Annotated in this window: 97 protein-coding genes and 3 tRNA genes (2 of these 100 cut by a window edge); 42 read left to right on the top strand and 58 right to left on the bottom strand. The window is 35.6% G+C overall.

Annotated features, from left to right (window positions below; all coding sequences use genetic code 11):
* From DDD_RS05555 to DDD_RS05570, 4 genes are all read right to left on the bottom strand, one after another.
* On the bottom strand, positions 1 to 3,197 hold the 5' portion of the coding sequence (locus tag DDD_RS05555) for a T9SS type A sorting domain-containing protein (RefSeq protein ID WP_015361802.1). 1,063 nt of this gene lie to the left of the window's left edge; the window shows 3,197 of its 4,260 coding nt (coding positions 1-3,197); it begins with the start codon at positions 3,195 to 3,197; its stop codon lies off the left edge, out of view.
* A gap of 129 nt (positions 3,198 to 3,326) precedes the next feature.
* The gene (locus tag DDD_RS05560) at positions 3,327 to 4,892 is read right to left on the bottom strand and encodes a helix-turn-helix transcriptional regulator (RefSeq protein WP_146250767.1); all 1,566 of its coding nucleotides are present in this window, start codon (positions 4,890 to 4,892) and stop codon (positions 3,327 to 3,329) included.
* A gap of 153 nt (positions 4,893 to 5,045) precedes the next feature.
* A complete protein-coding gene (locus tag DDD_RS05565) occupies positions 5,046 to 6,386 on the bottom strand; it encodes an ABC1 kinase family protein (protein ID WP_015361804.1) in 1,341 nt (446 codons plus the stop codon).
* Between the two features lie 97 nt (positions 6,387 to 6,483).
* Positions 6,484 to 7,179 (bottom strand): TetR family transcriptional regulator C-terminal domain-containing protein, encoded by a 696-nt coding sequence (locus DDD_RS05570; protein ID WP_015361805.1) that lies wholly within the window; start codon positions 7,177 to 7,179, stop codon positions 6,484 to 6,486.
* 283 nt (positions 7,180 to 7,462) lie between these two features.
* Between DDD_RS05570 and DDD_RS05575 the strand changes: the two genes are divergently transcribed.
* Positions 7,463 to 8,413: a hypothetical protein gene (locus tag DDD_RS05575; protein ID WP_146250769.1), complete on the top strand. Its 951-nt coding sequence runs from the start codon at positions 7,463 to 7,465 to the stop codon at positions 8,411 to 8,413.
* A gap of 42 nt (positions 8,414 to 8,455) precedes the next feature.
* On the opposite strand, the gene DDD_RS05580 is transcribed toward DDD_RS05575, so the two are convergent.
* Positions 8,456 to 9,229: a methyltransferase domain-containing protein gene (locus DDD_RS05580; RefSeq protein WP_015361807.1), complete on the bottom strand. Its 774-nt coding sequence runs from the start codon at positions 9,227 to 9,229 to the stop codon at positions 8,456 to 8,458.
* Positions 9,219 to 11,825: a glycosyltransferase family 117 protein gene (locus tag DDD_RS05585; RefSeq protein WP_015361808.1), complete on the bottom strand. Its 2,607-nt coding sequence runs from the start codon at positions 11,823 to 11,825 to the stop codon at positions 9,219 to 9,221. Before DDD_RS05585 ends, DDD_RS05580 begins: the two co-directional genes overlap by 11 nt.
* A gap of 312 nt (positions 11,826 to 12,137) precedes the next feature.
* Here DDD_RS05585 and DDD_RS05590 point away from each other — a divergent pair, with 312 nt between their 5' ends.
* The 4 genes from DDD_RS05590 (at position 12,138) to DDD_RS05605 (ending at position 19,490) form a co-directional block, all read left to right on the top strand.
* Positions 12,138 to 14,474, top strand: coding sequence for a hemagglutinin family protein (locus tag DDD_RS05590; RefSeq protein WP_015361809.1), 2,337 nt, complete (start codon positions 12,138 to 12,140; stop codon positions 14,472 to 14,474).
* A 165-nt stretch (positions 14,475 to 14,639) separates the two neighbouring features.
* Positions 14,640 to 16,892 (top strand): hemagglutinin family protein, encoded by a 2,253-nt coding sequence (locus DDD_RS05595; RefSeq protein WP_015361810.1) that lies wholly within the window; start codon positions 14,640 to 14,642, stop codon positions 16,890 to 16,892.
* Between the two features lie 10 nt (positions 16,893 to 16,902).
* Positions 16,903 to 19,014, top strand: a complete 2,112-nt coding sequence (locus DDD_RS05600) for a T9SS type A sorting domain-containing protein (RefSeq protein WP_015361811.1) — start codon at positions 16,903 to 16,905, stop codon at positions 19,012 to 19,014.
* 128 nt (positions 19,015 to 19,142) lie between these two features.
* Positions 19,143 to 19,490: a hypothetical protein gene (locus DDD_RS05605; RefSeq protein ID WP_015361812.1), complete on the top strand. Its 348-nt coding sequence runs from the start codon at positions 19,143 to 19,145 to the stop codon at positions 19,488 to 19,490.
* A 57-nt stretch (positions 19,491 to 19,547) separates the two neighbouring features.
* Here DDD_RS05605 and DDD_RS05610 read toward each other — a convergent pair whose 3' ends face one another.
* A complete protein-coding gene (locus DDD_RS05610; RefSeq protein ID WP_041566965.1) occupies positions 19,548 to 19,904 on the bottom strand; it encodes a toxin-antitoxin system YwqK family antitoxin in 357 nt (118 codons plus the stop codon).
* Between the two features lie 234 nt (positions 19,905 to 20,138).
* Between DDD_RS05610 and aspS the strand changes: the two genes are divergently transcribed.
* From aspS to DDD_RS05635, 5 genes are all read left to right on the top strand, one after another.
* Positions 20,139 to 21,887 carry an aspartate--tRNA ligase gene (gene aspS / locus DDD_RS05615; RefSeq protein WP_015361814.1) on the top strand — a complete coding sequence of 583 codons (1,749 nt, stop codon included), beginning with the start codon at positions 20,139 to 20,141 and terminating at the stop codon, positions 21,885 to 21,887.
* Positions 21,888 to 21,940: 53 nt separating this feature from the next.
* Positions 21,941 to 22,327, top strand: coding sequence for a hypothetical protein (locus DDD_RS05620; RefSeq protein WP_015361815.1), 387 nt, complete (start codon positions 21,941 to 21,943; stop codon positions 22,325 to 22,327).
* Position 22,328: 1 nt separating this feature from the next.
* Positions 22,329 to 23,303, top strand: a complete 975-nt coding sequence (hemB, locus tag DDD_RS05625) for a porphobilinogen synthase (protein ID WP_015361816.1) — start codon at positions 22,329 to 22,331, stop codon at positions 23,301 to 23,303.
* Positions 23,304 to 23,378: 75 nt separating this feature from the next.
* Positions 23,379 to 23,792 carry a hypothetical protein gene (locus DDD_RS05630; RefSeq protein WP_015361817.1) on the top strand — a complete coding sequence of 138 codons (414 nt, stop codon included), beginning with the start codon at positions 23,379 to 23,381 and terminating at the stop codon, positions 23,790 to 23,792.
* Between the two features lie 194 nt (positions 23,793 to 23,986).
* Positions 23,987 to 24,460, top strand: a complete 474-nt coding sequence (locus DDD_RS05635; protein WP_015361818.1) for a regulatory protein RecX — start codon at positions 23,987 to 23,989, stop codon at positions 24,458 to 24,460.
* Here the strand turns inward: DDD_RS05635 and DDD_RS05640 are convergent.
* The 3 genes from DDD_RS05640 to DDD_RS05650 all read right to left on the bottom strand — a co-directional run bounded on the left by DDD_RS05640 (position 24,450) and on the right by DDD_RS05650 (position 27,663).
* Positions 24,450 to 25,322, bottom strand: coding sequence for a cupin-like domain-containing protein (locus DDD_RS05640; RefSeq protein WP_015361819.1), 873 nt, complete (start codon positions 25,320 to 25,322; stop codon positions 24,450 to 24,452). The two genes, DDD_RS05635 and DDD_RS05640, sit on opposite strands and share 11 nt — an antisense overlap.
* Positions 25,323 to 25,371: 49 nt before the next feature.
* Positions 25,372 to 26,460: a biotin synthase BioB gene (gene bioB / locus DDD_RS05645; protein ID WP_015361820.1), complete on the bottom strand. Its 1,089-nt coding sequence runs from the start codon at positions 26,458 to 26,460 to the stop codon at positions 25,372 to 25,374.
* 81 nt (positions 26,461 to 26,541) lie between these two features.
* A complete protein-coding gene (locus tag DDD_RS05650) occupies positions 26,542 to 27,663 on the bottom strand; it encodes a beta-ketoacyl synthase N-terminal-like domain-containing protein (protein WP_015361821.1) in 1,122 nt (373 codons plus the stop codon).
* A gap of 232 nt (positions 27,664 to 27,895) precedes the next feature.
* Here DDD_RS05650 and DDD_RS05655 point away from each other — a divergent pair, with 232 nt between their 5' ends.
* A complete protein-coding gene (locus DDD_RS05655) occupies positions 27,896 to 29,599 on the top strand; it encodes a T9SS type A sorting domain-containing protein (protein ID WP_015361822.1) in 1,704 nt (567 codons plus the stop codon).
* A 73-nt stretch (positions 29,600 to 29,672) separates the two neighbouring features.
* Here the strand turns inward: DDD_RS05655 and bioA are convergent, their stop codons facing one another.
* The 6 genes from bioA to DDD_RS05685 all read right to left on the bottom strand — a co-directional run bounded on the left by bioA (position 29,673) and on the right by DDD_RS05685 (position 34,421).
* The gene (gene bioA, locus DDD_RS05660; protein WP_015361823.1) at positions 29,673 to 30,950 is read right to left on the bottom strand and encodes an adenosylmethionine--8-amino-7-oxononanoate transaminase; all 1,278 of its coding nucleotides are present in this window, start codon (positions 30,948 to 30,950) and stop codon (positions 29,673 to 29,675) included.
* Positions 30,947 to 31,564, bottom strand: coding sequence for a dethiobiotin synthase (bioD, locus tag DDD_RS05665; protein WP_015361824.1), 618 nt, complete (start codon positions 31,562 to 31,564; stop codon positions 30,947 to 30,949). Before bioD ends, bioA begins: the two co-directional genes overlap by 4 nt.
* Complete coding sequence (locus DDD_RS05670; protein ID WP_015361825.1) at positions 31,557 to 31,970, bottom strand: putative signal transducing protein; 414 nt, start codon at positions 31,968 to 31,970, stop codon at positions 31,557 to 31,559. The genes bioD and DDD_RS05670 overlap by 8 nt, the downstream gene beginning before the upstream one ends.
* The gene (locus DDD_RS05675; RefSeq protein ID WP_015361826.1) at positions 31,967 to 33,088 is read right to left on the bottom strand and encodes an aminotransferase class I/II-fold pyridoxal phosphate-dependent enzyme; all 1,122 of its coding nucleotides are present in this window, start codon (positions 33,086 to 33,088) and stop codon (positions 31,967 to 31,969) included. The genes DDD_RS05670 and DDD_RS05675 overlap by 4 nt, the downstream gene beginning before the upstream one ends.
* A gap of 206 nt (positions 33,089 to 33,294) precedes the next feature.
* Positions 33,295 to 33,906 (bottom strand): MarC family protein, encoded by a 612-nt coding sequence (locus DDD_RS05680; RefSeq protein WP_015361827.1) that lies wholly within the window; start codon positions 33,904 to 33,906, stop codon positions 33,295 to 33,297.
* 2 nt (positions 33,907 to 33,908) lie between these two features.
* Positions 33,909 to 34,421: a DUF3124 domain-containing protein gene (locus DDD_RS05685; protein WP_015361828.1), complete on the bottom strand. Its 513-nt coding sequence runs from the start codon at positions 34,419 to 34,421 to the stop codon at positions 33,909 to 33,911.
* A gap of 169 nt (positions 34,422 to 34,590) precedes the next feature.
* Between DDD_RS05685 and DDD_RS05690 the strand changes: the two genes are divergently transcribed.
* The 4 genes from DDD_RS05690 (at position 34,591) to DDD_RS17240 (ending at position 36,509) form a co-directional block, all read left to right on the top strand.
* Complete coding sequence (locus DDD_RS05690; protein ID WP_015361829.1) at positions 34,591 to 35,130, top strand: hypothetical protein; 540 nt, start codon at positions 34,591 to 34,593, stop codon at positions 35,128 to 35,130.
* 2 nt (positions 35,131 to 35,132) lie between these two features.
* Positions 35,133 to 35,633 carry a DUF2975 domain-containing protein gene (locus tag DDD_RS05695; protein WP_015361830.1) on the top strand — a complete coding sequence of 167 codons (501 nt, stop codon included), beginning with the start codon at positions 35,133 to 35,135 and terminating at the stop codon, positions 35,631 to 35,633.
* Positions 35,634 to 35,636: 3 nt separating this feature from the next.
* Positions 35,637 to 35,846, top strand: a complete 210-nt coding sequence (locus tag DDD_RS05700) for a helix-turn-helix domain-containing protein (RefSeq protein WP_015361831.1) — start codon at positions 35,637 to 35,639, stop codon at positions 35,844 to 35,846.
* A 237-nt stretch (positions 35,847 to 36,083) separates the two neighbouring features.
* Entirely contained in the window at positions 36,084 to 36,509 is a 426-nt protein-coding gene (locus DDD_RS17240; protein WP_052329255.1) for an ankyrin repeat domain-containing protein, read from the top strand.
* A 267-nt stretch (positions 36,510 to 36,776) separates the two neighbouring features.
* Here the strand turns inward: DDD_RS17240 and DDD_RS05710 are convergent, their stop codons facing one another.
* The 5 genes from DDD_RS05710 to DDD_RS05730 all read right to left on the bottom strand — a co-directional run bounded on the left by DDD_RS05710 (position 36,777) and on the right by DDD_RS05730 (position 43,227).
* A complete protein-coding gene (locus tag DDD_RS05710) occupies positions 36,777 to 37,052 on the bottom strand; it encodes a F0F1 ATP synthase subunit epsilon (RefSeq protein WP_015361834.1) in 276 nt (91 codons plus the stop codon).
* 74 nt (positions 37,053 to 37,126) lie between these two features.
* Complete coding sequence (gene atpD / locus DDD_RS05715; protein ID WP_015361835.1) at positions 37,127 to 38,638, bottom strand: F0F1 ATP synthase subunit beta; 1,512 nt, start codon at positions 38,636 to 38,638, stop codon at positions 37,127 to 37,129.
* Positions 38,639 to 38,886: 248 nt separating this feature from the next.
* Positions 38,887 to 40,734, bottom strand: a complete 1,848-nt coding sequence (glmS, locus tag DDD_RS05720; RefSeq protein ID WP_015361836.1) for a glutamine--fructose-6-phosphate transaminase (isomerizing) — start codon at positions 40,732 to 40,734, stop codon at positions 38,887 to 38,889.
* Between the two features lie 12 nt (positions 40,735 to 40,746).
* On the bottom strand, positions 40,747 to 42,396 hold the full coding sequence (locus DDD_RS05725) for a DUF4270 domain-containing protein (protein WP_041566966.1): 1,650 nt from the start codon (positions 42,394 to 42,396) through the stop codon (positions 40,747 to 40,749).
* Between the two features lie 3 nt (positions 42,397 to 42,399).
* Positions 42,400 to 43,227 (bottom strand): glycogen/starch synthase, encoded by an 828-nt coding sequence (locus DDD_RS05730; protein WP_041566967.1) that lies wholly within the window; start codon positions 43,225 to 43,227, stop codon positions 42,400 to 42,402.
* Positions 43,228 to 43,336: 109 nt separating this feature from the next.
* Between DDD_RS05730 and panC the strand changes: the two genes are divergently transcribed.
* The 6 genes from panC to DDD_RS05760 all read left to right on the top strand — a co-directional run bounded on the left by panC (position 43,337) and on the right by DDD_RS05760 (position 48,894).
* The gene (panC, locus tag DDD_RS05735) at positions 43,337 to 44,191 is read left to right on the top strand and encodes a pantoate--beta-alanine ligase (RefSeq protein ID WP_015361839.1); all 855 of its coding nucleotides are present in this window, start codon (positions 43,337 to 43,339) and stop codon (positions 44,189 to 44,191) included.
* Between the two features lie 55 nt (positions 44,192 to 44,246).
* Positions 44,247 to 44,597 carry an aspartate 1-decarboxylase gene (gene panD, locus DDD_RS05740; protein ID WP_015361840.1) on the top strand — a complete coding sequence of 117 codons (351 nt, stop codon included), beginning with the start codon at positions 44,247 to 44,249 and terminating at the stop codon, positions 44,595 to 44,597.
* Positions 44,598 to 44,600: 3 nt separating this feature from the next.
* Entirely contained in the window at positions 44,601 to 45,584 is a 984-nt protein-coding gene (locus DDD_RS05745) for a lysylphosphatidylglycerol synthase transmembrane domain-containing protein (RefSeq protein WP_041566968.1), read from the top strand.
* 30 nt (positions 45,585 to 45,614) lie between these two features.
* On the top strand, positions 45,615 to 46,790 hold the full coding sequence (locus DDD_RS05750; protein WP_015361842.1) for an alpha/beta hydrolase: 1,176 nt from the start codon (positions 45,615 to 45,617) through the stop codon (positions 46,788 to 46,790).
* A 1-nt stretch (position 46,791) separates the two neighbouring features.
* Positions 46,792 to 48,162: a DNA repair protein RadA gene (gene radA / locus DDD_RS05755; RefSeq protein ID WP_015361843.1), complete on the top strand. Its 1,371-nt coding sequence runs from the start codon at positions 46,792 to 46,794 to the stop codon at positions 48,160 to 48,162.
* Positions 48,163 to 48,351: 189 nt separating this feature from the next.
* Positions 48,352 to 48,894 (top strand): TlpA family protein disulfide reductase, encoded by a 543-nt coding sequence (locus DDD_RS05760; RefSeq protein ID WP_015361844.1) that lies wholly within the window; start codon positions 48,352 to 48,354, stop codon positions 48,892 to 48,894.
* Between the two features lie 73 nt (positions 48,895 to 48,967).
* On the opposite strand, the gene DDD_RS05765 is transcribed toward DDD_RS05760, so the two are convergent.
* The 9 genes from DDD_RS05765 to pdxA all read right to left on the bottom strand — a co-directional run bounded on the left by DDD_RS05765 (position 48,968) and on the right by pdxA (position 59,692).
* Entirely contained in the window at positions 48,968 to 49,747 is a 780-nt protein-coding gene (locus DDD_RS05765) for a hypothetical protein (RefSeq protein ID WP_041566969.1), read from the bottom strand.
* Entirely contained in the window at positions 49,737 to 50,879 is a 1,143-nt protein-coding gene (locus DDD_RS05770; protein WP_041566970.1) for a hypothetical protein, read from the bottom strand. The genes DDD_RS05765 and DDD_RS05770 overlap by 11 nt, the downstream gene beginning before the upstream one ends.
* Positions 50,880 to 51,155: 276 nt before the next feature.
* The gene (locus DDD_RS05775) at positions 51,156 to 54,494 is read right to left on the bottom strand and encodes a hypothetical protein (RefSeq protein WP_322785952.1); all 3,339 of its coding nucleotides are present in this window, start codon (positions 54,492 to 54,494) and stop codon (positions 51,156 to 51,158) included.
* Positions 54,495 to 54,697: 203 nt separating this feature from the next.
* On the bottom strand, positions 54,698 to 56,047 hold the full coding sequence (gene accC / locus DDD_RS05780; protein ID WP_015361848.1) for an acetyl-CoA carboxylase biotin carboxylase subunit: 1,350 nt from the start codon (positions 56,045 to 56,047) through the stop codon (positions 54,698 to 54,700).
* 135 nt (positions 56,048 to 56,182) lie between these two features.
* Complete coding sequence (accB, locus tag DDD_RS05785; RefSeq protein WP_015361850.1) at positions 56,183 to 56,671, bottom strand: acetyl-CoA carboxylase biotin carboxyl carrier protein; 489 nt, start codon at positions 56,669 to 56,671, stop codon at positions 56,183 to 56,185.
* Between the two features lie 22 nt (positions 56,672 to 56,693).
* Positions 56,694 to 57,689, bottom strand: a complete 996-nt coding sequence (locus DDD_RS05790) for a beta-ketoacyl-ACP synthase III (protein WP_015361851.1) — start codon at positions 57,687 to 57,689, stop codon at positions 56,694 to 56,696.
* A gap of 151 nt (positions 57,690 to 57,840) precedes the next feature.
* Positions 57,841 to 58,038: a 50S ribosomal protein L32 gene (gene rpmF / locus DDD_RS05795; protein WP_015361852.1), complete on the bottom strand. Its 198-nt coding sequence runs from the start codon at positions 58,036 to 58,038 to the stop codon at positions 57,841 to 57,843.
* Between the two features lie 2 nt (positions 58,039 to 58,040).
* Positions 58,041 to 58,580, bottom strand: a complete 540-nt coding sequence (locus tag DDD_RS05800; RefSeq protein ID WP_041566972.1) for a YceD family protein — start codon at positions 58,578 to 58,580, stop codon at positions 58,041 to 58,043.
* Between the two features lie 62 nt (positions 58,581 to 58,642).
* Positions 58,643 to 59,692 (bottom strand): 4-hydroxythreonine-4-phosphate dehydrogenase PdxA, encoded by a 1,050-nt coding sequence (gene pdxA, locus DDD_RS05805; protein ID WP_015361854.1) that lies wholly within the window; start codon positions 59,690 to 59,692, stop codon positions 58,643 to 58,645.
* A gap of 59 nt (positions 59,693 to 59,751) precedes the next feature.
* Between pdxA and DDD_RS05810 the strand changes: the two genes are divergently transcribed.
* On the top strand, positions 59,752 to 60,336 hold the full coding sequence (locus tag DDD_RS05810; RefSeq protein ID WP_015361855.1) for a riboflavin synthase: 585 nt from the start codon (positions 59,752 to 59,754) through the stop codon (positions 60,334 to 60,336).
* Here DDD_RS05810 and DDD_RS17835 read toward each other — a convergent pair.
* From DDD_RS17835 to DDD_RS05820, 3 genes are all read right to left on the bottom strand, one after another.
* Positions 60,333 to 60,530: a hypothetical protein gene (locus DDD_RS17835; RefSeq protein WP_111474641.1), complete on the bottom strand. Its 198-nt coding sequence runs from the start codon at positions 60,528 to 60,530 to the stop codon at positions 60,333 to 60,335. The genes DDD_RS05810 and DDD_RS17835 overlap by 4 nt on opposite strands.
* 305 nt (positions 60,531 to 60,835) lie before the next feature.
* Entirely contained in the window at positions 60,836 to 62,461 is a 1,626-nt protein-coding gene (locus DDD_RS05815) for a S8 family serine peptidase (RefSeq protein WP_041566973.1), read from the bottom strand.
* A gap of 18 nt (positions 62,462 to 62,479) precedes the next feature.
* Positions 62,480 to 63,334, bottom strand: coding sequence for an MBL fold metallo-hydrolase (locus DDD_RS05820; protein WP_015361859.1), 855 nt, complete (start codon positions 63,332 to 63,334; stop codon positions 62,480 to 62,482).
* 328 nt (positions 63,335 to 63,662) lie between these two features.
* Here DDD_RS05820 and DDD_RS05825 point away from each other — a divergent pair, with 328 nt between their 5' ends.
* A complete protein-coding gene (locus DDD_RS05825; RefSeq protein WP_015361860.1) occupies positions 63,663 to 65,519 on the top strand; it encodes a cation:proton antiporter in 1,857 nt (618 codons plus the stop codon).
* A 170-nt stretch (positions 65,520 to 65,689) separates the two neighbouring features.
* Here DDD_RS05825 and DDD_RS05830 read toward each other — a convergent pair.
* Positions 65,690 to 65,763, bottom strand: a tRNA-Ala gene (locus tag DDD_RS05830).
* Between the two features lie 65 nt (positions 65,764 to 65,828).
* Between DDD_RS05830 and DDD_RS05835 the strand changes: the two genes are divergently transcribed.
* The 3 genes from DDD_RS05835 (at position 65,829) to DDD_RS05840 (ending at position 67,852) form a co-directional block, all read left to right on the top strand.
* Positions 65,829 to 67,172: an MATE family efflux transporter gene (locus DDD_RS05835; RefSeq protein WP_015361862.1), complete on the top strand. Its 1,344-nt coding sequence runs from the start codon at positions 65,829 to 65,831 to the stop codon at positions 67,170 to 67,172.
* A 99-nt stretch (positions 67,173 to 67,271) separates the two neighbouring features.
* On the top strand, positions 67,272 to 67,406 hold the full coding sequence (locus DDD_RS18325; RefSeq protein ID WP_015361863.1) for a hypothetical protein: 135 nt from the start codon (positions 67,272 to 67,274) through the stop codon (positions 67,404 to 67,406).
* A complete protein-coding gene (locus DDD_RS05840; protein WP_015361864.1) occupies positions 67,403 to 67,852 on the top strand; it encodes a 6-pyruvoyl trahydropterin synthase family protein in 450 nt (149 codons plus the stop codon). Before DDD_RS18325 ends, DDD_RS05840 begins: the two co-directional genes overlap by 4 nt.
* A gap of 218 nt (positions 67,853 to 68,070) precedes the next feature.
* Here the strand turns inward: DDD_RS05840 and DDD_RS05845 are convergent, their stop codons facing one another.
* The 7 genes from DDD_RS05845 to DDD_RS05875 form a co-directional block, all read right to left on the bottom strand.
* Entirely contained in the window at positions 68,071 to 69,504 is a 1,434-nt protein-coding gene (locus tag DDD_RS05845; protein WP_015361865.1) for a TlpA family protein disulfide reductase, read from the bottom strand.
* A 185-nt stretch (positions 69,505 to 69,689) separates the two neighbouring features.
* The gene (locus tag DDD_RS05850; protein WP_041566974.1) at positions 69,690 to 70,067 is read right to left on the bottom strand and encodes a carboxypeptidase-like regulatory domain-containing protein; all 378 of its coding nucleotides are present in this window, start codon (positions 70,065 to 70,067) and stop codon (positions 69,690 to 69,692) included.
* Positions 70,068 to 70,284: 217 nt separating this feature from the next.
* Positions 70,285 to 72,192: a CocE/NonD family hydrolase gene (locus DDD_RS05855; RefSeq protein WP_015361867.1), complete on the bottom strand. Its 1,908-nt coding sequence runs from the start codon at positions 72,190 to 72,192 to the stop codon at positions 70,285 to 70,287.
* An 88-nt stretch (positions 72,193 to 72,280) separates the two neighbouring features.
* Positions 72,281 to 74,332 (bottom strand): M13 family metallopeptidase, encoded by a 2,052-nt coding sequence (locus tag DDD_RS05860; protein ID WP_015361868.1) that lies wholly within the window; start codon positions 74,330 to 74,332, stop codon positions 72,281 to 72,283.
* 160 nt (positions 74,333 to 74,492) lie between these two features.
* Positions 74,493 to 77,849, bottom strand: a complete 3,357-nt coding sequence (locus DDD_RS05865) for a T9SS type A sorting domain-containing protein (protein ID WP_015361869.1) — start codon at positions 77,847 to 77,849, stop codon at positions 74,493 to 74,495.
* Between the two features lie 146 nt (positions 77,850 to 77,995).
* The gene (locus DDD_RS05870; protein ID WP_015361870.1) at positions 77,996 to 80,905 is read right to left on the bottom strand and encodes an alpha/beta hydrolase family protein; all 2,910 of its coding nucleotides are present in this window, start codon (positions 80,903 to 80,905) and stop codon (positions 77,996 to 77,998) included.
* Between the two features lie 37 nt (positions 80,906 to 80,942).
* A complete protein-coding gene (locus DDD_RS05875; protein WP_041566975.1) occupies positions 80,943 to 81,434 on the bottom strand; it encodes a nuclear transport factor 2 family protein in 492 nt (163 codons plus the stop codon).
* A 34-nt stretch (positions 81,435 to 81,468) separates the two neighbouring features.
* Here DDD_RS05875 and DDD_RS05880 point away from each other — a divergent pair, with 34 nt between their 5' ends.
* The 8 genes from DDD_RS05880 to DDD_RS05915 all read left to right on the top strand — a co-directional run bounded on the left by DDD_RS05880 (position 81,469) and on the right by DDD_RS05915 (position 90,029).
* Positions 81,469 to 82,032 carry a DNA-3-methyladenine glycosylase I gene (locus DDD_RS05880; RefSeq protein ID WP_015361872.1) on the top strand — a complete coding sequence of 188 codons (564 nt, stop codon included), beginning with the start codon at positions 81,469 to 81,471 and terminating at the stop codon, positions 82,030 to 82,032.
* Positions 82,022 to 82,606: a leucyl/phenylalanyl-tRNA--protein transferase gene (locus tag DDD_RS05885; protein WP_015361873.1), complete on the top strand. Its 585-nt coding sequence runs from the start codon at positions 82,022 to 82,024 to the stop codon at positions 82,604 to 82,606. The genes DDD_RS05880 and DDD_RS05885 overlap by 11 nt, the downstream gene beginning before the upstream one ends.
* Complete coding sequence (locus DDD_RS05890; RefSeq protein WP_015361874.1) at positions 82,587 to 83,249, top strand: DUF2490 domain-containing protein; 663 nt, start codon at positions 82,587 to 82,589, stop codon at positions 83,247 to 83,249. The genes DDD_RS05885 and DDD_RS05890 overlap by 20 nt, the downstream gene beginning before the upstream one ends.
* A 174-nt stretch (positions 83,250 to 83,423) precedes the next feature.
* Positions 83,424 to 84,800 carry a PSP1 domain-containing protein gene (locus DDD_RS05895; RefSeq protein ID WP_015361875.1) on the top strand — a complete coding sequence of 459 codons (1,377 nt, stop codon included), beginning with the start codon at positions 83,424 to 83,426 and terminating at the stop codon, positions 84,798 to 84,800.
* Positions 84,800 to 85,294 (top strand): gliding motility lipoprotein GldH, encoded by a 495-nt coding sequence (locus DDD_RS05900; protein WP_111474642.1) that lies wholly within the window; start codon positions 84,800 to 84,802, stop codon positions 85,292 to 85,294. Before DDD_RS05895 ends, DDD_RS05900 begins: the two co-directional genes overlap by 1 nt.
* Entirely contained in the window at positions 85,281 to 87,644 is a 2,364-nt protein-coding gene (locus DDD_RS05905) for a transglycosylase domain-containing protein (protein WP_015361877.1), read from the top strand. The genes DDD_RS05900 and DDD_RS05905 overlap by 14 nt, the downstream gene beginning before the upstream one ends.
* Positions 87,644 to 88,354 (top strand): 3'-5' exonuclease, encoded by a 711-nt coding sequence (locus DDD_RS05910; protein ID WP_015361878.1) that lies wholly within the window; start codon positions 87,644 to 87,646, stop codon positions 88,352 to 88,354. The genes DDD_RS05905 and DDD_RS05910 overlap by 1 nt, the downstream gene beginning before the upstream one ends.
* Positions 88,332 to 90,029, top strand: coding sequence for an ABC transporter ATP-binding protein (locus tag DDD_RS05915; protein WP_015361879.1), 1,698 nt, complete (start codon positions 88,332 to 88,334; stop codon positions 90,027 to 90,029). The genes DDD_RS05910 and DDD_RS05915 overlap by 23 nt, the downstream gene beginning before the upstream one ends.
* A gap of 239 nt (positions 90,030 to 90,268) precedes the next feature.
* Here the strand turns inward: DDD_RS05915 and DDD_RS05920 are convergent.
* From DDD_RS05920 to DDD_RS05945, 6 genes are all read right to left on the bottom strand, one after another.
* A tRNA-Leu gene (locus tag DDD_RS05920) sits at positions 90,269 to 90,357 on the bottom strand.
* A gap of 59 nt (positions 90,358 to 90,416) precedes the next feature.
* Positions 90,417 to 90,488, bottom strand: a tRNA-Gly gene (locus DDD_RS05925).
* 85 nt (positions 90,489 to 90,573) lie between these two features.
* The gene (mutS, locus tag DDD_RS05930; RefSeq protein ID WP_015361880.1) at positions 90,574 to 93,189 is read right to left on the bottom strand and encodes a DNA mismatch repair protein MutS; all 2,616 of its coding nucleotides are present in this window, start codon (positions 93,187 to 93,189) and stop codon (positions 90,574 to 90,576) included.
* Between the two features lie 82 nt (positions 93,190 to 93,271).
* Positions 93,272 to 94,060 (bottom strand): FEKKY domain-containing protein, encoded by a 789-nt coding sequence (locus DDD_RS05935; RefSeq protein ID WP_015361881.1) that lies wholly within the window; start codon positions 94,058 to 94,060, stop codon positions 93,272 to 93,274.
* Positions 94,061 to 94,142: 82 nt separating this feature from the next.
* The gene (locus DDD_RS05940; RefSeq protein ID WP_015361882.1) at positions 94,143 to 95,318 is read right to left on the bottom strand and encodes a vWA domain-containing protein; all 1,176 of its coding nucleotides are present in this window, start codon (positions 95,316 to 95,318) and stop codon (positions 94,143 to 94,145) included.
* A gap of 127 nt (positions 95,319 to 95,445) precedes the next feature.
* Positions 95,446 to 96,477 carry an SIMPL domain-containing protein gene (locus DDD_RS05945; RefSeq protein WP_041566976.1) on the bottom strand — a complete coding sequence of 344 codons (1,032 nt, stop codon included), beginning with the start codon at positions 96,475 to 96,477 and terminating at the stop codon, positions 95,446 to 95,448.
* Positions 96,478 to 96,676: 199 nt separating this feature from the next.
* Between DDD_RS05945 and DDD_RS17245 the strand changes: the two genes are divergently transcribed.
* Positions 96,677 to 99,037, top strand: coding sequence for a histidine kinase (locus DDD_RS17245; protein WP_015361884.1), 2,361 nt, complete (start codon positions 96,677 to 96,679; stop codon positions 99,035 to 99,037).
* A gap of 32 nt (positions 99,038 to 99,069) precedes the next feature.
* Positions 99,070 to 99,804 (top strand): LytR/AlgR family response regulator transcription factor, encoded by a 735-nt coding sequence (locus DDD_RS05955; protein ID WP_015361885.1) that lies wholly within the window; start codon positions 99,070 to 99,072, stop codon positions 99,802 to 99,804.
* A gap of 55 nt (positions 99,805 to 99,859) precedes the next feature.
* Here the strand turns inward: DDD_RS05955 and murI are convergent, their stop codons facing one another.
* The 9 genes from murI to purN all read right to left on the bottom strand — a co-directional run bounded on the left by murI (position 99,860) and on the right by purN (position 108,361).
* A complete protein-coding gene (gene murI / locus DDD_RS05960; RefSeq protein WP_041567350.1) occupies positions 99,860 to 100,645 on the bottom strand; it encodes a glutamate racemase in 786 nt (261 codons plus the stop codon).
* A 290-nt stretch (positions 100,646 to 100,935) separates the two neighbouring features.
* Entirely contained in the window at positions 100,936 to 103,056 is a 2,121-nt protein-coding gene (gene feoB / locus DDD_RS05965) for a ferrous iron transport protein B (RefSeq protein ID WP_015361888.1), read from the bottom strand.
* Positions 103,049 to 103,279 (bottom strand): FeoA family protein, encoded by a 231-nt coding sequence (locus DDD_RS05970; RefSeq protein ID WP_015361889.1) that lies wholly within the window; start codon positions 103,277 to 103,279, stop codon positions 103,049 to 103,051. The genes feoB and DDD_RS05970 overlap by 8 nt, the downstream gene beginning before the upstream one ends.
* Positions 103,280 to 103,321: 42 nt before the next feature.
* The gene (locus DDD_RS05975; RefSeq protein ID WP_015361890.1) at positions 103,322 to 103,717 is read right to left on the bottom strand and encodes a hypothetical protein; all 396 of its coding nucleotides are present in this window, start codon (positions 103,715 to 103,717) and stop codon (positions 103,322 to 103,324) included.
* Positions 103,718 to 103,792: 75 nt separating this feature from the next.
* Positions 103,793 to 104,431, bottom strand: a complete 639-nt coding sequence (locus DDD_RS05980) for a DUF5025 domain-containing protein (RefSeq protein WP_015361891.1) — start codon at positions 104,429 to 104,431, stop codon at positions 103,793 to 103,795.
* Positions 104,432 to 104,563: 132 nt separating this feature from the next.
* Complete coding sequence (locus tag DDD_RS05985) at positions 104,564 to 106,438, bottom strand: hypothetical protein (protein ID WP_015361892.1); 1,875 nt, start codon at positions 106,436 to 106,438, stop codon at positions 104,564 to 104,566.
* A gap of 174 nt (positions 106,439 to 106,612) precedes the next feature.
* A complete protein-coding gene (locus tag DDD_RS05990) occupies positions 106,613 to 107,251 on the bottom strand; it encodes a hypothetical protein (RefSeq protein WP_015361893.1) in 639 nt (212 codons plus the stop codon).
* A gap of 64 nt (positions 107,252 to 107,315) precedes the next feature.
* On the bottom strand, positions 107,316 to 107,798 hold the full coding sequence (rnhA, locus tag DDD_RS05995; RefSeq protein WP_015361894.1) for a ribonuclease HI: 483 nt from the start codon (positions 107,796 to 107,798) through the stop codon (positions 107,316 to 107,318).
* Positions 107,798 to 108,361, bottom strand: coding sequence for a phosphoribosylglycinamide formyltransferase (gene purN, locus DDD_RS06000; protein WP_015361895.1), 564 nt, complete (start codon positions 108,359 to 108,361; stop codon positions 107,798 to 107,800). Before purN ends, rnhA begins: the two co-directional genes overlap by 1 nt.
* A 316-nt stretch (positions 108,362 to 108,677) precedes the next feature.
* Between purN and DDD_RS06005 the strand changes: the two genes are divergently transcribed.
* The 5 genes from DDD_RS06005 (at position 108,678) to pyk (ending at position 113,104) form a co-directional block, all read left to right on the top strand.
* A complete protein-coding gene (locus tag DDD_RS06005; protein ID WP_015361896.1) occupies positions 108,678 to 108,914 on the top strand; it encodes an acyl carrier protein in 237 nt (78 codons plus the stop codon).
* 87 nt (positions 108,915 to 109,001) lie between these two features.
* Positions 109,002 to 110,249: a beta-ketoacyl-ACP synthase II gene (gene fabF / locus DDD_RS06010; RefSeq protein ID WP_015361897.1), complete on the top strand. Its 1,248-nt coding sequence runs from the start codon at positions 109,002 to 109,004 to the stop codon at positions 110,247 to 110,249.
* Positions 110,250 to 110,267: 18 nt separating this feature from the next.
* A complete protein-coding gene (gene rnc, locus DDD_RS06015; RefSeq protein ID WP_041566978.1) occupies positions 110,268 to 111,002 on the top strand; it encodes a ribonuclease III in 735 nt (244 codons plus the stop codon).
* A 183-nt stretch (positions 111,003 to 111,185) separates the two neighbouring features.
* A complete protein-coding gene (locus tag DDD_RS06020) occupies positions 111,186 to 111,674 on the top strand; it encodes an IPExxxVDY family protein (protein WP_015361899.1) in 489 nt (162 codons plus the stop codon).
* The gene (gene pyk / locus DDD_RS06025) at positions 111,674 to 113,104 is read left to right on the top strand and encodes a pyruvate kinase (RefSeq protein WP_015361900.1); all 1,431 of its coding nucleotides are present in this window, start codon (positions 111,674 to 111,676) and stop codon (positions 113,102 to 113,104) included. Before DDD_RS06020 ends, pyk begins: the two co-directional genes overlap by 1 nt.
* 63 nt (positions 113,105 to 113,167) lie before the next feature.
* Here pyk and DDD_RS17250 read toward each other — a convergent pair whose 3' ends face one another.
* Both DDD_RS17250 and dinB read right to left on the bottom strand, forming a co-directional pair.
* Entirely contained in the window at positions 113,168 to 113,596 is a 429-nt protein-coding gene (locus DDD_RS17250) for a PAS domain-containing protein (protein ID WP_158441677.1), read from the bottom strand.
* A 131-nt stretch (positions 113,597 to 113,727) separates the two neighbouring features.
* Positions 113,728 to 114,816 carry a DNA polymerase IV gene (dinB, locus tag DDD_RS06035; protein ID WP_041566979.1) on the bottom strand — a complete coding sequence of 363 codons (1,089 nt, stop codon included), beginning with the start codon at positions 114,814 to 114,816 and terminating at the stop codon, positions 113,728 to 113,730.
* Between the two features lie 56 nt (positions 114,817 to 114,872).
* Here dinB and DDD_RS06040 point away from each other — a divergent pair, with 56 nt between their 5' ends.
* On the top strand, positions 114,873 to 115,343 hold the 5' portion of the coding sequence (locus DDD_RS06040) for an NAD-dependent epimerase/dehydratase family protein (RefSeq protein ID WP_015361903.1). It continues 204 nt past the right edge of the window; the window shows 471 of its 675 coding nt (coding positions 1-471); the start codon lies at positions 114,873 to 114,875; its stop codon lies off the right edge, out of view.

Below are 115,343 nucleotides of genomic sequence, written 5' to 3' on the forward strand. Positions count from 1 at the left end.
AAAGTACCTGTTGCTCTTAATGTAGTTGCAGTATGAGTAGCGTTATTGATTGATAGGTCCGTAGTTCTATCTCCGCGCACAAACAAACGATAGTAGTCTCCTGTATTTAATACTTGAGTATGTGTGTTATTTATGCTTGTCCATGATTGATTTGCTGCATCCCAAGTAAACATGCTGTTATTACCAGAAAGAGTTTCATCAAGACCAGTAGTAGTATTTACAGTTCCAACAGTTCCTGATATTTGAACGCCAAATCCTGTAGCATTACTTCCAGATTCTTGCCAGCTATCAAATACCGTAGGTCCAGAAACTGTAGACCCTATAAACCTATACGCTCTGTTACCAGCAGGAATATAACGTTGAACATTAACATTTCCAGTAATAGATCCAGGATCTACTTGATCAACTCGTGCTGTTCCTAAAGCATTTGATGCTAATGTTATATTACCGTTTGCGTTTAGAGAACCTCCAGAGATAACGTCTAGTTGTTTAGAAACAATTTGTGTCCCATTAACTATAGCAACGCCACTTGCTCCTACGGTTAGATTAGTCATAGATCCAGTTCCTGTTACAACAGCTGTGGCGCTGTTTAAAATAACTTGACTTGATCCAGAAATTGCGCCGTTATTAACTACATTTCCAGTAACCATAATATTACCATTATCTGCTTCAATAGAAGCGCCAGACTCAATCGTTAAATTTGCTACGCTTATACCACTTGATAATGACGCCATACTACCAGATTGTACGATCATATTATCTGAAGATGTAATTGCTCCTTCTGGTGTATTGTTCCACACAGAGCCATTCCAAACGTATGTTACGTTATCACTTAAAATAGTTTGCCAACTACCTCTTCCATAAGTCGCAGCTCTAAGGATTCCAGTTGTAGGTGTAGGATAATAAATTTCTAAATCAGTCACTGCACATTTTGGTAAATCCGTTAAATACGGCACGGCTGAAGTCATTAAATTATCAACTGCATAAACTCCTATATCAGCCCCTATATATACTTCGTCATTAACACTATTTTTTCGATAGACGATTGTATTCATAGGAATATTAGGCAATCCATTGGAAACATTTACCCAAGTAGTACCACCATCTGTCGTTTTATACACTTTTTCTCCTGCAGCATATCCTGAAAATACCACCCAGACTTTTGATGCATCGGTATTTGAAACCGCCAAGTTTTTTAATTTAGCAGATGCGACTGGTAATCCACTTGTTATATTCGACCATGTTGATCCAGAATTTGTTGATTTTGAAATAACATTATCTTTAATAACATAAATGGTACTTGTATTGCTTGGAGCTATTTCAAATCTTAAAATGTTTTTATCTATTGGTGTTGGTGCTGTTGTTCCAGTTTTTGAAGCTGTTGGATTTGCAGTAAACCAATCGTTTGAAACATATAAATCCTTTCCGCTTCCAATATAAATCTTGTCTATATCTACAGGATCTTGTTTAATAGGTGTAAACCAATCTCCACTAGGTAAAGCAGGCGTAAAGGTTAAATTACTAGTGGTTGTTCCACCATCAGTGGATATAAAGAAAGATCCATTTACTGTAGATGATATTAAAACATTATCATTAGAGCGATCAACAAAACCATCTTCACCATCACCACCGCTTAACACAGACCAAGACCCTGAATTATATTTTAATGAACCGATATCTTGCAATCCAGCAAAGAAAAAGTTCGGACTTAATGAAGACAAAGCGATATTTGTTTGTTGACTAACTGCAATGTTATTCGTCATATCAGTCCAAGTTACACCATCATCAGTCGTTTTTGATACGCCACCATCACAAGTCGTAAAAAAGGTAGTATTACTGCCTGGCATATATGCGATATATTGAATGTCAGCATGAATATAAGGCTCTGGTTCTGAATTTTGTCCAGGATATGCTGGATTTGCTCCTAACCAATAGGTAATACGTGTCCAATTTACTCCTCCATCTGTAGATTGCCATTGATTAATACCACCAATGGTTACTTTGTCTTCATTTACTGGAGAAACTGCGATTGCAAGATCATGAAATGCTTGTCCACCTACTGAAGCAGCAGTTGGGTTAGCACTTGAATGTAAGATGTTTGGTGTTGAAGCTGTGGATTGTTTTACGAAAGTATCTCCACTATCAGTAGAGCGATAAAAGCCTTCAAATCCTTGATCACTACTTTTACCTATAATAGCATACACATAACTATTATCCGCAGCTGTTACCGCCATTTCAATTCGCTCAACATCAGCAGCATTAGGTAAGTCTACTGAAGTATTAGCTACCCAATTAATACCACCATCGGTAGACTTATAAATTTGACTACCTGCAGCATAAGCAATTGTAGAACTTCCTGGCTTGTATTTTACATCAGATAAAGGGTCAAATATAGTTTGCGTTTCAAAGCTATCCCAACCATCTATTGTTCTAAAAATACCTCCATCGGTAGAGATCATCATAACTAAAGGGTTGTTAGGGTCCATAACTATTTTAGATATTCTGTAATTATCAGATACCGTCCATACTAATCCTGTCGTGTTCCAATTAGCTCCGCCATCTGTAGATTTCAGAACACCAATACTTCGTCTATCGCTTTCTCTATCGCCAGTTGCTAAATACATTAAATTAGGATTAGTAGGATGAATTACTAAACCTGAGCAACCTATAATTGACAAGTAATCTGTATTTGTTGTCCAAGATGTACCGCCATTAGTTGATTTCCATAAACCGCCGTCAGGAGCACCTACGTACATTGTTGTTGATGGACTAATGGGATCAAAGGTTATAAAATTTATTCGTCCAGAACCAGCATCATAACCTGAAGCTACAGAACCTTGATTTAAAGTTGTCCAGCTAGATGTAGCCGCAATAGTTTTCATCTGGTTATTGGCATTATTAGCAAACTCGCTATTGTAACGTTGTTGCCATGCAATAAAATTAGGATAGGTGTTAGAAGGTAAAGACAAATCTCCAGAAGGGTACACTTTATCTTCTATTTGATTCTCCCAACGTTTAAATATTTTATAGCCTTGACCTTTTTCTGGAGTCTTGTTTGACCAATAATTATTAAATTCAGTTTGAAGCTCATAAAAGGATTTTTCGCTAGCTGCCATCTTCGACCAGCTTTTATCGTTTTGAGAGAACATCAACATGGAGAGTAACAATGCTAATGCAGTTATATACTTATGTTTCATAGCTTTATTTTAAAAAAATTGAGGCTACAAATGTAAATAAGTATTAAGAAAGCATTAACAAAAAGACTACGCAAGTACTACTCATAAATAAATTTACTCTTACTTAGAAATTATTTATAATGTTGATTTTCAAGAAAATGATTCTTTTAAATAATCACTTAACTTCATATTCTTCTGTTTTAGATTAAGTTTTGAACTGATTCTATACCTTTTACTTTCCACAGCTCTGACAGAAGAATTTGTAAATGAACTGATTTCTTTATTGGTAAAATCCATAAACAAATAGTAGCATATAATTTTTTCTGATGAATTTAGTTTTGGATGTTTTGTGGAAAGTTGATTGAAAAAGTCTACGTTAAGATCATTTATTAAATTTAAATGATCTTCTCCACTCGAAAATAGCGTTGAAGAGTTTAATTGAATCTTTTTGTACAACTCTTTGACTCTGTTTTGTTGCTCCTTTAATTCAGAAATAGCTGCAATATTTTTTATTTCTATTTTTATTTCTGAAAGATAACCTTCGATCCCTTTTACCTTTGCTTTTAATTTCTCGTGATTATCTTTTAAATAGGCAAATTCATCTTTGTTTTTTTTGAAGTTTCGAATTATTTGTTTAGTTTTTTTATTCTTAATTAGATAAAAACCTAAACCTATAAGTAAAACTGCAGAAAGCGATATGGCCCATGTTTTAGTTAATTCTTTTTTTCTTTTTTCAACATTTAGTTCATTTTCAGATTGCAGTAACACATCTCCGATAAGTAAACTAGCATCCATTGTTTTTCTCAACACATTATCTTCTAAGAAGCGCAAAGAATCTATGTAATTGTTTTTGGATTGGTAATTCTTTTCGTAATCAAAATAGTCTGCGTAAAGATTAAAATAGTTTCTTTTATCTTCATCAGTCATAGCGTCTTTAACCCTTTTTGATTTATTAAGATAAAAAAGGGTGGAGTCCATCGCTTTATCATTGAAATGAAATTCCGCAAAGTCTCCATAAAGAGTCGCTAAATGTGAATTATACAATGCAGGTGTTATACTAGTATCAGCCTTCAAGTTTTTAAGGTTGTTGAAATAAACGTGAGCTTCTGTAAGATTGTCTAATTCAAGATAATTAGATGTTATTAAAAACAAGCCGTACAATTGATAATAACCATCGTCTTTGAAACTTTTATAATGTTCTAAATTATCGAGTAATATGTTATTACTATTGATAAAGTTTCCCTTGTTCAATTCATCTAAAGCTTCCATTTGAGTAACTTCCGCTAGTCCTTGTCTATTATCAGCCAAAGTATAATAGTCATGAGCTTTATCTAAAAAGTGATATGCACTAGAATCTTTTTTTCTAATGTAGGCGCTGTAAAATAATTCTAAAGAAGCCCAACCAGCTAGGTCGTAATTATTCTCTAGCTCAGCATATTTTAATGTCAAAATACTATTTTGATATTGTTTAGCGTCTTCCTCATTTTTTGAATTGATCAATACTTTTAACTCATAATAACAAGCTATATGTCCTTTTATGCTTTCACTTAAAGGTTTAGGGATAGAATCTAAATATTGTTGAGCAATGAAGTGATTAGAATCAATTGTATTACTCGCTGAGTCTAAAAACTTTTCACCATGAGAAGTCTGCGCATTAATAGTAATAACACCCACTAAGTTTAAAAAAAATAATACAATGACTTGATATAGTTTCACTAATTGCAAGGTATACTTGAAAGACGTTAAAAATATAAAACGGATAGTTATAAGCCTAATTTATCACCATACAAGATTATAAAAGTCTTATTTAGTAATGTCAATAACCTTAAAGCAAATTACTACTAGAATTTTAAAACAATACCAATAAACTTACAACGCACTGTGATTCTTAAAACCTTTCTCTTCAAGATATTTCACGTATTCATGTGTATTTACTGTAGCTTTTAAATCATGTAAAAGATTGTACAGCCCAAAAAACGTCCGGTTAATATACAAAAAGTGTTTACTACCACGATTACCATTCATTTTGCGCAATTCTTTGTCGTTGCTGTATTTTTCACTAAGTGAAGAAATTTCATCCCAAAAACCTGGGTCTGAAAAGTCAAATGTCTTCTCTTGAAAAGGCTTTGTGAATAAACTTAGCATTTCATGAAACAACGCGCTGAAATAGGTAATTTCTTTTTCGCTATCGTCATCTCTAAGAATTTCTAATAAGAATAATTTCTCTTTGAAAGTTGCTGGATCATTAATATTTTCTGGAATCGCAAGCTCAAAATACGGCTGGTAAAATTCGTCAACAATTTCTTTTATACAACCAAAGTCAATGGCTATTAATTCATGATCTTTTGAAATCAAGAAATTTCCAGGGTGAGGATCTGCATGAACGGCTTTAAGACCGTGCATTTGAAACATGTAGAAGTCCCAAAGTGTTTGTCCTAATTTATTTCCAGTTTCTGCAGAGAAATCTGTTTTTGCAAACTCGCTTAGATGCTGCCCAGTCATCCAGTCCATGGTAATAATACGCTTGCTGGATAGCTCTGGATAGTATTTAGGGAATTTAAGGTTAGGGATATGTGAACAAGCTTCTGTAATTTCTACACTTTGTTTTACCTCAAGCGTATAATCTGTTTCTTCAGTTAATTTATCTTCAACTTCAGAAAAATATCTTTTGGAATCATCACCTTTAAGATTGAACATTTTAATGGCTATAGGTTTTACCATCGCAAGATCGCTACCTATTGATTCTGCCACACCAGGATATTGAATTTTTACAGCTAGTTCCTTTCCATCTTTAGTGGCTCTGTGCACTTGACCTATGCTCGCCGCATTTACTGAGTCTTTCGAGAATGTATCATAGATTTCTTCTGGAAAAGCTCCTTGATATTTTTTGAATGTCTTCCTTACTAGTGGTGCTGAAAGTGGCGGCACACTAAATTGCGCCAAGCTAAATTTCTCTACATAAGCGCCAGGCAACAAGCTCTTATCCATAGAAAGCATTTGCGCTACTTTAAGTGCGCTACCTTTTAAACTCTTTAGTCCATCATAAATATCAGTCGCATTATCTTCATCGAGTGAAGAGCGGTCCATTGACGGATTTACTGCCTTTTTAGAATAATATTTTAGATAATTCGCACCTATTTTAGCTCCAGTTTTCACTAGTTCTGTGGTGCGTCCTATTTTACTGGTAGGTATTTTGTCTAGTGTTTTCATAGCTTGATAGTAATCTCGCTTTTGCGAAAGCGGAAATACAATAACTCTATTATTTCAGCCTATTTTAGTTTAAATTTAAACTTAGATTTAAGTTTAATTACGCCATACGTTCTTTCCACAAGAACTTTCCAAAATCAAATACAGCGTCCAAAGGAGTATTATCAAATACATCAAAGATGGTATTCACCGATTTCTCAATAGCCATATCGGTTTTTTCAAATCCTGCACTGTCATCTTCCATCCAGAATTTTATTAAGAACAACATTTGTACCCAAGCGCCTTCGCTATAAATCGTTTCAGAACGTTCTAGCAAAATATTAGACTTGTCTTCATTGCGTTGCATGATTAAATCTTTAGCAAAATTCTTTACGTGTTTACGCAAGCCTTTTAATTGCTCCATTTTAGACATCATGTGCTGATTTTCTTTCAATGTGTAGAGCACATAACTTCTATTAAGCGTCAATAATTCAAAAAATGTATAGAAGAAGGTGAGCATTTTCTCACGGTTTGAGAAATGAGCATAATCCTCGTTTTTATGAGCGACATCCATTGTCATCGTGAAAAATGTGTTCCAAATATCTTTGCGCAAACCATCAAAACTACCGAAGAACTGGTAAAACTCTTGCTCTGACATGTTATTGTCTTTGGCAAATTTGTAAACAGATTTAGGAGTCTTCTCGTGTTCAAGAACATAATCCATATAAGCCGTAAGGATATCGTGCTTTGTAATTTCTTTCTTAGCTGTTTCCTTTTTAGTTGTCTTTTTTGCTGGTGTTTTTTTAGTCGTTGCCATAACCTTAATAATTTAATGTAAAGATACGATCTGTTTAACTTATTGCGACATATGTTTAAACAAAAGTATGTTAAGGTTTAGTCGTTATTTTTAAGGGAAACTTAATAGTGACATCATCAATTCTATACTATTTATTTAAGCAATTGGACACTCAAACCAATAAAATTATGCTGGTGATAGAATTAAGGATGTTTTATATTTGTTAGCACAACTTAATCACCAGCTCCTGATGTTCTTCACATCTATTCTTAATAAAGCACACTTTACTGATCAACTTAATATTATGCTGGTTGTAGTAGCTGCTATACTGGCTTACCTTTTTCCATTAGAGCTTTTTATTTTATCCTATACTTTACTAGGTCCATTACATTACGTAACTGAAATTAATTGGCTTCATGAAAAAAGTTACTTTTTTACTAAGAAAAAGACCATCTGGTTAACAATAGGTGTGACTGCATCTCTAATACTATTTGTTCCTAAATTATTTCTTTATTATGAGAATAGTGATACCACTTTAAGCGCTATCATGATTTTTATCAATGAATGGTCCAACAGTGTTATTTTTATAACGCTTATGCTAGCAGTAGCCTATCAATTTGTTTCTTCAAGGATCTCTTGGGCAATCATTGTTATTTTTAGTATAATAGGAGCTATTTACTTAAAAAATGTAGAGCATTACAAATTACTAGTAGGTGTATTTGTACCTACTATCATCCACGTCTATTTATTTACAATGATTTTCATGTTGTACGGAGCTAAAAAATCAAAAAGTATTTACGGTTATATTTCTGTAGCTCTAGTCATATTAATTCCTGCAATAATTATAAACTTAGAATTAACTCGAGGCGCTTACCTTTTTAGCGATACATGGAAGGAATTGTATCTAGAAAATGATTTTCATGTTTTGCCGGTAATTCTCTCTAAATTTTTGGGTATGACCGATGGAACAGAGTTCTATTTTTATGAATCGATCTGGCTCAAATTCATGATGTTTATTTCATTTATTTATTGCTACCATTATCTCAACTGGTTTTCTAAAACGACCGTAATTAAATGGCATAATTTGCTCAATAAGAAAAAGATAATTGCGATTGCGGTAATGTGGATTACGGTAATCTTGCTCTACTGGTTTGATTTTGGCCTAGGGTTATTAGTCTCCTTATTCCTAGGTTTTATACACGTTATCCTAGAGTTTCCTTTAAATATGTTCAGTCTCAAAAAGCTTTTCTACTAGACATATCAATAGATTATTTCAAAATCAAGCAGAGTTATGGTTTTATTTTTTAGCGATTACAAAAAAATCTAGCAGACCAGCGCTGGACTGTATATGATCTATTTTATAATCCTCGGTTTTTGAAACATACTTTTCCTTTTTTGAAATACGTATACGATTGTATCTATTTGCCCACTCGTAACCAAAATGCTGTATAAATTTAGGAAGCTTTAAATATTGTTTTATTAGAAAGGTATTTTTAATCTTATTACTCATCTTTAAGCTTCGTAAATGATAATTATAAGATGCCTCATTAGCAAAAACACCTTTGAATTGTATGTTTTTAAAAACGCCTTTAAACAGAGACTGAAGATCGTCTTGATTGTACTCTCTATAATGCCATGGATTAACACCTGAAGACTCCTCTTTGTTAGGAGTCGTTAGAAATAATGCTCCATTATCATTCAGCAAATCAAACAGGTGCTTAATAAGCTCAAAATCTCGTTCAATATGTTCCAAAAACTGAAAACATAAAATTGTATCGTACTTTACTGAAGTGCTTAGTTTTTGATCTGGTAAGAAAGCTTTCACCTGCTTTATCGCATCAAAATTATTTAGGGATTTATTTTTGTTAAAAAGATGTAAGTTTTTATCTACAACGGTGAGACTACTTGTTTGATCTATATAAAATTTTATTCCATCTCCAGAGCCAACTCCGATTTCAAGCGTGCTACCTAAGTGATAATCTTGTAACGCTACATAAGCTGCAAGACACCTATTAAGTATGGGTTGATCAGTTTTATGTTGACTAGACGCTACTTCTGTACTAAATATCATTTAAAATGGAGTTTTTCCACTCGAGATAATCTGTATTAACTTTTTGAATTTTACTTAGATTATTTTGAATATAAGTTGGGTTAATCTTGTTGTAATTTACTAACATTTGATCAAGTAAATTCACTTTTGATTCTGCCGCTTCAAGGGTGAGTTGTCTATTCATCGGGCTTTTTTTTTCGATCATCCATTCTACTAGCATAATATTTTGTTCAATACTATTTTCCATTAATTCAAAAGCACTCTTGTTTTCTTTTAATTCATATAATCTTGCTGCGATATTAAATGCATTACCATCTTTAGGCAAGTCAAACTTATCATAAAAAAGATCTACATTTTTAGAGAGTTGATTAGCTAAATCAATTTGTTCATTTTTAATTAATTGGTTAGTTAAGTAATTTGCTTTTTTAATATAGAAATCAAGCAAAATGTTCATTTCTTGAGAATTCATACCATGGACATCAGAGGCTTTGAAGGAAAGTAAATTCAGAGCTCTATCTTTTAAATCAACTTTATTATCATCAACTAATAAGTATGGTGATGACATTCCTTGCTCTACAAATATCTTATTATCAATTGCCCAATTGGACTGAAGAAAAAGTTTTTGCTTATCGTTTAGTAAGGAAAGAATAGCAGTTCTTAATAATTCTGAATCTTCATCTACCATGGGCACCACCTCTTTGATGATATTTGTTTCAATTGCCTTTGAAAAAGCAGGGTCTCTTAACGATAAACTATTTAAACTCACTTTTGAAATAATATAATTATAGAGTTGGTTCCTGTAACTATCTAAATGCAAAAGCTCTATATTGATCCATACAACGGATCTATCACTATCTGCAAGCTGATACCAGTAGGGAAAGGTTAAGTTATCTCCATTTGCTAGAACAACACTATTTTCAGGAATACTATCTAAAATCCAGGTAGAAAATGCTTCATTAAAATCTTCGTTACTTTTATTCTGAACTTTAAAATTTTGTAAAACAAAAAGTAAAGTTAGCACTACAGTACTTATGAGAAATACCTTTTTAATTTTGGGAAAAAAATTGCAAAAGCATAAAACTCCTAGCATCGCATAAAATCCACAAATTATGAAGGAAAAAAAACTGATATAATCTCTTTCCCTTACTCTCAAACTACCTGGAGCTGGATTCAAATAAAGTATGATGGCTAATCCAGTTAAGAGAAAGGTAACTCCTAATATAATACCTAAATCCACATTTTTGAAAGAATAAATAATTCCCAAAAAAATGAATAGTAATGGAATACCTAAATAATCTACACTACCTATCTTATAATAACCCTTTAATGGGTTTGAATTGTATAAATAAGAACTTACAGAGTGATTGATATGCGTTCCAGAGTTTTTATGAATATTAGACCTTCCCAAAAAGTTGGTCCCTAGATATCTTAAATACAAGGAGTAAACTTGATAACTCCATGTAAAATGGTGTCCATCATGGCTATTTCTTATGGAGGCGTCATCCCACTTAGGGTATTGAGTTACATCATAATATTTAGTACTATGCATACGTGGAAACCAAATTTCATTACCATTTGTTTTCTCCTTTCCAGTAGCGATGTCTATCTTTTCATTATACTTTTTTCCCAATAAAAAGGGTGTTTTTTGTAAACCAAATTGATTTGCATTTATATGATTTACTAGCGACTCTGTATCAGATATATGATAACCACCTACTTCTGGTGGGCTATTGAGAAATGGCACATACCATAGATAAGAAAACAATGATGCGATAAGAATAGTTGTGGCAATAGCCTTTTTATAATACCATAACACTGCAACTATTAAAATTAATAATATTCCAAGTAGAGGAAACGATAAGTTTTGAGAAATCGCAACATAGTCTTGCAAAAATAAAGCAATGACAACTGCAAATTTTAAAAACAAAGAATGCAAGAAAAGTGTTATTGCTAATAATAAAACGCTCATTAATAAAGACACAAATCTGTTGCTCAGTAAAGCATGGTACTTAGCTTTTCTTATTATAACATAGAAAACTGGAAGCAATATCAATAAATTCAATTTGTGAACTCCTAAACTGAGGAATATTAAAATGCTGACCGATTTAATAAAAAAAGCAGTTGAAATTCTATCAGAATAAAATTGAATAATCATGTAGAGTAGGAGACTGAAAAACATACCGCTCATACTATAAACCTCTACTTCATAAGATAATTCCCAAACTGTCAAATTCAAACCACCAATGCCTACTGCAATAAAACCGTATAACCATGTCTCTTTTAGCACCGCCTTTTTCATGTATGACTCGTGAAGTAACAACGCTGTTTTAAACAAATAAACACTCATTACACACGAGCATAAAATAGAGAGCAAGACAGCTGATTGGTATGGGGTTACAAAGAAAAACACACCTTGAAATATGTTCAAAATTATTATATAAAATGGAGCTCCTGGCGCATGAGTTAATTGAAAATTAGCTCCTGCAAATGCAAACTCCGGACTGTCCCATATTCCCATACTCCACCTTGCAGAAGAAAGTAAAATAATAGCAACTATAGAAAACACCCATAAAGATTTATTCTCTACAAATCTCTTCAGCAAATGTTGATTCATCATTTAATGTTTTTTTAGTTGCATTATCAAAAATAACTATAATGACTCTAGTGCATAATACACATCAATAAATTTCTCAAAGTTTTGATTCTATTACAATCCGACATGATTTTTATTTGAGGTAATTGTTAGCATTCATTTTTTGAAGATTTTTTTCCTCGCTTTCGGGAAAGCGAGATCAACACAAACATCTATTAATCAGTTAAAAGCAATAAAAATTGACGGAAAACACTCATAATTAATTGGCTTACAGTATTTTAATAATTGTAGTCTTTGAAAGATTTGTTTATATTTGATTTTAAATAACCAATCATCATGAGACAAATTACCTTTTTAACCGTCTTTTTTTTACTTCTTTTTACAAGTATAACCTCTTTATCTGCACAAACACTTAACGAATCTTCTGGTACTGGAGCACATATAAATATTACTAGTGGGGATTATAATACAGCCTTTGGAGATAGTGCTGGCTTCTCTTTAACGTCTGGTTCTCAAACAACTTTTTTGGGATATCAAGCTGGTCGGTCAAACACCACAAGTGAATTTATTGCTATAGGTTATCAGGCAGGATATAGCAACACCACAGGTTTTGACAACTTATTTATAGGCTGGCAAGCTGGTTTTTCTAATCTTACAGGAGGTGATAACATCTTTATAGGGTCTGAATCTGGAGAGTTCAACACAACTGGTTATGATAATACTTTCGTAGGTGAAGAGTCTGGATCCCGAAATACCACTGGATATGAAAACGTATTTATAGGTGAGGACGCAGGTTTTTCTAATACCACTGGTTATAGAAATGTTTTTGTAGGTAATGAGGCAGGATTCGACTCAGATACAGGTTTTAGAAACACAGGTGTAGGTGACGAGGCTCTAAGCGATGTAGACAATGGTCAAAGAAACTCAGCTTTTGGTGAGTCTGCTGGGATTGATATAGGTGATGGAAATTTTAATACCATGTTAGGCTCTAGTGCCGGTGTAGCAACAGAATGGGCTGATGCGAATACTTTTGTAGGAGCTTCAGCTGGATGGGATAATAATAGAACTAATTCCACTTCTAATGCTAATAAGAATACTTATGTAGGAGCTGGTACAGGTAGCAGCAATCGTGAAGGAGAAGAGAATGTAGGTATGGGAGCCTTTGCCAGTTTCGGCAGCTCAGGATATTCTGGATTTGAGGCCTTGAATAGCCTATTTGCAGAGGATAATGATTTAATTACTGGAAATAGAACAAATACCAGTCGTACTACATTTATAGGAGCAAATGCAGACGCCGGCAATAATGATGTTACTCTGGTAGGTTACAGTACTCGAGTAGATGGACAGTATGGTGTTGCAATGGGTACAAATACAGATGTTTTAAGTACAGGCTCTATAGGATTAGGATATAATACAACTATCGCTTCTGGTTCTAACAACTCTGTAGGAATCGGTCGTGAGGTAGATATAGACAATCAAGAAACTGTGGCGATAGGTTCTAATACTGTTGCTCAAGCAAATGGTGGTATTGCCATAGGACATCAGGCAACGGTAGATATCACAGGAAATCCGACAGTTTTTACTGGAAATAATATGGCGATAGGGTATGAAGCCTCTGCAACTAATCATAATAGTATCGCCATTGGAGCAACATCTAGTGCTAGCGGTGAGAACGCCATGGCTATAGGGCAAGCGGCTACTGCTCCTAATGATAATACTTTAGTTTTAGGAGGAGCAACTAATCCAGTCTCTGTAGGTATAGGAACAGACACACCTAGCGCATTTGCATCAATGGAACTATCTGGAAATAATAAAGGACTTTTAGTAAACAGATTAACAGATACTGAGATCACCGCATTAGAATCAAATCTAACAGCTGCACAAAAAGGTCTTGTATTATATGACTCAAATAATGATGTGTTCCAAGTTTGGGATGGTACACAATGGCTGTCTGCTATAAATACAGATGATCAAGAGCTTTCTTTAAATGGAAGTAATCTAGGCATCACTAATAGCAGTAATACGGTAGATCTTTCTACCATTAATACAGATAATCAAGCTTTAAGTCTTAATAATAACATGCTGAGTATTACTAATGATAGTAATCCGGTAGATCTATCACCACTTACTGCTGACTTAGAAACGAGAGTCGCGGCTCTTGAAAATGCAACAGGATCAGCTTCTTCAGGAGATATGACGCCGCTATTATTCAATTACCAGTCTGTTATTAGAGATACAGACGGTAACCCTATTAAAAATGATGCAGTAGATGTACGCATTGCTGTGAGAGAAGATGGAGTTACTGGAACGGTTGTGTACAATGAAGAGCATAGTTTGACCAGTTCAGAATATGGAGTTTTGAGTCTTCAAGTAGGTGGAGGAACTTTGTTAAATGGTGATTTTTCTACTATCAATTGGGGAGAACATGAGTATTACCTAGAAATCTCTCTTGACACTGCTCAAACAGGAACTTTTACTACTTTGAGTACGACACAATTATTAAGTGTCCCTTATGCATTACACGCTAGAAGTGCAGATTTCATTACAGGAACTACCGGATCTACTGGATCGAGAGCTGCAAAATCTAGCGCTGATCTAAAAATAGAAAGCCTAGAAAATAAATTAAAAATGCTTGAAGCTAAAATGCAGAAAATTCTAGAAATTAAAAACTAAACTGCTTTGATGGTAAGTTTGATTGGCAATATTGCAACGTCCCTCATCTTAATCAAAGAACTTACCTCTAATCAAATTTTAATAGCACTACCTTGGTGATAAACCTTTAAGTAAAAATCTATTCTATAAACTTTATTTGAAAACACCTTTTAACTATTTTGAATTATGAAACAAATTACGCTTTCCAACCTATTATTAACCTTCAGCTTATTAAGCTTTTCATTTATAAGCGCTCAGACTTTAAATGAATCTACTGGTACTGGATCTCTTGTAAATATTACAACAGGAGATTTTAATACGGCATATGGAGACAGTACTGGCTCTTTTGCTACATCAACCAGTAGACTAGTCCTTATAGGCTACCAAGCAGGACGTTCTATAACTACAACAGGTTCATCTGGCAATATTGCTATAGGTTATCAAGCCGGTTATAGTATGACTACCGGATTTGACAATGTTATCATTGGTGAAGAGGCAGGAAGATCTTTAACTAGAGGAGGAGATAACGTTTTCATAGGTACTGAATCTGGAGAGTTTAATACAACAGGTTATGATAATACCTTCGTAGGTGAAGAGTCTGGCACTAACAACACCACTGGATATGAAAATGTGTTTATAGGAGAAGATGCAGGTCAAGGTAATACTACAGGTTATAAAAATGTTTTTGTAGGCAATGAAGCAGGATGGTCATCAGATACAGGTTATAGAAATACAGGTGTAGGTGAAGAGGCCTTAGGCGATGTTGATGAAGGGAGCTATAACAGTGCCTTTGGCGAGTCTGCCGGAGTTGATATAGGTGAAGGTACTTTTAACACCATGTTAGGTGCTGGGTCTGGTGCTGCTACTGAGCATGCTGACTATAACACATTTGTTGGAGCCGCCGCTGGATGGGACAATAATAGAACTAATTCTACATCTAATGCAAATAGAAATACCTATGTAGGTGCAGCAGCAGGTTCTAGCAATCGAGAAGGTGAGGATAATGTAGGTATGGGAGCTTTTGCGAGTTTTGGTAGCTCAGGAATTTCTTTCTCTAATTCTGACATATTTGATTCAGGGAGTATAAGAACTGGCTCGCGTACTGTTACAAATCGCACTACATTTATAGGCGCAAATGCAGATGCTGGTAACAACGATGTTACTTTAATAGGTTACAGCACTAGAGTAGATGGCCAATATGGTATAGCGGTAGGTACAAATACAGATGTTTTGAGTACAGGTTCCATAGGTTTAGGGTATAATACGACTATAGCTTCTGGTTCTAACAACTCTGTAGGAATAGGTCGTGAGGTAGACATAGATAATCAGGAGGCTATTGCCGTAGGTTCTAATGCTGTTGCTCAAGCAAATGGTGGTATTGCAATAGGACATCAAGCTACGGTAGATGGCACAGGAAACACTACAGTTTTTACAGGAAACAATATGGCGATAGGATACGAAGCCTCAGCAACTAATAATAATAGTATAGCCATTGGAGCAATGACAACTGCCAGCGGTGAGAATGCAATGGCCATAGGTCAAGGAGCAACAGCTCCTAATGATAATACAATGGTTTTAGGTGGAGTCACAAATCCATTCTCTGTAGGAATCGGGACAGATACTCCAGACACACTGGCATCACTTGACTTAGGAGATACTAATAAAGGAATTCTTTTCAACAGATTGACTGATGCACAAATAACTACTTTGGAGACTTCTTTAACAACTGCACATAAAGGTCTTGCTCTTTATGATACGACTAATAATGTTTTTCAAGTATGGGAAGGTACCGCATGGCAGTCTGCAGCAAATACAGATAATCAAGAACTTGCATTAAATGGAAGCAATCTAGGCATCACAAACAGTATGAATACAGTAGACCTATCTCCTTTAACTGCAGATTTAGAAACAAGAGTCGCGGCCCTAGAAAATGCTACAGGATCGGCTTCTTCTGGAGATATGACGCCTCTATTATTTAACTATCAGTCGGTAATTAGAGATACTGATGGTAACCCTATAAAAAATGACGCGGTAGATGTGCGCATAGCGGTACGAGAAGATGGTGTAGCTGGAACTGTTGTGTATAATGAAGAGCATAGTTTAACGAGTTCAGAATATGGAGTTTTAAGTCTTCAAGTAGGTGGAGGAACACTTATTTCTGGAGATATGGCAACCATTACGTGGGGAGAACATGAGTATTATCTAGAAGTTTCTATTGATACTGCTCAAACAGGAACCTTCACGACACTAAGTACGACACAACTATTAAGTGTTCCTTATGCATTACATGCTAGAAGTGCAGACTTTATAACAGGATCTACAGGAACTACTGGCTCGAGAGCTGCAAAGTCTAGCCAAAACACAGAAATACAAGAACTTAAAAATCAAGTAAAGCAACTTCAAGCTCAGATGCAATTACTGATTGATAAGAAAAAATAAAAACAGAATTATGAGAAATCTAATTTTAATTTGTTGTCTCGCTTTCGCGAAAGCGGGATTTTCACAAACAACTTTATCACATCAAGTCATTGGTTCTTTAGGGAATACAGAGACAGTAGGAAATATTGTTATAGAACAAAGCTTAGGAGACTTAGTCATAGTTTCAAGTAATACTGGTGATGATATCGCTTCTGGTTTTCAACAAGGAAGAAAGTACATCGATTATATATATGAATCAAGCAACTGGAGACCTTATGCACCAGAATCTAACGCTACTTTTATAGATAATTTCTTTATTAAAAGTGATGGTGCAGTTTTAGGCAGTGCCATAGATATAAAAGACGTAACAATAGAAGGCGCATATACCATAGATTTAGGAAGCTTTGACCTATCCTTTAAAGGAGATTTATCAAGCCAAAATAGCTTGGTAACAAATGGTAATCTTGCTTTTGTAGGAGATAATGGAGAATCAAATCGATTATATACTACTGGAATAAATGTAGAAAATTTTGTGAAAGACGGTAGTGATTCTTTCACTTTAGATGAGGCAATGACCCTTACAAATCTTTTTACACTTAAGGATGGAGTTCTGGATACTGCAAATGGAAATTTAATTTTTTTAAGCACCTCTACAAATACAGCAGAAATTTCACCAAATGAAGGCGGCTCAATGCTTGGAGAGTCAGTTATACAAAGATATATCCCTGCTAAAAGAGCTTATAGATTTCTTGCAAGTAGTGTAAATACTAGCGGTAGTATTTTTGAAAATTGGCAAGAAAACGGTTCTAATAACAGTGGATTAGGGACTCACATTTCTGGTTCTATGAGCGGTGCAGATGGTTTTGACGCTACGCAATCTGGAAACTCAAGTATGTTCACCTATGATAATTTAAATCAAGGCTGGAATGCTGTTGCCAATACTGATGTTCGAGGACTCGACATAGGCGAAGCCTATAGAATCATGATAAGAGGTGACCGTACTGTAGATTTAACAAATAATGCTACCACTCCTACTCCAACTGTACTAAGAGCACAAGGCGCTATGAATACAGGAACTTATCAAGATGATCAACTTTCACTGACAGCTGGAGGATTCAATTTTATAGCAAATCCTTTTCAAGCGACGGTTAATATAAACACAGTTCTACAAGGGTCTATTAACATCAATCTTAATAGATACTATGTATGGGATCCTACAATTAATATGAGAGGAGCTTATGTTACCGTTTTGCTACCTACAGGAGGCAATATCGCTGGATCTGCTGCAAATGAGTATTTACAACCGTCTCAATCGGCTTTTGTAACAACACTTAATAATACAACAGTTGCCACTCCTACAGAGATTATTTACAATCAAGATGATATTGTAAATGGAAATCAAACTACTGTTTTCTCTATCCCAACAAATGATTTTGAAATTATAGGTAGATTGAATAAAGTTGTGCCAGGACAACCATTGCAGTTTCTAGATGCATGGGGAATATTTATGGGAAGCCAGTATACTAATGCTGTAGATCCTATGGACGCTCCTTCTTTAGGAAATCCAGATGAGACCATAAGCATTGTTAATGGCCCAGATTATTTAAATATTGAGTTTAGAAATGTCCCTAATAATTTGGATATCATTCCTCTAAATCACACTAACTATAGACATTCATCTTATAATTATCAGTTTGAAATAGATGCAATTCCAGCTGGTACAAATGTTTATCTTCAGGATAATCATTTAAATACAAGTAGTCAATTAAATGAAGGTTTAAACGATTATCAATTTACAGTAGATTCTAGTGTAGTAGGATCTATTCAAGAAGATCGCTTTCACCTATTCTTTACAAATACCACCTTAAGTGAAGATCCTGTTGAGGTACTTGCTGGTTTTGAACTATATCCTAATCCAGTGAAAGATATTATTCATATAAGATGGAATAACAACGGCTCTCAAGAAGAAGAATTATCCTATAGATTGATTAACACGCTGGGACAAATAATTAGAACAGGAACACTTGACTTCACAGGCAACGCAGCTAATATTCAAGATTTAGGAAATCTAGCTAGTGGAAGTTATTTTGTAGAATTGAGTCTTAATGATGCAACAAAGACAGTTCAAATCATCAAAGAATAAGTTGATAGTTACATTGCGTAAATTAAAAATCCCTTTCTAAAATTTTTGGGAAGGGATTTTTAATTCTGAACAGTAACTTATGCAGCTATGATTGTGACTGAATGCCCAAACATTATTACAAAAATATTTTGATAGCAATCGGTGAATATACGTGGAGTCAGAATCGGTTTATAGGCGCAGCTGATACTGTAATCATGACTGTATATTCAGACGATCCTTCATTTACTCTAGAAGGTATTTATACTATAACAGATAATCAAATAGTTGCTGGGCAAGTAGAAATGTATTTTGCAATTAACTATGATATTGAAAATGACACATTAGATCAAGAAGAAGAAATTGAATCAGGAACATTAAGCATAACTAAAAACTCAAATGGAACTTATGTTTTTAATATTGATAACGGTATTGTAGATATAGTCGGTAATGATTTTACCCTAGATTATCAAGGTACGTTAACCTTATTAACACCATAAAAAAATCCCTTTCTAAAAGATTAGAAAGGGATTTTCAAGATTAACGTGAATCGTGAACTACGGTCTGTTTGTTGCCACTGGCTCTTTACTCACCCAAGTGTTAACTGCTACAATAGCATTTTCACGATAATCTACCTCAGTAAGTTGGTCGTTATTCCAGAAAAACCATTTACCTGCTTTTCTATTGTTTTTATACTCTGCCTTAGCAGTTTTTTGACCTTCAGCACTATAGCTGATCCACTCACCGTGTCTCTCGTTGTTTAAAAATGTTCCTACTTGGGCAACAGCTCCATTTTCATGATAATAAGTCGCTTTTACTAAGCCATCTTCCATCTTTTCAAAAGTAGGTTTTACCTCTTGTGCCATTCCTATGACACCTAACATCATCACTGTAATAATTAATAATTTCTTCATCATCGTATTCTTTAATATTACTCAAAGTTAACTTTAAAATTACTTTTACACAACACTTAGGTAACATTAATTTTACATTAAAATTATATTTATTTGTTTTTCAGTGATTTATAAAATTTATTTTTATGCTCGATTAACTAATTTTTACTCGTTTAAACATAAATCTTTGCCTTTTACTTATGTGTTTATCAATGAAATCGGTTTATTTTTGCAAGCTTATTAGAAGGATTCATTATGTATAGATCACACGATTGTGGTAGCCTGCGTGCTAGCGATATAAATAAAGAAGTAACACTTGCCGGCTGGGTGCAAAAAAGCCGCGATAAAGGATTTATCGTTTGGGTAGATTTAAGAGACCGATATGGAATCACTCAATTGCTTTTTGATGAAGAACGCACAGACAAAGCGCTTATTGAAAAGGCACAAAATCTAGGTCGTGAGTTTGTTATCCAGATAAAAGGAACTGTCATCGAGCGTGAGTCTAAGAACAATAATATTCCTACTGGAGAAATAGAGATTTTAGTGAAAGACCTTGAAATCTTAAGCGAGTCTAAAACGCCTCCTTTCACTATAGAAGATAATACTGATGGTGGAGAAGAGCTGCGCATGAAATACCGTTACCTAGACATACGCCGTAATCCAGTGCGTGAGAACTTGATCTTCCGTTCTAAAGTAGCAATGGAAGTGCGCAATTTTCTAGCTGGAAAAGACTTTGTCGAGGTAGAAACACCTGTTTTAATTAAGTCCACACCAGAAGGTGCTCGTGATTTTGTTGTACCATCTCGCATGAATGAAGGGCAGTTTTATGCTTTGCCACAATCGCCACAAACTTTTAAGCAATTGCTTATGGTAGGTGGAATGGACAAGTATTTCCAAATTGTAAAATGCTTTAGAGATGAAGACCTGCGTGCAGATCGCCAGCCAGAGTTCACACAAATAGACTGCGAGATGTCATTTGTAGAGCAGGAAGATGTTCTTAATATTTTTGAAGAAATGACGCGTCACTTATTAAAAAAGGTGAAAAACGTGGACATAGCAGATTTTCCTCGCATGACCTATCAAGAAGCGATGGAAAAGTATGGAAATGATAAACCAGACATTCGTTTTGGGATGGAGTTTGCTGATATTTCCGCTTTCGCGAAAGCGGGAGAATTCAAGATCTTCAACGAGGCAGAACTGGTAGTAGCACTTGCGATTCCAGGCGGCGAGAGCATGACGCGTAAAGAAATTGATAAATTAATTGATTGGGTAAGACGTCCACAAGTAGGTGCTACCGGAATGGTCTATGCAAAATGCAACCTAGACGGAACCTATAAATCAAGCGTTGATAAATTCTATTCACAAGAAGATCTTGCTAAATGGGCAGAAGCTACTGGAGCAGAGCCTGGTGATTTAATTTGTGTCATGTCAGGTCCAGCAGATAAAACTAGAGCACAATTAAGTGCGTTGCGTATGGAAATGGCAGAGCGTCTAGGATTGCGCAATCCTAATGAGTTTGCTCCTCTATGGGTAGTAGATTTTCCTTTACTAGAATGGGATGAAGATACAGAGCGTTACCACGCGATGCACCATCCGTTTACTTCTCCAAAGCCAGAAGATATTGAGAAACTAAAAACAGATCCAGGCAATGTAAGAGCCAATGCTTACGATCTTGTGATGAATGGTAATGAAATAGGCGGTGGATCTGTTCGTATTTTTGATAAGGAGCTACAAGCTTTAATGTTTGATCATTTAGGTTTTACTCCAGAAGAGGCAAGAGCACAATTCGGTTTCTTGATGGACGCTTTTGAATATGGCGCGCCACCACATGCAGGACTTGCTTTTGGTTTTGATAGATTAGTTTCTATCTTAGGAGGTCAGGAAACAATACGTGACTTTATCGCTTTCCCTAAAAATAATAGTGGTCGTGATGTTATGATCGATGCTCCTAGCGCCATTGACAACGAGCAATTGAAAGAATTGAACTTAAAAGTGACGGTTTAACCTATAGAAAAGGTAAAAGTCAGTTTTAGTCTTCTTTTTAAAAATATTATTCAATGAAAAAATTAGTTGCAATTCTATTTTTAGTTTTACTGGTTGCTTGCCAGCAGCAGGTAGATCCTACTTTAGAAAATGCCAACTCCATTTTTGACAGTAAAGATTTTACGATTGAAATTGTTTTAAATGAAGAAGAGACAGAATCCATGAGTTTTATAGATGATATTATCGTTTATAAAGCTGATGGTAATACTACGAGAAAAACCATCTCGTTTGACCAGGCGCTATTGATTAATGATTTTATCCAGAATCAATTTACGCAACACGATCAATCAAACTCAGAAGTTCCATCCATAGCTATTTATAATACTGCTAAGAAGGTAACTTTTAAAATCCCCAACTATAAGCCAGAATATCTAGAGCTTATTAAAAAACTAAAATTGTAATATGTTTCCATTTAAAAGAAATAGAAGATTGAGAACTAGTGCATCTATTAGATCACTTGTACAACAAACCTTAATTTCACCTAGTGATTTTATCGTGCCTCTATTTGTAGTAGAAGGAAAAGGTGTAAAAGAAGAAATAGCTTCTATGCCCGATTATTACCGTTACAGCCTAGATCTTTTAAAGAAAGAAGTTCAGTTGCTTTGGGATATGGGATTAAAAAGTGTCTTACTTTTTGTCAAAGTACCAGATGAATTAAAAGACAATAAAGGAACAGAAGCATTGAATAATGACGGATTAATGCAACGTGCCATTAAAACCGTGAAAGAAGTAGCACCAGAAATGTACGTAATGACTGATGTTGCTCTAGATCCTTATTCTAGTTATGGCCATGATGGAATAGTCGAAAATCAAAAGATCCTTAACGATCCTACTTGCGAGGTTCTAGCTCAAATGAGTATTTCTCACGCACAAGCCGGAGCCGATATGGTTGCGCCTAGCGATATGATGGATGGTCGTATTCTTTATATAAGAGAAGCCTTAGAAGAAGAAGGATTTACAGATAAAGGAATCATGAGTTACTCGGCAAAATATGCTAGTGCTTTTTACGGACCATTTAGAGATGCGCTGGACAGCGCTCCAGGTTTTGGAGATAAGAAAACCTATCAAATGGACCCTGCAAACCGCAGTGAAGCTATTAAAGAGACCTTAATGGACATCGATGAAGGAGCTGATATTGTTATGGTAAAACCAGGACTATGCTATCTAGATATCGTAAGAGATATTAAAAATGAAGTAGATGTTCCTGTAAGTGTGTACCAAGTAAGCGGAGAATACGCCATGCTCAAAGCCGCAGCCGAAAAAGGCTGGTTGAACCACGATGCAGTAATGATGGAACAAGTAACTGCCATCAAAAGAGCTGGAGCCGATTTAATTGCTAGTTATTTTGCTAAGGATGTGGTGAAGTTGATTTCTTAAGATAGTAGTTATTGATTCATCGATTGCCAGAATGCTCTTTTGATTACTACCTTTATAAAATACAAAATATTTAAAATGATAAATAATCATAATTACTTTCTTCTAACTATACTTTTAGTTTTATCCATAGTATCATGTTCCAATGATAACAATGACTCAGAAAATGTTGTAGAATTAATACCTGTTGAAAGTGAAGTCGTTTTTTTTCAATATACTTCAGATACTGGAAACAATACTTCAAGACTGCAGTATGAGATTGAATTCACAAATTTAAACTCTATACCAGTAAATGGATTTTATAAAATCACTACAAATGTTGATGGTTCGGTTTCGACTTCTTTTTCATCTACCCAAGCGCAATGCAATCAGATCGGAGCAAATTCAACTTGTACTTATAGCCTTGACGGAGAAGAGTCTCATAATACTGGCATCCCTAATTCCATCACAATTACTGATGTCAGCTATGAAATAGTTGAATCAGATAATTAATTATAAACGGATAGTATTTGTTTACTGACATTTAGGAAATACCGTCTTATCAGCTGTCAGCTATAATATTTAGTTTTAAGACATGGTTTCTAGTCTGTGAAATTGAAAAAATTTTTTCGTAAAAATTGAGAACGTATTTGACATAATTTAAAACTTAAAAGGCATAGAAGTTCTAAAACGACTATGATAACATTATGCAACAAGAGTCATTTACCGTAGAAGAAGCTACACGTGCTATAGAGCGTTATTGTGCCTATCAAGAAAGATGTCACAAAGACGTGGTAGATAAGCTTAAAAGTATGGGAATGATTGAGCTGGCGATAGATGAGATCATACCTCATTTAATTCATCACAAATTCTTAAATGAAACGCGCTATGCAGAGTCATTTGCGAGAGGTAAATTTCGTATTAAGAAATGGGGTAAGAATCGTATCATACGAGAACTTAAAATGAAAGGACTCAATGATCGCACTATTAAAATAGGTCTTAAAGAGATTTCAGAAAGTGATTATATCTTAGCTTTTGATACGCTTTCGCGAAAGCGGTTACAACAACTTACTACAGAAACTGATAAATATAAAAAGAGAAAAAAACTCGCCGACTACCTACTATATCGTGGTTGGGAAAGCCATATGGTCTACGCCAAAACAGTAGAGCTTATTCCTTAATATTTAATTTTTTGTGGGTCTTAATAATAGCCTGATCATTTTTATAATCGATCCAGTCTTGACCTTTACGTTTGCGCATGAAATTATCAAAATGGCGCATGAAAAATAAATTGTAAAGTGCTTTACCCAAATTTTGAATTTTGCGAGGATAAGACCTTAAACTGATGGAAAAACCAGGTGTTAAGTAGTGCATATAATGCCAGTAACCTTCTGGCATATACAACATCTCTCCATGATTAAGTTCACAAACGTAGCCTTGCGCTTGTTTTAAAGCTGGCCACTTTTTTAAATCGGGATCAGAAAAATCAATATCTTCTCTAGCAATTAAAGAATGTGGTACTCGATATAAATATTGTGATTGATCTGGAGGGAAAATGATACACCTCTTCTTACCACTGAAATGAAAGTGTAAAATATTAGTAAAGTCAATATCATAATGCATAAAAACCTTAGAATCAGTTCCACCAAAGAACATCATAGGCAATCCTTTAATTAGGCGCATACCTAATTTGGGAAATTTAAAATCAGATTGAAGCACTGGAACTTCTTTCATGATATTATAAAGGAATATTCTGAAGTTAGTAGGCTTTTCTTGGAGAAGATCTACGTAATCTGACATCGTCATTTGTGCGTGAGCCTCGTTAAATCCTTCATCATGCTTCACAGGTCGATCATCATAAAGCGGTACTGTTTTCTCACCAGCAACTTTCTTGATATAATCTAAATTCCATTTCTCAAATGCAGGCCAGTCCTCAGTTAGTTTTTCAATAACAACAGGTCGTTGTGGTTTGAGATAATTTTTCACAAAATTATCTTTACTTATAGAAGTTACACGTGGTATTTGTTTAAGATTTAATGGCATAAAAGATGTACAAACCTAAAAAAACAACGTAAAATGTATCTCTGTTTAACTAGGCTTTAACGGCTTTGGCTGCCTGTTTTGCCTGCTCGTTACGGTCAATTTTGTGATCTGGACGTGTCCATTTAGGTTTTTCACCTAGTGCTTTATATTCCGAGTATTGAGCTTCAACAGTTTCTGGTTGAGCTTTTTTTACAAATGGTTTCATGGGTTCTAAGCCTAATAATTCAAACATTTTCATGTCTTCATTCACATCTGGATTAGGAGTAGTTAACAGCTTATCACCAGCAAATATAGAATTAGCGCCAGCAAAGAAACACATCGCTTGCCCTTCTCTAGTCATATCTGTTCTACCAGCACTTAATCTCACTTGAGTTTGAGGCATTACAATACGCGTAGTAGCTACCATACGTACCATTTCCCATATAGATACTGGTTGTTGTTCTTCAAGAGGAGTTCCTTCTACAGCAACAAGGGCATTGATAGGAGTACTTTCTGGCTGCGGACTTAAACTAGCCAACGCAACAAGCATTCCCGCACGATCTTCTACATTTTCTCCCATTCCTATAATACCACCACTACAAACGGTCACATTAGTCTTACGTACGTTATCAATAGTGTCTAAACGATCTTGGTAACCACGAGTTGATATTACTTCTTTATAATATTCTTCAGAACTGTCTAAATTGTGGTTGTAAGCATATAATCCAGCTTCAGCAAGGCGTTGTGCTTGATTTTCGGTAATCATACCTAATGTACAACATACTTCCATGTCAAGTTTATTAATGGTACGTACCATTTCAAGAACTTGATCAAATTCAGGTCCATCCTTCACGTTTCTCCAGGCTGCTCCCATACATACACGAGAACTACCGCTAGATTTTGCTCGTAAAGCCTGTGCTTTAACTTGTTGAACAGACATCAAATCATTTCCTTCAATATCGGTATGGTAACGTGCTGCTTGTGGACAGTAACCACAATCTTCTGGACAACCACCAGTTTTGATAGAAAGAAGTGTAGAAACTTGAACTTGATTAGGGTTGTGAAATTCTCTATGAACCGTAGCCGCGTCATATAACAAATTCATAATCGGGCGGTTATAAACCTCTAAAACTTCTTCTTTGGTCCAGTTGTGTCTCATAATAATGTTCTGCAATTAAAAAGTAAATGTAGGGATTCTTGAACTATAATAATAGAGAGTAAAGTATAAAAATCTAGTGCCTTACTTCTCAATAAGTAAGCTTACCGCATTACCACCAAAACCAGTGGCGTTTATCAAAACACGCTTAGGAACACGTTGATCCTTGCGAGGGTTTAAAAAAACCTCTTCTAAAAAAGGAACTTTGAAAATGGTCTGTGTTTGTAGCATTTCAATAGCCATCGCCAGATTTAACGCACTACTTGCACCTAGCGTATGTCCTACTTGCCATTTGTTGTTGCATAAATGAGGATGCTTTTCTCCAAAAACTTCTTGAATCGCTCGATACTCTGCAAGATCACCTTTTATTGTTCCTGGAGCATGTGTAATTACCACATCTATTTCTTCTTTTTTATAATTTTTTATCGCTTTTCTCATAGCCTCTTGTAGGCTCAATCCTGCCTCCGTAACAGATGTCGCACTATTTAACTGCTCTATGGCGCTACCATATCCTACTATTTTGGCAAGGCTATTTTCAGCAATATTTGAAAGTGAAAATAATGCAGCAGCCTCTCCTAAAACCATTGAATTTTGGGACTTTTTGAGATCTAAAGCTCTACAAGGATACTGATCATCTTCCTTTGAATATATTCTCAAAGCTTGCATTTGCGCAATGGTAAACTCAGTAAGTGGTGCTTCACTTCCACCAGCAATAAAACTTTGGGCCATACCACTTTGTAACCAGGCAATAGCATTGAGAATGGAATGAGAAGCTGTCGCACAAGTAATACTGTGAGAAAAAGCTGTTCCTTGCAAACTCAAATCTTGCGCTACCCAGCTAGAAATATTCCCTAAAGTTGTTAATGGAGAAGAAGTTGTTGGAGCTGTTCCGCTTTCGCGAAAGCGGTCATAATTTTTCTCCCATAGAGAAGTCGCTCCACGACTAGAACCTATATTTACCGCAGTTTGCTGAGGTACATTTTTCAAAGAACGAGAACATAAAAGTGCCAATTGTACGCTCCTATCTAAATGCTTAAAGTTTTTATTCTCTGAAAGAAGTGCATTTAACAACGATTCTTTTTGAGTAGATATAGGACTGACCCAAGAATCGTTTGATCTTTCAAAAAAAGTACGGTCATCGCCTTTTGAAAAGGAGTCGATCGCAGCAACTACAGCTAAATCGTTTATGTAAATAGGGTTTTCCAAAAAAGATTTTTAAGAATGCAAAAATGCAAAGAACAAGCAAGGAAACCTATCATAAAATGGAAATAATAACCATTTACAAACGTTCTGAATTACTTGTCCAGTTTTGGTAAAACTTAGCTAAAATGAACATTTGTTACCTAAAAATAAATAAATGATTTCTTTTTTGAATTATAAAGTAAATTGTTGTTATTTAGATACTTGATTCAACAATAACCTTCTTAAAAACATTATTATGAAACAAATTACTCTTGTGAGCAGAATGATACTTCTCCTCACTATTTTGCTTGCTGGAAATGAAATTTTAGCTCAAAGTCAATTTAACACTGTTATTTCGGGAGGTAGCACCTCAACTTTTGGGAGAGCACCACAAGGGGAACGAGCAATTACAAGAACGGTATTTATAGTCACGGATGCTGAAATTGCCGCAGGTGGAATTTCTTCTGGAGAAATGATAAGTGGATTAGGTTTTACCTATGAAACTGCTCAGGATATAACTACAACTGGAAATATTCAGGTTTACCTTCAAAACACTATGGATACTAGCAACACAAAACCAACCGATTGGAATGGTATTATTACTGGAATGACCCTTGTAAGTGATGCATCCACTACAGTTCCTAATGTGACTGGAGATTATAATCTAGAGTTTTCTAATGGTACAAGCTTTACCTATACTGGTGGTAGTCTATACGTTGCGTTTGATTATCAAAACCTAAATAACCCTACAGCAAATACACCTAACGTTGCCTTTTGTGACAATCAGCCTGTAGGCGGTGCTCCAGGACTTCTAGGAGCACGCTCTGATGTAGGAAGCACCACACCACCTACTACTTTATCACCTTCTAATTTTAGACCACAATTTAGACTAGGAGTTCCAGTAGCATGTGCAAGGCCTACAAGTTTGGGATTTACTAACCAGACAGCCACAAGCGCAGATTTGACCTGGACACCTAACGGAGGTACTGGAATTGAATTAGAATGGGGACCGCAGGGATTTGATCAACGTACTGCTGGAACATTAGTAAGTGGAGCAAACGTTGTTTCTCCTTATACACTTAACGGTTTAACACCTAATACTGTTTATGACTATTATGTTAGAACTGTTTGTGCTGGATCTAACAGCAACTGGAACGGGCCATTTACATTCACTTCGTTATTCTTACCTAGCAATTTACCTTACAATACAGGTTTTGAAAATGATGAATTCTCTTACTATGGTTGGACATTTGAAAGAGATCCCTCAGGAACTATCGGTAACTTTTGGCAGTCAGTGAATTTTGGAGTTGGAGATCCTAATGTTCAAGAAGGAGCTTATTCTGCTCGAGTAGGTGCAGGTGTTACTACTGCACAAGCAAATGACTGGATCATATCGAGAGGTATCAATATAGCAGCTAATGAAACGGTTGATATATCATTTTTTACAGCAGCTTTACAGACAGGCACAACCACGCCTGCTCAGTATATTTTAACAGTGGGAACGTCTCAAAACGTTGCTGCGCAAACAACGGTAATTGCAAATTCCGCTGGATTCAGTAATACTGCATTCCAAATTAACAATCATAGTTTTACTGCCACTAATGCGGGCGTATACTATTTCGGTCTTCAAAATGCTATTCCGACTAATGCAGCAGGAAGTGTCTTCTGGGCAGTAGATAATTTTACTGTGGTCTCTACAACAGCTTCTGTAGAAGACATCGATGCAAATGCTTTCAAATTATATCCTAATCCAGCCAGTGACAATATATTAGTAAGTAGTGCTGAATTCAACATTACAGAAGTAGCTGTTATGGACATGAATGGTAGAGAAGTCATGAAAAATTCTTTTCAAGATACCCATCAAGCTTCTTTAGAAATTTCTAGCCTCAGTTCTGGAATGTACCTATTGAGAATTACAGCTGATCAAGGAACGGTGATTAAAAAGCTCACTAAAAAGTAATTAGTTGCTTACTTATTAAAAAATAAATCCTGTGGAATACATTTTCACAGGATTTTTTTAATTCAAAAAATGTTTAATTGAAGTTTGATAAAAAATCAAGGATTGTTTTATAAACTTGATTCATCTCTTCTTTTGTACTGGTAAATGGAGGTACGATATAAACTGTTTTACCTAATGGTCTTAAAAATAGCCCTCGTTGCCAGAACCACTGAAAAATCTCATTGCGTTTGTTACCATAGCGTTCCACTTCTATAGCAAGATCTATAGCTAGAATAACTCCTATTGTTCGCACATCAGCTACTTTATGATGGTTCTCAATTTGATTTGCAAAGTTTTTATTCCTATTAGATATTTCTTGAATGCGTTGTTGGATATCTAAAGAAGTTAATAAATCGATCGCAGCGCTTGCAACTGCACAACCTAGAGGATTTCCTGAATAGGTATGACCGTGAAAGAGCCCTTTAGCAAGCTTATCATCATAAAAAGCATCAAATATTTTTTGTGTACATGAGGTTATTGCCATAGGCATAATACCGCCAGTTAGTGCTTTGGAAAGACAAATAATATCTGGCTTTGCCCCTATTTGATCGCTTGCAAAATTAGTTCCTGTTTTACCGAATCCGGTCATCACCTCGTCTGCAATAGCAATAACACCAAGCTGCTGGAATTTATTAATTACCTCACAAAGAGACTCAGCGTTATTGAGTTGCATAGCTGCAGCTCCTTGCACTAACGGCTCGTAAATAAAACTAGAAACATCATATTCCTTTACGATAGATGCAACATGATCGAGAACTTGTTCTAGATTTTCCTCAGTAGGTGCAGGAATACGGATCACATCAATAAAAAAATCTTCAAAAGGGCCGTTATATACAGACAAGCTACTAGCGCTCATTGCGCCGAAAGTATCTCCGTGAAAGCCGTTATCAAGTGCTACAACAACATTGCGCTTCTCATCACGATTGAAATGATATTGAAAAGCCATTTTAAGAGCAATCTCGACACTGGTTGATCCATTCTCAGAAAAGAATAACTTCTGCTGGTTCTCTGGTAAAATATCGATCAATTTCTCGCTTAACATAGCAGCTGGTTCATGTGTCATTCCTGCAAAAACCACGTGATGTAATTGATCTACCTGATTTTTAAGAGCTGTAGTGAGTTTAGGATTTGTATGACCGTAGCTACAAGTGTACCAGCTAGAAATACCATCAAAATATTTATTACCGTCAAAATCATATAAATAGTTTCCTGAGGCATGAGAAATTGCAAGTGGCTCAGTAGCAGTTTTATGCTGGGTTAATGGGTGCCAAACATAATCTTTATCGTTCTTGAGAATCTTTTCTTTACTCATAAAGACTTTAGTGCATTTTCAAATTGTAAAGCATACTTGTTTATAACCGTAGCATCTATAAACTCTTCGCGATTGAGATGTCCTAAAGTAGGAAGTCCTGTCATTTGCTCAATCACCTCTATCGTTCCATCCAGATCAACATGGTTATAAATAATCCCTACGCAATTAAGACCTTTAGCTTTTAGCAACTCTGCACTTAATAATGTATGATTGATACTTCCTAAATAACCGGCACTTACTAAAATGACTTGATCATCAGGAGTAATTAAATCCACTATAGTTTGGTTATTATTAATAGGTACTAGCAATCCTCCAGCGCCTTCTATAACGAGTTGGTTTGAAGTTTGAGGTCGTATGATCTTTTCAAGCTCTATAGTAACACCATCTATTTCAGCAGCCTTGTGTGGACTCATAGGTGTTTTTAATCGGTAAACTTCGGGATGAGTTACAGTTTTTGCATTATCAATTAAATTAGAAATAGTGGCTTTATCTGTTTCGTCCAGACCACTTTGAATGGGTTTCCAGTAATCTGCTTGAAGTGCTTGTGCAACAATTGCAGCAACTACAGTTTTCCCAACGTCGGTACCTATACCAGTTATAAAAATATCACTCATCTACGTCAAATTTTGTATTGCAGTTCTTACATTGATAGTTTTTAGAACCTGAAAAAGGAACTATACTTAAAACAACCGCCTTTAATTTTTCTGCAAAAGTACGAGCTGTTTCAATATCCCGTAACTCTCTCGCATTTCTTTTATGACAATTAGGACATTGAACATATTCTACACGGTATTTTACAAGGTCGGGATTTGATGTTTCTAGTATTCCCATGGCTTTTATAAAATCCTCCTTATAAACTTGCATTTTAACGCCACCTATGGCATTTGTAGCAAAAGGATCTGTCGCAACAGTAAATTCATCTTTTAAAAAAACGTGCACCTGCTCGCTTTCAAGTTTTCCTTTTACCACAACAGCTTCGGCTGGATAGGAAAAAACAGCAATCGTTCTAAATTTACTCATAGTTTTTTTAAGGTTCTTGCGAGCAATTCTAACATAAGTTCAATTTCCTTTTCAGTGTTAAAACTATGTATACAAATACGCAAGCGTTCTTCTCCTTGTTGCACAGTAGGAGATAATATAGCACGAACATCATAGCCTTTTTCTTGAAGTATGGATGCTACTTTTTTTACTTTTCCATTACTAGAAATAGTACAGATTTGTATAGCTGTCTCGCTTTCGCGAAAGCGTAATCTCAAACCATTTTGCAACACTAATTTATTAAAAATTGCAATGTTATTGCGCAACTGATTGACGGCTTGATCACTCTGTATCAATGTGTGGTAAGCGTTTGAAATACAATGTAGTGCATGCTGAGGAAGCGCTGTGGTATAAATAAAACTGCGCGCAAAATTAATGAGGTACTCTTTTAAATCTGCGCTACCTAAAACTGCCGCTCCGTGTGCGCCCATTGCTTTTCCAAAAGTAACTACTCGAGCAAAAATATCGTTCTCTAAATGCAGTTTTTGAGCGAGTCCAACGCCGTTATTTCCTATCACACCTATGGCATGAGCCTCGTCTAGAATCAAGTGAACGTTATGGTATTTCTTTGTAAGTCGTACTAAACTTTGAAGATCTGGCATGTCTCCATCCATAGAAAAAACAGACTCGGTTATGACGTATACCTCGCGCTGGTCTGCATCACTAAATTTGGAAAGTAATATTTCTAAATGCGCTAAATCATTATGGCGAAATTTGAGCGACTTTGCCTTAGAAAGCTGAATACCATCCCTGATACTGGCGTGAACCAGTTGGTCAAAAAGAATCAAATCTGCACGGTCGGTGAGCGCGGGAATCAGGCCTATATTTGCGTCATATCCAGAATTAAACAGTAACGCAGCTGGTACTTTATGAAATTGAGCAATTTGTGCTTCTACCTGATCATGTAAATCACTATGACCAGAAATAAGACGGCTTCCTGTCGCTCCATTAGAATCTACATCTTTTGATAAAGGCAATTTTGAAAAACCTAGGTAATCGTTAGACGAGAAGTCTACTTTATCTTTATTTACAAACAGTTTACGTAAACTTCCTGAAAAGTGACGCATACCTATAAGAGCCTGTAATTTATCTGGAAGCATGGTACAAAAATAAGGTTTAAAAGATTCTTGTCCAGATGAAATGGTAAACTGTTAAAGTTAATATTAAGTTTAATCCAGAATTAAAATTACCATTGTAATTATCTAAATATCAATAACAGTCCTAACAAATCTATTAACAATCGCAACGTTCTAGAAATGTATTTGAAATTGAGAGTCTCACATTTTGCTATTTAATTGACAATCGCTCAAATATTCTGAAAGTAGTTACTGATTCCACTCAGGATACTTTGAACTGCATAAGAGGCAAGAATTAACCCCATAATCTTACTGATAACGGTGATACCATAACTACCTATCCATCTTTGCAAATGGTTTGCTGCTAATAAGATACCACAAGTAAGGCCTATCACCAGCAGCACGATAGCAGTTGTAATCGTTTGCTGTTCTATAGAATAAATATGATTATCTGTTAATAAAACTACCGCCATTATTGCTCCAGGCGATGCAATCGATGGAATAGCGATAGGAAATATGGTAACATGCTTGTAATCTGTAATCCTGTTTTTCTCTAGCTCTGGTTTCCCATCTCCAAAGATCATGGTTAGAGCAAAAAGAAATAAAATAACACCGCCAGAAATTTGAAATGCATCTAAGGAAACTGACATTCCTTCTAGAATAAGCTGTCCTATAACAATAAAAAACAGCAAGATCATAAAAGCAATTACCGAGGCTCGTACTGCGATTTTCTTTTTGTGTGCTAGATCAAATTCTTTAGTAGCTTCCAGATATACGGGAATAGACCCTATAGGATCAATAACTGCAAAAACAAAGAATATAGTAGTTAGAATTTCAACCATAATTAATCTATTCTCTCTGCTTTAGTTGTGAACGAGATACCTTGTTGCCCCATAGTTGATGTCATGATCCCTTCAAATAAAGGCTCTGGACAATTGAGAGGCGTTTTCCATTCTATAATAAAATTAGATCCTGTTCCACCAGAAATATCTAGCTCTTCAATTATTATTTCGGTGGTTTCTAAAGGCGCGAGATAGATAGTTTGATTAAAGTAATTTCTCAACGATGTACCTTCCGTATCAAAATACTCTGCTCTTAAAAGATAAATTGTGTCTGTTTCACTTTTGTTTCTCATGCTAACGGTAGTGGTCAAATTGCTTTTAACATGTTCTGTCCGGTTGTAAATTTGAGAATAAACTGATAAATAAGATTTACCATACTCTAGGGAATCTAGAGCTGATATATCAATAGCTCTCTTAGACCAGTTTTCAGGATTTATAGAACTTAATTCTTTCTGTTCTTCACAACTAGATAATATGATCATTACTAGTATGAATAAAAAACTCCATTTCTTCATTGTTTCCCATTATATTAATGTGAAAATAAAGATACTCAAACGAATTGCATTAGCATATTATAAATCGATCTATAAAATTTTTATTTCATAAATAAATCTTTTGCAATATATAAAATTATCGAAAAACAATAATTTTATATATATTTGTTATCGTTAAACAATAATTTTTATGAAAATAAGCTGGCTTAGTACACTTAGAGCGATTATGACTCTAGTTTATTTTTTTGCATGGTTATCGGCTATTGGTGCGCCCATTTCAATAATCTTATTTAGTTCTGGCGTGGAATCTGCTTTTGAAAGTTTAGGCATTAAAATTTATAATGTTCATTGGACATTTTATGGGGTTCTAGCTCTATCTATAATCGGTTATTGGTTATTTCTGGCTATGATTCATCATTTGAGAAAAGCTTCTTACCGAATCACTCCTTATAGATTTATGGACACACGAATTGAAAGACATTTTTATTATGCTGGTCTTTTTTGTGTGGTAGGCTCACTAGTTACGAAGGTTCCTGCTGTTATCTACAAGTATACTACTATGGCGATTGTAAAATCAAATAAGATCTTGCTCAACGATGTTTCTATAGACTTCGGTTTCTCATTTGATTCTTTTATGGTAATCCTTGCGTTTGGAATCTTCTTAATCATCATCTCAAAAATTATCAAACAGTCGATTTTAATCCAAGAAGAAAATGACTTAACCATTTAAGTATGAAAAATAAAAGATACTTTGATCCTCTTACAATAAGTTTTACTTTACTTATTATAATCGGTTCTACTATTACGATTTTATCTAGAGTTTCTAAACAAATACTTATTAGATATGACTTGATTAACACACAAAACACAACTACTAACTATTCACTGTTAGACTTATTTATTGGTAAAACAAATCCAACTACTCCTATAATTGAAATCGCTCCTAAAGCTATTTTCAATATCCTAATAATATATTCTGTCATTTGCTTTTATAGGTTTATGGTTAAATCAAATAAAGGATTGCTGTTTTCTAATTATTCGTTTCGATTATGGAATCAAATCAAAATAATTTACATTTTGATGAGTATTTCTGCCGTAATTCTTAGTCTTATAGGTTTGGAATTCCTTCCTTATGTTATTATATATGGTTTTGTAGGTGCGATCGCTCATTCGTTTAGCAAAATTTTCAAAGAATCGAGTATTATAAAGTCTGAAAATGATCTAACTATATAGCTCATGCCTATCTACATCAATCTAGACAATATGCTCGAGCAAAAAGGTATGAGAAGCAATGAGCTTGCTGAAATTATAGGAATCACCACTGCAAATCTATCTATTCTTAAAACAGGAAAAGCAAAAGCAGTGCGCTTCTCCACTCTTGAAGCCATTTGTGAAGCTTTGGAATGTCAACCTGGAGATATACTAGAGTATCGAAGAGAAAACTGAACCATTATCATAAAGGTGGGAACTTATTTCGCTTTCGCGAAAGCGGAAACTTCATACATTTTAAACAGGTAAAACATCCAGACTTCAGTAATTAGAAAAAAGCATTTTAGACAAAAAGTCTAACTGGGTTCTAAAACGATTACGATAGTTGTATGAAGAGCAATAAAAATCCATCAACTAAATTCCAAAAGGTTTTAAACGATAGTGTTATATTAGCAATTCTTAAAACCTAAAATGATGAAAAAAGTTCTTTTAATTCTCGCTTTAATTGTTGCTGGAACGGCGACTGCTCAAGACCTAACTAGAGAGATGACTATCGCACTGAAAAATGATAGCCCTAGAGACCTTGAAGTTTTAATTAATGATGCTAACAAAAACGAATGTTTTCAAGCTGGAACAAGAAAATCAACCCTTTTACAATTGGCCGTTCAAATGAATAGCGGTGATGTTATCGCGTATTTGGTTGATCGAGCAAAAGTTGATGTTGACCAAGCGTGCAACGACAACACACCACTCATGTGGGCTGCAAAAATGGGCAGAGCAAATACAATTGAATTATTGCTTGAGGCTGGTGCAGATAAATCAACTAAAGTTGATGGTAAAACTGCTTTAGATCTAGCTATTGCAAATGGTAATCAAAGATCTATCGAATTATTAAAATAAAATGACAAGTGGCTAATTAACAGTCATTGTCATAAATTACATACATAGCCTGCAAATTCATTTTTGCAGGCTTTTTATATGTAGATTTTATAGGAAATTGATCTTTACTAAAAGAGTATACCTTTGTCAAGTTTGATTTGTTTCATTATCATGTGAAAGGATACTGACATCAGTTAGCTTGATTGTAGCTATCAATAAATAAACGTATAAAAAAAGTCTCCATCATAAGATGAAGACTTTTTGTAGTATTGGTTTGTAATTAAAAGCCTAGTCTGCTAAAACGATCGCTTTATTATCTTTCATTTCTAAAACTCCTCCAGTAATAGCAAAATTTGTCGTTCCATCTTCTTTCTTAAATAAAGACACGACAGACTCATCTAACTCTACATTACCAAATATTTTAACTGACCCAGTAGTAAGAAGAGATACCACAGGTGCGTGATTATCTAGCATTTGAAACTGACCGTTAATACCAGGAACAGAAACTGATTCTACTTGACCACTAAAAAGTGTCATCTCTGGAGTTACTATTTCTAAAATCATTTTTTATCTAGTTTTCAGTTGCAGTTTTCAGTCTCAGTAAAACTGATTACTGACACTGCACCTGTTTACTTATTTTAAGCTTCAGAAAGCATTTTTTCTCCTGCTTCGATAGCTTCTTCAATAGTTCCTTTAAGGTTAAAAGCACTTTCTGGAAGGTGATCTAATTCTCCATCCATAATCATGTTAAATCCTTTGATAGTATCTTTAATGTCTACTAACACACCTTTAAGACCAGTAAACTGCTCTGCTACGTGGAACGGTTGAGATAAGAAACGTTGTACACGACGTGCACGACCTACAGCCATTTTATCTTCTTCAGATAATTCTTCCATACCTAAGATGGCAATGATATCTTGAAGTTCTTTATAACGCTGTAGTAACTCTTTTACTCTTTGAGCACAAGCATAATGATCGTTTCCTAGAATATCTGCTGTAAGAATACGAGAAGTTGAATCTAGTGGATCTACGGCTGGATAAATACCTAGCTCGGCAATTTTTCGAGAAAGTACTGTTGTTGCATCAAGGTGAGCAAACGTAGTTGCTGGTGCTGGATCGGTAAGGTCATCTGCAGGTACGTAAACCGCTTGTACAGATGTAATAGATCCTTTTTTAGTAGATGTAATTCTTTCCTGCATTGCACCCATTTCTGTTGCAAGTGTAGGCTGATAACCTACTGCAGATGGCATACGACCTAAAAGTGCCGACACCTCAGAACCTGCTTGTGTAAAACGGAAGATGTTATCTACGAAGAAAAGTACATCTTTTCCTTGTCCATCTCCTGCTCCATCACGGAAGTATTCTGCAATTGTAAGACCAGAAAGTGCTACACGAGCACGAGCTCCTGGCGGCTCATTCATTTGTCCAAACACGAATGTCGCTTTGGAATCTCTCATTCCTGCTTTATCTACTTTTTGAAGATCCCAACCGCCTTCTTCCATAGAATGCATGAAGTCGTCTCCATATTTTATAATTCCTGATTCTAACATCTCACGCAACAAGTCATTTCCTTCACGTGTACGCTCACCAACTCCTGCAAATACAGAAAGTCCACCGTGACCTTTCGCGATGTTATTAATCAATTCTTGAATCAATACTGTTTTTCCTACTCCGGCACCACCGAATAAACCAATTTTACCACCTTTTGCATAAGGCTCGATAAGGTCAATTACTTTGATACCTGTAAAAAGTACTTCGGTAGAAGTAGAAAGGTCTTCAAATGCTGGTGCATCTCTGTGAATAGAAAGACCATCTTTACCAGTTTTAGGAAGATCACCTAACCCATCAATCGCATCACCGATTACATTGAATAGACGTCCGTAAACATCCTCACCGATAGGCATTTTAATAGGATTACCAGTTGCTTGAACTGAAGTACCACGACTAAGACCGTCTGTGGAGTCCATCGAGATTGTTCTTACTGTACGCTCACCGATGTGAGACTGCACTTCAAGTACCAGTATAGAACCGTCTTCTCTTGCGATTTCTAGTGAATCATAAATTTTAGGAAGTGCACTATCTGCACTATCAAATGTTACGTCTACCACCGGACCGATGATTTGTGAAACGCTACCTGTATTCTGAGACATTGATATAATGTTTTAAAACTTAAAAAGATACAACTTTTAACGGCTGTTTTTCGTCGTGCAAAGATACTGCTTTCCTCTTTATAAAAACATGGAGTTTTTTATTTTTTTTAATTCTTAAATGCGATCCCTTTCAAATCAATTGTAACGAGAGGTATGTAGGTTATTGTTCTCGCTTTCGCGAAAGCGTAAATCAAAAAAGTCACTTCGTTAAGAAATGACTTTTAATTATCTAATTATATGAATAGGTATTACTCGACAGTAACACTTTTTGCCAAATTACGTGGCTGATCTACATTTTTACCTAACTTGACCGCTATATGGTAAGACAACAACTGCAATGGTATTGTAGTCAGAAGTGGAGTCATAAACTCGATAGTTTCTGGAACTTCAATCACATGATCTGCAAGGTTTCTTACATCCACATCTCCTTCAGTAACTATTCCAATAATCTTCCCACTACGTGACTTGATCTCTTGAATATTACTTACCACCTTTTCATAATGTCCCTTTTTTGTAGCAATAACCACTACAGGCATTTGCTCATCAATAAGCGCAATAGGACCGTGTTTCATCTCTGCAGCAGGATATCCTTCTGCATGGATATAGCTGATTTCTTTTAATTTTAAAGCACCTTCTAAGGCTACAGGGAAGTTAAAGCCACGTCCTAAATAAAGACAGTTTTTTGCGTCTTTATAGATTTCTGCCACTTTCTCAATATGTTCATTTGAGGTTAAAGCCTCTGCAACTTTCTCTGGTATAGTCTCTAACTCGTTCAGATAGGTATGAAAGTCACTTGTTGAGATCTTACCTTTCTTCTTAGCAAGCTGTAAAGCTATTAATGTAAGCACTGTAATTTGTGTCGTGAAAGCCTTAGTAGACGCTACACCTATTTCAGGTCCTGCGTGAGTATATGCTCCTGCATGAGTCTCTCTAGAAATAGAGCTTCCCACTACGTTGCATACACCAAAAACAAAAGCGCCACTTTCCTTAGCCAACTTAATAGCTGCCATCGTATCTGCTGTTTCACCACTTTGTGAAATTGCTATCAGTACATCTTCTTTATCAATTACAGGATTGCGGTATCTGAATTCAGAAGCATATTCTACCTCAACTGGTATTCTTGCCAGCTCTTCAAAAACATACTCGGCTACAAGACCTGCATGCCACGAAGTACCACAAGCTACGATAATAATGCGTTTTGCATTTAAAAATTTATCAATATGGTCGTCTATTCCAGCCATTTTAATAAGACCTTGATCTACAAGCATACGACCTCTAAATGTATCACGTATGGCATCCGGCTGCTCATAAATCTCCTTAAGCATGAAATGATCGTAACCACCCTTTTCAATTTGCTCTAGATTCATTTGTAACTCTTGTACATACGGATCTACTAAGGAATCGTCATGAATTTTTCTCACCTTCATTTCTTTGTGAGTACGTACCACTGCCATCTCTCCATCTTCTAGATAAATTGCATTTTTAGTAAATTCTAAAAAAGGACTTGCGTCGCTGGCAATGAAAAATTCATCTTCACCTACACCTATTGCTAGTGGAGACCCTAGTCTAGCCACTACAATTTCATTGGGCTTTCTACGATCAAAAACAGCAATTGCATAGGCACCTATTGTTTGATTTAATGCAATTTGAACTGCTTTACCTAATTTTACACCTTCCTTTCTTTGTACATCTTCGATCAAGTTTACGAGAACCTCGGTATCTGTATCTGATTGAAAGGAATAACCTCTATTTTTAAGTTCTTGCTTTAATGGCTCATAATTTTCTATGATACCATTATGTATAATTACGAGATCACCACTATTAGAAAAATGAGGATGTGAGTTCACATCATTAGGTACTCCATGAGTTGCCCACCTAGTGTGACCTATTGCAATAGTTCCTTCAGTTGAAATATCAGCTTCAATTTTGGATTCTAAGTCTGCAACTTTTCCTTTGGTTTTACTAAATCTAAGCTCCTTTCCATCATAAATGGCGATACCTGCACTATCATAACCTCGATATTCCAGTCTTTTTAGACCGTTTAAAACAATAGGGTATGCTTTACGATGCCCTATGTAACCTACGATTCCACACATATTGTATAATTGTTAATTGGTTGTTTCTGAATAAAAGACTTTTAATTTAGGCCTTTTGCTTAATATAGGGGATAAATTTCCATGAATTACAGTCCCTTCATGCGAGATGGCAGCGCTTAAAGGTATGATATTAGGCTCAATAGTGCTACCACCTTGATTTAACACTTCATTGTTACCAATCAACGAAACATTTTGGCTTACCGCGATTCCTAAACGATTATTCTGGATGTTTCCGGCTAAAATATCATTCAAGTGCTGCGTTAATCTGATACGGTATTTTATGTCAACACTACCATCATCATTGGTAATTCGTTCTAATCTACCTAAATGAGATAGGTTTGCAAGTAAGGGATCAGTTAATGCGTTAGTAATTACATAGTCAGATAACAAAGTGTTAGTATCATAATCGTAAATAATGATTCTTTCTGGTTCATTCTCACCTTGATCATCTACAGGAAGATTAACGTAAAAATCGATATACGCTTCATTTATTATCCATTGATTTTGTATTACATTGGTCAGTATCGGAGATTCACCATCTACATCATTTGTCGCTTGTCCAAAAAGCTCTACAACAGCAACTGAACCAGCACCTCCTTTTAGAAAAGTATTTTCTGCACCATTTAAAGGGTCATTTGAGGCGGCTATATTTGCCAAAGCTTCAGGTGTAAACTCGTTATTAATAAAACCAACTCTAGCCCCATTGAAATTAAATCTTATATCTGATTGAGGGTTTGCAATAAAATCGTCTGTTTGACCATCTTCATCAAAATCGTTTACATCAATAGAATCAGATTGAATAGTGACGATAATACTTGCCTCATTTAAGTTTAAATGAACAAGGTTACCAGCACCAGTCACTCCATTTACTTTAAAGTAAACTCCTCTAAAATAATCTCGGAATATATTATTATTCGCTAATTCAGATCTTATATCAGTAATTTCACCAGTAGCAGGATCTGTAACAAAAAATATCTCTTTCCATCTTTCAGTTTCTACGTCGCTAAAAGATCTTCTATATCTAGGTGATAAACGTTCGATAGTATCCGTAACAGACATACCATTTACAATATTATCCTCGGTAACAACTTCTTCTAAAGGACTGGGAAGGAAGTCATTGTCACTATACAATAACTCACCCAAGTTATTTTCTATTTCGTTATCAAAATTAGAATAATAAACAGCTGTTTCAGAAATGTTATCAGGATCAAAACTGTTTAGGAAATAATTGCTCCTGTAAAGTTCTATTTGAATAGATTGATTTCCATAGAGAGAATCAAGTTCATAAATAGTTTGATCAGTAGAAGATTGAGAAATAACAGTAGAAAAATAAGGTATATCTATCTTTATATCTACCAGCTCTACATTAAAACCTATATCAGGATTTTGAAACCCTAAGTTTAACTCAGAAACAAAACTATACGTAGAGTTACCATAAACTGGATCTTCATAAAACCCAAAGGGCATTGATGGAAAATTATTAGTTTGTACCGGATTAACCGGAGCGCTATAAGTCTTTACATCAAACTCAGCCTCTTTAATTATATTCTCAGGATCTTCTCCTAGAAAATTACTTCCTAGAGGAGTCAATTCATTTTCACAGGACACCACTCCTAAAATAACTGCAATTATAATCGCAGCATTACATAACATTTTTTTCATTTTTTAAGCTTCTTCTTTTTCGTTCAATACTTGATCAAGATAAAACTCTTCATATGCATCAGCAAACTCTTCTGGAGCGTAATACTTAAGAATAGGCTTATCTTCCTGCCCATCTATGTACGCATCAATTTCTGAATCCAGCTCCTCACTTCCTTTAATGATTGCGTCACTATATTTAATAGCACTCTTCATTAAGTTCACATAAGTAGGGTCTTCAAATTCAGCCAAAGCTTCTTCATCTAAAGCATCATATTGGAGTTTCTCCATCATGTCTTCATCTAACGATCCTTCAAAAGATTGATTGTAAATAGAAGTAACTATTTTACTTTCTTCAAATAATGGATCATTACCGTAATAATTTTTTAGGTAGAGCGGCAATAAACTTGCTAACCAGCCATGCACGTGAATGATGTCGGGAGCCCAATTTAATTTTTTCACTGTTTCGATAACTCCTTTGGCAAAAAAGATAGCACGTTCATCATTATCAGGAAATAGGTTTCCGTCTTCATCAGTTAAGGTTGCTTTTCTTTTAAAGTAATCTTCATTATCAATAAAGTAAACCTGCATACGCTCTTTAGGGATCGAAGCAACCTTTATTATTAATGGCATATCAAGGTCATTAATAATTAAATTCATTCCGCTAAGACGTATTACCTCGTGCAGCTGGTGTCTTCTTTCATTGATGTTACCAAATCTAGGCATGAAAATACGAATCTGTCCACCGCGATCATTCACCATCTTAGGAGAAAAATAAGACATAGAAGACGCCTCTGTCTCAGGTAAATATGGTATAACTTCAGATGATACGTATAAAACTCTTTTTTCCTTCATAAATAAATATATTGTAGCCTAACTTTAAGCAAGTTGCAAAAATAAGCATTTTCTTGCAATTTGCTTCGTAAACCTTATGTTTGTAGATCGTCTGATGTTAAATACTGTTATGATCATAACCTCCCATAATAAACTAAAAAACTATCTAGAAACCGATCTTAAAAATAGTATTAGCCTAGGTTTTGTGCCTACTATGGGAGCATTACACGATGGACACATCACTTTAATGCAAGAAGCTATTTCTCAATGTGACTTTTTGGTAGTTTCCATTTTTGTTAACCCTACTCAATTTGATAACAAAAGTGATTTACAAAAATATCCTCGCAATATTACTCAAGATGTAGAATTTATTAAACAGCACATCGACCCAAAAAAACTAGTCGTTTATGCTCCAGAAACGGACGACGTTTATGGAAACAATCCGATTGCAAAAAAATACGGTTATGATGGCCTAGAGCAAGTTATGGAAGGTGCAAATCGTTTAGGTCATTTTGATGGTGTGGGAACTATTCTAGAGTTTCTATTTACCATTATCAAACCAGATAAAGCTTTTTTTGGAGAGAAAGATTTCCAGCAATTACAAATTGTAAAGAAGCTAGTAGAAAAATTAAAACTTGATATTGAAATAGTAGGCTGTCCTATAAAACGTGAGGCTCATGGTCTTGCTATGAGTTCTAGAAACGAGCGATTAACAACTGATGGAAGAAATAAAGCAGCTCTCATTTATGAAACCTTACAAAAAGCAGCTGTATACTTTAAAGATCATAGTATTTATAAAACTCAAAAGTTTGTAGAAGAAACTTTTCTAAATTATCCTGAATTTAACTTAGAGTATTTCACCATTGCAAGTGAGGAAACCTTAAAACCAGTAAAGCGCAAATACAAAAACCATCTTTATAGAGGTTTTATCGTAGTTCATCTAGAAGGTGTGAGGCTTATTGATAATATAGCGTTGCCGCATTAATTATCTTTTAGTAAACAAAAATCAAAATATTTATTACAAATCGTATCTTTGCCGCATGTTAATCACAGTTGTAAAATCAAAGATCCACCGTGTTAAAGTAACTGGTGCAGACCTAAACTACATAGGCAGCATTACCATAGATGAAGATCTTATGGATGGTGCAAACATCGTAGAAGGCGAGAAAGTACAAATCGTTAACAATAATAACGGTAATCGTCTAGAAACGTATGCTATTCCAGGACCACGCGGCAGCGGTGAGATTACACTTAATGGCGCAGCTGCCAGAAAAGTTTCTAAGGGTGATGTTTTAATCCTTATTTGTTATGCACAAATGACGCTTCAAGAAGCTAAAGAATTTAAACCTACACTTCTTTTTCCTAACGAAGAGGACAATACATTGTCATAAACGTTGAAAAAAACATTTTTCAAGATACTGAAAATTACCCTACCATTACTTTTGGGTGTTTTTATCATTTATTACTCTTACAATCAGTTTACTGAAGATCAAATAGAAGAAATTAGATCTTACATTTTAACTGCAGATTACAAGTGGGTTTTCTTAAGTGTTTTCTTAGCTTTTTTAAGCCACCTCTCGAGAGCATGGCGATGGAATTATATGCTACAGGCAATGAGCTATAAACCGTCGTTTTTAACTAACATCATAGCTATAGGCGCTGGCTATGCTATGAATATTTTTATACCTCGCAGTGGTGAAGTTGCTCGTGCTGCTATCATCAATAGATCAGATCAAGTCCCTATGGATAAGGCTCTAGGAACAATAATCGCAGAGCGTGTTCTTGATGTAATTATGCTTTTACTCATCACAGCAACAGCTGTTTTAAGCGCTGGAAATGCTATTATTGATTTTTTCAAGAATAATTTAGATTCCGCTTTCGCGAAAGCGGATACCTCAAAACTTCTTCTCTATTTAGGAATAGTTATACTACTGGTAGTTCTACTAATTTTCATTGCAAAAAAGGTACAACTCTTAGGTAAGATCAAAGGGTTTTTACATGGTATGAAGGAAGGCTTTATGACCATCTGGACCATGAAGAAAAAATGGCTGTACTTACTTCACACTCTTTTTATTTGGGGTATGTATGTAACGATGTTTTATGTCACTATTTATGCCATTCCTGGAATTGCCAGCATGCCAGTAAGTGCGATTTTGTGTGCATTTGTTGCCGGTAGTTTTGCGGTAGCTTTTACAAACGGTGGTTTCGGCGCATATCCCTATTTCATAGCACAAGTGCTGCTCATATTTGGTATAGAAGAAACTTTGGGCTCTTCTTTTGGGTGGTTGTTATGGCTGTCTCAAACTTCATTAGTACTAGTTTATGGTCTAGTGTCATTAGTATTATTAGCACTGAGAGGTAGTCTTTCAAGGAATTAATTGTAAATTCCCGTTCCAAAAATTTGTGTGATGAAAAAAATCATAATCCTTGGACTGTTTTTACTTCTGGTTCAAATAGTCAATTCTCAAGCTTTATATCGCTCGTTTCCTAGCGATGTGCTGGGAGAGGAACGCAATGTAAAAATTTTAAAGCCTCGTAATTATTCTGAAAATCCAGAGAAAACCTATCCGCTTGTTATAGTTCTTGATGGTGATTATCTTTTTGAACCAGTCGCCGGTACGGTAGATTATTTATCCTATTGGGATCAGATGCCAGAGTCTTTTGTTCTAGGAATCAATCAGCGAGAGAGTCGTTATGACGAATCTGAAATCAATAGAGAATCTGGTTTTCCAGAGCAACAAACTTTAAGATTTATGGATTTTGTTATGGAATTAAAACAAACCATGGAAGATGAATATCGTGTGGCGCCTTTTACGGTAATCGTTGCAAAAGATATTACAGCAAACGTTGCTAGTTATTATTTAATGCGTAAAAAAATACCGGTAAATGCGCTGCTTCAAATAGATCCTGATTATTCAACTTTAATACAACAAAATCTCATCAACAAGTTGAGCCAGCTGGAAGAGTACAATTATTTTTATGTCGCCACACCAGAAAGTAACAACACGTTAAGCGAGCTTATTACTCAAGAAACAGACTCTCTATTTGCTACTAAAAAGAATCTGAATTTAAAGCACGATAAAATAGAAGACACTAACAAGTATAATGTGTCAGCACACGCTATCCCTAGAGGTTTGCAATTTATCTTTCAAGAATACTCACTTATTGAAGGAGAAAAACTACTGGAGGTAGATCTTGCCGAAGAAATGAAATATGAAGGCAAAGAGAATAAAAAAGACATGGTGCGCGTGATAGATCGTATTCTAGAAAAGTACAAAATGATTAAAGAAGTTTATGGTGTAGACATGAAATTGCGCCTGGTAGATCTAGTGACTATTGCTGAGTATGTGGAATCTAAAAAAGACTGGGATCAACTCATTGATATAGGCGTTCTTGCCCATAAGGAATATCCAGATTTACTGTACGGTCGTTATGTAGAAGGTCTAGGTTATGAAGGAATAGGTAGATATTCTAGAGCCATCAAAGCCTTTAATGCTGCATACGGACTTCAACCTGCAGTGGGAATTACAAAAGACGATGTCCTTGATAAAGTAGAATTACTACAGATAAAAGAAAAAGATTAAAATGGCCAAAATAAAAACGACTTGGTTTTGTCAGAATTGTGGAGCGCAACATTCTAAATGGCAAGGTCAGTGTTCTTCATGTAAAGAATGGAACACACTAGTAGAAGAAGTCGTACAAAAGGAAGTTAAAAAATCATGGGAAAGTGCTGTTAGTGATGTTCCGCTTTCGCGAAAGCGTGCACCACAACCACAATTAATTTCTAAAATAAACACCACCGAAAGTCCACGGTTAGATACCACAAATGCAGAATTTAACCGAGTATTAGGTGGCGGCTTAGTTCCTGGATCTATCTCTCTTTTAGGAGGTGAACCTGGTATAGGAAAATCAACATTGTTGCTACAAGTCTGTCTCAATTTACCCTATAAAACACTTTACGTATCTGGAGAAGAAAGCGCACAACAAATCAAAATGCGAGCAGATCGTATTAAAAAAGACGCGGTCAATTGCTACATTCTTACCGAGACAAAAACTCAAAACATTTTCAGGCAAATTACAGAAGTAGAGCCAGATGTATTGATCATTGATTCTATACAAACCCTACAAACTGATCATATAGAAAGCTCGCCAGGAAGCGTTTCTCAAATAAGAGAATGCACTAGTGAATTGATCAAATTTGCCAAAGAAGCTAATACACCTGTTCTCCTTATAGGTCACATTACCAAAGATGGTAACATTGCTGGACCCAAGATTCTAGAACATATGGTAGACACGGTTTTACAATTTGAAGGAGATCGCAACCATACCTATCGGATTCTAAGAGCGTTGAAAAACCGTTTCGGTAGTACGCATGAAATAGGAATTTATGAAATGCTAGGTCATGGATTAAGGGAAGTGATGAACCCTAGCGAGATATTAATTTCTCAACGTGGTGCCAACTTAAGTGGTACGGCTATAGCTGCGACTATGGAAGGTATGCGACCGTTGATGATAGAAGTTCAAGCACTTGTGAGCACGGCTGTTTATGGAACGCCTCAACGCAGTGCAACTGGTTACAATCTTAAGAGGCTTAATATGATTCTAGCAGTTCTTGAAAAAAGGGCTGGATTTAAACTAGGTCAAAAAGATGTCTTTCTCAATATTACTGGTGGAATCACCGTCGATGATCCAGCAATAGATCTTGCCGTAGTTGCTGCTATTTTATCTTCTAACTTTGATATAGAATTATCTTCTCAGCATTGTTTTAGTGCAGAGGTAGGTCTAGGAGGCGAGATACGACCTGTAAGTCGCATGGAACAACGAGTGAATGAAGTAGCAAAATTAGGTTTTGACAAAGTATTCATCGCTCCAGGAAAACAAAACTTCAAAAATCTAGGAACAGAAGTGCAAGCCTTTTCCAAAATTGAAGATTTAGTAAGATATTTGTTTTCTTAAAAGGTGAAACGAACTAGAACTAGAACTCGAACTCGAACTCGAAGTTGAAGTTGAAGTTGAATAAAACAAGCCTTGGGATAACCTGTGAGGTCTTGCCCTAAGGATAAGTTCGAAAATTAAAAAAATATAATTTTAGAAAGATCAAAACAGATTCCGCATCAAGTGCGGAATATCAAAAAATAAAAAATAATGAGAACGATAATTTTACTTTTAGTGGCTGTTTTAATCACCAGTTGTGGAGAAAAAACAGCTGAAAAACCTGAAGCAAAGCAACAAATCAAATTTGCTGAAGCCGATATTTCTAGTAATGAAATCGTACATCTTACTGATTTTGAAGACAACTATTATAATCTCGATCAGATTCTTGAAGAAAATAAAGGCAAACTCGTTTACCTTGATATATGGGCAAGCTGGTGTGGACCTTGTAAAGCTATGATGCCTTATTCTGAGAAGCTTCAAGAAAAATATAAAGGAAAGGATATCACATTCCTATTCATTTCTATAGATCAAGATACAGGTAAGTGGGAGCGATCTGCAAAACAATTTAATTTAATTGAGAACAGTTTCCTTGCTCGCAACTATCCCAAAGCAAAATTATTTCAAGACAATAACGTAAGCTCCATTCCTAGATATATGTTATTTGACAAAACTGGTCGTCTTATTGATGATAATGCAAGAAGACCAAGTGAGAAAGATCTAGAAACTACTATTGATGCATTTCTTGCGATATAGAATGTATTTCTTACACATTAAAAACCCCTTGCAACATATTTTGCAAGGGGTTTTTAGATGATATAATTTACCGCTATTTCTTGCTCTTAAAAATCCAACCTTTACGTGGAAAAATGTTTATGGAAAAACTTAAATAATCTCCAGTCCAATTGTGTTGGGTCACCGTATCTGGAGATACATCAAGATTAGTTGCTAGTACGGCTTGATCAATAATATCTACAAAATGGTAATGATAGGTCATATCTATGCGCCACATCGTATTTTTAGATTTGAGATAAAAACCCAAACCTATATTTGCTCCACCAGTTATTGGACTGTCTACCTCACTTTCAAATGATATCCTTCTAGTAATATTATTAATACCTGTACTACCACCCAAATCATCGCCTTCTGTAACGGCATAGTACATGACTTCTAAACCTACATGACCAGAAACAAAAAACCAATCGTTTACTTCTTTGATATAGGAGAGATCTACAGGTAAATGATAGCTCCAGTAAGGAGATTCTGAGCTTAAAATTGTAAGATCTGTACTACGTCCCACATCTTCTGCCAAAAAGGTTTCCGAATCTTTTCTCACCATATTGCGCACAAATAATCCTACGCTCCAGTTCCAATTTTTACGTTGACTAAAATTGTATTCTAATCCTAAAGCTGGCACCCATGTATCTTTAGCCTCAAAAAAAACACTAGAATTCCCTTCATTACTCCAATAAAGATTTTGATATTTTATTGAAAAAGAAAGCTTAGAATTATTCTCAAATAATTTTACCGCATCCTCGTTTTGAGCAATCGTATAGAAAGGGATCATGACAAGCATGATCCCTAGTAATCTTATAGTATTATGGTTCATAAGTCCAATTTACAATCCAACTGTGTTGTTTATGCTCACTTTCTAATTGCCCTAGTTCTGTTCCAATGATTGATGATAAAGGAACTCCATTTGCATTAGCCCCCAAAGATCTTGAAATTCTATGGCTAACCTCTCTTCGTCTTCTTTTTTTATGGGATGAAGATTTATCTAAAGGTTCTAAACTTCCACAACCTATGTAGATATCGTGAATCTTACCAACAATTCTTGCATATGATTTGATTCTTCTCTTTTTCCATTTTCTCTTTTTCTTATAATTTTTAGTAACCGCCTTAAAAACATAATGAAATGGTCCAGGATTACCTTTCATTTTTTGTTTGTTTTTCATTTTATAACTACCCTGAAAAAATCTCTTTACCTTATTTAAATTATAAAAACAATCTGCTTCGTCTGTTATTTCTGGATAAAACACCAAATCACCAGCCTCTTCTTCCTTCCCGCCATAAATATCAGCTAACTCTTCTCCAGAAGCACCATTATTTGCTGCTGTTAAAATATCTGTTGCATTAGCATTGTTCATATTAACCCCTATAAGGCCATCTTCCACATATTTGTAAATCATATTACAAATTATTACTTCTTGTTGTGGATTAAATACAGTCCTTTCAATTCCATCAATCAATGGAACATCGTCTGGATCATTAGCCCAGTCAAAACCAGGTTGATCAGACGTGTCTAAAAAAGCCTCTTCGGCAATTAACACATCTTTTCTCAAACTGTAAAATTCATGGCTTTGTTCAAACTCGTCTAGTGGAAGATCTGCATTAAATCCAGATGACTCTTCAAGGTCATTTAAGTCATCCTCGCTTAGATTACTATTAGGTATTACGAATGAATCCTCGTGATTTTCTACTTGTTGTTCAAGATCATCTAAAGTCTGATAAAATGAGTCCATGGATGGAAAATGGAGCATATTATTTGTACTAACCTGAGCCACTCCATTATCAAAGTAAAGTCCATAGGGTTCGAAATCACATTTAATATCACCACCACCTTCTTCAGATTTTGTGGTTAATGTTTCATTTGTCAACTCATCTTCACAACTAATTAGAGAGAGAGAGAGAGTTAGTATTCCTATTGAAAAATATTTCAATAGATGTTTTTGTTTATTCATCTTGTTAAATTTAGTAAATTAATATTTGATGATCGATCATGTTAAAGGTAATGTAAAGCAATGTTTAATTTAATGGGTATAAATACCCAAATTGTCAAACAAAGTAGTTTAAATTATAAAAATAAGATGGTTTTTTTTAAACAATCAAAATGTAAAAGTCTTGTTTATAATTAATTATAGAGTATTTTAAGCGCTATAAGAATTTTCTTGTAAATGAAACTTTAACATTTAGGTACTGCTTGCAGGTGTTATTTCATCGGTAAAAAGGCAAGTTCTTTAGAAAAAAGCCTTTAACTGCACATTGCCGGTATGGACTGTTCTTGCGGTTTCACTGCTGCGGCCGCTGTAACTAAGATTGAGATCTAGAAATTTGGTAATGTTTTTTTGATACAAAAAATTCCAAGTAAAGTTAGTTCCTGGCTGCAATCCTTCTAGCATTTGAAAACCAACTGGAGAAAAGGCTTGGCCTTCAAAATCGTTTTTTACATACTTGATCTCTCCATTTATCGCATATTTTTGTGATTTATTAAAAGCCCAAAGGATTCCAATGTTTTGCTGGCTTAAAGTAGCAATTTCATTAAGCTGATTCTCCTTGTTTTGATATTCGTAAAACAATTCTAGTCTATTGCTATTATCAAAAAGATAAGAGATTTGAGGCCTTAAAAGAAGGTCTTCTATTTCAAAATTACGATTGGTAAAATTTTCACTTGTACTTGCATTGAGACCAGTCTGGGCGTTCATAGTAACCAGCCAGGTATCTCTTATTTTATGTAAAAATCGCAACTGATGACTTTTTATTTCGTTAGAAATACTTCCTATACTTTGTAGATTTTCATTTGCAGTACTGAGATAGGTATAATTAGTTGTGAAAAATTGCTTGCCTCGGTTAAAGAATAAACTGTTTCTAAAACTTGAGTTTAATCCTAATTGATTATCACTACTTGCAAATGGATTGATACTAAAGTTCTCTCCTTCTCGCTCTACCATCCTGTCGATTAAATAACTCGTCTGGTTATAAAACTTAGAAAGTACTTTTTTATAACCAGTTTCTTTAGACCAAGAAATGGGGTTGAGTGTCAGCGTTTGAGAAAACTTATTTTGGTGGGTAGGCAGGAAAACTTGATTAGGCAATAAGATCCTCACAAAACTCGCTTGATCCTGAAATTGTGCCACTTCAAATTCGTTGAGATCCTGAATCCCATCATCATTATAATCAATCCATGTAAATGTTCCCTGACCTGGATTAACCGCCACATAAGTAAAATCCTGTCTAGGAATACGAGCACTATTAGTTTCATAAGTGGTATTCCATAAAATTTTACCTCCGTAAATTTTACGCTTGTATTGAATCCTAGAGTTAAAAGAAACTTCATCTTCAAAGCCTTCTAACTCGCTTTTTAGCTTTCTATAGTTAGCATAAACACGCAAATTACTCACCTTATTTTTAATGGGTTGTGACCTGATGTAGTAATTATTTGAAGAATTTACACGCACAAGATCTCCATCTCGCAAGCTATCATTCACTCGATGTCTATAACCCAACTCCACAAAAGTCGTGGTTGTATCACCTCGACCAGCATATACTTCATAACTAGCAAACTTTTGGGACAATCCTGTAAATTCGTCGGTAGCGGTGATTTTTTGCTGGTTGTTCTCACTTTCTATTCTCGCGCCAGTGTAATATTTATTTATTTTTCTAAGCACATCGGCATTTAACCTACTGAAATCTGATTCTTGATCTAAGGATTTCGTGGTTAGTACGCTTCCGCGAAAGCGAGCCTGCCATAAACTATCTTGATAAATTCCTGCCAATACATGTCTATTACCTCTGTAGAAATCGGTGAACTCTAAATGTTCAAAATTGTACGAAGTAGTAAGTGTGGAGTCTTTTACATAATTAAGTCCTAAAGTGGTGAATAACTGGCTGCCTTGAGTGGTGTCAATATTCCAATCTCGATTAAATTCTATGTTATACACACGTTCTACATTCCTGAAGTCTTCTTGAATGTAATCCATATTTACGGTCGCATTTAAGGATTGAAGTGTATCTTTTTTAAGCAACTCTTGTTGTACGGCAAGTTTTACAGCGACGCCTTTGTTGTCATCGTCATCGATACTAGAAAACTTATTTAAATCCTTATTACTGGCAGCAAGCTCTGTATTAATAGTAGTTGTAGTAGTAGGTTGATAACTGGCTTTGAGTCCTGCTATCGTAAGAATTTCTGGGGTAAACAATTGTATTACTGGATCATAACTTCCTTTCGGGACGCCATTTATAGGAGCCACGTACTCGTAAATATTAGAAATAGCCTGATCGTTTACTAATCGGTAATTTCCTTGATTAGCGCCTAGAAACGAAAACCTAACATTAAAAAGCTGCGCGGTTCTATCTTGTGAAAACACAAAAACTTCTTCGCCATTAATAATTTCCCTTTCGTATAATATTTGGTTTTCTGAAAACTCGCTAGGGACAGCGCTAGGAGCAATCGCTTGATCAAGATCATCTCCTGCATCTACTAGAATTGCTACCTGATCTTCATTTAAATTTTGTTGTAGCGGCTGGTTTTTGGCATCGGTCTCTGTATAAATATAAGAATCAACTTTTATTTTTTTAGATTCAAAACCGCCAGTCCCATAACCGATGAATCTGGTAAAATTACGCTCGCTGTATTGATATTCAATAGAAATACGCATCTCACTAGTTATAGGAAAAGTAGGCGTAAAACGAACCTCACCAGCATTATAATCAATAACATAATCTTGATTCTCACCACGTCTTAAAGGAACACCATTTACATAAACGCGCTCACTTCCAGAAACTATCAGAATGAACAACTCACCATTCTGCCCGGTTAATTTATACGGTCCTTGATTGCCTTCTATACCTGTAAACCTACTTATATTAAAGGTTCCTCTTACTAGAGCGCCTGCTGCACCGGCATATCCTGAAGAGTCACCACCATCAAATCGTACTGCACCTGATATTCCTTGAACACGTTTTGTAAAATTATTGAACTGATAATCATTTTGTGTTAAATCTACATCTCCAGCTCGTATGTTCCAGTCATCGCTAAAAAGCTCAATGAATATTTGATCAAATTCATCTAGTCTTTGCGAGTAACCATTTTGAGTTTGTGGGACGTTTGCATCTTGAATAGAAGCACGTAAAGAAACACGATCACTAAGTTTACCAGTGATTCTCAGGTCCAGTTCTGAGTCTACCACGCTATTTTGATTGTTTCCTACTCGAGCGCCTCGAGTAATACTACCAGAAGTTTGTAAACCATCAAATGGAACAAATGTATTTACGGTGGTAGGCTTTTGTAAAATGACTAGTTGCTCTTGGCGGCTATTATTATCTAAAATAATATCAGGATCATAAAGCCTATAGGTTTTGGTAAGAAAATCTGGAAGTGGCAAGTAAGTAACATCTATCGAGTCGGTAACAATGTTAGTATTACTGTTGAGTATCAAGAGTGCTTTAGAATAATCGATACGATACTGCGTGCTATCAATAGGCATCCCTATTTTATCCTGAATCTTAAAGTAAAACGGATTGATACTAACCGAATCCACCATTATAGAATCTCTAACTGCGACTCGTTTTTTTTTCAAGTTGCTGTATTCTTGCGCTTCAGCTATATAGCAGCACGACACTAGAATAAAAAACAACTTCCATTTCATATTTATCTTAAACAGATGGTTTCCAAAAATATTTTAAATAAACAGCTATCAATGATTAAATAACGATTTATTCCACAAAAAAACCTATCTAGTTAGACCAGATAGGTTTTTATAGTTTACCAGATGAATTAAACTTAGTCCTTTATGGGCTTCATTTTGAACGTGTCCATAAAAGCAGTCGTATAATTACCTTCTACATAAGCTGGCTCTTCCATAAGTTGTCTATGGAAAGGAATTGTCGTTTTAATACCTTCAATGACAAATTCATCTAAAGCTCTTTTCATTTTATCGATTGCCTCCTGACGTGTTCTCGCTGTAGTAATCAACTTTGCGATCATAGAGTCATAATTAGGCGGGATAGAGTATCCTGCATAAACATGAGTGTCTAAACGCACTCCATGACCACCTGGTGCATGAAGTGTCGTGATCTTCCCTGGAGAAGGACGGAAATCGTGGTAAGGATCTTCTGCATTAATTCTGCATTCAATGGAATGCAACGCTGGTTCATAATTCTTACCAGATATTTTTACTCCAGCAGCAACAAGAATCTGTTCTCTTATTAAGTCAAAATCAATCACCTGCTCCGTAATAGGGTGCTCTACTTGAATACGAGTATTCATTTCCATAAAATAGAAATTGCGGTGTTTATCTACTAGAAACTCTACCGTTCCTGCACCTTCGTAGGCAATGTATTCTGCAGCTTTAACGGCTGCCTCTCCCATTTCTTTACGTAATTTCTTTGTCATAAAAGGAGAAGGTACCTCTTCAGTAAGTTTCTGGTGACGTCGTTGTACAGAACAGTCGCGTTCACTTAAATGACAAGCTTTACCGTAACTATCTCCTACAATCTGAATCTCTATGTGGCGTGGCTCTTCAATAAGCTTCTCCATGTACATGTCGTCGTTTCCGAAGGCTGCTTTAGACTCGTTACGGGCACTTTCCCATGCTCCTTGAAGATCTTCTTCTTTCCAGACAGCTCTCATTCCTTTTCCTCCACCACCGGCAGTAGCTTTAAGCATTACAGGATAACCGGTAGCAAGTGCCGTTTTCTTACAATCTTCAAAATCTTCAAGAATACCTTCTGATCCTGGTACACAAGGAACGCCAGCGGCTTTCATAGTAGCTTTGGCAGTTGCTTTATCTCCCATTTTTGAGATCATCTCTGCACTCGCGCCTATAAATTTTATTTGATGTTCTTCACAAATGCGTGAAAAATCTGCATTTTCAGATAGGAATCCATAACCAGGATGGATCGCATCTGCATTAGTAATCTCTGCAGCGCTGATGATATTGGACATCTTTAAGTAAGATAAATTACTAGGTGGTGGCCCTATACAAACTGCTTCATCGGCAAATTTTACGTGAAGACTGTCTGCATCGGCAGTAGAATATACCGCTACAGTTTTGATTCCCATCTCCTTACAAGTTCGTATTACCCTTAAGGCTATTTCGCCACGATTTGCTATCAATATTTTTTTAAACATGATGTTTCTTTTAAGTTACGTCGCAATGCGATACAATTTTTGTATTTCAATTGTTTATAAAGTTCCGCTTTCGCGAAAGCGAGATCAACACAAACTATATTGCAACATTTAAGACACAAAAAATCCTTCTATTATTTAAGAAGGATCTACTAAAAATAATGGCTGATCAAATTCTACTGGTGAAGAATCGTCTATAAGCACTTTTACAATGGTACCAGAAACCTCGCTCTCAATCTCGTTGAAAAGTTTCATTGCTTCAATGATACATAATGTGTCTCCTTCTTTAATACTATCACCTACCTCAACAAATGCTGGCTTCTCTGGAGATGCCTTTCTATAAAAAGTACCGATTATAGGTGACTTTACTGTAACATACTTATCGTTACTTGCTGCTGGAGCTGCTGGAGCCTCAGAAGGTGCTGGAGCTACCGGTGCCGGAGCAGGCGCTTGTGGAGCAGGTGCCATTTGCTGTTGCATAGGTGCTGGTTGAGAAACGTAAGTAATGTCACCAGATTCACTTCCTGTTCTAATGGTGATTTTTATATCATCCATTTCTAATTTTACCTCACTTGCTCCAGATTTTGCAACAAATTTGATTAAATTTTGTATTTCTTTAATGTCCATAAATTAAGGGTGGTTATTAAGTTTAACTATCGTATGCCCAAGATAACAAAATCGATCCCCATGTAAAGCCACCTCCAAAAGCAGCAAATACAAGTTGATCTCCTTTTTTCAATTGAGTCTCATATTCTTTTAATAATAATGGTAAAGTTGCACTAGTGGTATTTCCATACTTCTGGATATTCATCATCACTTTCTCTTCCGGAAGATTAACTCTTCTTGCAGTCGCGTCTATAATACGCTTGTTTGCTTGATGAGGGACTAACCAACTAATATCTTCATTTGTAAGATTGTTACGTTTTACAATTTGTTCCGAAACATCAGCCATATTAGACACAGCATATTTAAAGACGTTCTTACCGTCTTGAAAAACATAATGTTGTTTCTTATCTACTGTTTCATGTGATGCTGGCAATAACGAGCCTCCAGCTTCTATTTTCAGAAAATTACGTCCAATACCGTCGGTACGTAGAATTTCGTCTTCAAATCCGTAGCCTTCATGGTTAGGTTCAAAAAGTACTGCTCCACCTCCATCTCCAAAGATGATGCATGTAGTGCGGTCTTCATAATCAATTATAGAAGACATTTTATCTGCTCCTATTAATAAAACTTTTTTATAACGACCAGATTCAATATAACTACTGGCTGTACTCATCCCGTAAAGAAAACCAGAGCAAGCGGCCATTAAGTCATAAGAAAAGGCATTTGTTGCGCCTATTTGAGAAGCAACATAGGCTGCAGTAGAAGCAACTGGCATATCTGGAGTTACTGTAGCGACAAGAACCAAGTCAATGGTTTTAGGGTCTAAACTGGCACTAGAAATTAGATCTTCAGCAGCTTTAATAGCTAGATAAGAAGCTCCTTTGTCCTTATCTTTAAGTATGCGTCGCTCCTTAATCCCGGTGCGAGAAAAGATCCATTCATCGTTTGTATCGACCATGGTTTCTAAAATAGCATTTGTAAGCTTATACTCTGGAGTATAGGCACCAACTGCCGTTATCGCCGCTTTGATATTACTCATACTGGTGATTCTATTGAATTATTTAGAGCGGTGAAAGCTACTAAAAAAGCTCTAGAAACAACAAAAAATGACACATTTTTAATAAAAACGTGTCATTTTTTGTGATTTCATATTGAAAACCAAAGTTTTCTAAGAAAAATACAACTATTAATTAAGCTTCTGCTACTTCAGTTTTATCGATAAGTACATTACCTCTGTAGTATAATTTACCTTCGTGCCAGTGAGCTCTGTGATAAAGGTGAGCTTCACCAGTTGTTGAATCTGTAGCAATTTGAGGAACTGAAGCTTTGTAGTGAGTTCTTCTTTTGTCTCTTCTCGTTTTCGAGATTTTTCTCTTAGGATGCGCCATGGCTATAAGTTATTATCCGTTTTTAATTTCTTTAATGCTTCCCATCTGGGATCTATTTCTTTATTTTTATTCTCTTCTGGATCTGAAACACTTAATTCTTCTAGTTTTTCTAAGACGTCTGACTCTAATGAGCCGTCCTCAACACCTGGATGAACTCTCTTTTGAGGAATGGAGAGCACGATCATTTCATACACATATTGAGCTATGTTAAACTCATAATCGCCGTGTGATAAAATTAATAACTCTTCATTATCATCATTAAAAGCTTCTCCAAATTTAATCACCAAATCCATCGAAGCATTAATCTCAAGATCAAAAGGCTCATTAGTAACATCACAATTGACATTTACAGAACCTTGAGCTTCTAATAAAAGATCCATGATGGTATTTCTTTTATCTAATTGCGCTTCAACAGTAATTGATGAACTGTTAAATTCTTCAAATCCAAAATTTTCAAAAAACGTATTATCGACCTCGTACTTAAACTGGTGTTTACCTTGCTTTAATCCGGCAAAGGATATCATAAAAGCTTTGAGTTCCATAATCCTACTCTTTCAAAGAGCGTGCAAAGATAATAAAAGTTATTAAAAATCTAGTGTTAATATCATCTTCGTTTGCGAGAAAGTTTTTTAAGCGGATTTTCATTTAAGATATCATACTCTTTTCGCTTTCTATAAATATGAATTGCTGTATGGATTGCCGCAATAAATGACTCTGGATGTGCCTCTCCTTTTCCTGCAATATCAAAGCCTGTACCGTGATCTGGACTTGTTCTTACATGACTCAATCCTGCAGTATAATTTACTCCATGTCCAAAGGCTATAGTTTTAAAAGGCACCAGCCCTTGATCGTGATAACTTGCTAGTATGGCGTCGAACTCTTGATATTTTTTATTTCCAAAAAAAGAATCTGCTGCGTAGGGACCAAAAATGATGTTACCGTCTTCCCTCAATTCTTCTAGCGCTGGTATCAACGTATCTTGATCGTCAGTGCCTATTACTCCATTATCGCCTACATGAGGATTTATCCCCAAAACAGCAATCCTAGGTTTACTTATCCCAAAATCCTTTTTAAGCGACTCTTTTATTGTCCCTATTTTAGTTTTAATGACTTTTGCATTAATTCTGGCAGGAACATCTTTTACAGGAACATGGTCGGTAAGCAAACCTACTCTAAGTTCATTTGACACCATGAACATTAGACTTTCACCTTCAAGTTCTTGATTTAAGTAATCGGTATGACCTGGAAAACTGAAATCTTCAGAATGAATAGATTCTTTATTTATAGGAGCTGTAACTAGCACATCTATTTCATTATTCTTTAACGCCTCTGTTGCTGATGCTAAACTTTTAACTGCAAGAGCTCCAGCCTCAGAGTTTACCTCGCCCCATTGTACATTAAAAGGCTCCTTTATAAGTCGCAGCACATTAAATTTTCCATGCACTATTTGATCTAAGGATGTGATACCATGAATTTTTGTCTTAAGCCCAAAGGATTTTGCATAATAAGAGAGTAGTTTTGTGCTAGCAAAAACAACTGGAGTAAACAGTTCTAGCATTCTAGGATCTTCAAATGCCTTTAAAATTATCTCACCACCTATTCCATTTGGGTCTCCTATAGTCATTCCTACCTTGATATTCTCTTCCTTATTCATATTTTGCGCTCTTTAAGCCGTATTTTTGAAAGCATAAAAGTAAAGTTTTTTAATCAGTTATGTTTACAGGAATCATAGAGAGTGCAGCAGAAGTTAAAGAAATTAGAAAAGAAAACACAAATGTCCATCTTACATTAAGCTCTAATTTAACGTCTGAGTTAAAAATTGACCAAAGTGTGGCACACAACGGCGTTTGTCTTACTGTCGTTTCTATAAATAGTGATCAATACACGGTTACCGCAATAGAAGAAACACTTTTGAAAACGAACATTAAACATCTTGAGGTAGGTGATATCGTTAATATGGAACGTGCTATGAAAATGGGTGCGCGACTAGATGGTCATATAGTTCAAGGTCATGTAGATCAAACAGCAACCTGCACTCAAGTGCTAAATAAAGACGGTTCTTGGATTTTCAGTTTTGAATACGATCCTACACTTCATAATGTAACTATTGAAAAAGGCAGTATTTGTATTAATGGAGTGAGTCTTACCGTTGTAGATTCAAAACCTAATAGTTTCTCTGTAGCTATTATTCCTTATACTTACGAGCACACTGGATTTAAGACTCTTTCTAAAGGTGATATAGTAAATCTAGAATTTGATGTAATCGGGAAATACGTGAAAAGATTAATGAATCTTTAAGCAGTTTTTTTAGTCCTAGGTAAATGATATGCTATAATCAGTAGTATAGCTACAACGATTAAAACCCAAGCATTACTATCAATAGGAACAACATCACCTGGAGGCGTGGGACCCATTTTTGTTCTCGTGTCTGGCGGCGGCGGCACTTGCTGAACCATCGTTAACAAGAAAAGGTGAAACTTAACTAATATCATTTGAAAAAAATATTCGGATGCGAATGTAGAAATTAAATTGATTTACGGCAAAAAAGATTTACTATCTATACATTAAATTTTAGTTATGCGCAGTTCGTCGATTATTTGATTGATTCACAGGGAATATAAAAAATAATCCTGACTGCTAAAGAAACTTATGCTAATGCAACGATAATTTGAAACATAAAATTGTAAAGCTCGTCTTGATGAAATACGTATTTAAAGCAAGTATAGTTTTAATTTTCAAAAAAAACGACTGGCTTTTGAGTGAAAACCAGCCGTTAAACTTAAATCATTAAATACGCTTACATTTTGGAAGCAAGAATTAATGCATTGTATAGATTCACCATTTTACCTGAAACTGTAGTTTCTCCAAATGGTTTCATATCCTCTGCATTTCCTCCTAAAACAACTCTGGCGCTCGTTGTTAATCCACTATCCATTATAACTTGCTTTACCTGAGCTGCGGTAAGCTTAGGGTATTGTGATCTTATTACTGCTGCTACACCAGCGGTTGCAGGGGCAGCCATAGAAGTACCACCAGCATTGCGGTATTCGTTATTTGGTGCCGTAGAGTAAATTGCCACTCCAGGAGCAAATACATCTACACTACTTTTACCGTAATTTGAAAAATTAGCTAATAAACCAGAACCGTATTCATAGTTCAATGCTCCTACTGTGATAAAGTTATCAGAAATTTCAGCACCAGCTAATTCTTGATCTTGTGGATATACTTGTGTGAAATCAGTATCTATACCTTCATTACCGGCTGCATTTACAAATAATACATCTTTACTTTCAGCATATTTGATTGCTTCCCAAACCCATTCTGGATTTGTAGAATGATATTTACCGAAACTACCATTAATAACAGTTGCGCCATTGTCAGCAGCGTAACGTATAGCTTTTGCGATATCTTTATCATACTCATCTGCTTGAGAAACAGCTCTTAATACCATGATCTCTACGTTATTTGCTACACCATTAACACCTAAGCCATTATCACGCTCTGCTGCTATGATTCCAGCAACGTGTGTTCCATGAAATGCATCTGCTTTCTCAGGATCTGGACCGGAGTATTCATTGTTCCCGTAAACTGGAGTATCCCATGTGTAAGGATCATCATTTAAAATATCCTTACGGTAATTTGTTTTGATTTTATCACCATTTAGTAAAGCTGTTAAACCATCTACCTCATCTTGTAAAAGTCCAATAAGCGCTTTAAAACTTTCATATTGCGGGAATACTCTACCTGCAATACCTTTTGCTTGTACTAACTCTTGGTCATCTCCAGCGTCAACAGCATTAACATCTTCTAAGGTATAGTCTTCTTTTCCAGTGGCAGCTTCTAATTTTGCGTCAAATCCTTTTACCGCAGCTATTTGTTGCTCATAAAAAGCTTTTTGTTGAGCAGCTTCTTCTACTTTTTTATCATATTCTTTTTGTGCTTTTGCAACCATATCTGCAGGCAACATAGCTTTATCTCTTACAATACGTTCATATTCCAGGTTTTCATCTACGATATCACCTAAGAAATTCCAGCCATGAATATCATCTATATAACCGTTATTATCATCATCCTTACCATTGTTAGGGATTTCATCTTCATTAGTCCAGATCACATCATCTAGATCTTCATGTTCTACATCTATTCCTGAGTCAATTACAGCAACGATAACAGTTTTACCTTTTTTACCTTTTAATATTTCTGTGTATGCCTTATTGATACTCATTCCTGGAATAGTATCCGTTACTAGATCGTAGTCTTTCCAGTTTTTTGCTTGCTCTTCAGTAAGCTCTTGGGTTTTTAAAGGAGTGCTATCAATGTTTCCTATGGGAGGAGAAACTATCGCTCCACCACTACCACAACTTACTAGAAAGCCTGTCGCAGCTATAGTAAACAAGGCAGATTTTAAAATTGAATATTTCATTTGTTGTTATTTAGTTATTTATAATAAATCTTTAAAAGTAAATGTTTTATCTAGTCGCACACCTTTTTCTGTATGCTTTACAGTGATAATCTCATTATAAGGATCATGCTCGAGTATCAAGTAGTAGCCTTTAGTTGCGGCTTCATTTAAGAATTTTTCTTTCTCTCCTAATGTAAGTAGTGGTCTCGTATCATAGCCCATAACATAAGGAAGTGGAATATGTCCTGCTGTAGGAAGCAAATCTGCCATGTAGACAAAGGTTTTACCGTCTATATGTATATGAGGAATCATCATTTTTTCTGTATGACCATCTACAAATAGAATGTCAAAGTCCATTTCGTTTTGCTTCTCATAAGAACTGTTTTGAGAAATAAACTTCAATTGACCACTTTCTTCAATAGGATTGATATTTTCCTTAAGAAAACTTGCTTTCTCACGAGCGTTAGGCTCGGTAGCCCATTTCCAGTGACTTGAGTTGGTATGGATTTCCGCTTTCGCGAAAGCGGGCTCATAAAAATCTCCTTTACTACTTTTTTGAATCACTCCACCGCAATGGTCAAAGTGCAAATGCGTTAAAAAGACGTCTGTGATATCATCACGAGAAAAACCTTTTTCTTTCAAAGAGCTATCAAGATCGTATTTATGATCCATGTAGTAGTATCCAAAAAATTTCTCTGACTGTTTCTTTCCCATCCCAGTATCCAGTAGCGTCAATCGATCTCTGTTTTCAATGAGCAGGCATCTAGCTGCCATATCTATCATGTTGTTAGAATCGGCAGGATTAGTGCGTGTCCAAAGAGATTTAGGCACAACTCCAAACATGGCACCACCATCTAGTTTAAAATTTCCAGCTTCTATAGAATGTATTTTCATAAAATGAATGTGGCTTATAGGTAGTGCAATTTATAAAAATGTTACTTCAAATTTCATGAAATTGAGTTAAAGCATTTTTTGACGTCCGAGATTTCTTCTAAAATTTATTCTCAAATCTTTCTTACCTTCTCAATGCCTTCAACGTACAAATTTGTATTTTGACTGGAAGTAAAAGCTACTACTAAGGCCTTAGCAAAGTAAAGTGTTAGTAAGAGCTAGCTTTAGATTTTGAATTTAGCGTTAATTCTTGCTTAAATACGCTTTCGCGAAAGCGTAAACTACTTCATCATTAAAGAAAAGGTCGTAATTTTCAAAAAAATTACAAACTATGCTAGAATTAGCAGGAATTATCATTTTAGGAATACTAGCGCAATGGATGGCGTGGAGGTTTAAAATACCAGCCATTCTACCTTTAATTATTATCGGTTTATTAGTAGGTCCTATTTCTACATTATATACAGAAGATGCCTCTAAAATTATCGAGCCTATGTGGAATGGCTCGGCAGGTCTTTTTCCAGGTGACAGCTTGTTTTATTTTGTTTCGTTAGCGATAAGTATCATACTTTTTGAAGGTGGACTTACCTTAAAACGGGAAGAAATACTGAATACGGGACCAGTTATAGGCAAGCTCATATCTGTAGCGGTATTAATTACTTTTATAGGTGGTGGCCTTGCTGCACATTATATTTTTGGATTAAGCTGGAAAATCTCATTACTGTTTTCTGCGTTGATAATTGTTACGGGACCTACGGTAATTACGCCTATTCTTAGAAACATTCCGCTTAAGAAAGACGTAAGTTCTATTTTAAAATGGGAAGGAATTCTCATCGATCCCATAGGAGCTTTATTTGCAGTACTAGTATTTGAATTTATAAGCGCTGGAGCTGGTGGTGAGTTTACTCTAGTAGCTCTTGAAGAGTTTGGTAAGATTGTATTATTTGGTTTTACGTTTGGGTTTTCCTTTGCGCATGCTCTCGCTTTTTCTGTAAAGAAGAAACTAATCCCTCATTATTTACTAAATGTTTTTACGCTAGCAGCCGTTCTCGGTGTCTTTGTGTTGAGTGATAGTTTTGCCCATGAATCTGGTCTTCTTGCTGTTGTTGTAATGGGAATGGTATTGGGTAACATCAACTTACCTAATATCAAGGAGCTTTTATATTTTAAAGAATCATTAAGTGTTCTTCTTATCTCGATATTGTTTATTCTTCTAGCTGCAAATATCAATATGGAAGACCTCTACTTAATCTACAGGTGGGAAACAGCAGTCATTTTTGCAATTATTGCTTTTATAATAAGACCTCTGGGAGTTTTTGCAAGCTCTACAAATAGCGGTTTAAAAATCAATGAAAAGCTTTTTATCTCTTGGGTGGGACCTCGTGGTATTGTAGCGGCTGGTATTGCTTCACTTTTTGGGTCTAAGTTAGTTTCTCAAGGAGTTGAAGGCGCAGAGTACATTACACCTCTGGTATTTATGATCGTTCTAGGAACTGTATTGCTCAACGCTACTACAGCGAGAATGTTTGCAAAAATCGTAGGTGTATTTCTTGAGAAGTCTAATGGTATAATGATTATAGGAGCTTCTAAATTCTCTAGACTTATTGCCGCTTATCTTAAAAAGCATGATCGTAGCGTAGTATTGATAGACTCAAACGCTAACAATATACGTACTGCCAAAGAACTAGGTCTGGAAGCTTTTACGGCAGACATTTATTCTGATGGCTTTTCAGATAACATAGAATTTAATAACATAGGTTACTTACTGGCGTTAACTGGCAACTCTCAAATAAATGAGTATGCTATTGAAAGCTTTGGAGATCGTTTTGGAGAAAATGGCTCTTTCAGACTGGTTCATTCCAGCGAGATCAATAATCCTAATAAAAATCCGACTAAAGGTTTATTTTCTGCTACTGACGATTATGTAAATATGATGGAAGTAGCTCGCTATCACGGTAAAATTCATGAAATCGAAATTAAATCACAAGATCACTTTGAAGGACTTATAGAAATAACAAAAACAGATGATGATATCATACCGCTATTTATAAGAAAAGGTGAAAAAATTGATATTGTTCCTTCTATGTCTCTTAAAATGGAGATTGAAGAAGGCAGTATTTTGGCCTACTTAGGTAAAGAAATTGTGGAGCAAGAAACTGGCGAAGTAACAATGGAGAAAGAAAGTTTGTAATTAAAAACAATAACTTTTAGAAAATCGATTATTGCTTAAAGCAAGTATTGAGACAGGGGAAAGTCTGAAAACAAAAAAGCCGAGGATGGAGCTCCTCAGCTTTTTCTAGTAGTCCTGTAACAAAGTTTAGGACTCTTTTCTATAATCCACAAAGCATTTGTGAATGATCGTGGAGAATACCGGATTCGAACCGGTCACCTCTTGCCTGCCAGGCAAGCGCTCTAGCCAAATGAGCTAATCCCCCAAAATTATAAGTTGCCAAATATACATGGAAGTTCTTAATTGTAAGCCATTATATTTGCACTCTTTATGGCTGTAAAAATCACCACTTCTCAAATTCTTAAACTCGCTATTCCTGCTATCATTGCTGGGATAGCAGAGCCTTTAATTAGCATAACAGATCTTGCCATAATCGGTAAAATGGATGGTGATTCTACTAACGCGCTTGCTGCGGTAGGTCTTGTAGGTACTTTTTTGAGTGCCATTATTTGGACGCTTGCACAAACTAAAACTTCCATATCTTCCATAGTTTCTAATACGCTAGGAGAAAATAACCTTGACAAAATCAATCAATTAATACCTCAGGTTGTGTGGTTAAACATTGCATTAGGAATTTTGATTTACTTAGTTACTGCTCCTATTGCAACTTTCATTTTTACACTATACAAGGCCGATGGTGAAGTGCTTTCTATCGCTTCTAGCTATTATCAAGTACGTGCCTTAGGGTTCCCGATGACCTTGTGCGCTTTTGCTATTTTTGGAATTTTTAGAGGTTTACAGAATACCTCTTGGGCTATGATTGCAAGTCTGTCTGGCGCTGTAGTGAATATTTTACTCACACTTACTCTAGTTTATGGAATTGATGGAGTTATTCCTTCATTAGGTGTTATGGGAGCAGCTTATGGTAGTCTTGTTGCGCAGTTTGTTATGTTACTTATAGCAATTTATTTTCTGTATAAGAATACTGTTTTTAGTATGCAATTGACCTTTTGGAAACCACACACAAAACTTAAAAAACACATTCTACTAACGGCAAACTTCTTTTTGCGTACAGTAGCGATTAATGTCGCCATTTATTTGTCTTATCGTTATGCAAATAGTTATGGTGTTGCGCAAGCTGCCGCTCATGCTGTATTGATGAATGTTTGGTTGTTTTTCTCTTTTCTTGTCGACGGATTTGCAAATGCAGGCAACGCTATAGGGGGAAAGCTTTTTGGCTCTAAAGATGCTTCATCATTGAGATATTTGGCAAATAAAACATCCCTATATGGTGTGGTGATGGCAACAATTCTGGCCGTAATTTGCTTTGTTTTATATCCGTTTTTAGGGACTCGATTTACAGACGATCCTGAGGTGCTGGATATTCTTGCGAGTACGTTCTGGATTGTGTTACTCATGCAGCCTATAAATGCTGTAGCCTTTGTATATGATGGTATATTTAAAGGTTGGGGCGAGGCGCCTTATTTGCGCAATTTGTTGTGGTTATTAACGGCCTTTGTTTACTGGCCTGTTTTATATCTACTTGACTTTTTTGAGTGGCAGCTTCAAGCAGTTTGGTGGGCATTCTTTGCTTGGATGATAGGTCGCTCGGTAGTTTTGTTCTTTAAGTTTAAGAGTAAAGTCAGTTTCATGGAAAAAGATATTGCTGTATAAAGTGGCTTTTTATAATTCCGCTTTCGCGAAAGCAATAAGAAACAGGAACCTACCACAAACATCTTCTTAAATACTATCTTTGCATCTTAATTACAGATTATGCACGCTTTACTTCTAGAAGACAGCACTTTTCTTGATATCATAGGCTTTTTAGGTGGTTCGGGACTTTTTTTAGTGTTAGGAATACTCCTTATCATTGTGGTGATTTACAATAAATATAAACGTAGAAGATGAGAAAAGTACGTATCACAAAAGAATTTACTTTTGAAACTGGTCATGCGCTTTACGGTTATGATGGTAAATGTCGCAATGTTCATGGTCATAGTTACAAACTTGCTGTTACTGTTATAGGAACGCCTATCGATGATTTAGGACATGTAAAACATGGTATGGTGATCGATTTTGGTGACTTAAAGAAAATAATCAAAGAAGAAATTGTCGAGCCGTTTGATCATGCGACGGTATTTAATAAAAATACACCTCACGTAGAACTTGCAAAAGAACTCTCAGATCGAGGTCACGACGTAATTCTTGTTGATTACCAGCCTACAAGCGAGATGATGATTATCGATTTTGCCGATAAAATCAAAAAGCGCTTGCCTGATAATATTCAGCTTCACCATTTAAGACTGCGTGAAACAGAAACCAGCTATGCAGAGTGGCATGCTGCTGATCAGTAGATTTTATTCTCTTAAAAAATAAAAAAAGTTTTTATTACAAGTTTGATAATTCCAACTATAAGTTGATAAGTAGCAACGATGGTATTAGGCTTTTTTTCTTGTAGATATTTGGTTTCCATACCTGAAAGTAATTTGCATTAGATAACAAATATGGGTTAAACGGTTGAGATAATCGGTTAATAAGGGTTAATTATTCGATGAAATGCAGTATTTTATTCTTAGAGCATATTTTCTAATTTATCTAGATGACTTGGTCTCGGAGCATCATTGGTGACTATATTACCATTTTCATCTATAATTAAATATTGTGGGATGGAAACATAGCCTTTTTCAGTAGAATAATTCTGTTCAAAATGCTTGAAGAAATCTAAGTTGGCTAAAAGATGCAGCCCATTTAAATTATAATATTTGATGTCCTGTTTCCACTTATCCTCTCTTTCAATTTCATCTAGAGAGATATAAAGTTTCTTATAGCCTTTGGCTTTTAATAAATCATTGAGTTCATCGTTATGCTTAAATTCTCGCTTACAAGGTGCACACCAGGTCGCCCAAACGTCTACATAATACTTATCACCTTTAAGTTGTTCCATTAATTCATCCATGGTATTGATGTAAGCACCATCTATAAATGCGACATCTTCTGGCATTTTACCTTCTATTTTTTGAAAGTAATCTTCTATAATCTTAATTTCTGGTTGAAGGTATGGCGTATAAACACTATTGGGATATTTGTTTTTGAAATCCTCGAAAATGGTTAATAGGCTTTTTTCAAAATTCTTTTGCTTGGCCGTATTGATGATGAAGTTTGCGGAGGCTTTTTCGGCAATCGATGGGTTCTTGTAATTATTTATTAAGTCAAATTCAACCTTATTCCAATGATCATTCTTATAGAGCTTTTGAATGGAATCACGAGTAATTGTTTCATGAACTTGTAAGTCATAAACTGATTTTTGTTGTAAATTGATCCTTACATATTCTAACCAATTGCTTGATTTGTAAGTGCTATTTAATGGATATGACTTTAAGGTACTATTGAAAAGCTCTATCAATTCCTTTTTAATAGGCATTTTTTCATATTGTTTGCCCAATACTACTTCCTGTGTTCTAAGGGCGTAAAAGGAGTTTATTTCATCAGCCATCAGATCTGCAAATTCTTTTGCAACTTGATTATTATCAATGAGTTCTTGTAAGCTTTTAAATTCTGCTTCTTTGAAAGATTTAATTTTGTTCTTAATTTGAGTAGCTGTCGTGTCCAGTTTGTACTTATTGGTCTCTTTTATTGTATAAAAAGGTCTTTTGAAATCGTTTAATAACTCTAAGCCTTTATGATTTTCACCTTTAAAGACATAGGTAGAGTCCACATAATCTATTTCGATTTTACTTTCTGGAAGTAAAATAGCTTTTAACCATTTGTCCCCAATTTTGATAGTTGCGAATTCTGGACTAGAAATGTTTTTCTTGAAAAGAAACTCATTCTCTTCGTTGGGATAAATCGTGTCATTTTTCATGTCCCAGAGATAGACGTCATCAAGAGCATTTCTAACTTCTACAAATTCGGTTTCGCTTTTATTGATCCCGATTTCAGCATACTTTTCTTTCTTTGTACAAGAAGCGAATAGTATCAAGCTAAATAAATAAGTGAGATGTTTCATAGTATATTAAAATTGGGTTCTGAAAATAACTTTATGCTTAGGATTGAGCGATTCTTTCAAGTTAATAAACGTTATTTATATTTAAAAAAAGACGGACTGAAGTCTGAATTCCGCCTCTAAGAAATTATTTTGTCACTTGACGGCGTTCATTTATTTAGCCGAATACATTCAAATTTTATATTGAATCAATCGCATTTTGTTTTCTCAGAGAACAATCTCTCTTCCACAGCCTTCTCAAATAACTTTTGAACTCCTTTTGTTCTATCTAGATAACGTTGTAAATGCTCCTCTCGTGTTTCAAATTCTACAGTTATGTCATCCAATAGTATGATATTAAAAACACAATTTTCATCATTTAAACTAATAGTTTCGGCTTCCATTCCGACGTATGAGACTTTAATTTTTTTGACGCTATTATCAAGCTCAATCGTATAATAACCATTTTTATCAGATTTATACAGTTGTTCAGAATCAATGGTTGAAATTTTTACGCCCGACAAAGGTGTTAAATGCTCATCTAGAATTCTGCCCTCAATTGTTCTAGTCTGACTATTTATACTCATATAACAGAAAATTAATGAAAACAAAATCGAAATAGATATAAATTTTAACATATCTCATATTAACTTACTGATGAAAGGCGGACTGAAGTCCGCCTCTAAGAAATTGTTTTGTCACCTGACGGCGCTCATTTATTTAGCCGAATAAATTCAGCTGAAACTTGTAGGTTGATGATAGAATTTTGAAATTACAAAAGCCAAAAGGCTAATCGCTATAGCCCTACTGCTTCAGTTTAGGCAATTGCATTTCAATACCGTTGTTTTCTCCTACGGTTACAGTGCTGCTTCCTAATATAGTTACTTGTCCAGCAGTGAAATCACTTTCCTTGGCTTCAAAAATATTGTCTACGTACTTCTGTGGATTGCGATCTATGTAAGGAAACCACGTACTGTGAATTTGTATCATGATTCTATGACCTTTCTTGAACGTGTGCAACACATCTTGTAATGGGAAGTTGACTTGAGTTCTTTTCCCTTCTTTAAAAGGTTCTGGTTTTGAAAAATCATTTCTAAAACGACCTCTAAAAGTTTCGGCTCTTACCAGTTGTTGGTATCCAGCGAGAGTCACATGTTCTGGAGTATGCTCACCGTTTTTCATGTCACCTGGATAAACATCTATGACTTTTACGATAAAATCAGCATCTGTAATGTCTTTTAAGATTACTTCAAGATTTGCCTGAATTTCCCCTGCTAGTCTCATATCGCTATCAAGAATTTCTGTCTGGAAAGTAAGCACATCTGGCCTGCGAGAAGCATGGCGCTGGTCGTCTGTCATGTAAGCGCGTGGTGTAAATGTAACCGGTGTTACTTCACTCCTAAAAGGTACTGGCTTCATAGGATCACTAATATAGCTGTGTTGTACATTCTTATCTCCAGCTTTGTTGATCAACAACTCACCATTTTTACCAAAACCAAAAACGATTTCTTCTTCTTGCGGTGGCCATTGTGTGAATTCATTCCATTCCTTTTTACCAGTATCAAACATATAAGCTTCTGGTAATTCTGGATTTTTCTTTCCTTTTAAGTGGTGCTCAAAAAATGGAGTCTCGATATTTTTCTGGTAAAATGTAGACAGGCTATCACCAAAGTGAATGTGATTCACCATTTGCTTACCGCGTTCCCTAGCCCAGTTTCCATGACTCCATGGTCCCATCACTATCGTATTGTTTTTATTTTTTGGATTATTGCGTTCTACATTTTTGTAGATATTTAATGGTCCATAAAGATCCTCTGCATCAAACCAGCCACCTACAGTCATCACGGCATGATCTACATTTTGAAGATGATTAATTATCGCGCGTTTTTGCCAGAACTCATCATAATTAGGATGTGTAGCCACATCTTTCCAGAAAAAGTTATCAGGAAATATATTTTCGGTCACATTTTTAAGTGATCCTATTCCCATATTGAATTCGTAGCTGTCTTTCATGTTTCCTGCAGCTCGCATTTTATCCCATTTATCATTGTACCAGCTTTCTGTGGTAGGTTCTGTTTGATGTCCAAAAACTGGATATGCCATCAAATAACTTTGTAAAGTTGCTCCCATGTGATGGAAATCATCGAAGAAAAAGTCGCCGATAGGTGCTTGAGGTGAAGAAGCTACTAGTGCAGGATGAGCTTCAGGAAGTGCAGCTGCCGTGTAAAATCCTGGATAAGAAATTCCCCATTGCCCTACTTTTTTATTGTTATTAGGCAGGTTATTGATTAACCACTCGATAGTGTCGTACGTATCACTGCTTTCGTCAATGTCTTTTTTATTGTTTACATCATTTCCTGCAATATGTGGGCGCATGTTATCAAAATCGCCTTCACTCATCCATCTACCGCGTACATCTTGGTACACAAAAATGTAGCCTTCTTCCATCATGAATTTATTAGGACCTAAAGATCTTTTGTATTCATCTTCTCCGTAAGGACGCACGCTGTAACATGTGCGTTGCAGCATTATAGGATAATCTCTAGAGGTATCCTTAGGTGCATAGACTACGGTATATAACTTGATACCATCACGCATCTCTATTTTGTGAACGGTCTTTGTGTAATTTTCTTTTACGTAGTTAGTTGTGGATTGCGCTTTCGCGAAAGCGGAACCAATAACAAATAAGACAAGGAGTATGTAATTTTTCATGAGAATGGATTATGAATGCTAAATATACTTTTTAAGCATAAAAAAAGGCCTTCTGTTAAGAAAGCCTTAATATAATTTACTTCATATTTTACCAGATCAATACGCGATCTTCTGGTTGTATATACATGCCGTCTCCTTCTTTAATGCCAAATGCATCATAAAAAGCCTCGATGTTTTGTAATGGCACATAACCTCTGTACATTCCTGGTGAATGTGTGTCGCCTTTAATACGTTGTTTCAATGCTTCATCACGCATCTTTGTGCGCCATACTGTTGCCCAGCTTAAAAAGAAACGTTGTTGTTGTGTAAAGTCGTTGATCTTTCCTACTTCACCTTTATCTTCTAACCACATATTTAAAGCGTCATAAGCAGCGTTAACACCACCTAAATCACCTATATTTTCACCTAATGTATAAGAACCATTAATATTAACTCCAGGTAGTACTTCTATAGCATCGTATTGAGCGGCAAGATCTTTTCCTAAGGTTTCAAATTGCTCTTTGTCACTATCGGTCCACCAGTTAGTCATATTACCATTTGCTGCAAACTTAGCTCCTTGATCGTCAAAACCATGAGAGATTTCATGCCCTATAACAGCGCCCATTCCACCAAAGTTGATTGCAGGATCTGCTTCATAATTATAAAAAGGTGGCTGTAAGATAGCAGCTGGAAAAACGATCTCGTTGTAATAAGGATTGTAATAAGCGTTTACCGTTTGAGGAGACATGAACCACTCTGTTTTGTCCACTTTTTCTCCTAGTTTGCTCATGTTATCATTATAGTTGTACTCTTGTACCGCTAGCATATTGTCAAACAAGGTTCCTCCATCTTTAGGACTTTTTATCTCCATATCAGAGTAATCTTTCCATTCATCAGGGTAACCAATTTTTATAGTCATTCCGTTTAATTTCTCAATGGCTTTGGTTTTAGTTTCTGGACTCATCCATTCTAGACCATTGATACGCACTTCATAGGCTTTTTTAACGTATTCGATCATTTCTTTAGCCTTAGCTTTTGCCTCTGGCGGAAATTTTTCATCTACGTATAATTGACCTAAAGCTTCTCCTAATGTTCCATTTACCACTGCAAGAGCTCTTTCGTTCTGTGGCTTCTGCTCTTTTGCACCGCGCATGGTTTTACTGTAGAAATCAAAATTAGCATCTTCTAAATCTGTAGACAGCATACTTGCAGAGCTGTCTAACATGCTCCATTTCATATACTTTTTCATCACCTCTAAATTAGAAGGCTTCCACATTGTGTTTAAAGCTTTTATATAATCTGGCTGACTTACAATCAAATTATCAAAGTCTTTCATACCTGCATCATCAAAGTACGATTTCCAGTCAATTGCAGGCGCAATTTTTTGAAGATCGTCAACACTCATAGGATTATAAGTTTTACGAGGATCTCTTCTCGTTACCTTATCCAGTCTAGGTTGTGCCATTGCTTTTTCAAATGCCACAATTTCACTAGCTGTTTGTGCTGCATTTTCCATGCCTATCATTCCCAACATTCTAGTGATATGGTCTTCATATTTGGCTAGTTTTTCTTTACTGTCCTCGTCTTCACCTACGTAATACTCTCTAGCCATTCCTAAAGAACCATTTCCTAATTGAGCTACGTTCATTTCAGTATTCATGGCGTCCGGACCTACATAAACTCCAAAAAAAGCATTCAAACCTTTAGTTCTTAATGATGCACTTACCTCTAGTAATTCATCTAGCGTTTTAATGTTTTCAATTTTTTCTAAATAAGGTACTAATGGTTGATATCCAGCTTTGTTTCTAGACTCATTATCCATCATGCTTTGATAGACATAAACGGCTTTTGCTTGATCAGAATCAGGATCTAGATTTTCATCATTCATAGCTTTATCAAGAATAGTTAGAACATCTGCATCTGTATCTTTTCTTAATTTATTAAAGCCACCCCAAACGGTCTGGTCTGCAGGTATTTCTGTAGAGTCTATCCAGACTCCATTTACATAACGATAGAAATCGTCTTTAGGAGATACTGATGTATCCATATAACCTAGATCTAATCCAGGTTGGTTTGCTGTATCAGCTGCTTGATTATCTTTACAAGATCCTAAAGCGATGAGAATAGCACCGACTATAAGTAATGAAGATTTGAATTTCATAATGAATATTTAGTTTTGATTGTGACTACTAAAATAAAGATTAACATTTTTTTATATGTTAAGTAAACTATAACTAATTTGTAGCTTACAAGACTTTATAAACGCAAAAAGGTTTCTCCTTAGAAAAACCTTTTTAAAAAATAAACTGATGGGCTGTCGTTTATTTTATCAATAATTTTTTAGTCAATGTACCTTCGGTAGAATTGATTTGAATGAAATATATTCCTTGTGATACGCCTGTTAAATCGACTTGATGTAGGGTTCCTGAGTTTTGGGTTTTTGAAGAAATGATTTTACCACTTACGTCATAAACGTTGTAATCAAAGCTAATTGAATTGTTCCATTGTATATTAAATATTCCAGTTGAAGGATTAGGATAAATAGAAACAGAATCTTCTAATGAGATAGAGTCGTTGCTTAAAATACCAGTTACGATAAAGTTATCTATTACAGCACCTTCATCAGTTACAGATTGATCAGTTCTAAGAACAAATCTAAAAAGTACTTCTGATGGGTTATTCAAAAAGTTTAATGGTAAGCTGTAATTAGTAAGCGTATTTCCTACTCCTGTTCCGGTCCATTGCGCTCCCACACAATTAAAACAATTAGAATTATTAGGGAATCTATTTGAGTTGTACCAATTAGGATCAGTGGCACTACCTAGAATACTCCAGTTAGAGCCTCCGTCGGTAGAATATTGCATATAAAGTAAATCCCAATTGGTTTCAATATCAAATGCCATATCAAATGATACTACTGGATTATTGATAAAGCTCAAATCATAACAGCCTGTATAGAGATAGCTTGTTGTATCATTTCCATAAACGCCGTTTAGGTTGGTGGCATATACTTTGGAGCTTCCTGCCAAATTACTTCCTAAAATTGTACCGCTTGCATTGCCTCGTTCCCATTCTGAAGAGGAACTACCTTCAATAGAAGTTAAAAAGGCTCGGTTCTCAAATTGGTAGGTATCATTTACAACTCCAGTAGAATTGATTAAAAATTCTTTTACAGCCCGATTGTTTGCTGTAAAATAATCATTTGTAGTAGTGACATTTACATTTATAGTATGTGATCCTAAGCTCAAATTTAGTCCAGTTATTGTTATTATGTCAGTACTTTGAGGAGTAATAGAAACATTAAATTGTTGCGATACTAAAGTTCCACGATCAACTGTATAAGTAAGGTCTATGTTGTTGATAATATTACTTCCTGCATTCTCCACTATCACATCTATACTATTAGAGTTACAAGCTATTTCTCCTGCGTTATCTTGAATAGCTACCAATCTGATATCAGAATTAGGAGCAGCTCTTTGTAAAGCAGTTTGCCATATTCCTCTACCGTAAGTTCCTGCTGTTAGAATATTATCATTTGTATTGATCTCTAAATCTCTAATGTTGACATTAGGTAAGTTATTCCCAAATTGCTCCCATAATCCACTGCTCTCATCATAGCGATACACTCCAACGGTAGTTCCTACAAATAATGGTTCATCAACACTAAGTCCTTGATGAGCCAAAGTGTTTTTTCCTAAGTTGGGTAGATTGCTGGTGATGTTGGAGAATGAAGCCCCTTGATTGGTGCTTTTATAAACTTGACCACTAGAAAACCTAGTAGCTACATAAATGGTAGAACCATCATTAGAATTCACTTCTATTGCTGAAATATTCTCAGGAAAGCTAAGGACAGAAACAAAACTAGCTCCAGCATTTGTACTTTTATACAGCACATCATTGACAGCAACATAAATTATATTATCATCATTAGGATCAATTTCTAAAAGATCGATATTACCTCCAAAAGAAGGTGATACCGCACTAAAAGAAGTACCTACTACCTTATAAAGACTGGTGTATCCAGCATAGATGGTTCCTTGACTATCTGTTTTCATGGGTGTAATCCAGTTTCCATTTTCCGGACCACTGATGCTAAAAGCTCTACTATTACCTCCATTATTTGTAAAATATAAACCACCACCTCGTTGAGTAAAACCGTATCTTATATTAGAATTGTTAGGGTCTATACCAGCTTCCATCCCGTCAGCTCCATAATAATTTTTCCAAGAATTTGCACTTCTAGTAAATCCGCCGTTATCTTGTAAACCACCAGCTACTTCAGTACTAGATTGTTTTCCTACTGCAATTCTATAAAACTGTCCTATTTGCGCTGTAGCTGTCAAATCTGTAAAACTACCAGCTTGGTTCGTACTTCTATAAACACCTCCGTCTGATAGAACAAAAAGCTCGTTACCAAATTGTCTTATTTGGTGTATGTCTGCATGAGTGTAAGAAGCTTGAGAACTATTGCTCCAGCTATTAATTTTTGAAAAAGAAGAGCCTCCAGAAGTAGATTTCCAGATATTGAGACATCCAGTATAAATTGTTTCTGGATTAGTAGGTGATACTTCTAGAGCAAGATCATACCAGCCTTGTGTATTTTCTAAAATATCGACTCCGTTATCTCTTTTTATAAAACTAAGACCGCTATTCGATGATCTGTAAACACCAACTAAATTTGCACTGTTATCAATGATAAGTAAGTAAACGTAATTATCGTTTGCTGGAGTAACACCTATTACAGACCTACCTTGATTAAATGGTAAACCAGAATTGATTTCTGTCCAAGTATTTCCTTGATCCACAGATCTGTAAAAACTAGAGATCGTAGACATATAGATAATATTTGAATCTCCTGGCTTGAATTTTATGTCTTTTACATTGGCATTAAATGTTCTTGTTACACTTGTTCCCGCGTTGGTAGATTTATAAAACCCCTGATTAGAAGAGATAAATAAGTTATTACTATTATTTGGGTCGATGTATATTTCGCTAATATTTGCTCCACCTCTAGTAAAAGTAAGTCCAGTGGTATTAAAAGTAGCACCGCCATCAGTTGATTTAAGCATTCCTATACTATCACTATCTCCAGCATCATCATCTCCAGTTCCTATGTAAACAATATTTGAGTTGTTAGGATCTATCGCAATGGCACTAGTTCCTATTTGTGAAAGAAAGTCAGTTAAAGGAGTCCAATTTGCTCCAGCGTCTATAGATTTCCATGCTCCACCGCTAGGCGTTCCCATGTAGTAAATATTGGGGTTATTAGGATCAACGGCAAGAGTATTAACACGTCCTTGACCAGGTGACCATGAACCTGTTTCTGTATAAGTAAATGGACCTACCGGAAGCCAGTTAGAATTATCAATTAAGCCATTTTTTGTAGAATTACTTTCAAGTAAGCGCTGTATTTCAAAAGGAGATTGTAGTGTACCGTCTTCTTTTACATAGGCTTCTGCACGACTGACCCATCTCATAAAAGGTTTGTAACCGCTACCTTTAACATCTTTATCGTGTGCTTCCCAGTAGTTTTCTCCGGCTTCTTTAATTTCTTGGTAAGTAGGTTCTACTCCGTTTTTTTGAGTCAAAAGATCTTGCATCCACGGTGCATCTGTTCCTAGTTGGGCAAAAGTGAATAAGCCGCAAAACAGCAAAATAATTGTAGTAAATAATTTCATTAATCGGTATTTGAGGTGCAAAAGATAATGACTGTTTATCACAGAACAATAACTGAACTGAAAAAGAATAATTGATTTCTTTCTCAAATTAAACGTCAGCAAACTGCACATGAATTAAAGGTTAAGTCTCGGTTTACTTACGTAACTTACTTTCTTTTAGTTGTTAAAGGATCTAATTCATAACCAGTTTGCTTCCCTTTTCTATCTCTAGATAAGCCATTTGTCATCCATACTGGAGCTGGTGCGCCTTTAAGATAATGATCGAAGAACTGCATCATTCTTATAGATAAATCCCTTCTATTTTTAGTTTCTCTTAGGTTGTGAGCCTCGTCATTATAAACAAGCAACCAAGACGGTTTTCCTAATCTACGCATTCCCATGAACATTTCTATACCTTGATAATAGGGTACGGCACCATCTGCATCATTATGCATCATGAGCAGCGGTGTTTCTATTTTAGGAATATGAAACAAAGGCGAGTTCTCTATATACAAATCCAGTCCTTCCCATAGGTTTTTACCTATTCTAGTTTGCGTTTTTTCATATTGAAAAGCACGGCTTAAACCGCTTCCCCAGCGTATACCACCATAAGCGCTAGTCATATTTGAAACTGGTGCGCCCGCCATAGCCGCAGCATATTTATTGGTACGTGTTACTAAATAAGCGGTTTGATAACCACCCCAACTTTGACCTTGTAAAGCCATTTTAGTGGAATCTACATATCCTAATTTTTCCACAGCTTCGGTTCCAGAAACGATGCAATTGTAAGCACTTTCTCCAGGATGTCCGTCTTTATACACGACATCTGGTACAAAAACCACATAATCATTACTAGCTAGGTAGGCAAAATTCACCGTACTCGCACTAGGCAAAGGAGATCGGTAACTATGAAGTCTATCGGCATATTTTTCATAGAAATAAACAATCATTGGGTACTTTTTGTTAGGATCAAAATTAGCGGGCTTGTAAATAAGCCCTTCTAATGGAACCTCATCGTAAGCTTTCCATTCAAACAATTCTACCGTTCCCCATTTGAAATCTTCCTCCTGCGGATTGATATCCGTAAGTGGTTTTTTAAGTTTTGGAGTCACGTATTCTATATCTGGGTAATCTTGAAAATTTCCTGATGTGATCAATAAAGCGTCTGCGTTTTCCGCTTTCGCGAAAGCGGTAACATTACGATCGCTCACCTCATATAACGGCCCTATTCCATTTGCACCAAGTAACATTAAAGAGTTTGCTTTTGTACGATGATCAAAGGCTGAGAGCAATAACTTATTATTAAAATAGGTAGCAAGGTCACGGTTTTCTCTATCGAGTGTTTCTGTGCGATAGGTGATCTTGTTTTTACGACCTGATTGAGTCATATTAACAGGTGTAGCTTCTCCGGTAGGATCCAGCTTCCAGATATCATATTTATCATATACGAGAGCAAATCCATCTTTATCAAAGCCTCCAAATCCATGTGCATTTGCTAGCGATGGATGATCGTCATCTTCGTCTGCAAAGCTTACATCTAAGAATTTAGTGAGGTTCTTACCTATTTGAGTTTCTAAATTCATCATATGCCAATCTTGGGTATCAAAATTGAAATAAATCACGTGCGTATTTTCTGGATTTCTTATAGGCGAACTTCCAGAATTGTTGATGATAAATTTTTTACTACGCGTCTTTAGGTTTTCTACCAGATAGTCAGATCTCCAAGGATAATCCCATGACCTTGCTATGTCATATTTATCGTTGTTTGCATAAATAACATAATTGCCTTCCATATCATCGTCCCAATCGGTATCTCTCATATCATAATCATTGAAAAACTGAATAGATTCTTTTTCAGTATCCCAGATAATAGTTGAGGATTGTCTTTCTAAACTAGAAATACGAGTCTTTTGTTCTGGTTGTGTCATGCGATCTTTATAATTCCAGACGTCCACTTGAGCAATCTCGTCATCCATTAAAGTTGTGTCTATGGTGTATTCAATTTTGGGTTGTGTGTAAAACATCAAGCGTTTTCCATTTTCAGAAAATCGTGCTTTTCTTTTATCAGTAAGTGTCCAGCCATTTTTGATGTTTCCTTCTCCGTAGGCCAGTTGTCTTGTAAAAGCATCTTTATCTTTTTGATAATACAGTTCGTATTTTAAAGAATCAATTTCTGTACTGTCCATGGCGACTTTGTAAGCAAGCTGTTTACCGTACTTATCTATAGAAAGATCTTTGTACCGCCATGCGGTTTCTAATAAAGTTGTTGAGGTCCTACTGGTAGCATCATAGTAGTAAACGCCATGATCCTTTTTCTTTTTTCCCTGCTCTCGAGAATAAATAAAACCATTTCCTTCACGTGGCATTTGATAATCTTTAAAACTATCAATGCTGTCTTTTGCTTTGGTTGCAGGTAGGTATACAATCAAATAATCATCTTCAGTATAATCTACTTTTTCAACTTCTTCTTTTGAGTTTTCTTTTTCTTCTTTGGCCTTTTTTTCTGCTTCCTCCTTTTCTCTTTTTAATCGGCGTCTTTTTTCTCTTTTAGTTTCTTTTAAAGGTTCTTCTGCTTTTATTTCAGTAGTATCTTTTTTCTTTTCAGGTTTGAGGTCTTTGTACTTTTCTAGAATAAGAAATTCGTTGCGTTTATCACTAGCGGTATATTTTTTTACTCGTTGTATAGAATCTATAATAGTTCCACTGGCCACTTCATAAACCATAAAGGTGTTTTTGGATTGCTTGGCTTTATCTACTTCGTCTTTTTTCTCTTTGCGTAGTTCTTCATATTCTGGTTTTTGAAGAAAATAGATATATTTCTCATCGGCACTTATTTGTGGATCGATACCGTTTAAGAACGTGTGTTTTGTATCACCAGATATATTGTGAATTTCTAAATAGCCGTTACCAGCACCAGTAGATGTGACTACACTTATGGCAACTAGATTACCACTTGGGGAGATTTCCCTGCTTGCAGCGCGCTTCCATAAGTCGTAGTCATTATGAGTAAGCGCTCTTTTTTGCCCAAAAGTTGTAAAACAAATACTTAAAACGAAGAAGTAGAGAAGGTTTTTCATAATCTGTGGTTGGTATTATTTAAAGATTGTATTTTTATTATTGTGCTTTTAATTCTTTGATATAATTCTCATCCCAAGTTTTTTTCATTGCTGTAAGCGAGCTCACGTTATCATTAGGAACTGCTATAGATAGAACATAGTGCGCGACTTTCCATTTGCCGTCTTGCATCCTCATAACGCCACTACCACGACAAATTCCCATTTGCGTATCTAATAATTCATCAAAATAAACCCAACCGTTTGCCGAGTAAATATTACGCTCTAATGAAGTAAAAGACCAAGCTTTTCCTTTATCAAAATAAGGTTTTGAGAAAGTTTTAAACTCTTCTAGTTGCCAGTTTTCAGTGGCATCAGTGCCTATAAAAACGGCGTCGTCAGTCATAAGATTGAAGTACTTATCAAAGTTTGCTTGAGCTGCAGCCTCGTGCCAGGCGTCTATAGACTGCTCTACGGCAGCAGTATTTAAAGGTTGTTTTGAGGCACAACTTGCCAATAGGATAGCGCTAAATAAGAGAAGAAAATTTTTCATAGGTAGTAAAGATAAAGATTACTAATTTTAAATCATGAAAAAACATAAATGTGGCTGGTGCCTGGGCGATGATCTTTATGAAGCTTACCACGATCAAGAATGGGGAAAACCTGTTTATGACGATCAAACCTTATTTGAATTCTTGATTCTTGAAACCATGCAAGCTGGTTTAAGCTGGATCACTATTTTACGAAAACGCCAAAACTATTTTGATGCACTTGACCAGTTTGATGTTCAAAAAATAGCAAACTACGACCAGGCAAAACAGGAGGAATTACTTCAAAACGCTGGAATCATACGCAATAAATTAAAGGTAAAATCCATTGTGACAAATGCGCAACTATTTATAGAGATTCAAAAAGAATACGGTAGTTTTTCTAGGTTTATATGGAATTATGTAGATGGACAGCCTATAAAAAATGAAGTGAAGAATTATAAAGAAGCACCTGCAAACACAACATTATCAGATCAAATTTCTAAAGATTTAAAGAAACGAGGCTTTAAATTTGTAGGTTCAACGATCATGTATGCTTTTATGCAAGCCACCGGAATGGTAAATGATCATGAGGTAAATTGTTTTAGATACGATGAGGTATAAAGTTTTATGGATTTTTATTGTTCTCGCTTTCGCGAAAGCGGAATACACAATAGCACAATCAACTCAAAAAATAGAGCGCGAGGAAAAAATATCGAAAGCGCTATTTCCAAAAAATGCCATAACGTTTGTGGAAACCATAGGAAATTCAAGAAAAAAAGTGAATTTCTATCGAGAAACTGATGGCGACAAGATCAGTTATGAGGCCAAATTAAAATATCAAAATCGTAAGTACAGTATTGAATTTGACGCAAATGGAACATTAGAAGATGTAGAAATAGATGTGCGTAAAAGAAAAATCAATAAAGCATCTTTTGCTCAAATAGAGCAATATCTAGACACTATCGCTAGAAAATACCGCATCGAGAAAGTCCAAGAGCAATACGTTGGAAAAAATAAAACGGCTCCCCAAATTGCAGATAAAATTGCACAAAAAAGTGTAGACAATTATGAAATCATCGTCGCCTTTAAAAACAATAGGAAGATTTACCGCCGGGAATATCTCTTTGATAAAAACGGAAACTTTATAAGTAAACGTGACATTAAAAGACAGGAATATGATTTCATTTTATTCTAGAGTTTTTCTGTTTTTATTAGTGCCACTTTTGTCTTTTTCGCAAATCGTAGAAGATGTAATTGTACAACCATCACTTAATATTTCATGGCAAACGGGAAATCGATGGAGTTTCAATAGCGTTATGGAGCAGCGCAACATCACTGATGATGGTTTTGGTGCACTACATATTCAAGCAGCTCAATTTGTGGGTTATGAAGTAGGTTTTTATTCTCAAATAGGGTTTGTGGTAATGTACAGAGAGCTTTTTGATGATTCCAGACCTGAAGAAGTACGTTTTACAGAGCAGTACGTTTATAAGAGAAAATACAATGCGCTTAAAGTTGCACATAGAGTGCGATGGGACCAGCGATTGCGAGGTGATAGAACCACACACCGGTGGCGCTACAGGCTTTCTAGCTCTTTACCTTTAAATGGTTTTGCTACAGATGTTTCAGAATATTATTTAACAGCAAGTCTAGAAACAGTCTTCATAGCAGAAAAAGCCGAGCGTCCAGGATATGACCAGCGTTTTTCTTTAGGCCTAGGACGTCAATTATCTAAAAACTTGAAACTACAACTCGTTACCGAATACCGTTTTGAAGACTTCACAGCAAATACAGAAAGATTACTGTTTTTAAATTTAGGGATGTATTATTCTATTTAAAATTAATATGATCTGACTTTAGTCTAATCATCCTTGAAAATCTTTCTCTTCGGTTAAATAGCATCTTGATTCTATACAACAATCCACGCATTTAATTGTTATATTTACGTTTCAAGTAATGACTTCAATTGAGCGAGTTAATCGTTTCAATTTCAATATATAGAGAATACAAGGATGAGCTGTAACAGTTGTGGAACAGGTGGTAGTACGCCTGGAGGATGTAAAAATAATGGTACTTGTGGTACCAGTGGATGTAATAAGTTAACCGTATTCGACTGGTTAGCAAATATGGAGTTGCCAGACGGGCAGAAAAAATTTCCCTATGTAGAAGTGCGTTTTAAGAACAGTCGTAAAGAATTCTTTTTTAATAAAGAAGATTTGCAGCTTAAAATAGGTGACATAGTCGCGACACAAACTGAAACTGGTCACGATGTAGGTATAGTGACTATAACAGGAGAGTTGGTGCGCGTGCAAATGAAACGCAAGCGTGTCAAAATAAGTGAAGAAATCCCTCAAGTATATCGCATTGCAAATGCAAAAGACGTAGAAAAATGGGTCGCCGCACGCGAGAAAGAAGAACCTATGAAAGTGCGTGCTCGCGAGATTGCCATACGCTTGCAACTTAAAATGAAAATCTCTGACATAGAATTTCAAGGAGATGGATCAAAAGCTACCTTTTATTATACCGCAGATGAGCGTGTTGATTTTAGAGAACTCATAAGAGAATATGCAAGTGAGTTTAAAACAAGAATCGAGATGCGTCAAATAGGCTTGCGTCAGGAGGCAGCACGTCTAGGAGGAATAGGATCTTGCGGTCGTGAACTGTGTTGCAGTACCTGGTTAACCGATTTTAGATCTGTTACAACAGGAGCGGCGCGATATCAAAATTTATCCCTTAATCCGCAGAAGCTTGCTGGACAGTGTGGAAAGCTTAAATGCTGTCTCAACTACGAGTTAGATTCTTACATGGATGCACTCAGCACGTTTCCAAAGCAAAACCAAAAACTCTATACCGACAAAGGGACAGCAGTATGTCAAAAAGTAGACATTTTTAAAGGTCTTATGTGGTATTGCTATGAAGGCGACTGGATGAGCTGGCATACACTTACTACTGAGCAAGTTCATGAAATTGTTGCAAAAAATAAAGCCAAAGAAAAAGTGGCCAGCATTGAAGAATATGCTAGCGAGTTGATTATAGAAGAAAAAGTGGATTTTGAAAATGTAGTAGGACAAGACAGTTTAACACGTTTTGACCAGCCGAAGTCCCGTAAAAAGCGTAGCAATAAAAAGCGTAGGCCTAGTGCCAAAAAGGGAAATTCAACTACAGCAACTGCCACTCAAAACGCACCTGCCAAAAAAGAAACTCCACCTAAAGGGAAAACAAGACCCAATAAAAGGAGAAATACTAAAAATAAAACTGGAGCGCAGCCTGCAAGTAAGTCTAATGATAAAAGCAAGCCAGCAAATAATCCAGCGACAAAATCAAACAAGCCTAGGCCCAAACGCAATAAAAATAACAACAGGAATAAACCGCCTAAAAAAGAAGAGTAGTGAGAAAAGTATTGTTTTTCATAACCGCTGTGATTTTTATCTCTTGTGACGATCAGCTGGTCAGTGCAGAGTATAAAGACATGCCTACTTCAGGCTGGGCGATAGAAGATGTCGCTACTTTTCAAATTGAACCACAGGACACAATTAATAAATATGATATTTTTATTAATTTGCGTAATACCCATGAATATGAGTACAATAACCTTTGGTTGATCTCTCAGATAAAATTTCCACAAGGAAAAGTCGTTACAGATACATTACAGTATCAAATGGCAGCACCAGACGGGAAGTTTTTAGGAAAAGGTTCTAACGATGTGTTTGAAAATAAACTATGGTTGCGAGAAGGTATTCGCTTTCGCGAAAGCGGAAACTACCAGCTAGCACTAAAACACGCCATGAGAAAAAACGGAGAAGTAAACGGAGATGCACAATTAAAAGGTATTCTCAACGTAGGATATAGTATAGAAAAACAATTACACGATGGCAGCAACTAAAGCACAAATCGCAAAAGAAAAAGAAGGGAAAAAGAAAAATATTTCTTTATTCTGGAAGATGTATGCCATAGGTGTAGGACTTCTCGTTTTACTTTTTCTACTGGCAGGATGGGGAATTTTTGGCGATTTACCAGACCACACAGCTTTAGAGAATCCGCAAACGGAGCTGGCAACTGAGATTGTAACTGCTGATGGGAAAACATTAGGAACCTTTTTTACTGACAATAGAAAACCCATAAAATACGATGATTTACCGCAGCATCTTATTGATGCATTAGTTTCTACCGAAGACGAGCGCTTTTGGGATCACAGTGGTATTGATGGCTATGGTACGGCTAGAGCAGTTGCTTATTTAGGACAAAAAGGAGGAGCTAGTACGATCACACAGCAACTAGCTAAACTCTATTTTACTGATACAGCAAGTAAAAATATAGTGGAGCGTATCATTCAAAAGTCTAGAGAGTGGATTATTACTTCCAGACTAGAGCAGCAGTATACTAAGAAAGAAATAATTACACAGTATTTAAATGAGTTTGATTTTTTATATCAAGCCATAGGTATTCGTAGTGCTGCAAATATTTATTTTAATAAAGAACCTAGAGAGTTAAGTGTTTCAGAAAGCGCAGTTTTAGTTTCTATGCTCAAGAATCCATGGCTGTACAATCCAAGAAGAGAGAGTAGAAAAGAACAAGTTTTGACACGCCGTAATCAAGTTTTCGTTCAAATGGTTCGTAATAATAAAATGACTGAAGCTACTAAAGATAGCCTGAAACAATTACCGGTTAAGATCAACTACAACTCAGCAGATCATAATGAAGGTATGGGAACTTACTTCAGAGAAAATTTGCGTTCTTGGTTAAAGGATTGGGCAAAAGATCACATCAATCCAGATACAGAAAAGCCTTATAACCTTTACAATGATGGACTCAAAATCAATGTTACCATAGACTCTAGAATGCAAAAAATGGCTGAAGAAGCTGTTTATGCTCATATGGAACGACTTCAAGCAGAGTTTGATCATCAACAAAAGCGCAATAAAACAGCTCCATTTACAGATCTTTCAGATTCTCAAATTGAAACCTCGATGAAAAACGCTATGAAAAGATCAGAGCGATGGAGAGAAATGAAGAAAAAAGGAATCGCTGAAGAAGCTATCATTAAGAGTTTCAATGTAAAAACAGACATGACCATCTTTGACTGGAAAGCGGAGTTCAGAGAACGCGATACTATCATGACGCCTATGGATTCCATACGTTATTACAAACAGTTTTTACATACCGGATTGATGTCTTTAGAGCCACAAACAGGTCATGTAAAAGCATGGGTAGGTGGTATTAATCACAAACATTTTAAATTTGATCACGTAGAGTTAGGAAAGCGTCAGGCAGGATCTACTTTTAAGCCTTTCTTATATTCTACAGCCATAGATTTATTGCACTATAGTCCGTGTAAAGAATATCCTGATGGTGAATACACTATTCCTGCTGGGAAGCATGGCAACGCTAAAGACTGGACACCTAAGGATTCCGGTGGTGATTATGGTAATATTATGAGCTTGCAAGAGGCTCTTGCCAAATCAAAAAACACAATCTCTGCAAGGTTGATGGATGAAGTAGGACCTCAACCAGTTATTGATCGTGCAGAACAATTAGGAATCGATGTTTCAAACATTGACGCAGTACCATCATTAGCATTAGGAACTGCAGATGTAAGTCTTTACGAAATGGTTGCTGCCTATGGTGTTTTTGCAAATGGTGGTATTTATAATAAACCAGTTTTAGTTACAAGTATTGAAGATAAAAACGGAACGATTCTTTATCAGTACATGCCAGAAAGCAAAGACGTTATGAATCCAGAAACGGCTTATGTAACAGTTAACCTTATGGAAGGTGTAACCAGAATAGGTAGTGGGGCAAAACTAAGAGGTAATAGCTCTTGGGCAGCAAATAGTACTTTTTATAAAGAGGTGATTACCGATTATCCTTATGATTTTAAAAATGATATTGCTGGTAAAACAGGAACTACACAAAACAATAGTGATGGCTGGTTTATGGGATTGGTTCCTAACTTAGTAACTGGTGTTTGGGTAGGAGCAGACGATCGATCAGTTCATTTTAAAACTACAAAATACGGTCAAGGAGCTACTATGGCACTACCTATTTGGGGAAGTTATATGAAACGCGTCTATGCAGATGAAACGCTAGAGGTTTCTAAAGAACCTTTTGAAAAACCTGAAAACCTGACTATCGAGACAGATTGTGAGGAATACAAAAAAAGTAAAGGTAGTGATGGCTTAAATAACAGCGATCAGCCAGGTGATGATGTTTCCAAGGAATTAGACATGTTATAATGATTTCAAAACTCTCTTTAGATAATATTTTGTTTCTAGATATAGAAACTGTACCTCAGTACGAGAGTTTTAACCAATTAGAAGAAATAGATCAGCAACTTTATGCTGATAAAACGAAGTATCAACGTAATGAAGAATATACACCAGCAGAGTTCTACGACCGAGCTGGCATCTGGGCAGAATTTGGTAAAATCGTTTGCATATCAGTTGGCTTCTTTGTTAATCGAGATGGACAACAATTTAGAACTCGTAGTTTTACAGGAGAAGAAAAGCACCTTTTAGAGGAGTTTTCAAGCTTATTAAAAGAGCATTTTTCTCATAGAAATCATTTGCTTTGTGCTCATAACGGTAAAGAATTTGACTTTCCATACATCGCAAGAAGAATGATTATTTTAGGAGTTGAGATTCCTGCAAAACTTAATTTATTTGGTAAAAAGCCTTGGGAAGTTCCTCATTTAGATACGTTAGAGTTGTGGAAATTTGGTGATTATAAACATTATACCAGCTTAAAATTATTAACACGCATATTAGATATCCCATCTCCTAAAGATGATATTGACGGCTCACAAGTAAGAGACGTGTTTTATGTCGATCAAGATATCCAGCGCATTGCAAACTATTGTGAGAAAGATGTGGTAGCGGTAGCACAAATAGTTCTTAAACTACGTAAAGAACCTATCCTTAATGATGACCAGATCATCTCAAAATAATATCATTGCCTCCATAAAAGGTCTCAACGTCTCTTTTTCAAATGGGAAACAAAAGACTCAAGTATTGCATGATATCAACTTTGATATTTTTCAAAATGAAATACTAGCCGTAGTTGGAGAATCTGGTAGTGGTAAGTCGGTTACTAGTAAGGCTTTGATGGGTTTGTTACCTGTTAAAGCAGCTAACATCAACGCCCAGGAACTCACTTTACTAGGAAGAGACTTATTAAAAGTGAGAGGTTCGGACTGGTCTCGCTTTCGCGGAAGCGAGATAAGCATGATCTTTCAAGAACCTATGAGCTCTCTCAACCCTACTATCACCTGCGGGAAACAAGTAATTGAGGTATTGCAACAACATCAATCAATAAGTAATGTAGCGGCTAGAAAAGAAGTATTGCGACTGTTTGAAAAAGTAAAACTTCCTATTCCTGAAACAACATTTGATAAATTTCCTCACGAGATAAGTGGTGGACAAATGCAACGTGTTATGATAGCGATGGCAATCGCTTGTAAACCTAAATTACTCATTGCAGATGAGCCTACGACTGCTCTTGATGTCACAGTGCAAAAGGAAATTATTAACCTGCTTAAAGAATTACAAGAAGAATATGGAATGAGTATTCTTTTTATTTCACATGATTTATCCTTGGTAAAGTCTATTGCAGATCGCATTCTAGTCATGTATCAAGGTAGAATTGTGGAGCAAGGAGAAAGTGAAGTAGTTTTTGAATCGCCTAAAGAACTGTATACGAGAGCGCTGATAGCTTCCAGACCTAGTACAACTGTAAGAGTCAAAAAGCTGCCTACTATCTCAGATTTTATAGAAGGTACGGTAGAAGATGAAGTTATCACGCCTACCACTCGTAAAGAACTGCATACCGTGATTTATAATCAAGAGCCTTTATTAGAAGTAAAAGAAGTTGTCAAGGATTTTAAGCTTAAGAAAGGGATTTTTGAAAAGCAACAATTCTTTAGAGCAGTAGATCGAGTTAGTTTTGACTTATTTGCTGGCGAGAGCTTAGGATTAGTAGGAGAAAGTGGATGCGGTAAAAGTACATTAGGCAACCTCATCTTACGACTTATTGATACTACCAGCGGAAACATTATTTACCGTAACCGTGATATTACTCATCTAAAAGGTAAAGAATTACGCGAGCTGCGAAAAGAGATTCAAATTATCTTTCAAGATCCATTTGCTTCTTTGAATCCGAGATTAACGGTAGGACAAGCTATTATCGAGCCTATGAAATGGCATGGAATAGGAAAAAATAACGCCCATAGAAAAGAGAAAGTCCTTCATCTTCTTAAACGAGTAGGACTTACAGAGGAACATTATAATAGATATCCTCATGAATTTAGTGGTGGTCAAAGACAGCGTATAGGAATCGCAAGAACGGTCGCTTTAGAGCCTAAATTAATTGTATGTGATGAAAGTGTGAGTGCACTTGATATATCAGTTCAAGCACAGGTTTTGAATTTGCTCAATGAATTTAAAGCAGATTTTGGATTCTCTTATTTATTTATCTCTCACGACCTGGCTGTTGTAAAATACTTTTGCGATCAAGTCATCGTCATGAACAAAGGGAAAATAGAAGAAAAAAATGAAGCCGATGCTTTGTATGCAAATCCGCAAAGTGACTATACCAAGAAATTGATTGCCGCTATTCCTGAGTGATTTGATCTTTAATCTAATAATGCTAGACTTATCAATAACAATTGAGACCTGCGCTTTAGATTCATAACTATTTGCTATTTAAAAGTATATAAAAAACAAAACCTCATAATCAATTGATTATGAGGTTTTTGTACTCGAGACGGTTACCGCGTCAAGCGCGGCAGTAAACACTGCGTCCCTTTTGTGGGATGTAAAATTTTGGACATAAAAAAAGGTCTATCAATTAAGACAGACCTTCTTGGTACTCGAGACGGGACTTGAACCCGTACGGGCATTACTACCCATTGGATTTTAAGTCCAACGTGTCTACCAATTCCACCACTCGAGCGATTGTGCCAGCGGCACATCATTGGTATTTATAAAATCTGAAAAAAGAACAGTTTTTAGAGCGAAAGACGAGATTTGAACTCGCGACCTCCACCTTGGCAAGGTGATGCTCTACCCCTGAGCTACTTTCGCAATTGCTTTAAAAGTCAAAAGCATTTCAAAGCGGTTGCAAATTTAACAACTTTCCTTATAATGCAAAGGAAAAAGCAGAAAATTATCAGCTGTTAGTGCCTTTTTTTATCAGCATGCGTTTTATTTCATTGAGTTTCATCAACGCTTCTACTGGAGTAAGCGTATTTATATCTACTTGAAGGATTTCTTCTTTGATATTTTCTAGTAATGGATCGTCTAAATTGAAAAAGCTAAGTTGCATTTCTTCTTCTTGAAGGTCCTTCATAGCTTCTTTAGAATCTTCTTGCTTATGTGTTTTTTCTAGGCGTTTTAAAATTTTATTTGCTTTTGAAATTACTTGTTGCGGCATTCCTGCCATTTTTGCTACATGGATTCCAAAACTGTGATGACTACCTCCAGAAACTAATTTACGCATAAAAAGCACCTTATCTTTCAGTTCTTTTACTTCTACATTAAAGTTTTTAATGCGATCAAATTGTGAAGTCATCTCATTCAACTCGTGATAATGAGTTGCAAAAAGGGTCTTAGGACTGGATGGATGTTCATGAAGATATTCTGTAATGGCCCATGCTATAGAAATACCATCGTAAGTGCTAGTTCCTCGACCTATTTCATCTAATAACACAAGACTCTTCTCGCTGATATTATTCAGAATACTGGCACTTTCATTCATTTCTGTCATGAAGGTAGATTCTCCTTGAGAAATGTTATCACTAGCACCTACACGAGTAAAAATTTTATCTACTATTCCCATTTTTACTTCTTCGGCAGGAACAAAGCTTCCTATTTGAGCGAGCAGAACAATCAAAGCAGTTTGTCGTAGAATAGCGCTTTTACCGCTCATGTTAGGACCGGTAATCATGATGATTTGTTGTGAGTCTCGATCTAGTTGTACATCATTAGGAATGTAAGGTTGATCTGCAGGTAGCATTTTCTCAATTACTGGATGTCTTCCACCTTTAATTTCTAACGCGTCATTATCTAGAATTTCTGGCCTTACATAATTTGAAGTAATCGCATGCAAAGCAAAAGAAATCAAACAATCTAATTGTCCTATCAATTGCGAATTATTCTGAATTGTTTTTATAGAAGGAAGAATTTCTCTCACCACATTTTCAAATAATTCTTGTTGCAATGCATTAATGCGTTCTTCGGCACCTAGTATTTTACCTTCATATTCTTTTAACTCTTCCGTGATGTAACGCTCTGCATTTACCAGAGTTTGTTTTCTAGTCCACTCTGCAGGGACTTTATCTTTATGTGTGTTTCTTACTTCAATGTAATATCCGAATACATTATTACTCGATATTTTTAAACTTGTTATTCCAGTTTCTTCACTATGTCTAGCGAGCATATTATCGAGGTAATCTTTACCTGAAGTGGCAAGACCTCTTAACTCATCTAACTCTGTATTATAACCTTGTGCAATAGTGTCACCTTTTAAAATATTCACAGGAGCATTTTCATCTATGGCTTTTTTGAAGAGTTCAATAAGATGAAGACAAGGATTGAGACTTTCTCCTATGATGTTAAGCGCTTTATTATCAGACGCTAGCGCTTTTTCCTTGATAGGAATAATGGCTTCTAGACTATTTTTAAGTTGAACCACTTCTCTAGGACATATTTTACCAACGGCAACTTTAGAAATTAAACGTTCTAAATCGCTCATGCGTTTTAAATACGATTTGATTTCTTCTTGTTGTTCTTGCGAGGCAGTAAAAAACTCTACTACGTCATGACGTTTTTTAATTTGAGCAGGATCTTTTAATGGAAATGCCATCCATCTTTTAAGCATGCGTCCACCCATCGCTGTGGTGGTTTTATCAATTACGTCAATTAAAGTTACCGCACCTTGACTTAATGGTGTGTATAATTCCAGATTGCGAACGGTAAAACGATCCATCCAAACAAAATTATCATCTTCAATACGTGATATATTTGAAATATGATCAATCTTATCGTGTTGTGTCTCTTCTAGGTAATGTAGAATTGCACCTGCTGAAATCAGTGCTTGATCTAATTTTTCTACTCCAAAACCTTTCAAAGAATTGACTTTAAAATGGCTCAATAATGAGTTTTTAGCAAAGTCTATTTGAAATACCCAATCTTCTAAATGAAAGAAAGGCAAATCATAAGGAAACTCTTGAGCTAAAGTTTTCTTATCGCTCCTAGTGACTAATAACTCGCTAGGACTGAAGTTTTGCAACAATTTATCTGCTTCTTCTTTGGAACCTTGAGAAACTAAAAATTCTCCTGTAGAAATATCCAAAAAAGCGACACCATAAACATTTCTATTAACTGAAAGCGCTGCAAGAAAATTATTAGTTTTAGAACTTAAAACTTCATCATTGAGCGCAACTCCTGGTGTGATTAGTTCGGTAACACCTCGTTTTACAATGGTTTTAGTTTGCTTGGGATCTTCTAATTGATCGCATATTGCGACACGCTCTCCTGCACGGACCAGTTTAGGCAAATACGTGTTTAAAGAATGGTGTGGAAAACCTGCCAACTCGATTTGATCACCACCATTATTACGAGCCGTAAGAACGATATTCAGTATGCGTGCTGTTTTTACCGCATCTTCACCAAAGGTCTCATAAAAATCTCCAACACGGAAAAGCAGCAACGCATCAGGATATTTCATCTTGATTTTATTGTACTGCTGCATTAAAGGAGTGACCTTCTTTGATTTTGATGCCAAAACGATACTTTTTTAGGAGTATCAAAAGTACGATTTAGCCTTATTCAAAAGGCTTATTCTATCTCATGTTTTTCAACAAGTTCTAATCAAATAGCCCTATGACATCAACAGGTAACTGTGCGTGCCATTCTTTGCCATAGTTCCTATTGAGAAAAAGAGCTACATGGTAATTGTGTTGTTTTGCTTTCGCGAAAGCGAGATCATTTAAATCACCAGTCATGAATTGAAAGTCTATATCATATCTAGTCGAAAATGCCTTTACCTGTTTTGGATTTATAAATTCAGTAGCGTAGCAATAGAAAAACGACTTTTTTGGTTCTTCTTTAGCTGGCTTGTTTTGAATATTTTCAAAAGACGCTGAGGCTAAAAATGCAAATTGATCCTTTTTAGATATGATAGTATTGTATTCTAATTTACAGTATTCATTATCACAAAATTGAGCTTTGTAAAGGTCATTGTGCTTGTTACTTTTTGTTGATAAATCTAACTTATAAATGGAACCTATTTTGGGTGTAACATCTATCATTATTTTGGGAGATGCGTGGCTTTTTACAAGCTGATGCATATAAATAACTTGATGGATGGCTGCATTTTCTGGTGAGTTCTTTTTTTCAATAATTATAATGGGAAAAGGAACACCTACCACATATTCATTTTTACCTTTTACAGCAATGTAGTTGTTTTTTTGATCAATAATCGCATGAATTTCTTTAAGTACATGACCATCTCTAGGAAGGTAGGACAAGTTGTAAACATCAAATTCCTCAATAGAAAAATGCAATTCAAAAGAAAAGGCACCTGAAGAAGATGCCTGACCTTGAACCGTCCAAGAGTAAAAAAATAGTGCTGATAAAAGAAAAAGATATTTCACTTATATATTTTAAATATGGTTCCTGATTTAGTTTATAAAACAAATCGCTCAGTGTCCTTAAAAAGTAACACTATTTCACTGTTTAATCCCACGTATATTCTTTTGAGCTAGACTGTTTTTTAATCGCTTGAAACATGGCAGACTCTAAACCGTTAGACTCACTTAGTGATTGTGTTTTAATATAGTTATCTCTCTTTTTATTAAGTTCTTGAATCTTGTTCTGTATTAAGGTTCGTTCTTGTTTTTTTGCTTTCGCGAAAGCGGTAATCTCCTTCATACTTTTATTACGCAAACTATCTGGTAACGTAGCTAGATTCTCTGATTTGAAAAAGCCTTCTCTCATTTCCTCATCTTCCATAGCATCTACAAGATCCCAAGTGGAGTTGCGGTAGTTTGAAGAAGATTTTGCTACGCTGCGTTTCACATTTGCCTGAATAGAAGCTTCCTGAACCATTTCATCCATTTCTACTTGAGCCATTTTTTTATCTTCACCTTGACGGCCGTAATACACATAGGTATTATTTAGTTTTTTATTCCATTCTAGAATTTCGTCGTCATAAGGAGTTGCTACATAGGTCGATTTTTGATTGTGATCTAGATTCATATATTCACCTTTTCCTAGAACGGCTCCTTCTTTCCAGCGTAATTGCGTTCCTGTATTCCAGTCGCCACAAAAAATGGTGTTTACGGTGACGTCTTTTTCAATTGCTTGTGCGATACTGGAAGAAAACGGCACAGAGCCTTGATTAAAACCTTCGTTACCTGCTATAAAAATCATTTTTAAGTCGTTTTTTCCATCCTTCCATTCTAATTTTTTCAACGACTTATCGATAACAGTACCGCAGTATTCCTCGCCGCCATTAGTTCTCAAACTAAACAGCTCTTTACTGATCAAGTCTAGGTCTGTAGAAAAGGAAAGCACCTCGCGTACAAAACCGTCGTTAGCACTTAAACGGCTGTTCCCATATTCGTAAATAGCAATTTCTAATAATGCTTGTTGATCGTTGCATTGTGCACTCGACATTTTATTGACGATATCCCATAACTGAGTTTTAGCCTGATCGATGAGTCCGTCCATACTATTGCTGGTATCTAGCAATAAAGCTATTTGTATAGTTGCAGGTTTTGTGTTCGCTATAATTACCGGCGCCTCAATGAATTCATCAATTATTGCGACTTGGTTTTGCGGAGTATTTCCTTTGCAAGAAAGAAATGCTGCGATGCTCAATGATAGAGCTAGAGTTTTTAAATTTTTCATGATGTTTTATTTAATACAACCGTAAAACCCTTTTGGTTGCTCGATCAGCTTTGCTGACCTCGTCGCCAACCTGTTTTCCCTTTAAAAAAGGGAAAGGCTTTTACTTTGTATAATTCTTGATTTATTTTTAATTATTAGGTATTTGTTTGATATCTATAGGGCCATTTGGACTTACTACATACACTTTAGGATCAGGAGTTTTTACTGGAGCAGGTTTTGGTTCTGGTTTTTTCTCAATTGGTTTTAAGTTGTATTGTAAGCTTAGATCCATTCCTAACTGAATAACAGGCTTTGTGATTGCTGCGTTTACTACGATGTCATAACCGTTGTACGGGATAGGGTCATAATAATATGATGTGGGCTTTCTAACAGAGGTTACATTTTTCTGATTTTTAAGAGATTCCATGCTTATGTTTTCTGCAGCGAGGTAGCTTTTGTAAAAATCTTTAGGTGTGTGGTAATATTTTTTGTCGGCCATCATGACATTGTAGTCTTCCATTTTAAAACCTAGTTTCTCGTAGTAGGCTTTCTTTTTAGATACTTCTTCAAGAAGTTTATTTTGAAGATTTTCATAAATAGCTTCTAGGTTTTTTACATAATAATCCACTTTTACCAGGTTGTAAACCTCGGCTTTACCACAAGCGGTAAGGATTTTTTGAAAATCACTGTCTTTCTTGTAACTGATCAAGAGGTTTTGCTGCAATTCAAAACCTACAGGAACTTCGGTATATGTTTTAGAGAATAGCTTTTTAGTAACTTCTATTTCATATTGCGGGACAAAGGATATCATGTCTAAAGAGAACTGTCCTTGAAAACCGTTGCTTTTCAGGTCTTTCTTTACGATCTCGATTTTATCGTTCATCAGTTTTGTAGTTTCCTCAGCAGTTTTACCTACTTGAACGATATTAAAAACAGCCGTATAATCTGTTGCGTCTACATTGTACAAAGACCTCAGCTTTATTTGTAGCACATTGCTAGGTTGTAGATTAACGTATTGTTGCGCATATTGATTTCCATAAGCAGCGCCGTTTCCCATGCTGGTCGCAATATTTGCTCTAGAAATATCCATATCGGCAACCTTACTATTAAAGTTACCCATGTGTTGTGCGCTCATTACTAGAGCTGTGCACATTAAAATTGACGTGATGATCTTTTTCATTTTTCTTGATTTTGATCCAAATCTATCTGGAATAAAAACGTATTGATAATAGAAATGAGTGAAACACAGTTTTGAATGAGTGAAAGAAGTGTGCTGGTGAGTCCGCTTTCGCGAAAGCGGAAAAAACACCATCTTAAATGCCTAAAACAAGCTATTTACAAACAGTCATATATTTTTTAATGACTAAGTTTACACCGAAATGAAACATCTATTCTTATTTATTTTCCTACTGTTTTGTGTGCAAATCAATTTTGCTCAAAACACTTCCAATCAAAAGTCTCGTACTTCTAGTACTAGTATGGTGCTAGAAGGTCAAGTACTTACTGAAAATGGCTCACCTATTTCTGGTATTAACGTTGAAGGCGCAATGGGTAGATATACCACTACTGATGTATTAGGGAGATTTAGTTTGCCTGCAAATATGGGTGAAGAAGTCATCATAAGAGGACTTGATTTTGAGACGGTTTATTATCGTATTAATAGTGACGATGACATTATAATACGTGTTCAAAATCAAGAAAAAGATGCCAAAGAGTTGAGCGCCCTAAGCTATCAAGTGGCGATGGACAGTGCTCAAGAATACCTAAGAATAGACGCAAAAAAAACTGCCGATTTCCTTATCGCAGCTCTTTCAAATAATCCCAAATCATTAACTAAAACTCAAGAGAGCGCAGCTTATGAAAAGTTAGGTGATTTGTACTTTTTTAATAAACAATACGATCTTGCTGTTTCCAATTACCATCAAGCTGCTCAGCTTGTTTCTAATACAGAGCTTGTTGTAAAAAAGGCAGATGCTTTGCGATTAAATGGTAATTATCAAGAAGCGATCACCGCATATTTAAACGTAGATTCTTCTTCCATAGGAAGGTCAAAATCATCAGGTAATAATAATTCTGTTGACTTGAAAATAAGGCGATGGACCGGTTTAGGAGATGCTTATGCAAAAACCAATCAGGGCGATCTAGCATTAGAAACTTATAAGAACGTCTTACTACTTGCTCAAAAAGAGAAACGTACTCAACAGGTAACATCTATCAATTCTAAAATTGCTAAACTCTTAAATGATCTCGGTAGAGAAGATGATGCTGAGGTTTATTTTGACCAGGCAATAATTGAATCAAAGAAGGAAAGTCCTATTGTTAACGCACAAATACAATCTCAAACAGCAGATTTTTATAACAGCAACTCTAGATTTGATGAAGAAATCGCCTTACGTAAGAATAATATCAAGTTGTTGGACAGCATAAATTCTAAAGATAAACGCCTTCAAAATAGTACGAGTAAGCCATCAAGTACTTCAGGTTTCTTAAATAATACTGATATAGATCTGTCAGAGTCAGAAATTGCAGTAAGCGACCTAGATGAAGAAGTCGTTTCAGAAGATACTGTCGTTGCAGCGCCAACTATGGCAGTAGATGACAATATGCTAATAGAAGGCCTTTCTAAACAAAAAGAACAACTCAAAATTGCCGAAGCTTTTAAAGCTCAAAACAAAATTAGTGATGCCATAACTTATTACGAGTCCAGTCTAGAAGAAGCAACCACAAACAATGATCTTGAAGTAAAAAAAGATGCTGCAAAAAACCTTTATGAGCTCAATAAAAAAGCTGGGAATACTAAAAAAGCATTGGACTATAATGAGTTATACATCAATACAGTCGATGCACTTTATCTGGAAAAAGAAAACGAGTTAGAAGCTACAGCAAGAAGAGCAAAAGAACTTGTAGCTAAACAGACTAGAATTTTAACTTTAGAAAAGGACCGCGAGCTTACAGAAAATAAGCTGGCATTAGTAAACACAGAGCGCGAGCTCACACAAGAAATGAATCAGCGCCAGCGCTGGATCATTTATTCACTTGTAGCGCTTAGTTTGTTGCTTCTTACCCTTGCCTATTTTATGTATCGCAATAATAAACAGCAAAAGATCAACAACCATTTGCTAGCTTTAAAATCATTGCGCAGCCAGATGAATCCGCATTTTATATTTAATGCCTTGAATTCTGTAAATAATTATATCGCTCAAAATGATGAACGTGCAGCAAATAAATACCTTGCCGATTTCTCAAAACTCATGCGTAGTGTTTTAGAGAATAGTGAGCTGGACTTTATTCCGCTAGAGAAAGAGATTGATCTTTTAGGTTTGTATTTAAAACTAGAACACGAGCGATTCAAGGATAAATTTGATTATACCTTAGAAATCGATCCTTCATTGCGAGATACTAAATTGCAAGTACCGCCTATGTTGTTGCAACCTATCATTGAAAATGCGGTATGGCATGGATTGCGTTATAAAGAAGAAAAAGGCTTTTTAGATGTTGCTTTCGCGAAAGCGGAAAAAGGAATCCAAGTGACCATAACAGATAACGGTATCGGGAGAGAAAAGTCCAAAGCCATAAAAACGGAACATCAAAAGAAACGCGATTCTAAAGGTTTGGGTAATATTAAAAATAGGGTTGCCTTATTAAACGAGTTGCACGATTGCGAGATTGATATTAAGGTAACCGACGCCGGATTGAGTCCTGATGTGGGAACTACTGTAGTTGTGACCATCAAAAGTTAATAGAATTCTTAAGCAGCTTATAAATTCAAAATATGAAATTAAACGCCATAATTGTAGAAGACGAGCAAATATCAAGAGATATTTTGAAGAACTATATTGCCAAATATTGCAAGGACGTTAGCGTGTTGAATGAAGCGACTAACGTAGATGAGGCTTTTAAAATTCTTGAACATACTGAGGTAGATTTGGTTTTTCTAGATGTAGAAATGCCTTTTGGGACTGCGTTTGATTTGCTAGACAAATTACCTAATAGAACCTTTGAAACCGTTTTTGTAACTGCTTATGATCAGTATGCAAAAGATGCTCTGAATCAGCAGGCGGCTTATTACTTGACTAAACCTATTGATATAGATGAGTTGATCAAAGCAGTAGAAATAGTACAAGCCATAAAAACACGAGAAAGTGAGGTGAACGTAGATTTAAGTATCAAAGAAGAAAACAGCTCACAACTTACCGATAAAATCACCATTCCTACTCAAGAAGGTTTTGAAGTCTTGCCTATTAAAGACATCATCTATTGCAGTGCAGACGATAATTACACGCACATTTATCTAGAAAACGCCACAAAACTGGTTTCTAAAACCTTGAAACATTTTGATGATATGTTATCTGATAAAGGTTTTGCGCGTATTCATAAATCTCATTTGATTAATGTTTCTCATGTCACGGCTTATAAGAAAGGAAAAGGTGGTAGTGTGCTGTTAGGAAAAGTAGAGTTGCCCGTAAGTCCAAGTAAAAAGCTGGGGTTGTTTGAGTATTTTAGTTAGAAGATTAGTTAGAAAGATCTTTTAAATAAAGTTTCACGAATAACAATTACGATATCTAAAAATCCAGCAAATACACTTTTCTATTAGCAATCTCACTAGTTAAAGAGTTTAGTGTTTGTACTTGTAAGTTAGAATAAAGCACATGATCGCCAGGTTTTTCACTTTCATTCAGCATGTTTTTTGCTTTTAAAATGTTGAGCATTTGTCTTGCTACCGCTGCTCCAGAGTCTATAATTCGCACTCTGTTGGGTAACAATTCTTGTAATCGATCTTTAATGTAGGGATAATGACTGCATCCCAAAACCAAATAATCTATTCCAGAAATCATGAACGGTTCTGTGATTTTAATAAGCAGGTCATACATCTCTTCAGAATCTTTTTTACCAGCTTCAATGAGTTCAACGATGCCTGTACCTACTATTTCAATGGTGTTAACGTCTTGAGCAAACTCTTTTTGGGTTTTATTAAATAACTCACTAGATAATGTTCCTTTGGTAGCAAGAATTCCTATTTTTTTTGTGTCGCTTTTAAGCGCCGCAGGCTTTATAGCTGGTTCTATCCCTATAAATGGCATATCATAATGCGATCGTAAGTAACTTATCGCATTTGTAGTTGCAGTATTACATGGCACTGCAATGATTTTACAGTTTTGGCTCAATAAATACTCCGTATTTTTAATGCATAAAGCAATGATTTCTTCTCGAGACTTACGACCATAAGGCGCGTGTTTTGAATCGGCTAGGTAGATGGTATTCTCGTGAGGTAATAATTCTATTACTTCTTTCCACACGCTTGTGCCGCCTACTCCAGAGTCAAAAAAGCCTATCGGATTCTTATTCATTTTCTTAGTATCAAATACAAGATACAAAGTATTATAATGGTTCTAAAAAATAATTTGCTAGTTAGGATATTTTTGATGATTCCGCTTTCGTACTGAAACAAGTTCAGCATAAACTTCTATTTTCAAAAAATAAAATAGAAAGCGAGATCAACACCTACTTTAATGACAGCCACAATCTCCATCGCCACAGTTTGACGAGTTGTATTTATTAGGAAATATAAATTTTCTAAGCAACCAAACCAATGCTATTACAGCTATTAAAACAACTAATATGGTTTGTGCGATATACATTATTTCAAAATTTGAAAAGCACCTAGTGCGGCAAAATAGGCAGCTGCGGTCATGAAGAAAAATTGAATTGCTGGCCATTTCCAGCTATTGGTTTCTCGTTTTACAATAGCAAGCGTACTCATACACTGCATGGCAAAGGCATAGAAAAGAAGCAAGGAAATACCGCTAGCAAAATTAAATAACGGACCACCTAAAATAGGATTAGTCTCGGCTGCCATACGGTTTTTAATAGTTTGCTCTTCTTCTCCATCGCTTTCTACACTATAAATAGTAGCTAGGGTACCTACAAAAACTTCACGAGCGGCAAAGGAACTTACAATAGCGATTCCTATTTTCCAGTCATAACCTAGAGGTCTTACAGCAGGTTCAATACCTTTTCCAATGTAACCTATAAAACTGTATTCTAGTTCATGAGAAGCGATTTTTTGAGCAAGCTCTTCTTCGCTCAAATTTTGATCAGCATATTTTTCTGTAACGATTTGCTCAGCTCCGTTGAACTGGTCGCCTACTCCGTAACTAGCAAGAATCCACAAAACGATGGAGATCGCCATGATTATTTTTCCTGCTCCTACGACAAAGCTTTTGGTTTTTTCTATAACCGTAATGGCTACGTTTTTAAACATAGGCAACTTATAAGCTGGCATTTCCATAACAAAAAATGCTTTACGTTTTATAGGCAACACTTTATTCAATACCCATGCTGAGAATATTGCAGCTCCAAAACCTAGTAGATACAACAGCATTAATGTAAGTCCTTGCAAGTTAAATGCGCCACCTAAAATGCGCTCATCTGGAATTACTAATGCGATAATGATCAAGTAAACGGGCAATCGAGCAGAACATGTTGTAAAAGGAACTACCAGAATAGTAATCAATCGCTCTTTCCAGTCTTCAATATTTCTAGTTGCCATAACGGCTGGAATAGCACAAGCTGTCCCTGATACCAGTGGTACAACACTTTTACCACTCAAACCAAATCGTTTCATAATATGATCCATGAGAAAAACCACTCGACTCATATAGCCACTTTCTTCGAGTATAGCAATAAATAAAAATAAGAAAGCTATTTGCGGAATGAAAATTACAATACCACCTAAGCCTGGTATAATACCTTCGGCAAACAAGTCTGTAAATGGTCCTGCTGGAAAAGTAGTGTTGATCCAAGAACTTATACTAGCAAAAGTCCCATCAATCCAGTCCATAGGGTATGTACTCCAGTCATAAATAGCCTGGAAAATAAGCAAGAGAACCAAAAGGAAAATCAAATAACCCCAAACTTTATGAAGTAAAATACGATCTAGTCTTGACCTGAGATCTTTTGCATTTGCTGTGTCAACAGTAAGAACTTTTTTAAGTAAACCGTTTATAAACTGATAGCGCACAACTGTTTCTTTGTGTTGCATTTTCTTGAGATCGGCCTCAGACTTCACATCAAATTTATGCATCTTTAAATCTTCAATATCTCTATTGCGATCTAGTTTTCCGAAGTTTACATCTTGTGTAATGACCAGCCATAATTTGTAAACCAGCTGTTTAGGATATGTATTTCTAAGTGTGTTGAAATACTCCTTGTCAATTACCGAAGCATTCATGCAAGGCTCTGTTGTAAGCTGTTTGTAATTTGCAATCGCTTTTTTTAACTCATCAATTCCTTGGTTTTTGCGAGCACTTACTAGAACAACACTTGTATTGAGTTCTTTTTGCATCAAATCAATGTCAAGAGAAATCGCTTTGCGCTCCATACGATCTGCCATATTGATGACAAGAATGGTAGGAATTTCAAGATCTTTAATCTGAGTAAAAACGAGAAGATTTCTTTTAAGATTTTCAATGTCAGACACCACTACAGCAACATCTGGAAAGTCTTTAGAATTTCTATTGAGAAGTGTTTCTACCACTATACTCTCATCTATCGAGGTAGTATTTAAACTATACGTACCTGGCAAATCTAGAATATGAGCTTTAAGACCACGATCTATTTTACAGATTCCTTCCTTTTTCTCTACGGTAATACCAGGGTAGTTTCCTACTTGTTGATTTAAACCAGTAAGTCTATTAAAAAGCGATGTTTTACCAGTATTGGGATTACCTATAAGGGAAACATTAATTGATTTACCCATATCGTTCTACGCTTATTTTTACTGCCGTTTCTCTTCTTATGGCTAGATGTGTCCCGTTTATATCAAGGTAAATAGGATCTTTAAATGGAGCAGATTGCATCATGGTAACACGATTACCAGGTAAACATCCCATTTCTAGTAATTTTAAAGGAACGTCAATTTCATCAAATTCTTTGATAATAGCTGTTTCTCCACGTTTAAGATGTGCAATGGTGTTACTCATTCTTATTTAGAATAAATTTGAATAAGCAAAAGTAAGCCATGATTATGGTTTGGTAAAATATATGTTGTTAAAGAAGTATGAAGGTGTTAATACAGACGAAAAATCCGTATTCAAAATACCTATAGGTACTATATTTTGAGCTTCTTGTTCTAGTTGCCCGTCCAGTTGATCTAGATTAACAAATAAATTTTTGTTACTTGCGTTATGCATTTCCAGTAATGCCTGTTTGAAATATTTATAATTAGCGACATTAAAACCTTCTTCTCTATTGAAATTATAAAGATTGGCAAGTTGCATCGTACGCTCATAAATAATCCCACTGCTTACCGCAGATTGATTAACATTATTTAGAGCAACATCCAAAGTAGGATCTTGATTTTGAGCAACACCATTGCATAATGATAGTACTAATCCTACTATAAGAATTATTTTTTTCATAGATTTAATATGTTAAGTGATAAGGTTTCGTTAGTTGTTAAGCCTTCAAGGGCAGCCATTATTATGAGCAGCCTTTTAGTTAAAAGTGGTTTGTAATATTGTTATTGAGTTAATGTCAAATCGTCCTTTGTTAATTAAAACAGTGTCTTGTGGATTTAGAATGTTAGTCAACTTAGCATTAAAGGTTCCAGAGATGATATTACCGTTTACTGAATCTAAAAGCAGTTCCTCAATATAAATGTTTCCAGAATTGTCATAAGATGTGTAAAACGCCTGCTCATCAGTAAGAGGACTTTTGGTTGTACAATGAATGTAAGAATTGTTGTTACCATCTAAACTTCGTAAACCATTTGATGTGTTTACTTCATAAATACCTTCACCAGATAATAGTAAATCCTCAACATGAATTATGAAGGTTCTAGCAACATTAGTTTTGAAATCATGGCTTTCAAACTCTATATTATTTGTTTCAGATCGCAAAACCCTCAAACCTCTATTTGCTACATTAATTGAGGTGTCCCCATCCCTAGGTCTAAAAAACTTGCCATCGATTAAACAACCAAATGTGTTTTCTCCTGTCATGGTAATGGGTGGTAATAAACTTTCTTGAGATGGTGCGTCGTCGCTGTCGCAGGCGATTAAAAAACATAGCGATAGGATTATAGCGAAACCGCAATAAATGCGGTTTGACAAATCCTTAAAGGGATTTTTCATAAGAGTACATTTGATATAATTGCTCAGGGAAGGGAAGTTGCAATTATTTGATCTTAAAGATATATTTATTTGTAAGAAAACAACACCTTACAAAAAATAAATTACTCAACTTCAATTTATAAGAAGTTGTAACTAATTACAATTCTCACAAAAACTACTTCTCAAATAAGTGTTTTTCAATAATTGAAAGGTTACACCTTCTTTTGTGCTAGCATTAAACAATTGACAAAACCGCTCTGGATTCTGACCGTAGGCATTACTTAAGATAACTCGGTAATCATTTTGTGCTACCATGGTATTACTTACAATGGTTTGATTGATGTAGTAAAAAAGAAGATCCTCATTTGCATCTACCTTACTTACAACCGGATAAAGCAAGGCTTTTGAGCTTTCTACATTATCATAATAAGTAAGAAACTGGGCTAGACTTAAATAATCTGAATTAGATAGTTCAATCAATTTGTAGGTATATTTTATTGATTTTACCGCAGCATCCTTTTCTTTGTATTTCTTCTCTCTACGTTTCTTTTCTGCTTTTATAATATCCATGTTAGTGAGCATGCGCAGTATCAATTTATTATTGATTCCATACATTTTTAAACCTCTTATTTGAACCTTAAGGTCTCTTTCTTTTAATCCTTCAAAATCGTATCTATACAAATAGATGTCAATTGCGGTGATGTTATACCTTACTTTTTTATTTTTAGGAGCTACTTCAAGTACTTCTTCTAATTCTCGCTTTGCTGTAAGCGCCTGACTGGCATCTTGATAATATCCAAATACAGCTTTATTATTATTAAAATCTGCATATTTTTTTTGTTGCGGAATTTCCATTTTTGCCAGCAAACTAGGGTCAGAAGCTTTTAACGCTCGGTCAAAAAGGGCCTTTTGAAGTATCATAGCATTTTCAAAATCTCCTTTCTTCAATGTAGAATTAAACGTTGATACTAACTCTTGATTACTCATTCCTTTATAACGCACGATTTTAGAGAGTTCGATAGTTACAATTCCTTTTCTATGTTGAGCTAGGACAGGCTCTAATTCTGCACTCAAAGTCCCGACCAGCTTTTCTTTTATTTCTTGCTTAGAAAGTTGAGCAAGATTTGCGTTTTCTGTGCCTTGTATGGATTCAAAAAATTCTGCCCAATTCTCAGAAGTCACGACTTCGGTAATAACGTCGTTTTTGGTATATGATTTTAAGGAATTCACGATACTGTTTCCTCTTTCTTTTTGAAGTCTTTCATTTATTTCCTTACTTCCTTCTACAGATGCGTAAGCATTGATCTTTATTTTAGAAATTTTGTAATCTGTCAGATTTAAAGAATCATAGATAGGCTTTACATCTTCTGGATAATATTGAGACTTATTCTTTTCAAAAGGAATCGTAAAATTTAAAGTTTTAAACTTTTTTTCAGTGGTTTCTTTTTCAGCTATTGCACCGTCATTTTTATATTTTAATTCGTCTAGATAGATTCCCATGTCTAATAAATTCCATGGAAAAGATTCTAGATTATAAATATTATAATAACCGCACATGGTTTTGTTTCCTAAAAATAGAATGTTGAATTCTAGATCTTTGTCTTTCAAATTTTCAGGAACTCTTCCTACTAGAGTTAGCCAGGAGTTAGAGCCTTTTTTCTTTAATCCTTGAAGGAGTTTTGCTTTGTAAACAGGCTTTAATAAAGTCCCTCGTATTTGAGTATCTGGCAACTCTACACCACATAAATAATTATCTCTCGGGATAACATCTACGGCAATTCCATCGGTTTTATTTTTAAGAACAGATTCAAACCATTCTTTATCAGTTACTCTTAAGAAAAGAGAATTTCCTTTACGTTCTATATTAAAGCCTATTTCTTTTGCTTTGGTGCTCATCATACGATTGTAATTAGAGCAATTATCTGGGTTTTCATCTTTGTCAAAAGTGACACCGTAGTTGTTTTGAGCATCGATAAATAATGTGTTTACCAAAAAGAAGAGTAGGAATAGTAGAAACTTATTTTTCATGTAATTTTTTTAAAGTAGTATGTTGATTTTGAAAAATTTCTTTTTTTGAAATTATTCAGATTAGCTAGTTGGAATATGCGGTCATAAATTATGCCACTTGTAACGGTGCATTAATTTACATCTTGCAATTTATCATCAAGGATTTTAGAGATATTAGTGTTTAATGGTATTTCTTTAATTAAAACTTGTAGTTGACAATGTCACTGTATCAATATCAAACCTCCCCAAAGTTATTTTGATTGTATCTAATCGATTATTGAAATTCACAAGTTTTCCTTTAAAAGTTCCAGAATAAATAAAACCTATGCTTGGAGCAGGTTCAGATTTTAATATTTCTATTTCTCCAGAATTATCGTAGGACACATAGCCTTCGTAACTGTCAGTCTTATTACTCCAAATACGGCAATGCATATATGTATTGTTTTCACCATCAAGACCTCTCAATGAATTTGAGCGGTCTATTTGATAAATACCAGTACCATTAAGTCTTAAATTCTCAAGATCAAGAATTAGATTCCCTATTTTTTCACTTTTAAAATCATTGACTTCAATTTCTGTGTTTACAAGTTCTGAGACACGAGTTCTCATTCCTTTATTACCACTACTGATAAGATTACTACCATCTCTAGGCTTAAAGAATTTCCCATCGATCAAACAACCAAAGGTGTTTTCTCCTGTCATGGTTATGGGTGGTAATAAACTTTCTTGAGATGGTGTGTCGTCGCTGTCGCAGGCGATTAAAAGTATTGAGAATAGTATCAAACAGATTCCGCATCGAGTGCGGAATGACAAGTGATCAAGGAGGTTTTTCATAATTATATGATTTAGAACTTTACAAAGATCTTCTGTCAAAATAAGTCTTTTGAATATAATAAAACTAAAACAACCCTTTCTCTGCCGTTTCAAAACCTTCATCTACAAGATGTTTACTTTTATCCAGCGCTGCATTAACAGCAAGAGCATCACATCTTTCATTTATGGGGTGATCGTTATGACCTTTGATCCATTGCATTTTAGGCTGTGTACGATTGTAGATTTTAATGAATCTTTTCCACAAATCTGGATTTTTAACGTTTTTCCACTTGCGCTTGATCCATCCTGCAATCCAGTTTTTATTTACCGCATCACTTACGTAACGGCTGTCAGTAAAAACAGTGATAGCAACTTCATGATCTGGTTTAATTTTTTCTAGCGCTTCAATTACCGCTAGTAGTTCCATACGATTGTTAGTTGTTTTGCGATATCCTTGAGAAAATTCTTTTTTAAACTTCTTACCTACCGCGACCATAACTATGCCATAACCACCTGGTCCAGGATTACCTCGAGAAGAACCGTCTGTATAAATATGTACTTGATCCATTATTTTAAAAGTTCAGCAATGACTGTAGGATAATATTCATGTTCTAATTGATGGATTTTGCTCGCGAGATCTTCAGCAGTATCATTTTGATCAATTTGACAAGTAGCTTGCTTAATGATCGCGCCTTCATCATAATTTTCATTTACATAATGTATGGTAATACCGCTTTTTTGTTCTTTATTTTCAATAACCGAGCGATGAACATTCATACCGTACATTCCTTTGCCACCATATTGAGGTAATAAAGCAGGATGAATGTTAATAATTTTATTAGGATGGTCTTCGATTAAAAAACTTGGGATTTTCCATAAGAATCCTGCCAAAACGATCAAATCGGGCTGTTCTTGATTTAAAATAGATTGTATTTGTCCCGCTTTCGCGAAAGCGTACCTATTAAAACTCATTGCAGGTATACCAGCTAGTCGTGCTCTTTCTAACACATATGCTTGAGGTTTATTAGATAAAATCAAAGAAATTTGCACTTCATTAGAACTGTTATATCTATCTATAATAGCCTGAGCATTAGTACCATTACCGCTAGCTAAAATTACTATTTTCTTCATAAAAATTAATGGCAGGCTTGTTGTAAACCGTGAGTTGAGTTAGTTAATTGAATAAAAATAAATGAAATTGCAAGTTAACTCAAATGACTAAAACATTGTACGATACCATTTCCACCTCAAAATAATTACATAAAAAGCACTATTTCCCTTTCTACTTCATTTTTGAAAGAAACCGTAGCGATGGCTATGCTTGATTTCAATAACTCGTATAAAGACAAATATTATTTTTTTATTTTGTAGTTATTTTAAACTAGAAACGGTATTAACGCAAAGTTTGTTATTTTTGCGATTCATTTAAAATTAAAATTAGATTATTATGTCAGACATTGCATCAAGAGTAAAAGCAATTATCGTAGACAAATTAGGTGTTGACGAGAACGAAGTTGTTACAGAAGCAAGCTTCACAAATGACTTAGGCGCAGATTCACTCGATACAGTTGAGTTGATCATGGAATTTGAAAAGGAATTTGATATCCAGATCCCAGACGATCAAGCAGAGAACATCGCAACTGTAGGTCAAGCTGTTTCATACATCGAAGAAGCAAAAGCGTAATACTATTCTGAGCTTAAAAATATCTTAGGAGTCAATTTATTGATTTTTTAAAGGTATTTTTAAGCTCTTTAAGTAAAGTTACATTACATGGAATTAAAGCGAGTTGTCATTACAGGAATGGGTGCCCTTACTCCTATAGGGAATAACCTAGAGGAATATTGGGAAGCATTAAAAGCTGGTAAGAGCGGTTGTGCTCCTATCACATATTTTGATACAGAACATTTTAAGACAAAATTCGCTTGCGAGATCAAGAACTTTAACGTGACTGATTTCATCGACCGCAAGGAAGCTAGACGCATGGATCGATTTGCCCAGTATGCACTGGTAGCAGGTGATGAAGCTATAGCCGACTCTGGACTGGACATAGACGCTATCGATAAATTTAGGGTAGGTGTTATATGGGGTGCAGGAATAGGTGGTTTAGAAACTTTTCAGGAAGAGGTAAAATCGTTTGCAGCTGGAAATGGCGTGCCGCGTTTTAACCCTTTCTTTATACCAAAAATGATTGCAGATATAGCTCCGGCTCATATTTCTATAAAATATGGATTTATGGGACCTAACTATACTACAGTATCTGCTTGTGCTTCTAGTGCAAATGCAATGCTGGATGCAGTAAATTATATTAGACTAGGACATTGTGATGTCATAGTAACTGGTGGCTCTGAAGCTGCCGTTGCTCAAGCTGGAATGGGTGGTTTTAATGCCATGCATGCCTTATCTACTCGTAATGAAAGTCCAGAAACTGCAAGTCGCCCTTTTGATGCGACTCGTGACGGTTTTGTTCTAGGAGAAGGCGCTGGAGCCTTAGTCCTAGAAGATTATGAATATGCAAAGGCTCGTGGAGCAAAAATCTATGCTGAGGTGATAGGTGGAGGTTTTTCAAGTGATGCGTATCATATTACCGCTCCTGATCCTGAAGGTCGTGGTGTTATTGCAGTAATGAAAAATACATTACAAAACGCAGGAATCAATCCTGAAGATGTAGATCACATCAATACTCATGGAACGTCTACACCACTAGGTGACGTGGCAGAGTTAAAGGCTATTAAAGCTGTTTTTGGTGATCACGCACCTAACATTAGTATCAATTCTACGAAGTCCATGACAGGCCACCTTCTAGGTGCTGCTGGAGCAATTGAATCTATAGCAAGCGTTATGGCGATTAATGAAGGTATTGTGCCTCCTACAATCAACCATACTACAGTTGATGAGAATATTGATCCTTCTTTACGATTAATTCTTAATAAGCCTGAAAAGCGTGAGGTAAATGTTGCCTTGAGCAACACTTTCGGTTTTGGAGGTCATAACTGTTGCATTGCTTTCAGAAAGATCTAACCTGGTCTTTAAGTTCCTATGAATAGAATTCGCAAAATATTTAAATCTCGAAGTACTGTTCATACTAACGAGGAATTATCTAGTGCAATTAAAAACATAACTGGACTCAAACCTAAAGACATTTGTCTCTATGAGACCGCTTTCACCCATAAATCTATGGGTTTAAAAACTGATGTAGGATTCCCTCAAAGTTATGAGCGATTAGAATTTTTAGGTGATGCTATACTTGGAGCGGTCATTGCTGAATATATTTTTAATGAAGTACCTAGTGGCGACGAAGGTTATTTGACAAAAATGCGATCTAAAATTGTAAGTCGCGAGCATTTAAACGAATTAGGTCAGGACTTCGGTCTTATTAAATACGCCAAAACTCAGGTACCTACGCGCAATTTTGGTGCAAACATTCATGGCAATCTTTTTGAAGCCCTTGTAGGAGCAGTCTACCTGGATAGAGGTTACGTTACCTGTAAAAAGTTTATTTGTAAAAAAGTGGTAGTGCCTTATGTTGATATCGAGAAGCTAGAAGGAAAGGTAATTTCTTATAAAAGTCTACTGATCGAGTGGTGTCAAAAGCATAAAAAGAAATTTGACTACAATACTTACGAAGACTCTGGTGCAGACGATGTGAAACACTTCTCAGTAAAACTGACCATTGATAAAAAAGTAATTTCTAAAGCTAGAGCAACATCTAAAAAGAAAGCAGAGGAGAAAGCGAGTAAAAGAGCCTACTTTGCTCTTCAAGATAAATTCTAATATTTTATTCCCTCTATAAATCCTTTGCTTAGTAATTGTTCTCATCAGAGTAAGATATTACGACATTATAATATTATTGTACAAACTACCATCGTTTTCGTAAATATTTACCTTTATTTAAAGTTAATGCGCAATGAGTTTGCTCTTAGTCTTCTTAAATTAGCAAGGTTAAAGAGATAAGAAGTGGCGATTCACAAATTAGCAGACTGGGAATTAGAAGAAGAGCCTTATATCTTGATTGCTATACATTCTACTTTAGAGCCTTATAGGATGGCTTATTTATTAAACAAGTATTTGCATAAGAGCTTTAGTAGAAGCATTAAAGATCAAGATATTTCACAACTTGCGTATACGGCAAATTATCCTGTGTACAAACACTTTGACCAAGAGCAAAATGCACCTTTCTATTTAATTCCTAATAAATATTGGGGTATTGCAACTCAGCAACCAGCAATAACTGGCTTATTTGATAGTAATGAGTCCGTGCGAGTAAAAACAGTATTGATAAAAGAATATGGAACGGTAGATTTTTTACTTAAGATTGAAAAAGATGAAGAAATTTTTCCACTTAAAAAGTTACTAAATTCCATAGGGGAAATACCCCAAGTTATAAGTGTCTATCAAGTAGATACGTTTAAAATAAAACAACAAGATTATTTAATATTTGAATAATGCCAAACACTAAAAAAACTAAAATCGTCGCAACCCTTGGTCCAGCTACTTCTAAGAAAGAAGTATTACTAGACATGATGAAAGCTGGCGTAAATGTATTTAGAATCAACTTCTCCCATGCAGATCATGACGCTGTAAGAGAACGCGTGCAAATGATACGAGATTTAAATAAAGAACACGGTTTTGCTACTGGAATTTTAGGAGACCTTCAAGGTCCTAAATTGAGAGTAGGTGTGATGAAAGAAGAAGTAGTGGTAAATCCTGGAGATCGCATTACTATTTCTACTGGAGAGCCTTTCAAAGGAACTGCAGAGCGCGTTTACATGAATTACGAGCATTTTCCTCGCGATGTAAAAGCAGGAGAACGCATTCTTCTTGACGACGGTAAACTGATGTTTGAAGTAATTTCTACTGATGGAGTGAAAGACGTCGTTACTAAAGTTATTCAAGGAGGTCCTTTACGATCTAAAAAAGGAGTGAACTTACCTCAAACAGACATTTCTTTACCAGCATTAACTGAGAAAGATGTTGTTGATGCTAAATTTGCTTGTGAACTTCAGGTAGACTGGATGGCATTATCTTTTGTACGTCATAGTAGAGACCTTATTGAGTTGCAAGACCTTATTAAAGAGCACTCAGAAAATAAGATCCCGATTATTGCAAAAATTGAGAAGCCAGAAGCGGTAGAAAACATTGATAAAATCGTTGCTTATTGTGACGGGCTTATGGTAGCACGTGGAGATTTAGGTGTAGAAATTCCAGCACATGAAGTACCATTGATTCAAAAGCAACTAGTTCTTAAAGCTAAAAAAGCTCGTATTCCAGTGATCATCGCTACGCAAATGATGGAAACGATGATTACAAGTCTTACACCTACAAGAGCCGAAGTAAATGACGTTGCAAACTCCGTAATGGATGGAGCGGATGCTGTGATGCTTTCTGGTGAAACATCTGTAGGACAATATCCCGTTCAGGTGATAGAAAAAATGGCGAGTATTTGTAAAACGGTAGAAAATAGTAGTTTGATATCAGTACCTCATTCTGCGCCGCATATTAAAACTAAAAGATACATCACAAAATCTGTTTGTTATCACGCGGCAAAAATGGCTGACGAGATGAACGCAAAGGCCATTACAACCATGACTAATTCTGGTTATACTGCTTTTCAAATAAGCGCTTGGCGTCCAGATGCACATATCTTAACCTTTACTAGTAACGAGCGCATCTTAACTCAATTGAGTTTACTTTGGGGTGTAAAAGCCTTCTTATACGATCGCTATGTGAGTACAGATGAAACTATTGAAGATGTAAACAAATTTGCAAAAGATAAAAAGTTTGTAGAAAAAGGAGATTTTTTGATCAATCTAGTTTCTATGCCAGTTGCAAATCATGGTATGGTAAATACGCTTCGAGTATCTGAGGTAGAATAAATAGATTTTTTTTATAATATGAAGAACCACTTATGGAATGATAAGTGGTTTTTTTATGCCTTTTTAAACCGAATAAGCTTGTTTAAAAGCAATGTAGTGGCACAATTTTCCCGACTTATTAAATATAGGAAAGGCTCGTGTTTCACATCCATATACGTTACCATCTCGATCATAATTTACTAACCTGCTGTGAAAAGGAATTTCTTCATCGATAGCAATCTTAGAAAGGAACTTACAGTCGGAGTTTGTAGCTGCACCATGTGAAAAATAAACCGCTTTACCTATCATTTCATTGGATTCATATCCAGTTATCTTTTTAATATTAGGAGACGCTGCACAAATATTTAGCTCATGATCTACTAATACAATCGCATAGTTTTTAAAATGACTGTAACCGTCTATAAAATATTTGAAATACCAATTATTACTAATTGCGATTTTATCCAAATCATGAAAAATAGTAGCATCAAGATCCCATAATAGTAATTTCACAATATCCCATGATAACAAGGGTGTTGTGTTAATTTCGTTTTCGATAATAGTAAATTGGGAATATTGAAGTCGCATAACTACACAAAGATGTATAATTTAACAGTATCTTTATTATAAAGATCGTTAAACTTTTAGAACGAAAATCCTAACTGAACTTCAACAAAATCTTCTTCTTCCTCTTTTCCAGTATTTAAATTACTAAGTGTAATGCCCAGTAGGCGTACGCTTTCGCGAAAACTTTCTTGCTCCATAAGCTCTATTGCAGTATTTAAAATTGTCTGCTTATCGCGTATGAAATACGGCAATGTTTTACTCCTAGTCTGAGTTTTAAAGTCTCGATATTTGATCTTAAGCGTGACTGTTTTACCAGATACATCAGATTTTGCAATGCGTTTTTCAATCTCTTCAGCAATTTGAATCAATCGCTCTTTCATGAAAACTTCGCTCGATATATTCTCAGAAAAAGTTCGTTCTGCACCTAGTGATTTTCTAATTCGATCTGGTTTTACAGGACTTTTATGAATACCTCTCACTATTTTATAATAATGACTACCACTCTTACCAAAATTCTCTACTAAAAATTCTAGAGACTTTCTTTTGAGATCCTTTCCTGTAAAAATGCCAAATTGGTACATTTTCTCTGCAGTAACTTTTCCTATGCCATGAAATTTGCGGATTTCTAGCTCTTCTAAAAACTCAATAATTTCTTCGGGCACGATTGTTTTCTGGCCGTTAGGTTTGTTGTAATCGCTAGCTATTTTGGCAATAAATTTATTGACTGATATTCCTGCACTGGCAGTAATTCCTGTAGTCTCGTAAATGCGCCTTCTTATTTCATATGCAATAATCGTTGCGCTGGGGAAATCATACTTATTCTCTGTTACGTCTAGATAAGCTTCATCTAAGGAAAGCGGCTCTACAAGATCTGTATAATCATGAAAAATCTCTCTTATCTGCGCAGATACCTCTCGGTACCTATCAAATCTGGACTTGACAAAGATGAGATCTGGACACAAACGTTTTGCCGTGACGCTAGGCATCGCACTACGCACGCCATATTTACGTGCTTCATAACTAGCCGCTGCCACAACACCACGATCACTGCCGCCACCTACAGCAATTGGTTTACCGCGCAAGTCTGGATCATCATGCTGCTCTACAGATGCATAAAACGCATCCATATCTACATGTATAATTTTTCTGTCTGCCAGTTCGTGCATAACTCAAAATTACTACCTTTCACAAAGAAAACGATACACATTAACATACTTCTCAAATGGGTTTTACAGCAATTATAATTGGCGCAACAGGTTTAACCGGTGGAGTTCTACTAGATCAGTTATTAGAAGATTCTAGATATGATAAGGTAGTTACGCTTTCGCGAAAGCGAATTGAAAACAATCACCCAAAACATAAAAATCACCTAGCTGATTTATTTGATCCTACAACCTATCAAGAGCAATTAAAAGGCGATCATTTATTTATTTGTACAGGAACGACGCAAGCCAAAACACCTGATAAAGAAACCTATTATAAAATTGAACACGATTTACCGCTACAAGTTGCTGAAGTGGCTTTAAAAAATGGGGTAGAAAAAGTAGTTGCCATCTCTGCATTAGGTGCCAATCCAGATAGCCGCTTTATATACAATCGTGGCAAAGGAGCAATGGAACGAGACATAGAAGCATTAGGCTTTTCTGAATCCTATTTTGTACAGCCAGCTTTAATAGGTGGTGATCGAGAGGAA

This window comes from Nonlabens dokdonensis DSW-6 (assembly GCF_000332115.1).
Classification (GTDB): Bacteria; Bacteroidota; Bacteroidia; order Flavobacteriales; family Flavobacteriaceae; genus Nonlabens; species Nonlabens dokdonensis.

Excerpts from the sequence above, each read along its gene's own strand:
- DDD_RS05690 (WP_015361829.1), top strand. The coding sequence starts at position 34,591 with ATGAAAATAAGCTGGCTTAGTACACTTAGAGCGATTATGACTCTAGTT.
- DDD_RS17835 (WP_111474641.1), bottom strand. The coding sequence starts at position 60,530 with ATGATATTAGTTAAGTTTCACCTTTTCTTGTTAACGATGGTTCAGCAA.
- DDD_RS05865 (WP_015361869.1), bottom strand. The coding sequence starts at position 77,849 with ATGAAATTATTTACTACAATTATTTTGCTGTTTTGCGGCTTATTCACT.
- DDD_RS05580 (WP_015361807.1), bottom strand. The coding sequence starts at position 9,229 with ATGATATTTAGTACAGAAGTAGCGTCTAGTCAACATAAAACTGATCAA.
- DDD_RS05955 (WP_015361885.1), top strand. The coding sequence starts at position 99,070 with ATGAAATTAAACGCCATAATTGTAGAAGACGAGCAAATATCAAGAGAT.
- rpmF (WP_015361852.1), bottom strand. The coding sequence starts at position 58,038 with ATGGCGCATCCTAAGAGAAAAATCTCGAAAACGAGAAGAGACAAAAGA.
- bioB (WP_015361820.1), bottom strand. The coding sequence starts at position 26,460 with ATGAGACACAACTGGACCAAAGAAGAAGTTTTAGAGGTTTATAACCGC.
- rnc (WP_041566978.1), top strand. The coding sequence starts at position 110,268 with ATGAATAGAATTCGCAAAATATTTAAATCTCGAAGTACTGTTCATACT.
- DDD_RS05590 (WP_015361809.1), top strand. The coding sequence starts at position 12,138 with ATGAGACAAATTACCTTTTTAACCGTCTTTTTTTTACTTCTTTTTACA.
- DDD_RS05770 (WP_041566970.1), bottom strand. The coding sequence starts at position 50,879 with ATGAATAAACAAAAACATCTATTGAAATATTTTTCAATAGGAATACTA.
- DDD_RS05880 (WP_015361872.1), top strand. The coding sequence starts at position 81,469 with ATGAAAAAACATAAATGTGGCTGGTGCCTGGGCGATGATCTTTATGAA.
- panD (WP_015361840.1), top strand. The coding sequence starts at position 44,247 with ATGTTAATCACAGTTGTAAAATCAAAGATCCACCGTGTTAAAGTAACT.
- bioA (WP_015361823.1), bottom strand. The coding sequence starts at position 30,950 with ATGAGTAAAGAAAAGATTCTCAAGAACGATAAAGATTATGTTTGGCAC.
- DDD_RS05595 (WP_015361810.1), top strand. The coding sequence starts at position 14,640 with ATGAAACAAATTACGCTTTCCAACCTATTATTAACCTTCAGCTTATTA.
- accC (WP_015361848.1), bottom strand. The coding sequence starts at position 56,047 with ATGTTTAAAAAAATATTGATAGCAAATCGTGGCGAAATAGCCTTAAGG.
- DDD_RS05985 (WP_015361892.1), bottom strand. The coding sequence starts at position 106,438 with ATGAAAAATAAGTTTCTACTATTCCTACTCTTCTTTTTGGTAAACACA.
- DDD_RS05680 (WP_015361827.1), bottom strand. The coding sequence starts at position 33,906 with ATGGTTGAAATTCTAACTACTATATTCTTTGTTTTTGCAGTTATTGAT.
- DDD_RS18325 (WP_015361863.1), top strand. The coding sequence starts at position 67,272 with ATGCACGCTTTACTTCTAGAAGACAGCACTTTTCTTGATATCATAGGC.
- DDD_RS05640 (WP_015361819.1), bottom strand. The coding sequence starts at position 25,322 with ATGCCATTAAATCTTAAACAAATACCACGTGTAACTTCTATAAGTAAA.
- DDD_RS05600 (WP_015361811.1), top strand. The coding sequence starts at position 16,903 with ATGAGAAATCTAATTTTAATTTGTTGTCTCGCTTTCGCGAAAGCGGGA.
- DDD_RS06005 (WP_015361896.1), top strand. The coding sequence starts at position 108,678 with ATGTCAGACATTGCATCAAGAGTAAAAGCAATTATCGTAGACAAATTA.
- DDD_RS05800 (WP_041566972.1), bottom strand. The coding sequence starts at position 58,580 with ATGGAACTCAAAGCTTTTATGATATCCTTTGCCGGATTAAAGCAAGGT.
- DDD_RS05685 (WP_015361828.1), bottom strand. The coding sequence starts at position 34,421 with ATGAAGAAATGGAGTTTTTTATTCATACTAGTAATGATCATATTATCT.
- DDD_RS05675 (WP_015361826.1), bottom strand. The coding sequence starts at position 33,088 with ATGCTTCCAGATAAATTACAGGCTCTTATAGGTATGCGTCACTTTTCA.
- DDD_RS05890 (WP_015361874.1), top strand. The coding sequence starts at position 82,587 with ATGATTTCATTTTATTCTAGAGTTTTTCTGTTTTTATTAGTGCCACTT.
- purN (WP_015361895.1), bottom strand. The coding sequence starts at position 108,361 with ATGAAGAAAATAGTAATTTTAGCTAGCGGTAATGGTACTAATGCTCAG.
- DDD_RS05655 (WP_015361822.1), top strand. The coding sequence starts at position 27,896 with ATGAAACAAATTACTCTTGTGAGCAGAATGATACTTCTCCTCACTATT.
- DDD_RS05570 (WP_015361805.1), bottom strand. The coding sequence starts at position 7,179 with ATGGCAACGACTAAAAAAACACCAGCAAAAAAGACAACTAAAAAGGAA.
- DDD_RS05825 (WP_015361860.1), top strand. The coding sequence starts at position 63,663 with ATGCTAGAATTAGCAGGAATTATCATTTTAGGAATACTAGCGCAATGG.
- fabF (WP_015361897.1), top strand. The coding sequence starts at position 109,002 with ATGGAATTAAAGCGAGTTGTCATTACAGGAATGGGTGCCCTTACTCCT.
- DDD_RS05670 (WP_015361825.1), bottom strand. The coding sequence starts at position 31,970 with ATGAGTAAATTTAGAACGATTGCTGTTTTTTCCTATCCAGCCGAAGCT.
- DDD_RS05585 (WP_015361808.1), bottom strand. The coding sequence starts at position 11,825 with ATGATGAATCAACATTTGCTGAAGAGATTTGTAGAGAATAAATCTTTA.
- DDD_RS05835 (WP_015361862.1), top strand. The coding sequence starts at position 65,829 with ATGGCTGTAAAAATCACCACTTCTCAAATTCTTAAACTCGCTATTCCT.
- hemB (WP_015361816.1), top strand. The coding sequence starts at position 22,329 with ATGTTTCCATTTAAAAGAAATAGAAGATTGAGAACTAGTGCATCTATT.
- DDD_RS05710 (WP_015361834.1), bottom strand. The coding sequence starts at position 37,052 with ATGATTTTAGAAATAGTAACTCCAGAGATGACACTTTTTAGTGGTCAA.
- DDD_RS05910 (WP_015361878.1), top strand. The coding sequence starts at position 87,644 with ATGATTTCAAAACTCTCTTTAGATAATATTTTGTTTCTAGATATAGAA.
- DDD_RS05895 (WP_015361875.1), top strand. The coding sequence starts at position 83,424 with ATGAGCTGTAACAGTTGTGGAACAGGTGGTAGTACGCCTGGAGGATGT.
- aspS (WP_015361814.1), top strand. The coding sequence starts at position 20,139 with ATGTATAGATCACACGATTGTGGTAGCCTGCGTGCTAGCGATATAAAT.
- DDD_RS05840 (WP_015361864.1), top strand. The coding sequence starts at position 67,403 with ATGAGAAAAGTACGTATCACAAAAGAATTTACTTTTGAAACTGGTCAT.
- DDD_RS05850 (WP_041566974.1), bottom strand. The coding sequence starts at position 70,067 with ATGAGTATAAATAGTCAGACTAGAACAATTGAGGGCAGAATTCTAGAT.
- DDD_RS05915 (WP_015361879.1), top strand. The coding sequence starts at position 88,332 with ATGACCAGATCATCTCAAAATAATATCATTGCCTCCATAAAAGGTCTC.
- DDD_RS05940 (WP_015361882.1), bottom strand. The coding sequence starts at position 95,318 with ATGAAAAATTTAAAAACTCTAGCTCTATCATTGAGCATCGCAGCATTT.
- accB (WP_015361850.1), bottom strand. The coding sequence starts at position 56,671 with ATGGACATTAAAGAAATACAAAATTTAATCAAATTTGTTGCAAAATCT.
- DDD_RS05875 (WP_041566975.1), bottom strand. The coding sequence starts at position 81,434 with ATGAAAAATTTTCTTCTCTTATTTAGCGCTATCCTATTGGCAAGTTGT.
- rnhA (WP_015361894.1), bottom strand. The coding sequence starts at position 107,798 with ATGGATCAAGTACATATTTATACAGACGGTTCTTCTCGAGGTAATCCT.
- radA (WP_015361843.1), top strand. The coding sequence starts at position 46,792 with ATGGCCAAAATAAAAACGACTTGGTTTTGTCAGAATTGTGGAGCGCAA.
- DDD_RS05855 (WP_015361867.1), bottom strand. The coding sequence starts at position 72,192 with ATGAAAAATTACATACTCCTTGTCTTATTTGTTATTGGTTCCGCTTTC.
- DDD_RS05815 (WP_041566973.1), bottom strand. The coding sequence starts at position 62,461 with ATGAAATATTCAATTTTAAAATCTGCCTTGTTTACTATAGCTGCGACA.
- DDD_RS05700 (WP_015361831.1), top strand. The coding sequence starts at position 35,637 with ATGCCTATCTACATCAATCTAGACAATATGCTCGAGCAAAAAGGTATG.
- feoB (WP_015361888.1), bottom strand. The coding sequence starts at position 103,056 with ATGGGTAAATCAATTAATGTTTCCCTTATAGGTAATCCCAATACTGGT.
- DDD_RS05565 (WP_015361804.1), bottom strand. The coding sequence starts at position 6,386 with ATGAAAACACTAGACAAAATACCTACCAGTAAAATAGGACGCACCACA.
- panC (WP_015361839.1), top strand. The coding sequence starts at position 43,337 with ATGATCATAACCTCCCATAATAAACTAAAAAACTATCTAGAAACCGAT.
- DDD_RS17240 (WP_052329255.1), top strand. The coding sequence starts at position 36,084 with ATGAAAAAAGTTCTTTTAATTCTCGCTTTAATTGTTGCTGGAACGGCG.
- DDD_RS05765 (WP_041566969.1), bottom strand. The coding sequence starts at position 49,747 with ATGAACCATAATACTATAAGATTACTAGGGATCATGCTTGTCATGATC.
- DDD_RS05970 (WP_015361889.1), bottom strand. The coding sequence starts at position 103,279 with ATGAGTAACACCATTGCACATCTTAAACGTGGAGAAACAGCTATTATC.
- atpD (WP_015361835.1), bottom strand. The coding sequence starts at position 38,638 with ATGTCTCAGAATACAGGTAGCGTTTCACAAATCATCGGTCCGGTGGTA.
- DDD_RS05820 (WP_015361859.1), bottom strand. The coding sequence starts at position 63,334 with ATGAAAATACATTCTATAGAAGCTGGAAATTTTAAACTAGATGGTGGT.
- DDD_RS05630 (WP_015361817.1), top strand. The coding sequence starts at position 23,379 with ATGATAAATAATCATAATTACTTTCTTCTAACTATACTTTTAGTTTTA.
- DDD_RS05575 (WP_146250769.1), top strand. The coding sequence starts at position 7,463 with ATGCTGGTTGTAGTAGCTGCTATACTGGCTTACCTTTTTCCATTAGAG.
- DDD_RS05905 (WP_015361877.1), top strand. The coding sequence starts at position 85,281 with ATGGCAGCAACTAAAGCACAAATCGCAAAAGAAAAAGAAGGGAAAAAG.
- pdxA (WP_015361854.1), bottom strand. The coding sequence starts at position 59,692 with ATGAATAAGGAAGAGAATATCAAGGTAGGAATGACTATAGGAGACCCA.
- bioD (WP_015361824.1), bottom strand. The coding sequence starts at position 31,564 with ATGAGTGATATTTTTATAACTGGTATAGGTACCGACGTTGGGAAAACT.
- DDD_RS05810 (WP_015361855.1), top strand. The coding sequence starts at position 59,752 with ATGTTTACAGGAATCATAGAGAGTGCAGCAGAAGTTAAAGAAATTAGA.
- DDD_RS05760 (WP_015361844.1), top strand. The coding sequence starts at position 48,352 with ATGAGAACGATAATTTTACTTTTAGTGGCTGTTTTAATCACCAGTTGT.
- DDD_RS05610 (WP_041566965.1), bottom strand. The coding sequence starts at position 19,904 with ATGAAGAAATTATTAATTATTACAGTGATGATGTTAGGTGTCATAGGA.
- DDD_RS05790 (WP_015361851.1), bottom strand. The coding sequence starts at position 57,689 with ATGAGTAATATCAAAGCGGCGATAACGGCAGTTGGTGCCTATACTCCA.
- DDD_RS05980 (WP_015361891.1), bottom strand. The coding sequence starts at position 104,431 with ATGAAAAATCCCTTTAAGGATTTGTCAAACCGCATTTATTGCGGTTTC.
- DDD_RS05730 (WP_041566967.1), bottom strand. The coding sequence starts at position 43,227 with ATGAAGGAAAAAAGAGTTTTATACGTATCATCTGAAGTTATACCATAT.
- DDD_RS05750 (WP_015361842.1), top strand. The coding sequence starts at position 45,615 with ATGAAAAAAATCATAATCCTTGGACTGTTTTTACTTCTGGTTCAAATA.
- DDD_RS17245 (WP_015361884.1), top strand. The coding sequence starts at position 96,677 with ATGAAACATCTATTCTTATTTATTTTCCTACTGTTTTGTGTGCAAATC.
- pyk (WP_015361900.1), top strand. The coding sequence starts at position 111,674 with ATGCCAAACACTAAAAAAACTAAAATCGTCGCAACCCTTGGTCCAGCT.
- DDD_RS05870 (WP_015361870.1), bottom strand. The coding sequence starts at position 80,905 with ATGAAAAACCTTCTCTACTTCTTCGTTTTAAGTATTTGTTTTACAACT.
- DDD_RS05990 (WP_015361893.1), bottom strand. The coding sequence starts at position 107,251 with ATGAAAAACCTCCTTGATCACTTGTCATTCCGCACTCGATGCGGAATC.
- DDD_RS05860 (WP_015361868.1), bottom strand. The coding sequence starts at position 74,332 with ATGAAATTCAAATCTTCATTACTTATAGTCGGTGCTATTCTCATCGCT.
- DDD_RS05635 (WP_015361818.1), top strand. The coding sequence starts at position 23,987 with ATGCAACAAGAGTCATTTACCGTAGAAGAAGCTACACGTGCTATAGAG.
- dinB (WP_041566979.1), bottom strand. The coding sequence starts at position 114,816 with ATGCACGAACTGGCAGACAGAAAAATTATACATGTAGATATGGATGCG.
- DDD_RS05845 (WP_015361865.1), bottom strand. The coding sequence starts at position 69,504 with ATGAAACATCTCACTTATTTATTTAGCTTGATACTATTCGCTTCTTGT.
- DDD_RS05695 (WP_015361830.1), top strand. The coding sequence starts at position 35,133 with ATGAAAAATAAAAGATACTTTGATCCTCTTACAATAAGTTTTACTTTA.
- murI (WP_041567350.1), bottom strand. The coding sequence starts at position 100,645 with ATGAATAAGAATCCGATAGGCTTTTTTGACTCTGGAGTAGGCGGCACA.
- glmS (WP_015361836.1), bottom strand. The coding sequence starts at position 40,734 with ATGTGTGGAATCGTAGGTTACATAGGGCATCGTAAAGCATACCCTATT.
- DDD_RS05885 (WP_015361873.1), top strand. The coding sequence starts at position 82,022 with ATGAGGTATAAAGTTTTATGGATTTTTATTGTTCTCGCTTTCGCGAAA.
- DDD_RS05725 (WP_041566966.1), bottom strand. The coding sequence starts at position 42,396 with ATGAAAAAAATGTTATGTAATGCTGCGATTATAATTGCAGTTATTTTA.
- DDD_RS05975 (WP_015361890.1), bottom strand. The coding sequence starts at position 103,717 with ATGAAAAAAATAATTCTTATAGTAGGATTAGTACTATCATTATGCAAT.
- DDD_RS05945 (WP_041566976.1), bottom strand. The coding sequence starts at position 96,477 with ATGAAAAAGATCATCACGTCAATTTTAATGTGCACAGCTCTAGTAATG.
- DDD_RS05620 (WP_015361815.1), top strand. The coding sequence starts at position 21,941 with ATGAAAAAATTAGTTGCAATTCTATTTTTAGTTTTACTGGTTGCTTGC.